Annotated in this window: 70 protein-coding genes, 1 tRNA gene, 26 pseudogenes and 2 riboswitches (1 of these 99 running past the window's edge); of the genes and pseudogenes, 37 read left to right on the top strand and 60 right to left on the bottom strand. The window is 61.6% G+C overall.

Annotated elements, in window-relative coordinates:
- Positions 1-3022: pseudogene (locus BZ163_RS23190) on the top strand (error-prone DNA polymerase) (it extends 77 nt beyond the left edge of the window).
- 128 nt (positions 3023-3150) lie between these two features.
- On the opposite strand, the gene BZ163_RS23185 reads toward BZ163_RS23190, so the two are convergent.
- The 7 genes and pseudogenes from BZ163_RS23185 to BZ163_RS23155 form a co-directional block, all read right to left on the bottom strand.
- Complete coding sequence (locus tag BZ163_RS23185) at positions 3151-3813, bottom strand: flavin reductase family protein (RefSeq protein ID WP_128872745.1); 663 nt, start codon at positions 3811-3813, stop codon at positions 3151-3153.
- Positions 3814-3825: 12 nt separating this feature from the next.
- Positions 3826-5312 (bottom strand): annotated as a pseudogene (locus BZ163_RS23180) (amidohydrolase family protein).
- A pseudogene (locus tag BZ163_RS23175) lies at positions 5309-6503 on the bottom strand (amidohydrolase family protein). Before BZ163_RS23175 ends, BZ163_RS23180 begins: the two co-directional pseudogenes overlap by 4 nt.
- Positions 6504-6763: 260 nt before the next feature.
- Positions 6764-7816 carry an extracellular solute-binding protein gene (locus BZ163_RS23170; RefSeq protein WP_128872744.1) on the bottom strand — a complete coding sequence of 351 codons (1053 nt, stop codon included), beginning with the start codon at positions 7814-7816 and terminating at the stop codon, positions 6764-6766.
- Between the two features lie 17 nt (positions 7817-7833).
- A complete protein-coding gene (locus BZ163_RS23165; protein WP_128872743.1) occupies positions 7834-8622 on the bottom strand; it encodes an ABC transporter permease in 789 nt (262 codons plus the stop codon).
- A complete protein-coding gene (locus tag BZ163_RS23160; protein WP_256579099.1) occupies positions 8619-9482 on the bottom strand; it encodes an ABC transporter permease in 864 nt (287 codons plus the stop codon). The genes BZ163_RS23165 and BZ163_RS23160 overlap by 4 nt, the downstream gene beginning before the upstream one ends.
- Positions 9483-9537: 55 nt before the next feature.
- On the bottom strand, positions 9538-10623 hold the full coding sequence (locus tag BZ163_RS23155; protein ID WP_128872741.1) for an ABC transporter ATP-binding protein: 1086 nt from the start codon (positions 10621-10623) through the stop codon (positions 9538-9540).
- Between the two features lie 141 nt (positions 10624-10764).
- Here BZ163_RS23155 and BZ163_RS23150 point away from each other — a divergent pair, with 141 nt between their 5' ends.
- The 3 genes and pseudogenes from BZ163_RS23150 to BZ163_RS23140 all read left to right on the top strand — a co-directional run bounded on the left by BZ163_RS23150 (position 10765) and on the right by BZ163_RS23140 (position 16727).
- A complete protein-coding gene (locus BZ163_RS23150; RefSeq protein WP_128872740.1) occupies positions 10765-11457 on the top strand; it encodes a GntR family transcriptional regulator in 693 nt (230 codons plus the stop codon).
- Between the two features lie 230 nt (positions 11458-11687).
- Entirely contained in the window at positions 11688-13799 is a 2112-nt protein-coding gene (locus BZ163_RS23145) for a PAS domain-containing sensor histidine kinase (protein WP_128872739.1), read from the top strand.
- Between the two features lie 294 nt (positions 13800-14093).
- A pseudogene (locus BZ163_RS23140) lies at positions 14094-16727 on the top strand (excinuclease ABC subunit A).
- Positions 16728-16911: 184 nt separating this feature from the next.
- Here BZ163_RS23140 and BZ163_RS23135 read toward each other — a convergent pair.
- The 6 genes and pseudogenes from BZ163_RS23135 to BZ163_RS23110 form a co-directional block, all read right to left on the bottom strand.
- A pseudogene (locus BZ163_RS23135) lies at positions 16912-18855 on the bottom strand (response regulator).
- Complete coding sequence (locus BZ163_RS23130) at positions 18845-19720, bottom strand: sensor histidine kinase KdpD (RefSeq protein ID WP_128872737.1); 876 nt, start codon at positions 19718-19720, stop codon at positions 18845-18847. Before BZ163_RS23130 ends, BZ163_RS23135 begins: the two are co-directional and overlap by 11 nt.
- Positions 19713-20730: pseudogene (locus BZ163_RS23125) on the bottom strand (ATP-binding protein). Before BZ163_RS23125 ends, BZ163_RS23130 begins: the two are co-directional and overlap by 8 nt.
- On the bottom strand, positions 20721-21125 hold the full coding sequence (locus BZ163_RS23120; protein WP_128872736.1) for an anti-sigma regulatory factor: 405 nt from the start codon (positions 21123-21125) through the stop codon (positions 20721-20723). The pseudogene BZ163_RS23125 and the gene BZ163_RS23120 overlap by 10 nt, the downstream one beginning before the upstream one ends.
- A pseudogene (locus BZ163_RS23115) lies at positions 21122-21485 on the bottom strand (STAS domain-containing protein). Before BZ163_RS23115 ends, BZ163_RS23120 begins: the two are co-directional and overlap by 4 nt.
- A 4-nt stretch (positions 21486-21489) precedes the next feature.
- Positions 21490-22341 carry an STAS domain-containing protein gene (locus BZ163_RS23110; protein WP_128872735.1) on the bottom strand — a complete coding sequence of 284 codons (852 nt, stop codon included), beginning with the start codon at positions 22339-22341 and terminating at the stop codon, positions 21490-21492.
- A gap of 342 nt (positions 22342-22683) precedes the next feature.
- Here BZ163_RS23110 and BZ163_RS23105 point away from each other — a divergent pair, with 342 nt between their 5' ends.
- Positions 22684-22953: a hypothetical protein gene (locus BZ163_RS23105; protein WP_128872734.1), complete on the top strand. Its 270-nt coding sequence runs from the start codon at positions 22684-22686 to the stop codon at positions 22951-22953.
- Between the two features lie 158 nt (positions 22954-23111).
- Here BZ163_RS23105 and BZ163_RS23100 read toward each other — a convergent pair whose 3' ends face one another.
- On the bottom strand, positions 23112-23633 hold the full coding sequence (locus BZ163_RS23100; RefSeq protein WP_128872733.1) for a DUF4142 domain-containing protein: 522 nt from the start codon (positions 23631-23633) through the stop codon (positions 23112-23114).
- 217 nt (positions 23634-23850) lie between these two features.
- On the opposite strand from BZ163_RS23100, the gene BZ163_RS23095 reads away from it, so the two are divergent.
- Positions 23851-24093: a DUF465 domain-containing protein gene (locus tag BZ163_RS23095; protein ID WP_128872732.1), complete on the top strand. Its 243-nt coding sequence runs from the start codon at positions 23851-23853 to the stop codon at positions 24091-24093.
- A 225-nt stretch (positions 24094-24318) separates the two neighbouring features.
- Here BZ163_RS23095 and BZ163_RS23090 read toward each other — a convergent pair.
- Positions 24319-25357 (bottom strand): annotated as a pseudogene (locus BZ163_RS23090) (SRPBCC family protein).
- On the opposite strand from BZ163_RS23090, the gene BZ163_RS35915 reads away from it, so the two are divergent.
- The gene (locus tag BZ163_RS35915) at positions 25256-25480 is read left to right on the top strand and encodes a hypothetical protein (RefSeq protein ID WP_256579104.1); all 225 of its coding nucleotides are present in this window, start codon (positions 25256-25258) and stop codon (positions 25478-25480) included. The pseudogene BZ163_RS23090 and the gene BZ163_RS35915 overlap by 102 nt on opposite strands.
- A 95-nt stretch (positions 25481-25575) precedes the next feature.
- Here the strand turns inward: BZ163_RS35915 and BZ163_RS23085 are convergent.
- From BZ163_RS23085 to BZ163_RS23070, 4 genes and pseudogenes are all read right to left on the bottom strand, one after another.
- Positions 25576-26440, bottom strand: a pseudogene (locus BZ163_RS23085) (LysR family transcriptional regulator).
- A gap of 134 nt (positions 26441-26574) precedes the next feature.
- Positions 26575-28422: an amidohydrolase gene (locus tag BZ163_RS23080; protein WP_128872750.1), complete on the bottom strand. Its 1848-nt coding sequence runs from the start codon at positions 28420-28422 to the stop codon at positions 26575-26577.
- A 336-nt stretch (positions 28423-28758) separates the two neighbouring features.
- Positions 28759-29073 (bottom strand): SCP2 sterol-binding domain-containing protein, encoded by a 315-nt coding sequence (locus BZ163_RS23075; RefSeq protein ID WP_008154977.1) that lies wholly within the window; start codon positions 29071-29073, stop codon positions 28759-28761.
- A gap of 64 nt (positions 29074-29137) precedes the next feature.
- Positions 29138-29849: pseudogene (locus tag BZ163_RS23070) on the bottom strand (histidine phosphatase family protein).
- A 202-nt stretch (positions 29850-30051) separates the two neighbouring features.
- On the opposite strand from BZ163_RS23070, the gene sohB reads away from it, so the two are divergent.
- The 4 genes from sohB (at position 30052) to BZ163_RS23050 (ending at position 40408) form a co-directional block, all read left to right on the top strand.
- Complete coding sequence (gene sohB / locus BZ163_RS23065) at positions 30052-31077, top strand: protease SohB (RefSeq protein WP_128872731.1); 1026 nt, start codon at positions 30052-30054, stop codon at positions 31075-31077.
- Positions 31078-31315: 238 nt separating this feature from the next.
- On the top strand, positions 31316-36118 hold the full coding sequence (locus BZ163_RS23060) for an NEL-type E3 ubiquitin ligase domain-containing protein (protein WP_128872730.1): 4803 nt from the start codon (positions 31316-31318) through the stop codon (positions 36116-36118).
- Positions 36111-39980 carry a dermonecrotic toxin domain-containing protein gene (locus BZ163_RS23055; RefSeq protein ID WP_128872729.1) on the top strand — a complete coding sequence of 1290 codons (3870 nt, stop codon included), beginning with the start codon at positions 36111-36113 and terminating at the stop codon, positions 39978-39980. Before BZ163_RS23060 ends, BZ163_RS23055 begins: the two co-directional genes overlap by 8 nt.
- Positions 39981-40096: 116 nt before the next feature.
- Positions 40097-40408, top strand: coding sequence for a hypothetical protein (locus BZ163_RS23050; protein WP_228761539.1), 312 nt, complete (start codon positions 40097-40099; stop codon positions 40406-40408).
- Positions 40409-40486: 78 nt separating this feature from the next.
- On the opposite strand, the gene BZ163_RS23045 is transcribed toward BZ163_RS23050, so the two are convergent.
- Both BZ163_RS23045 and BZ163_RS23040 read right to left on the bottom strand, forming a co-directional pair.
- Positions 40487-40981 (bottom strand): DUF934 domain-containing protein, encoded by a 495-nt coding sequence (locus BZ163_RS23045; protein ID WP_128872728.1) that lies wholly within the window; start codon positions 40979-40981, stop codon positions 40487-40489.
- Positions 40965-42623, bottom strand: coding sequence for a nitrite/sulfite reductase (locus BZ163_RS23040; RefSeq protein ID WP_128872727.1), 1659 nt, complete (start codon positions 42621-42623; stop codon positions 40965-40967). The genes BZ163_RS23045 and BZ163_RS23040 overlap by 17 nt, the downstream gene beginning before the upstream one ends.
- 487 nt (positions 42624-43110) lie before the next feature.
- Here BZ163_RS23040 and BZ163_RS23035 point away from each other — a divergent pair, with 487 nt between their 5' ends.
- Positions 43111-44229, top strand: a complete 1119-nt coding sequence (locus BZ163_RS23035; protein WP_128872726.1) for an ABC transporter substrate-binding protein — start codon at positions 43111-43113, stop codon at positions 44227-44229.
- A 22-nt stretch (positions 44230-44251) separates the two neighbouring features.
- On the opposite strand, the gene BZ163_RS23030 is transcribed toward BZ163_RS23035, so the two are convergent.
- The 4 genes from BZ163_RS23030 to metH form a co-directional block, all read right to left on the bottom strand.
- Positions 44252-44473: a DUF2970 domain-containing protein gene (locus BZ163_RS23030; protein ID WP_128872725.1), complete on the bottom strand. Its 222-nt coding sequence runs from the start codon at positions 44471-44473 to the stop codon at positions 44252-44254.
- Positions 44474-44711: 238 nt separating this feature from the next.
- Positions 44712-46070, bottom strand: coding sequence for a vitamin B12 dependent-methionine synthase activation domain-containing protein (locus BZ163_RS35910; RefSeq protein WP_256579103.1), 1359 nt, complete (start codon positions 46068-46070; stop codon positions 44712-44714).
- Positions 45979-46398: a B12-binding domain-containing protein gene (locus BZ163_RS35905; protein WP_256579102.1), complete on the bottom strand. Its 420-nt coding sequence runs from the start codon at positions 46396-46398 to the stop codon at positions 45979-45981. The genes BZ163_RS35910 and BZ163_RS35905 overlap by 92 nt, the downstream gene beginning before the upstream one ends.
- On the bottom strand, positions 46329-48422 hold the full coding sequence (gene metH / locus BZ163_RS35900; RefSeq protein WP_256579096.1) for a methionine synthase: 2094 nt from the start codon (positions 48420-48422) through the stop codon (positions 46329-46331). The genes BZ163_RS35905 and metH overlap by 70 nt, the downstream gene beginning before the upstream one ends.
- Positions 48423-48577: 155 nt before the next feature.
- Here metH and BZ163_RS23020 point away from each other — a divergent pair, with 155 nt between their 5' ends.
- Positions 48578-50872: a fatty acid cis/trans isomerase gene (locus tag BZ163_RS23020; RefSeq protein WP_128872724.1), complete on the top strand. Its 2295-nt coding sequence runs from the start codon at positions 48578-48580 to the stop codon at positions 50870-50872.
- 204 nt (positions 50873-51076) lie between these two features.
- Complete coding sequence (nfuA, locus tag BZ163_RS23015) at positions 51077-51661, top strand: Fe-S biogenesis protein NfuA (RefSeq protein WP_045057579.1); 585 nt, start codon at positions 51077-51079, stop codon at positions 51659-51661.
- Between the two features lie 156 nt (positions 51662-51817).
- Here the strand turns inward: nfuA and cobM are convergent, their stop codons facing one another.
- From cobM to BZ163_RS22995, 4 genes and pseudogenes are all read right to left on the bottom strand, one after another.
- Positions 51818-52564, bottom strand: coding sequence for a precorrin-4 C(11)-methyltransferase (cobM, locus tag BZ163_RS23010; RefSeq protein ID WP_128872723.1), 747 nt, complete (start codon positions 52562-52564; stop codon positions 51818-51820).
- Between the two features lie 82 nt (positions 52565-52646).
- Positions 52647-53060, bottom strand: a complete 414-nt coding sequence (locus BZ163_RS23005) for a cobalamin biosynthesis protein (RefSeq protein ID WP_128872722.1) — start codon at positions 53058-53060, stop codon at positions 52647-52649.
- Positions 53057-53765, bottom strand: a pseudogene (locus BZ163_RS23000) (CbtA family protein). The gene BZ163_RS23005 and the pseudogene BZ163_RS23000 overlap by 4 nt, the downstream one beginning before the upstream one ends.
- Positions 53766-53776: 11 nt before the next feature.
- Positions 53777-53917 (bottom strand): CbtB-domain containing protein, encoded by a 141-nt coding sequence (locus BZ163_RS22995; RefSeq protein ID WP_128872748.1) that lies wholly within the window; start codon positions 53915-53917, stop codon positions 53777-53779.
- 181 nt (positions 53918-54098) lie between these two features.
- Positions 54099-54326, bottom strand: a riboswitch (cobalamin riboswitch).
- Positions 54327-54518: 192 nt separating this feature from the next.
- Positions 54519-54732: riboswitch (cobalamin riboswitch) on the top strand.
- A gap of 99 nt (positions 54733-54831) precedes the next feature.
- Between BZ163_RS22995 and cobW the strand changes: the two genes are divergently transcribed.
- The 4 genes and pseudogenes from cobW (at position 54832) to BZ163_RS34935 (ending at position 61783) form a co-directional block, all read left to right on the top strand.
- Entirely contained in the window at positions 54832-55896 is a 1065-nt protein-coding gene (cobW, locus tag BZ163_RS22990) for a cobalamin biosynthesis protein CobW (RefSeq protein ID WP_128872721.1), read from the top strand.
- 3 nt (positions 55897-55899) lie between these two features.
- Positions 55900-59697: pseudogene (cobN, locus tag BZ163_RS22985) on the top strand (cobaltochelatase subunit CobN).
- An 88-nt stretch (positions 59698-59785) separates the two neighbouring features.
- A pseudogene (locus BZ163_RS35895) lies at positions 59786-60647 on the top strand (ATP-binding protein); the annotation flags it as partial.
- Positions 60648-61618: 971 nt separating this feature from the next.
- Positions 61619-61783: a hypothetical protein gene (locus BZ163_RS34935; protein ID WP_168187396.1), complete on the top strand. Its 165-nt coding sequence runs from the start codon at positions 61619-61621 to the stop codon at positions 61781-61783.
- 4 nt (positions 61784-61787) lie between these two features.
- Here BZ163_RS34935 and BZ163_RS22975 read toward each other — a convergent pair whose 3' ends face one another.
- Positions 61788-63329: an MFS transporter gene (locus BZ163_RS22975; protein WP_128872719.1), complete on the bottom strand. Its 1542-nt coding sequence runs from the start codon at positions 63327-63329 to the stop codon at positions 61788-61790.
- Positions 63330-63494: 165 nt separating this feature from the next.
- On the opposite strand from BZ163_RS22975, the gene BZ163_RS22970 reads away from it, so the two are divergent.
- The 10 genes and pseudogenes from BZ163_RS22970 to BZ163_RS22925 all read left to right on the top strand — a co-directional run bounded on the left by BZ163_RS22970 (position 63495) and on the right by BZ163_RS22925 (position 73232).
- Complete coding sequence (locus BZ163_RS22970) at positions 63495-64361, top strand: LysR family transcriptional regulator (protein WP_128872718.1); 867 nt, start codon at positions 63495-63497, stop codon at positions 64359-64361.
- Positions 64362-64768: 407 nt separating this feature from the next.
- Positions 64769-66327 (top strand): annotated as a pseudogene (locus tag BZ163_RS22965) (transporter associated domain-containing protein).
- A gap of 373 nt (positions 66328-66700) precedes the next feature.
- Positions 66701-67549, top strand: coding sequence for a transporter substrate-binding domain-containing protein (locus tag BZ163_RS22960; protein ID WP_128872717.1), 849 nt, complete (start codon positions 66701-66703; stop codon positions 67547-67549).
- A 51-nt stretch (positions 67550-67600) separates the two neighbouring features.
- Positions 67601-68263 carry an amino acid ABC transporter permease gene (locus BZ163_RS22955; protein WP_128872716.1) on the top strand — a complete coding sequence of 221 codons (663 nt, stop codon included), beginning with the start codon at positions 67601-67603 and terminating at the stop codon, positions 68261-68263.
- A gap of 9 nt (positions 68264-68272) precedes the next feature.
- Positions 68273-68935, top strand: coding sequence for an amino acid ABC transporter permease (locus BZ163_RS22950; RefSeq protein WP_128872715.1), 663 nt, complete (start codon positions 68273-68275; stop codon positions 68933-68935).
- On the top strand, positions 68932-69723 hold the full coding sequence (locus tag BZ163_RS22945) for an amino acid ABC transporter ATP-binding protein (RefSeq protein WP_128872714.1): 792 nt from the start codon (positions 68932-68934) through the stop codon (positions 69721-69723). The genes BZ163_RS22950 and BZ163_RS22945 overlap by 4 nt, the downstream gene beginning before the upstream one ends.
- A gap of 29 nt (positions 69724-69752) precedes the next feature.
- Entirely contained in the window at positions 69753-70142 is a 390-nt protein-coding gene (locus tag BZ163_RS22940) for a RidA family protein (RefSeq protein ID WP_128872713.1), read from the top strand.
- 77 nt (positions 70143-70219) lie between these two features.
- Positions 70220-70985: pseudogene (locus BZ163_RS22935) on the top strand (IclR family transcriptional regulator).
- A 39-nt stretch (positions 70986-71024) separates the two neighbouring features.
- Positions 71025-72241: pseudogene (locus BZ163_RS22930) on the top strand (amino acid deaminase).
- Positions 72242-72300: 59 nt separating this feature from the next.
- Positions 72301-73232, top strand: a pseudogene (locus BZ163_RS22925) (sugar kinase).
- A gap of 129 nt (positions 73233-73361) precedes the next feature.
- Here the strand turns inward: BZ163_RS22925 and BZ163_RS22920 are convergent.
- Positions 73362-73637: a peptidylprolyl isomerase gene (locus BZ163_RS22920; RefSeq protein WP_007898282.1), complete on the bottom strand. Its 276-nt coding sequence runs from the start codon at positions 73635-73637 to the stop codon at positions 73362-73364.
- 92 nt (positions 73638-73729) lie between these two features.
- Positions 73730-76267 (bottom strand): PAS domain-containing protein, encoded by a 2538-nt coding sequence (locus BZ163_RS22915; RefSeq protein ID WP_128872712.1) that lies wholly within the window; start codon positions 76265-76267, stop codon positions 73730-73732.
- A gap of 119 nt (positions 76268-76386) precedes the next feature.
- Between BZ163_RS22915 and BZ163_RS22910 the strand changes: the two genes are divergently transcribed.
- A complete protein-coding gene (locus BZ163_RS22910; protein ID WP_128872711.1) occupies positions 76387-77496 on the top strand; it encodes a PilT/PilU family type 4a pilus ATPase in 1110 nt (369 codons plus the stop codon).
- A 103-nt stretch (positions 77497-77599) separates the two neighbouring features.
- Here the strand turns inward: BZ163_RS22910 and BZ163_RS22905 are convergent, their stop codons facing one another.
- From BZ163_RS22905 to BZ163_RS35885, 12 genes and pseudogenes are all read right to left on the bottom strand, one after another.
- Positions 77600-79555 (bottom strand): acetoacetate--CoA ligase, encoded by a 1956-nt coding sequence (locus BZ163_RS22905; protein WP_128872710.1) that lies wholly within the window; start codon positions 79553-79555, stop codon positions 77600-77602.
- A 124-nt stretch (positions 79556-79679) separates the two neighbouring features.
- Positions 79680-80453 carry a 3-hydroxybutyrate dehydrogenase gene (locus BZ163_RS22900; RefSeq protein WP_128872709.1) on the bottom strand — a complete coding sequence of 258 codons (774 nt, stop codon included), beginning with the start codon at positions 80451-80453 and terminating at the stop codon, positions 79680-79682.
- Between the two features lie 7 nt (positions 80454-80460).
- On the bottom strand, positions 80461-81852 hold the full coding sequence (locus BZ163_RS22895) for a GntP family permease (protein WP_128872708.1): 1392 nt from the start codon (positions 81850-81852) through the stop codon (positions 80461-80463).
- 299 nt (positions 81853-82151) lie between these two features.
- Positions 82152-83567 carry a sigma-54-dependent Fis family transcriptional regulator gene (locus tag BZ163_RS22890; protein WP_128872707.1) on the bottom strand — a complete coding sequence of 472 codons (1416 nt, stop codon included), beginning with the start codon at positions 83565-83567 and terminating at the stop codon, positions 82152-82154.
- Positions 83568-83633: 66 nt separating this feature from the next.
- Positions 83634-85214 (bottom strand): ABC transporter ATP-binding protein, encoded by a 1581-nt coding sequence (locus tag BZ163_RS22885; protein ID WP_128872706.1) that lies wholly within the window; start codon positions 85212-85214, stop codon positions 83634-83636.
- 26 nt (positions 85215-85240) lie between these two features.
- Positions 85241-86264 (bottom strand): annotated as a pseudogene (locus BZ163_RS22880) (ABC transporter permease).
- Entirely contained in the window at positions 86264-87328 is a 1065-nt protein-coding gene (locus BZ163_RS22875) for a microcin C ABC transporter permease YejB (protein WP_128872705.1), read from the bottom strand. Before BZ163_RS22875 ends, BZ163_RS22880 begins: the two are co-directional and overlap by 1 nt.
- Entirely contained in the window at positions 87328-89196 is a 1869-nt protein-coding gene (locus BZ163_RS22870) for an extracellular solute-binding protein (RefSeq protein WP_128872704.1), read from the bottom strand. Before BZ163_RS22870 ends, BZ163_RS22875 begins: the two co-directional genes overlap by 1 nt.
- 134 nt (positions 89197-89330) lie before the next feature.
- A complete protein-coding gene (locus BZ163_RS22865) occupies positions 89331-89612 on the bottom strand; it encodes a peptidylprolyl isomerase (RefSeq protein ID WP_027923796.1) in 282 nt (93 codons plus the stop codon).
- Positions 89613-89716: 104 nt separating this feature from the next.
- Positions 89717-90599, bottom strand: a pseudogene (locus tag BZ163_RS22860) (lipase family alpha/beta hydrolase).
- 213 nt (positions 90600-90812) lie between these two features.
- Positions 90813-91885 (bottom strand): annotated as a pseudogene (locus BZ163_RS22855) (3-deoxy-7-phosphoheptulonate synthase).
- 337 nt (positions 91886-92222) lie between these two features.
- Entirely contained in the window at positions 92223-92351 is a 129-nt protein-coding gene (locus BZ163_RS35885; RefSeq protein WP_256579095.1) for a hypothetical protein, read from the bottom strand.
- 170 nt (positions 92352-92521) lie between these two features.
- Here BZ163_RS35885 and BZ163_RS22850 point away from each other — a divergent pair, with 170 nt between their 5' ends.
- The 5 genes from BZ163_RS22850 (at position 92522) to BZ163_RS22830 (ending at position 96292) form a co-directional block, all read left to right on the top strand.
- Positions 92522-92965, top strand: coding sequence for a GNAT family N-acetyltransferase (locus BZ163_RS22850; RefSeq protein WP_128872703.1), 444 nt, complete (start codon positions 92522-92524; stop codon positions 92963-92965).
- A 127-nt stretch (positions 92966-93092) separates the two neighbouring features.
- Entirely contained in the window at positions 93093-93734 is a 642-nt protein-coding gene (gene uvrY, locus BZ163_RS22845) for a UvrY/SirA/GacA family response regulator transcription factor (RefSeq protein WP_008015884.1), read from the top strand.
- A 2-nt stretch (positions 93735-93736) separates the two neighbouring features.
- Positions 93737-95560 carry an excinuclease ABC subunit UvrC gene (uvrC, locus tag BZ163_RS22840; RefSeq protein ID WP_128872702.1) on the top strand — a complete coding sequence of 608 codons (1824 nt, stop codon included), beginning with the start codon at positions 93737-93739 and terminating at the stop codon, positions 95558-95560.
- A gap of 32 nt (positions 95561-95592) precedes the next feature.
- Positions 95593-96153 carry a CDP-diacylglycerol--glycerol-3-phosphate 3-phosphatidyltransferase gene (pgsA, locus tag BZ163_RS22835; protein ID WP_128872701.1) on the top strand — a complete coding sequence of 187 codons (561 nt, stop codon included), beginning with the start codon at positions 95593-95595 and terminating at the stop codon, positions 96151-96153.
- A 63-nt stretch (positions 96154-96216) separates the two neighbouring features.
- Positions 96217-96292, top strand: a tRNA-Gly gene (locus BZ163_RS22830).
- A gap of 342 nt (positions 96293-96634) precedes the next feature.
- Here BZ163_RS22830 and paaZ read toward each other — a convergent pair.
- The 15 genes and pseudogenes from paaZ to paaF form a co-directional block, all read right to left on the bottom strand.
- Positions 96635-98682 (bottom strand): annotated as a pseudogene (gene paaZ, locus BZ163_RS22825) (phenylacetic acid degradation bifunctional protein PaaZ).
- Positions 98683-98740: 58 nt separating this feature from the next.
- Positions 98741-99994: an OprD family porin gene (locus BZ163_RS22820; RefSeq protein ID WP_128872700.1), complete on the bottom strand. Its 1254-nt coding sequence runs from the start codon at positions 99992-99994 to the stop codon at positions 98741-98743.
- 34 nt (positions 99995-100028) lie between these two features.
- Positions 100029-101674, bottom strand: a pseudogene (locus BZ163_RS22815) (cation acetate symporter).
- Positions 101671-101979, bottom strand: coding sequence for a DUF485 domain-containing protein (locus BZ163_RS22810; protein WP_128872699.1), 309 nt, complete (start codon positions 101977-101979; stop codon positions 101671-101673). The pseudogene BZ163_RS22815 and the gene BZ163_RS22810 overlap by 4 nt, the downstream one beginning before the upstream one ends.
- 54 nt (positions 101980-102033) lie before the next feature.
- On the bottom strand, positions 102034-103110 hold the full coding sequence (gene paaE / locus BZ163_RS22805) for a 1,2-phenylacetyl-CoA epoxidase subunit PaaE (RefSeq protein WP_128872698.1): 1077 nt from the start codon (positions 103108-103110) through the stop codon (positions 102034-102036).
- A 33-nt stretch (positions 103111-103143) separates the two neighbouring features.
- The gene (gene paaD / locus BZ163_RS22800) at positions 103144-103677 is read right to left on the bottom strand and encodes a 1,2-phenylacetyl-CoA epoxidase subunit PaaD (protein WP_128872697.1); all 534 of its coding nucleotides are present in this window, start codon (positions 103675-103677) and stop codon (positions 103144-103146) included.
- Complete coding sequence (gene paaC / locus BZ163_RS22795; RefSeq protein WP_128872696.1) at positions 103664-104425, bottom strand: 1,2-phenylacetyl-CoA epoxidase subunit PaaC; 762 nt, start codon at positions 104423-104425, stop codon at positions 103664-103666. Before paaC ends, paaD begins: the two co-directional genes overlap by 14 nt.
- Positions 104426-104433: 8 nt before the next feature.
- Positions 104434-104715 carry a 1,2-phenylacetyl-CoA epoxidase subunit PaaB gene (paaB, locus tag BZ163_RS22790; RefSeq protein WP_033062041.1) on the bottom strand — a complete coding sequence of 94 codons (282 nt, stop codon included), beginning with the start codon at positions 104713-104715 and terminating at the stop codon, positions 104434-104436.
- A 27-nt stretch (positions 104716-104742) separates the two neighbouring features.
- Positions 104743-105732: a 1,2-phenylacetyl-CoA epoxidase subunit PaaA gene (gene paaA / locus BZ163_RS22785; RefSeq protein ID WP_128872695.1), complete on the bottom strand. Its 990-nt coding sequence runs from the start codon at positions 105730-105732 to the stop codon at positions 104743-104745.
- A 234-nt stretch (positions 105733-105966) separates the two neighbouring features.
- Positions 105967-107292, bottom strand: a complete 1326-nt coding sequence (gene paaK, locus BZ163_RS22780) for a phenylacetate--CoA ligase PaaK (protein ID WP_128872694.1) — start codon at positions 107290-107292, stop codon at positions 105967-105969.
- A 99-nt stretch (positions 107293-107391) separates the two neighbouring features.
- A pseudogene (gene pcaF, locus BZ163_RS22775) lies at positions 107392-108602 on the bottom strand (3-oxoadipyl-CoA thiolase).
- Complete coding sequence (gene paaI / locus BZ163_RS22770; protein WP_128872693.1) at positions 108595-109044, bottom strand: hydroxyphenylacetyl-CoA thioesterase PaaI; 450 nt, start codon at positions 109042-109044, stop codon at positions 108595-108597. Before paaI ends, pcaF begins: the two are co-directional and overlap by 8 nt.
- A pseudogene (gene paaH / locus BZ163_RS22765) lies at positions 109031-110555 on the bottom strand (3-hydroxyacyl-CoA dehydrogenase PaaH). Before paaH ends, paaI begins: the two are co-directional and overlap by 14 nt.
- A 3-nt stretch (positions 110556-110558) precedes the next feature.
- A complete protein-coding gene (gene paaG, locus BZ163_RS22760; protein ID WP_128872747.1) occupies positions 110559-111350 on the bottom strand; it encodes a 2-(1,2-epoxy-1,2-dihydrophenyl)acetyl-CoA isomerase PaaG in 792 nt (263 codons plus the stop codon).
- Positions 111351-111405: 55 nt separating this feature from the next.
- Positions 111406-112178 (bottom strand): annotated as a pseudogene (gene paaF, locus BZ163_RS22755) (2,3-dehydroadipyl-CoA hydratase PaaF).
- Positions 112179-112549: 371 nt separating this feature from the next.
- Between paaF and paaY the strand changes: the two are divergent.
- From paaY to feaR, 3 genes are all read left to right on the top strand, one after another.
- Positions 112550-113137: a phenylacetic acid degradation protein PaaY gene (gene paaY, locus BZ163_RS22750; RefSeq protein WP_128872692.1), complete on the top strand. Its 588-nt coding sequence runs from the start codon at positions 112550-112552 to the stop codon at positions 113135-113137.
- Positions 113138-113280: 143 nt separating this feature from the next.
- A complete protein-coding gene (gene paaX, locus BZ163_RS22745) occupies positions 113281-114204 on the top strand; it encodes a phenylacetic acid degradation operon negative regulatory protein PaaX (protein WP_128872691.1) in 924 nt (307 codons plus the stop codon).
- Between the two features lie 85 nt (positions 114205-114289).
- A complete protein-coding gene (gene feaR / locus BZ163_RS22740) occupies positions 114290-115201 on the top strand; it encodes a transcriptional regulator FeaR (protein WP_128872690.1) in 912 nt (303 codons plus the stop codon).
- A gap of 14 nt (positions 115202-115215) precedes the next feature.
- Here the strand turns inward: feaR and BZ163_RS35880 are convergent.
- A pseudogene (locus BZ163_RS35880) lies at positions 115216-115343 on the bottom strand (IS110 family transposase); the annotation flags it as partial.

The raw sequence follows: 115343 nt of genomic DNA, 5'->3' as shown, positions 1-115343 counted from the left end.
AGCCTCCAGTGCCCTCGAACTCTTTCAACGGGCGAAAAAACAGGGCTATCAAGCCTTGGCGATTACCGATGAATGTACGTTGGCCGGTATCGTTCGCGCCTGGCAAGCGGCCAAATCCGTGGAACTGCCGCTGATCATCGGCAGCGAGATCCGCATCGACCACGGTCCGAAACTGGTGCTGCTGGTGGAAAACCTCGAGGGTTACCAGACCCTGTGCCGACTGATTACCCGGGCCCGACGCCGCACGCAAAAAGGCCAGTATCAGGTGCTGCGCGAAGACTTCAGCGAATCGATGCCGGGACTGTTGGTGTTGTGGGTACCGGACGCGGTCGATGACGTTGAAACCGGTCGCTGGCTGCAGCAGACCTTTGCCGAACGGCTGTGGCTGGCGGTCCAGTTGCATCGCGGCCAGGACGATAGCCGCCGGCTGCACGAGCTGCTGGGGCTGGCAAGGGCGCTGCGCATCCCGGCGGTGGCCAGCGGCGATGTGCACATGCATGCACGCGGGCGGCGCGCCTTGCAGGACACCATGACCGCGATCCGTCATCACCTGCCGGTGGCCGAGGCCGGGTTGCGCCTGCACCCCAATGGCGAGCGCCATCTGCGCAGCCTCGAGGCCTTGGGCGAGCTGTATCCGCAAGCATTGCTCGATGAAACGCTGAACATCGCCCGGCGCTGCACGTTCGACCTCGGCCAGTTGCGTTATCAGTACCCTCGGGAGCTGGTGCCCGAGGGGCACACGGCCACCTCCTGGCTGCGGGTGCTGACCGAGCAGGGCATTGCGTGGCGTTGGCCACAAGGCCCGCAAGCCAAGGTATTGCTGCAGATCGACAAGGAACTGGAGCTGATCGCCGAGCTGGGCTATGAAAGCTATTTCCTCACGGTTCACGACATTGTGCGGTACGCCCGCGAGCAACGGATTCTTTGTCAGGGTCGTGGTTCGGCCGCCAACTCGGCGGTGTGCTTTGCCCTGGGGATCACGGAAATCGATCCGGATCGCACTACGCTGTTGTTCGAGCGCTTTCTCTCCAGGGAACGCAACGAACCGCCGGACATCGACGTCGATTTCGAACACGAGCGGCGTGAAGAAGTCCTGCAGTACGTGTTCCGGCGTTATGGCCGCACCCGCGCGGCGCTGACCGCGGTGGTCAGCACCTATCACTCGGCCGGCGCGGTGACGCGACGTGGCCAAGGCCTTGGGGTTGCCGCCGGACCAGGTCAATGCCCTGGCCGATTGCTGCGGCCACTGGAGCGATGAAACACCCCCCGTGGAGCGCCTGCGCGAAGGCGGTTTCGACCCCGACAGCCCGGTGCTGCGCCGGGTGCTGAGCCTGACCGGGCAGTTGATCGGCTTCCCCCGGCACCTGTCCCAGCACCCCGGCGGCTTCGTGATTTCCGAGCAGCCCCTGGACAGCCTGGTGCCGGTGGAAAACGCCGCCATGGCCGATCGCACCATCATCCAGTGGGACAAGGACGACCTGGACGCGGTCGGGCTGCTCAAGGTCGATATTCTGGCCTTGGGCATGCTCAGCGCGATTCGCCGCTGCTTTGATCTTTTGCGTCGTCACCGCCACCTGGACCTGAGCCTGGCGACGATCCCGGCCGAGGATTCGCCAACCTACGACATGATCGGCCATGCCGACACCGTCGGCGTGTTCCAGATCGAGTCGCGGGCACAGATGTCGATGCTGCCCAGGCTCAAGCCCCGGACCTTCTACGACCTGGTGATCGAGGTCGCGATCGTGCGGCCGGGGCCGATCCAGGGCGGCATGGTTCACCCTTACCTGCGGCGGCGAAACAAGGAAGAGCCCGAGACCTATCCCTCCCCGGAACTGGAGGCCGTGCTCAAACGCACCCTGGGCGTGCCACTGTTCCAGGAACAGGTGATGCAGATCGCCATCGTGGCCGCCGACTACAGCCCCGGCGAAGCCGATCAATTGCGTCGCTCCATGGCTGCCTGGAAACGCCATGGCGGACTGGAGCCGCACAAGGATCGCCTGGCCGCCGGGATGAAGAAAAATGGCTATACGCCCGAGTTCGCCGCGCTGATCTTCGAACAGATCAAAGGCTTTGGCAGCTACGGGTTCCCCGAGTCCCATGCCGCCAGTTTTGCCTTGCTGACCTACGCCAGTTGCTGGTTGAAATGTCACGAGCCGGCGGCCTTCGCCTGTGCGCTGATCAACAGCTGGCCCATGGGTTTCTACAGCCCGGACCAGATTCTGCAGGACGCGCGCCGGCACCACTTGCAGATTCGCCCGGTCGACGTGCGGGCCAGTGACTGGGATTGCAGCCTGGAACCGATCAGCGGCGCGCAGCCGGCGATTCGCATGGGCTTGCGGATGATCAAGGGGTTTCGCGAGGTCGATGCCGGCGGATCGAAGCGGCCCGTGCCAAGGGGGTCTTCATCGACATTGCCGACCTCGGTGCACGGGCGCGACTCGATGCCCGCGCCCAGGAACAACTGGCCGATGCCGGGGCCCTGCGCGGCCTGGCCGGTGACCGGCATCGGGCGCGCTGGGAGGTGGCGGGGGTGCAGAAACAGCTCGGTTTGTTTGCCGGGCTGCCGAGCCAGGAGGAAGACGCGGTGGCATTGCCCAAACCCACCGTGGGCGAGGACCTGCTGGCCGATTACACCAGTGTCGGCACCACCCTCGGGCCACATCCGCTCGCCCTGCTGCGGGATGAATTGAAAGCCCGGCGTTGCCGCAGTTCGAAAGAGCTCATGGCGGTCGAGCACGGCCGCCCGGTCAGCGTCGCCGGGCTGGTGACCGGCCGGCAACGCCCGGGCACCGCCAGTGGCGTGACCTTCGTCACCCTGGAAGACGAGTTCGGCAACGTCAACGTGGTGGTCTGGCGCGACCTGGCCGACCGGCAGCGACAGGTGCTGGTCGGCTCGCAGTTGCTCAAGGTCGACGGGCGTTGGGAAAAAGAGGGCGAGGTGCGCCACCTGATTGCCGGACGCTTGAGTGACCTGAGCCCGTTGCTGGTCGGCATCAGCGTGCGCAGCCGGGATTTCCGCTGATCCCGCACATCCCCCTGTAGGAGCCGGCTTGCCGGCGAATGCGTCAGCACATCCAACAACTCTGTGGCTGACCCGCCGCCTTCGCCAGCAAGCCGGCTCCTACAGATCGGTGGTCCTGATCTCGCGGATTATTTGGCCTCAGGCCAAAACCGCTGCCCACCCCCCGGCGCATCCGTCCACGCTTGCAGCGACCGGGTCGGCAAATCGAAATAATCCCGGGTACGCGCATACCCATGGCCACCCATCCGGCCAATCGCATCGAGCCCCAGTTGATCGATATACAGGGTTTTTGGATCGATCAACTCATCCCGCACATGGGCCATCAGCACTTCACCCAAGATGATCTCCCGCGACTGGCCGATGGACAGCGCCATCATCTGGCGGCATTCCAGCGCCACGGGGGCTTCGCCGATCCTCGGGCATTTGACGGTCGTGCCAGCAATCGCGGTGAGGCCCGCGGCCGTCAGTTCGTCGAAGCCCGGGGCGAAGGGCACGGCGCAGACGTTCATGGCTTCCACCAGGGCATCGCTGACGATGTTCACGGTGAATTCCTGATTGAGCTGGATGTTGCGGGTGGTGTCCTTGGGGCTCTGGTCACCGTAGTTTTCCACGCCCAGTGCGAGGATCGGCGGATCGGCGGAGAGGGCGTTGAAGAAGCTGAACGGCGCAGCGTTGATCCGGCCTTCGCCGTCGATGGTGGTGACCAGGGCAATCGGCCGTGGCACCACGCTGCCGATCAGGATCTTGTATTTATCCCGCGCACTCAATGTGCTGAAGTCGAAGCTTTGCATGGGCAGAAACCTCTAGAGAAGTGGATCGATGGTGCTCAATGGCACCTGTGCGCTGTAGTCGTCGGCGAACGGGATGGCCGGTTGGAACAGGCCTCTCCAGTCGGGTTGGCCAAAAGCCCGGTCACTGTGGCTGCGCATCAGTTTTTCGAATTGGCGTTGCGCCTGGCGTTGCAGGGCGGGGTAGTCGACCCCTTGAACCTGGCCGTCTTGCATGACACAGCGGCCGTCGATGTAGCTGGCGATGCAGTCGTCACCGCGCCGGCCGAGCAGCAGGTTTTTCAACGGATCGAACAGCGGTCCCAGGTGCAGGCCGCGCAGGCTGAACACCGTGATGTCGGCCTTGGCGCCCGGTGCCAGACGCCCGAGATCATCGCGGCCCAAGGCCCTGGCGCCGCCGAGGGTCGCGGCGTTGTACAGGTCCAGCGTGCTGGTCAGCGAGTTGCCGCCCTCCAGCAAGCGAGCGATGTTCAAGCCCTGGCGCATGTTCTCCAGCAAGTCCGCCGGCCAGGTGTCGGTACCCAGCGCGAAGTTGATGCCCTTGGCCCGATAGCGCCCGAAGGAATTCAGCGCCTCGCCATCCCGGGCAAACACCACCGGGCAATGCACCAGGCTGGCGCCGCCGTCCACGATGCGTTGCAGGTCGTCATCGCCGTGGGTGTAGAGGCCGTGGGGCAGCAGGCTGCGCGGGGTCAACAGCTCCAGTTGTTCCAGCCACGCCAGGGGCGAGACGCGCGCAGTTGCTCGACCATCGCCACCTCGCCAAGCCCTTGGCAGCAGTGCAGACGCATCGGCGCATTCAGTTCCCGGCTCAGCGCGGCAGTGCGTTGCAGCAGCGCCGGGGTACAGGTCTGGATGCGATCCGGCAGCAGTGCGCCGCGAATCAGGTCGCCCTGGGCGCCGTCGAAGTCATGGAAAAACCGCGCGGCGGCCGCAAGTCCGGCCATCCCCCGGGCCTCGTCCCAGTGATGCCCGAGACTGGCATCGGCGCGCCAGTAACTCATGCCGCTCATGTAGCAGGGACCGAGGTAAGTGCGCAGCCCCAGCTCACCGGCGATCCCGGCCACCGCGGCAAATTCGTCGTAGGTCTCGGCCCACTCGCGGTAGTACATCGAGGTGATCGGCATGGCCGTGGTGATGCCGTTGCGGATCAGCTGAGTGAAGGCGTAGCGGTATTTGAAAATCTCTTCCTCCGCGGTGTAGCTCTCCCGCGGGCCGGCCGCCAGGTAGTCCTCGGACCACATTCGGCCCATGGCCCGCTCATCGCCGTTGTCGAGTGTCAGCACCGTGGAATCCAGATCCCCGAGCGCATCCAGATCGATGAAGCCCGGCCCGATCAAGGCATTGCCGTAATCGATCCACTGATCCACCGGCCCCGGATAATCGCGCCCGACAAACAGGATGCACGTGCCTTCGAACACCACTTCGCCGTCGCGCCACAGCACATGTCGCTGGCCATCGAAGCCGACGACACAGCTGGATTTCAGGCCGATGCGCTTCACAGACGACTGTCCAGTAAAGACCCGCCGGCGGCGATCAGCCTGCCTGCCCGATACACCTGGCGCACTGGCCGCGAGACCACGGCCTCACCCAGGGTTTGCACCGGCAGCAGCAGGAAGTCCGCCGCGTGGCCGATCTCCAGCCCATAACCTTTACAGCCCAATGCCCGGGCGCCATTGACCGTCGCCGCCTCGAACGCCGCCGCCAGTTCCTCGTCCTTGCTCAAGTCGAAACGAAACGCCAGCAACATCGCCCGTTCCAGCATGTCGCCGTTGCCCATGGGCGACCAGGCGTCACGAATGCCGTCCGAACCCAGGCAAACGTTGACCCCGGCTTCGCGCAGGGCGAGGAACGGTGGCACCGCGCAGTCGGCGGGTGCCGAACTCATCAATGAAATATTCAGTGCCGCCAGACGGTCGGCCACGGGTTTGACCTGACTCCACGGCAACATCCCGAGGCAGTAAGCATGACTGATCATCACCCGACCCTGACGCGCGAAACGCTCGGTGTAGTCGGCGATCAGCGCGATCTGCCACAGGCCCAGTTCACCTTTGTCATGCAGGTGGATGTCGACGCCGCGATCGACTCGCTGGCCAGCTTGAAGACGAAGTCGAGTTGGGCGATCGGGTCGTTGTCGATGCCGCAGGGGTCGAGGCCTCCGACGTTCTCCACGCCCAGGGCCATGGCTTCGCGCATCAGCTCGGCAGTGCCGGGGCGGCTGATCAGGCCGGTTTGCGGGAACACCACCAGTTGCAGGTCGATCAGGTCGCGGTAGGTTTCGCGCAGTTGCTGCATGGCGTCGACATGGCGCAGGCCGAAGTCGGGGTCGATATCGACGTGACAGCGCAGGGTCAGCGACCCGCGGGCGATGCAGTTTTCCAGCAGGGCGCCGGCCCGTCGGGCAATCGGGGCGTCGATTTCCCGCAGTACCCGGCGTCGTTGGCGATGTAGTCCTTGAGGGTCGGGCCGGCGCTGTTGGGGCGCCAGGGCTGGCCCCAGAGGGTTTTATCGAGGTGGACGTGGCTTTCCACCAGGGCCGGGGTGAGGAGGTGGTTCTGGCCGTCGATGTCGGTGGCGGTCAGCGGTGCGCTGGTGGCCGGGCGCCGAGCTTTGAACAGGCCGTTTTCCAGAAGCAGGTCTTCGGCGGGGGCGCCGTAGGGGCGCACATTGCGCAGCCAGCGTGGGTGGGTCATTGCATACCTCGAATTGTGTAGTGTTTGGGCCGGGCCTCTTCGCGAGCAAGCCCGCTCCCACAGGGGGTATGGGTTGAACAGAAAAAATGTGGACAACCCTGTCGACCTGCTCGCGAATTTTGTGTTGTATGGACGGGCCTCTTCGCTGGCAAGCCAGCTCCTACAGGGGGCTCGGTTGGCACACCATTTTTGTTCCAGCACAAAAACCTGTGGGAGCGGGCTTGCCCGCGAAGGCCGCGACTCGGTTTCAAGCCTGGCACTTAACCCTTGAGCTTCGCCCAGATCCGGTCCTGCAACTCCCGCGCCTTGTTGCTGCACTCTTTCTCCGGGCGCAGGCGCGAGGCGAATTCATCCGGCATGTTGATGGCGTCCATCACCCGCCATTTGGCGTCGATCAAGGTGTCGCTCTGGATGCCGTTGGCGTAGGCAATGGCGTTGGACACGGCGGCGGCGTTTTCCGGTTTCATCATCCAGTCGATGAACACCTTCGCGTTGCCCGGGTGCGGCGCGCTTTTCGGTACGGCGAAGTTGTCCTGGAACATCGCCAGGCCTTCACGGGGATACACATACTTGATCGTGCTCTTCTGCAACGTGGCCCGAGCGGTGGAGCCGTTCCAGTTCTGCATCATGATCACTTCACCGGACGCCATGCGGTCGACGGTGTTGTCGGAGCTGTACATCTTCAGGAAGGGTTTCTGTTTTTGCAGCAGTTCCAGGATGCGCTTGGCGTCCTGGGGGTTTTCGCTGCATTCATCGACGTTCAGGTAATGGCTGGCGGCGTTGATCACGCTGCTGGAGGTGTCGAGGGCGGCGAGTTGGCCTTGCAGTTCCTTGCGCGGTTCGAAGAACTCTTTCCACGAGTCGTCCAGCTGGCCACCGGGCACTCGCGCGCTGTCATAGGAAAACCCGGTGGTGCCCCACAGGTACGGCGCCGAGAATTTGCGCCCGGGGTCGAAGCTCGGGTTGCGGAATGCCGGTTTGACGTACTGGAAGTTGGGCAGGCTCGAGGCATCGAATGCCAGCAGCAAGTCCTGCTTGATCAGGGTTTGCATGATCGACTGCGACGGCACGATCACGTCATACGCCGCGCCGCCGGCCTGCAACTTGGCCAGCAGGGTTTCGTTGCTGTCGTAGCCATCCATGGTGACCTTGATGCCGGTTTCCTTTTCGAACTTCGCCAGCAGTTCGACCGGGTAGTAGTCGGTCCAGTTGTAGAAGAACAGTTGCTTGGGCTCGGCGGCCTGTGCGAACACCGTGAAGCAACTCAGGGCAAGACCGGCAACAGCGAAACGCATGCTTTTTGTTTTTTTCATTAGAGAACGCTCCAGGCTCATTGGTGTTTGCCGCGCTGTCCCAGCCAGAAGGCCAGCACCACCAGCACGATGGAAATCAGCAGCATCAGGGTCGAGATCGCGTTGATCTCCGGGGTCACACCGGCCTTGATCGCCGAGAAGATGTACACCGGCAAGGTCGTGGAGCCCGGGCCGGCAACGAAGAAGGTCATGATGAAATCATCGAGACTGACCACGAACGCCAGCACCGAACCCGACAACACCGCCGGCCACAGCAGCGGCAGGGTCACCCGGCGAAACACCTGCCAGGGGTTGGCGTACAGATCGTTCGCCGCCTCCAGCAGGCTCTTGTCCAGGTCGTTGAGCCGCGCGCGAATCGGCAGGTAGGCGAAGGGAATGCAGAAGCCGATGTGCGCGACGATCACTGTCAGCAAGCCCAACTTGATCCCCAGCGCCATGAACAGCAGCAGGGTCGCCACGGCGGTGACGATCTCCGGCAGGATCAGCGGCAGGTTGATCCCGCCCTCGACCATTTTCTGTCCATAGAACGGCCGGTAGGTCGCCAGCGCCGCCAGCAACGCTATGGCCGTGGCGCAGACCGTGGCGATGCTGGCGACGATGATCGAGTTCAGCGCCGCGGTCTGGATCGACGGGTTCGCCAGGATTCGTCCGTACCAGGCGAACGAAAACTCGGTCCACACCGTCGCCGAGCGGTTGGCGTTGAAGCTGTAAGCAATCAACACCAGGATCGGCAAGTACAGATAGGCCAGGATCAGCAGGCTGACTTCCCGGGTCAGGGGCAGTTTTTTCAGGTGCAGGGCGATCATGCGGTGGCTCCCCGGCGAAGTGTTTTGGCGGCGCGGCGGCTATAGAGGGCGTACAGCACCAGCGACAGCAGCAGAATCCCCAGCAGCAGGAACGACAGCGAACTGCCCAGCGGCCAGTTGCGCGCGGTGCCGAACTGCTGCTGGATCAGGTTGCCGATCATCAGGGTCTTGCCACCGCCGAGAATCGCCGGGGTGATGAAGGCGCCAAGACTTGGCACGAACACCAGCAGCGCGCCGGCAATCACCCCAGGCATCGACAGCGGCAGGATGATCCGCTTCAGAGCGTGCCAGCGATTGGCGCCCAGGTCGTAGGCGGCTTCCACCAGGCGCCAGTCGAGTTTTTCCAGGGTCGAGTAGATCGGCAAAATCATGAACGGCAGGAAGCTGTAGACCAGCCCGACGCTGACCGCGAAGTCGTTGTAGAGCAGGGTGATGCCGCCGGCTTGCGGGAACAGCGCGTTGAGGCTCTGGGCGACCCAGCCATGCTCGCGCAGGATGATCAGCCAGGCGTAGTTGCGGATCAGCAGGTTGGTCCAGAACGGAATGGTGATCAGCAACACCATGAGGTTGCGCCGACGCGGGGTCAGGCTCGACATCCACAGCGCCACCGGAAAACCGAACAGGAAACACAACACCGTGGTGCCGCCGGCCTGAAACACCGAGCGCAACAGCGCCTGGGCATACACCCAGTTGAGCTCCAGTTCACCGTCGAACCCTTCCTGGAAAAACAGTTGCACGTAGCTGTGCAATTGCCAGTCGGCCTGCCAGTCGACTCCGCCATAGACGTTGCGCGGCAGCAGGCTGATGTAGCCCATGATGCCGAGCGGAATGGCGATCAGCGCCAGCAAAGTCAGAACCACCGGGCTGAGCAACAGCGCGCGGTTGAGTGCGGGAGAAGTGCTGCTGACGCTCGTCTCAGGCCTCCATCAACAGGCAGGCGTGGGGCGGCAGGTTGACCGCGACGCGATCACCGACCACCCGGCCGCGGTTCAGGCCTTCGTTGTTTTCGCGCAGCATGACCTTGATGTCGTTGTTCAAGCGGCACTGGTACAGGGTGGCGGTGCCGACGTACAGCACCGCCTCGATCACCCCGCGCAGGTGGTGCGGTTGCGCCGGGTCGACCAGTTGCGAACGTTCCGGACGGAACGCCAGTTGCACCCTGGCGCCGTCGAAACCTGGGGCCGGGCAGGGGATTTCCACCGGCATGCCACTGGGCACGAACAGGTTTTCATTGTGCTGGCCGCGCTTGAGATGGCCGGGAAGGAAATTGATGTCGCCGATGAACTGGGCGACGAACTGATGTTGCGGGCGTTCGTAGATGTCGTTGGGGGTGCCGATCTGCAGGATCTTGCCGGCGGACATCACCGCGATGCGATCGGACAGGGTCAGGGCTTCTTCCTGATCGTGGGTGACGAAAATGAAGGTGATCCCGGCTTCCTTCTGCACGCGCTTGAGTTCGACCTGCATTTCCTTGCGCAGCTTGAGGTCGAGGGCCGACAGCGGTTCGTCGAGCAGCAACACCCTGGGTTTTGGCGCCAGGGCCCGGGCCAGCGCCACGCGTTGCTGTTGACCACCGGACAGCTCGGCCGGTTTGCGCCGGGCCAGGTGTTGCATTTGCACCAGGGCCAGCATCTCATCGACGCGTGGTGTTATCTGCTCGCGATCAACACCCTGCATCTCGAGGCCGAAGGCGATATTCTGCGCGACACTCATGTGCGGAAACAGCGCGTAGCTCTGGAACACCGTATTGACCCGACGCTTGAACGGCGGCAGGTCGTTGACCGGTTCGCCGGCGAGGCGGATCTCGCCCTCGCTGACATGCTCGAAGCCGGCGATCGTGCGCAGCAGGGTAGTCTTGCCACAGCCGGAAGGGCCGAGCAGGGTGAAGAACTCGTTGTCGGCGATGTCCACCGACACGTTGTCGAGGGCGGGAGCCAGCCCTGGATCGTCGGAATACCGCTTGGAGACGCTACGCACTTCAATCGCTACTGGATGACCCATAATGGTGCATTCCTCTAATTATTGTATGCAATATCTGGATGCAATCTACAGATAACCGGATTAATCTGCTCATGCAACCCCCTTTTTCAATGGCTGAGCATCGCCAGGGGCCGGTTGTCTAGCGCAAAAGGGAGGGTTCAGATGACCGAAAAGAAACTGGAGACCACAGTCGACCGCGTCTACCAAGGGGTTTACGAGGCGATCAGCAGCCGTTCGTTGCGTCCGGGGATGAAGCTGGGCGAGGCGTCGCTGGCCGAACTTTTCAATGTCAGCCGGACGTCGGTTCGTGCCGCGCTCAAGCAACTGGAGGCCGATGGACTGGTCACCACCGAGCCCAACAAGGGGGCGTCGGTGTCATTGCCCAGTGACGAGGAGATCCGTTCGTTGTTCGAAACCCGGCGCCTGATCGAGATCGGCATCGTCAGCGAACTGTGCCGTCGACGTGACACCGCGGTGACCCGGGACCTGCGCGATCATTTGTTGCTCGAGGACGAAGCGCACCGCAGCGGCGATCATGCGCGGCTGATTCATCTGCTCGGCGAGTTCCACATCAAGCTCGCGCAAAGCCTGAACAACCCGGTGCTGCTGGACTGGTTCCGCAAACTGATTTCCCGTGCCTCGCTCTACGCCGCCGCGCTGGATGACGACAGCCACCAGGCCTGCCGCGATGACGAACACCTGCGCCTGATCGAGTACATCGAGGCCGGCAACCAGAGTGCGGCCATCGAATTGACCTGCCTGCATTTGAACGGCATCGAGAAGGCGATTCTCGACGTCGCCGCCACTTTGAAAACCGGCTACCACCCGCTCAAGCATTTGATCGAGGTCCTGTAGGAGAGAGCTTGCTCGCGATGGGCGCAAGGGCACCGCGTTTTTCCAGGCGGTACTCGTCATCGTTGACGTCCATCGCGAGCGAGCTTGCTCCTACAGGGGGTGAATCAGTGATACATCGATGAACCATGGGCGCCCCAGGCAGGCATTGAATCAGTGATACATCAATGAACCATTGTCGCGGCAAGTGCTCGAAGCAAACAGGTGCCATTCAGGGACAAAAGAGCCAGCCAATGCAGTTTCTAGACGATAGCCACGGATGTGCCGGCTGGAGCGGTGAAATGGCCGGGCGTATTCGTGCGTTCGACTGGAGCCTGACCGAGCTGGGGACGATGGACGCCTGGCCCGCAAGCCTGTGCAGCGCAGTGCAGTTGATGATCGCTTCGCCACTGCCGATGGTGATGCTCTGGGGCCGCGCCGGTTACATGATCTATAACGATGGGTACTCGAAATTCGCCGGTGGTCGCCATCCTTACCTGTTGGGTGCCCCGGTGGAATTGGGCTGGCCGGAAGTGGCCGAGTTCAATCGGCACGTGGTCAACACCTGCCTGGCGGGCGGCACGTTGTCCTATCGCAATAAAGAGCTGGTGCTGCTGCGCGACGGGGTCCCCGAAGACGTCTGGCTGGACCTGTATTACAGCCCTGTGGCCGATGATGACGGCAAACCGGCCGGGGTCATGGCGATGGTGGTCGAGACCACTGATCACGTGATCTCCGAACGTCGCCGCCGCGCCGCCGAAGACGCCTATCGCGCCGACAACGAACGAGTGCGCCTGGCGCTCAATGCCGGTGCCTTGCTCGGCTCGTTCGTCTGGGACATCAAGGGCAATGTGCTGTCCGGCGACGAGCGCTTCGCCCGCACTTTTTCCTACCCGGCCGAGCAAAACCTGGCCGACCTGCCAACGGACATCGCCCAGGCACGGATCCATCCCGATGATCGCAGTTGGATTCAGGAACAAGTCAGTCGATCGGTGGCAACCGGCGACCCCTTCAACGCCGAATACCGGGTCCTGCGCGCCGATGGCAGTTATCTGTGGGTGCAGGCAAGCGGCTGCTGCGAGTTCAACGAGCTGGGCGAACCTTTCCGCTTTCCCGGGGTGTTGATCGACATCCATGAACGCAAGACGGCCGAGGAATCCTTGCTCAGGTTCACCCGCAACCTGGAGCAGCGCGTCGCCGATGAAGTGGAGGCGCGGCTGACGGCCGAAGAGCAATTGCGTCAATCGCAGAAACTCGAAGCCATCGGCGGCCTTACCGGCGGCGTGGCCCATGACTTCAACAACCTGTTGCAGGTGATCGCCGGCAACCTGCATCTGCTGGCGCGGCATGAACCGGACAATGCCAACGTGCAGCGCCGGGTCAGCGCCTCGATTGCCGCGGTCGAGCGCGGCGCCAAGCTGTCCTCGCAATTGTTGGCCTTTGCCCGCCGCCAGCCCTTGTCCCCGGCAGTCTGCGATCCACGACAGATTTTCGACGGCCTGGCTGAGCTGTTGCAGCGGGCCCTGGGGGAAACCATCCAGATCAGTGTGACGGCACCTGAAGATGCCTGGCATCTGCATGTGGATCGCAATCAGCTGGAAAACGCCATCCTCAACCTGGCGATCAATGCCCGTGACGCCATGCAGGGCGAAGGAACCATCGAGCTGAGTGCCGGCAATATCGCGCTCGACGCCCGGTTCTGCGCGGGCAAGGGCATTGTGCCCGGCGATTATGTCTGCGTTGCGGTGGCGGACAGCGGCGTCGGCATGTCACCCGAGGTGCTGGGGCATGCGTTCGAACCGTTTTACACCACCAAGGCCGATGGCCAGGGTACGGGGCTGGGCTTGAGCATGGTGTTCGGGTTCGTCAAGCAAAGCGGCGGGCATATCGACATGTCCAGTGTGCCGGGGCAGGGCACCCGGGTGCAGCTGTATTTCCCCCGTAGCCTGCGGCCGCTGCCCAGTGAATCAGCCTTGCATGATCCCCAACAGCCTGGCGGCAACGAAACCGTATTGGTGGTCGAGGATAACGAGGCGGTGCGCAGCGCGGCGGTCGAGTTGCTGCGCGAAGAAGGCTATCAAGTCCTGACCGCCGGGAACGGCGACACGGCCATGCAGATGTTGCTGGAAGGCGTGCCGGTGGACCTGATTTTCACCGATGTGGTCATGCCCGGACTGATCAAGAGTTCGGACCTGGCCGCCTGGGCCAAGGTGCAGACGCCGCCGGTGCCGATCCTGTTCACCTCCGGCCACACCCGTGACATCATTTCGCGCAATCACCAGCTCAGCCCCGACACGCATCTGCTGAGCAAACCTTATGGCCCCGAAGCGCTCAGCCAAATGGTCCGCGCGGTGCTCAACCGCTGAACACAGAACCCCCGGGTGAACACGTAACTGCTGAACACAAAACCCCCGGATGAACACAAAACGTGACGGCTGAACACAAAATCCCCGGATGAACACAAAACGTGACGGCTGAATACAAAATCCCCGGATGAACACAAAACGTGACGGCTGAATACAAAACCCCTGTAGGAGCTGGCTTGCCAGCGAAGGCGTCCTCACAGTCAATAAAGATGTCGCCTGACACACCGCCTTCGCCAGCAAGCCGGCTCCTACAGGGGAGCCGCGTACATCCATACCATTCCATCGGGGCTACCCATGACTGACAAGCGCACCTCCATCTCCCCTTCCGGCATGGTCAGGGTGCGCGGCGCCCGGGAGCACAACCTCAAGAACGTCGACGTCGATATTCCCCGCGACGCCCTGGTGGTGTTCACCGGGGTCTCCGGTTCGGGCAAGTCCTCGCTGGCGTTCTCGACCCTCTACGCTGAAGCGCAACGCCGCTATTTCGAATCCGTGGCGCCTTATGCGCGGCGCCTGATCGACCAGGTCGGGGTGCCGGATGTCGACTCGATCGACGGCTTGCCACCCGCCGTGGCCTTGCAGCAGCAGCGGGGCACCCCGAGCACGCGGTCGTCGGTGGGCAGCGTGACCACGTTGTCGAGCCTGATCCGCATGCTGTATTCCCGGGCCGGGAGCTATCCGCCGGGACAGCCGATGCTGTACGCCGAAGACTTCTCGCCCAACACGCCACAGGGGGCGTGCGCGCAATGCCATGGTCTGGGCCGGGTGTACGAAGTCACCGAAGCCTTGATGGTCCCGGACCCGAACCTGACCATCCGCCAGCGCGCCGTGGGCTCCTGGCCCATGGCCTGGCAGGGACAGAACCTGCGGGACATCCTGGTGACCCTGGGCTACGACGTCGATAAACCCTGGCGCGAACTGCCGAAAAAACAGCGCGACTGGATTCTGTTCACCGAAGAGACACCGACGGTGCCGGTGTACGCCGGGCTCACGCCGAAAGAAACCAGGGTCGCGCTCAAGCGCAACATGGAACCGAGTTACCAGGGCACCTTCACCGGCGCCCGGCGCTACATCCTGCACACCTTTACCCATTCGCAAAGTGCGCTGATGAAGAAGCGCGTGGCGCAATTCATGCTGGGCAGTCCTTGCCCGGTATGCGACGGCAAACGGCTCAAGCGCGAGGCCTTGTCGGTGACCTTTGCCGGCTACGACATCGGTGAGCTGTCGCAGATGCCGTTGCTGCAAGTGGCCGAAGTGTTGAAGCCGGTGGCGGCGCACAGTTACCTCGAACAGGCCGATGAAGCGGGTGAAGTGTTGACGCATCTGCAGACCCGCGAGGCCCGCGAGCAGGCGAGTGGCCCACGGCGCCAGCGGTCACGCGAACGCGCCGGACGTGCGCCACACGCCCAACCTGTCGGTGGAAAAACGCCTGGCCGCGCAGCGGATCGCCCAGGACTTGCTGGAACGGGTCAGCACCTTGACCGACCTGGGCCTCGGTTACCTGGCCCTGGAACGCAGCACGCCGACCTTGTCCTCCGGCGAGTTGCAGCGCCTGCGCCTGGCGACGCAATTGGGTTCGCAGTTGTTCGGCGTGATCTATGTGCTGGATGAGCCGTCGGCCGGTCTGCACCCGGCGGATGGCGAGGCACTGTTCGAAGCCCTGCAACGGCTCAAAGCCGCTGGCAACTCCTTGTTCGTGGTCGAGCATGACCTGGAAACCATGCGCCGCGCCGACTGGCTGATCGACGTTGGCCCGGAAGCGGGCGAACATGGTGGCCGGATCCTCTACAGCGGACCGCCGCCAGGGTTGGCCGACGTCTCTCACTCCCAGACTCGCGCCTACCTGTTCGCCGAACAGGTCAGCCAGCCCCGGGTCAGTCGCCAGGCGAGCGACTGGCTGCGGCTGGAAGGCATCACCCGCAATAACCTGAATAACCTCGGCGTCGAGTTTCCGCTGGGCTGTTTCACGGCGGTGACCGGTGTGTCGGGTTCAGGCAAATCGAGCTGGTCAGCCAGGTGTTGCTGGAGCTGGTGGGCGCGCATCTCGGGCGCCCGGCCAGTGACAGCGAGGCTGACGCGTTGAGCCTGGAGGACGATGCGCCACAGGTCAGCGGCGGCCAGGTCATCGGTGGCCTGGCGTCGATCAAGCGCCTGGTGCAGGTCGATCAGAAACCCATCGGCCGCACACCCCGCTCGAACCTGGCGACCTACACCGGGCTGTTCGACAACGTGCGCAAGCTCTACGCCGGCACGCCCCAAGCCCGGGCCGCAGGCTATGACGCCGGCCAATTCTCTTTCAATGTCGCCAAGGGACGTTGCGCGACGTGCGAAGGCGAAGGCTTTGTCAGCGTCGAGTTGCTGTTCATGCCCAGCGTCTACGCGCCGTGCCCGACCTGCCACGGTGCGCGCTACAACCCCGAGACCCTGGCGATCCTCTGGCAAGGTTTGAACATCGCCCAGGTGTTGCAGCTGACGGTGGACGAAGCGGTGGAGGTGTTCGCCGGGCAACCGGGGATCCGCCGCTCGCTGGAGGTGCTGCGCGATATCGGCCTGGGCTATCTGCGCCTCGGCCAGCCGGCGACCGAATTGTCCGGTGGCGAAGCCCAGCGGATCAAACTGGCGACCGAACTGCAACGCAACCAGCGGGGGGCGACCTTGTATGTGCTCGATGAGCCGACTACCGGCCTGCATCCACGGGATGTCGATCGCTTGCTCGAACAGTTGAATACGCTGGTGGCGGCGGGGCATACGGTGATCGTCGTCGAACATGAAATGCGCGTGGTGGCGCAGAGCGACTGGGTGATCGATATCGGGCCGGGGGCGGGGGATCAGGGCGGGAAAATCGTGGTGGCGGGGACGCCGCAGAAGGTGGCTAAAAGCAAAAAGAGCAAAACGGCGCCGTTTTTGGCCAGAGTGCTTGGGGTATGAGTTTGTATTGATTGTGCCGACGCCTGTAGGCGCCGGCTTGCTGGCGAAGGCGTCTGCATGGGCGCTGCAAGGTTCGAGGACGCCTTCGCTGGCAAGCCAGCGCCTACAGGGGATCTGTGTGGTACACAAATAATGGGAGCGACTGGTCCATTGTGGGAGCGGGCTTGCTCGCGAAGGCGATCTATCAGGCGCCGTCGAGTGTGCGCCGAACCTTATCCAGCAGCTCATTGATCTGGAACGGCTTGACCAGCATCTCCATGCCATCCCCCAGAAACACCTGGCGGTTGATCGCGGTTTCGGCGTAACCGGTCATGAACAGGATCGGCAACTTTTCCCGCCAGCCCCGCGCCACATCGGCCAGTTCGCGCCCGCTCATGCGCGGCAGGCCGACGTCGGTCAGCAGCAGATCGATGGTCTCGTCGTTCTGCAAGCGCTCCAGAGCGCCCTCGATGTCGCCCACTTGCGTGCAGCGATAACCGGCATCCACCAGCACTTCGGCGACAAACATCCGCACCGACGGCATGTCTTCGACAATCAGCACATGTTCGCCGCAACCCTGTGGATCCACGCTGGAGGGCTGGTTTTCGCTGGCCAGGAGGTCGGCACTGGCGGGCAACATGATGGTGACTTCGGTGCCGCGCCGGGCCACGCTGCGGATGTGCGCATCGCCACCCGATTGCCGGGCGAAACCGTAGATGGTCGATAACCCGAGGCCGGTGCCCTGGCCCAGGGGCTTGGTGGTGAAGAACGGATCGAACACCTTGCCGATCACACTGTGGTCGATACCGGTGCCGTCATCGCGTACCGCCAGGGCCACATACGCGCCATCGGCCAGATTGGGGTCGCCGTGGGAAAAGGCCGCATAGGTGCTGACCCATACATTGCCGCCCTGGGGCAACGCATCGCGGGCGTTGATCACCAGGTTGAGCACGGCGCTTTCGAGCTGGATCGGGTCGACCAGGGCGATCGCCGGTTTAGAGGTCAATTCCAGTTTCAGGGCGATGCGCTCGCCGATGGTGCGCACCAACAGTTCCTCGAGAGAACGCACATGCTCGTTGATGTCCACGGGCCGGGTGTCGAGGGGTTGCTGACGCGCGAAGGCGAGCAGGCGATGAGTCAGGGAGGCGGCGCTCATGGCCGAACTCAAGGCCGCTTCGGCGTAGAACTGAACCTTGTCGGTGCGCGAGGCCGCGATGCGTTTCTGGATCAGCTCCAGGCTGGTGATGATGCCGGTGAGCAGATTGTTGAAGTCATGGGCGATGCCGCCCGTCAGCTTGCCCAGGGCATCCATCTTCTGCACTTGCAGCAACTGGGCTTCGGTGCGTGCGCGTTCGGCGACTTCCTTGGCCAATTGGGTGGTGGCGTCGTCCAGCCGGGCCAGGTGCGAGCGTTCGCGGTGCCGGTGTTCGGTGACATCCTCGACGAACACCAGGCTCAATTCCGGTGTGCGGTAGGGCGAAATCTGCCACTCGGTGTCGCGCACTTCGCCCTGGACCCGCATGGCCAGGGTGCCTTTCCAGCGCTCGCCATAGGCCAGGCGCAGGCGCAGTTCGTCGATGATCGCCTCCTGGTCTTCGGCAAAGCACTCGCGCAGGGCGTCCGGGTTGCGATTGTCCTGGATCATCTGCGCGAAGGCATGGTTGCATTCGTGAATTTTCAGCTCGGCGTCCAGCACGGCGATGGGCGCCGACACGTTGACAAAGATTTCCCGGAACCGCGCCTCGCTGTCACGCAGGGCGTTTTCGGTTTCCCGCACGCGCAGCAGGGTGCGCAGGGTGGCCAGCAACACGTCCGGGTCCACCGGGTGGATCAGGTAGGCATCGGCGCCGGCGTCCAGGCCGGTGATGATGTCCCCGGTCTGGATCGAAGCCGCCGACACGTGAATCACCGGCAGCAGCGCGGTAGCCGGCTCGGCGCGCAGTTTGCGCACGATGTCGAAGCCGCTCATGTCCGGCAGGTTGACGTCGAGGATCAACGCGTCGATGTTGACGCTGTCGATCAGCACCAGGCCTTCGCCGCCGGTGCCGGCTTCCAGCACCTCGTAGCCGTGGCGTTCCAGGCGCCGGCGCAGGGCGTAGCGGGTCGCGACATTTGTCGTCGACGATCAGCAGCGGATGTCACGTTTCATCGGCGGGCTCCATGGCGATGGCCAGCGGGATGATTACGAAAAAGGTCGAACCCTTGCCCGGCGTACTCTGCACCCCGACTTCGCCACCCAGCAACGCTGCGAAGCGTTTGCACAACGACAGTCCGAGCCCGGTTCCGCGAAGGCGTTTCTGCAAGGGGGAGTCCACCTGAGAGAAGTCTTCGAACAATGCGCCATGAAGCGCCGGGGCGATACCTATTCCGGTATCGCTGACGGCAAAGCGCACGCGGTCGCTGCCTTCCAGCCGGGCCGAGACGCGGACTTCGCCGCGAGTGGTGAACTTCAATGAATTGGCAATGAAGTTGCGCAGGATTTGCGCGAGTTTCTTGTCATCGGTATAGAGCCTTGGCAAGCCCACCGGCTCTTCGAAAATCAAGTCCACGGCACTGGCGTCGACAATGGGCCGGAACATGCCGCGCAAGGCGGCGAACAGGTCCAGCATGTCGAACCAGGCCGGGGAAATGGTGATGCGCCCGGCTTCGATCTTGGCCAGGTCCAGCAAGTCGTCGACCATGTCGCTCAGCTCCCGCGCAGCGACGCTGACGAAGGCCACTTGCTTGTGCTGCTCTGGGCTCAGGGGACCGTCGAGTTCATCGCTCAGCAGGCCGGTGATGCTCAGGATCGAGCCCAGTGGCGTGCGGAACTCATGGCTCATGTACGACAGGAATCGGCTTTTGAGGTCCGAGGCCTGGCGCAACTGTTCGGCCTGGGTGTCCAGTTCGGCGTACAACGCCAGCACCCCCTGGTTGGTTTCATCCAGTTCCTCGCGCAAGGCGCTGGCTTCGCCCTGTAATTGCGCGATCAGCGCGGCTTGTTCGTCAACCTGACTCATGGGTGTCTCAGCCATGGGTTGCCTCCAGAGCAATGACCAGTACCGTCACATCGTCCCGTCCACGGCAGAAGTCGCGGTGCAGGATGGCGGCAATCACGGCCGGATGGCGGTGCACCAGGCCGGGGTAATCCTGCAGGTTCCAACGGGACTGCAGGCCGTCGCTGTACAGGATCAATAGCTGACCGTTCACTTGAGCATAGTCAAAGGGTTGGGCCTTTCGATACTGGCCGCCGACGATGCCGGGGTGGGAGGCCAGGCCGCGGGATTTGTCCGGGGCGATCAGGCTGCCACCGATGTTGCCGATACCGACGAATCGCAGGGCATTGCCGGTGCCGTCGAACTGGGCAATGGCCAGGGCTCCGCCACGGGTGCCGATCATGGCATGGTGGATGTTCTTCGAGCAGCAACAGCGGCGACGCGAACGGCGACCGGGCAAAAACCTGCTCGCCGGCGCGGGCAGCGCGTTCGGCTTCTTCACCGTGACCGAGGCCGTCGATCACCAGAGCGCTGATGTGGGAGCCGTCAAACGCCAGGTGCCAGACATCGCCACAGGCGGGGTCGTCGTGCAGCGCATGCTGGCTGATGCCGATTCGTCGGTCCGGCGCCTTGTCACTGCGCGGATACAGCCGCGTCAGCAGCACGGCGCCTCGGGCGTCGGCATAGACATCAAACACCTCGGCCTGGCGCGACACCGCCCCCAGCCCGATGCCCTGGGTACCGCCGGTGGAAAAACCATCGGTCAGGCACGCGTGCACATCGAAGCCCTGGGCGCGGTCGACGGCGAGAATCTCGATCCCGACACCCGAGGCTCGCGGCAGGACCCTCAGGTGCAGTTCGCCACGGGTGGCATGCTTGAGAATGTTGCTGGCAAGCTCGGTGGCCACCAGGGCCACTCGCCCGGCATCGGTAGCGTCGAAACCATGTTTTTCCGCCAGCTGCTGCGCTGTGCGTCGTGCATGACCGATCTGGCTGCTGTCTTCGATCGGCAGCACCTGGGTCATTGACCCGCCCATGTTCACGTCCATCGCGCGATCGTTATGCGAGTGCCTTTGCCGGGCGCGGTTTGCAGGTCGAATTCTTCCACCAGGCGCTTGGCGCCGGTCAGGCCCAGCCCCAGGCCGCTGCCGGAGGTCCAGCCGTCGGTCATCGCCAGCTTGATGTCGGGGATGCCCGGGCCTTCGTCGCGAAAGACCAGGCGCAAGCCGGTGCGTGAATTCTCGTCGAGAATCTGCCAGTCCATGTCACCGCCGCCGCCATAGACCATGGTGTTGCGCGCCAGCTCGCTGACGGCGGTCACCAGCTTGGTCAGGTCGATCAGGCGCATGCCGCATTCCTGGGCGAGCTTGCGCGCCAGTTGCCGGGCCAGCACCACGTCTTGCTCGATGTGAATCGGGTGAGTGCCGCTGCTGCGCACGGTCATTGCTCGCGCACTCGTGCCCGCAGCAGTTTCATCCCGCGCTCGACGTTCAGCGCCGTACTGACGCCGGGCAGGGTCAGGCCAAGCTCGACCAGGGTGATGGCCACCGCCGGCTGCATGCCGACCAGCACGGTCTGGGCGTCCATGATTTTCGACAGCCCGGAGATGGTGCCGATCATTCGGCCGATGAACGAGTCGACCATGTCCAGCGCCGAGATATCGATCAGGCACGCCGCGGGCCGAGGTCCGGCTGATGCGCTCGGACAGGTCGTCCTGGAGGGTCAGGGCCAGTTGGTCATGCATGTCGACCTGGATGGTCACCAGCAGGAAGTCGCCCATTTGCAAGATCGGAATGCGCTCCATCGCCTCAGACCGCCTTGCTGACGGTGATTCCCAGGCGGGTCAGTGCCAGTTTCAGGGCGTCGGCCAGGTTGGCCTTGGTGACCACGCCTTGCAGGTCCAGCCCCAGGTGCACGATGGTCTGGGCGATCTGCGGCCGCACGCCGCTGATGATGCAATCGGCACCCATCAGGCGGATCGCGGTGACGGTCTTGAGCAGGTGCTGGGCCACCAGGGTGTCGACGGTCGGCACGCCGGTGATGTCGATGATGGCGATTTCCGAGCCGGTATCGACGATCCGCTGCAACAGCGATTCCATCACCACCTGGGTCCGTTGTGAGTCGAGGGTGCCGATCATCGGCAGCGCCAGCACGCCATCCCACAGCTTGACCACCGGTGTCGACAATTCCAGCAGCTCTTCCTGCTGGCGCTTGATCACCGCTTCGCGGGACTTCTGGAACGTGCGGATGGTGTGCATGCCCAAGGCGTCGAGCAGTTCGGACACCTCCCAGAGCTGCTCGGCCAGCAGCGCGGGGCTGTCCTGGTAATGATTTTGCAGAAGCGCAAACATCGGGCCCTTGAGGGCGAAGATGAAACTGGCGGTCTGGTGCGAATCCTGGCCGAGCAGGGCCCGGCTATGGGAGAGTTTTTCGAGGAACTGGCGAATATCGTCCCAACCGGAGGACGCGACGTTCTGGTCGTTGCCCCGTTCGAGGCCGGCAATGACCAGGCCCAGGAAGTCAGACGTATCCTGTTTCAGCGCTTGTTCTTTGAGGTTGCGGGTGGCGCCGCTGTTTTCGAGATTTTTCGACCAGTCGCCCAGCAGGTGGGTCCGGTTCGTTTTCATCGCATCGAGTGTGCTGGTTTGCAGTGCCGCCATGGGACTTTGACTCCTTGGAAAGTGTGGCCGATGCTCCAAATATTGATCGGCACAAATCAGTGACATTTGCCGTACATAATAGTTGTTCGTTTCTGACAGGTTTCTTCGATTTTCTGCACCTGGCCGCAGGCGCTGGCTTTGGTACGCGGGTGATCGTGTAGGAGCTGGCCTGCCAGCGAAGGCGGCCTTGAGCCATGCAGCGCCCATGAAGACGCCTTCGCCAGCAAGCCGGCTCCTACACAGGGCGGTGATCCATCCGATGGAACGTTGCTGGCTGGAAAGCCTCGAAATTACAGGGCCGATTGTTCAGGCCGCGCACTGGCAGTGACGAACGAGGTACTTATGAAAGACGAACCGATGACACAGGAGCAGGACCAGACGGGGGCACCGGTCAAACGCAATGATCCGGCAATCGACCCGCAGACGCCGGCCGAACCGGGTGGGCAGCATCAGGGACAAACCGCGAAGCCGGAAAGTGCCGACCAGGCGGTCGACCAGAAGCACCGCCATACCGATAACGACAATGAATTCAGCCCCGGTTTCAAACCGAATCCGGACCGGCCCAAACCCAGCGATGACACCGATGCCGATATTGACACCGACGGCGGTTAGGTTGAAACGAACCCCCAAAAAATGACCCCATCCATGGATGTATGGGGTCCACTGTAGGAGCGAGCTCGCTCGCGATGGTCGTCAACGATAACGCGCACTGTCTGGCTAACCGCGTCGCTGTTGAATCCATCGCGAGCAAGCTCGCTCCTACTGCTGCGTTATTTATTTGGATGAGCCGCCTGCAGTTTTTTCGCCATGTCCAGATGCTTTTCCAGGGCTGGCAGCATTTTTTGCGCAAACGCTTTCAGCTCCATACCGCCTTTGACTTTGTCGTCTGTCACGGTGTTGGCTTCTTTCTTGAATAGCTCGATGGTGTCTTGGTGGGCCTTGACCTGATTGTTGGCATAGGCTGCATCGAAGGATTCATCGCGCATGTCGAGGATTTTTTCCTTGGCCTGTTTCACCAGGGTCGTGCTGTCGGGCACCTCGATGTCATTCGCTTTAGCCAACGCCGCCAGTTCATCGTTCGCCTTGGAATGATCGGTGATCATCATATTGGCGAATTCCTTGATGTCGGCCGATGAGCTTTTCTCCAGGGCCAGCCGGCTGGTTTCGATCTCGGCGATGCCGCCCGCGGCCGCGCTGTCGACGAAGTCATTGGAAGTGGCAGCGCAGGCCATGCCCATGCTGGTGCTCAAGGCAACGGCCAGAGTGAGGTGGCGCAGGGTAAATCCGTCCATTGGTTATTCTCCACACAGGTTTTCATGGGCGATCGATTGATCGTTATGCAGTGGAGGGCGACGGACGGCCAAAGGTTTTATCGCTTTACCGAAAGGACGACGAACGGACACCGCTGGTCTGATAGGCGGTCGACAGAACCCGTCAACCAAGGCCATTCTGATAGTTGGTGAACGCAATCGATCGCGTTTGCCACCGATCAACAAACGGAGGTGTTCCATGCCGGTGACCCATGACCTTTACCAGGACCTGAAACTATCAAAGGAAGAGATCCAGCAAAAACGCACCAAGGATCCGTTACTGGATTCACTGATCAACAAGTATTCGCAGGCGGACGCGGAAGTAGTGAAAGCCGAGACCGCCCAGTCTGACGCTCCCAGCGATGACGCACTGAAGAAACTCAAGGAGAAGCGCGTGCAGGTCAAGAACCAGATCGTTGACCGACTTCAGGCGCCGTCCTGACTCTCCGACCCCGCCACCGACGACCGGTGGCTGAAAAACTGGAACGGTGTTAAATACCGGCACCTCGAATGATCAGAGTCGAATCGACGGCTCATGCGAGGTGCCCCAATGACTGATTCTTCCAGGTGATAAAGCGCCCGTCTGAAACACGCTTTCGCGAGCAGGCTCGCTCCCACATTGATTTGTGGTGTCTGTACAACCAGCCCCCTACTTGCACGGTTGCACTTACGCGGCGACTCTTGTTGAGGCCAGGTGTTGCAGCGCCATGTCCCGCAAGGCCTGCAACGATGCGGCCGACTCACGATCGATGCGTCGCTTGAGCAACAGGCGATTGGCAATGCGCATCCCCAGGCCGCTGAATTGATAGTCCAGGGTGCGCACAAACCGCGTGCCGTCACCCTCGGCCACGCACTCGTACGTCACCACCAGCGACAGACCGTTATCGCCCCGCGCCCAGGCGCTCCAGCGGCGTCCCGGCAAATACTCCTCCACCACCCAGCGCAAATGCCCCTCGCGTCCGCCCGCCCGGATGTCTTCCTCGAACCGCGCCCCGGCATGCAACGGCCCGTCCGGGCCATCGATCTTGAGGGAGGAGGGGTGCCATTGCGGCCAACGGGTCACGGTGCTGGCATAGGCGAGCACGGCAATCGGATTGGCGGCAATGTCGATCTGATGCTGCATGCGGGTCATGGCGATTCTCGTCGAGTGCAGGGGGATCGGTTCCGGTTCCCAATAAAGGGTGCCGAACAGGTAGTCCATCAGGGGGAAAACGATATTGAAATTGCGCTCCTGCATCAGCTCGCGGCGGTGATGCAGTTCATGCAGGCGGCGCATCTGCCGGATCCACGGCAGGCGGGCGAGCGGATTGCCCGGGGGCAGGTGTTCGCAGGCATGGAACACTTCATAGGTCAGGTAACCGAGGACCAGGCAACCAGCGGCCAGCCCGCCGACGTTGGCATCGAGGTGTGAGAGCAGCCACCAGAGGGGCAGGGCGATGACGACCGTGTGCACTACGATCAGCCAGGCCGGAAACAGAACCACTCGCCAGTCGCGGGGGCAGTCGCAGGTCATGTGGCCGGGGGTAAAAAAACTGTGATGGTCGCCGGCATGCCGGGCGTAGAACATCCGCGCGAAGTTTTTTTTTGTGGTGGCCGAGGTGGCGATGTACCCCGTACACGCCAAAACTGAAGAACAACAAGGTCAGCGGCACCGCCAGCCACTGCAGCGGCTGGACCTGATGCACGGAACTCCAGAACCCGGCGATGGCGAATACCCCGAACAGCAGCACAAAGGCGCCATGCAGCCACGGATTATAGAGCGGATGGATCCCGGCGCGATATCGGCTGCGGAATGCTGCGGTGGTTTGCCTCACTGCGATTACCTGTGATTATTGTTATCAATAGCCAGCAGATTAGCCGATCCCGCGGTTTCGGCCGCGCGAACCTTGAGGCCACAAGCGCCATGCTCCGGTACAAGCGAGACTCAGGCCAGCGGGTTCCAGCGTTGCGACCAGTCATCGTCGGACTGGATGACCTCGCGCAATAGATCGAAGGCCCGCTGCAGGGTCGCCGAGTCGCGGTCGCGGGAGTAAACCAGATAGGTCGGATAACTGAATTCCGGGGCTTTCGGCACTTTTTCCAGGACGCCGCTTTCCAGGTAACTCTGGACGACCCGGGTACGGAAGTAGCCGCTGCCGCCGTTTTCCAGGATGTACTGCAAGCCCAGTGGCCCGAGGTTGAAGCTTAAGGCGGCCCGGGCCTTTTCCGGCAGCGCGGCATCGTGCTGGCGACGGAAGTCCGGGCCCCAGTCGATGTACACGTAGGGATCGGGTCTCGCGGCGAGTCGTACCAGGACCAGCTTTTCTTCCAGGACCTGCTCGACTTGCAGGCGCGGCCAATATTCGGGCTGGTACACCAGCGCCGCATCGAGGACCCCCAGTTCCAGTTGGCGCAGCAGGTTCTCACCGTCACGGATTTCCATGCGCAGGGCATGCCCGGGAATCTTCTTGCGCAGTTCCCCGGCCCAGCGCAGCATCAGCGGGTTGCACAGACTGACTTCGCCACCGATGTGCAGCACGTCGTGGTAACCCTCGGGCAATGGCAGGTCCCGGCGTGCGGCTTCCCAGGTTTCGACCAATTGATTGGCATAGACCACAAAGGCCTCGCCGTTCGCAGTCAGGCGAGCGCCGGCGCGGTTGCGCACGAACAGCGTGCTGCCCAGCCTGACGCTCGAGCTTCTGCACGCGCGCGGTGATCGCGGTCTGGGTGACGTGAAGTTTTTCGGCCGCCGCGGCAAGGCTGCCGTGACGGACGATTTCCAGAAAGGTGCGAGCGAGATCGATGTCCATGGGCGGGCCGGTGCGGGAGGTGCGGGCATTGTAAGTGCAAGCGCAGCTCCTGCAAGGCGCAACGATCAACCCGATCCTGTAGGAGCCGGCTTGCTGGCGAATGGCGTCACGCGGTGTGTCAGATTCACCTGCATTCAAAACGCAAAACACGAGCAACCAAACGCCCCCCAGAACCCGGCGAAATCGCTGACCGGTGCCGACGACAAGCGCGCCCGCTCATGGCTGTGCGCATGCACCGCACACGCCCCCACGCAGTGGTGAACCTGCGCCGTCAGCGGCGCCAGCGGTTTCCAGTGGCCGGGCACGTTAACCACCGGAGACCACTCGGGCACCACAGGCACCGGCGGTGGCCCGAGTTTTTCGAACTCGACGCTGCCATAGACAATCTTGCCATCGACAATGGTCAACACCGACTCGATCCACTTCACGGCTTCGTCTTCGATGTGGAAATAATCCGCCGACAGCGCGATCAGGTCTGCCAGTTGCCCGACCTTGATTTGGCCTTTCTTGCCCTGCTCGGATGAAAACCAGGCGCTGCCGTGGGTGAAGAGTTCCAGCGCGGTATCGCGGCTCAAGCCTTGCGGGTAGAGCTCCAGCCCGCCGACGGTGCGGCCGCTGACCAGCCAGTAGAGCGAAGTCCAGGGATTGTAGCTGGACACCCGCGTGGCGTCCGTGCCCGCGCCAACCGGGATCCCTTCGGCGAGCATGCGGGCGATGGGTGGCGTGTGCTCGGCGGCTTGGGCGCCGTAGCGCTCGACGAAGTATTCGCCCTGAAACGCCATGCGATCCTGGATGGCAATCCCGCCACCGAGGGCCTTCACCCGTTCGATATTCTGCGGGGTAATGGTTTCGGCGTGATCGAAAAACCATGGCAGCCCGTCGAACGGGATGTCGCGATCGACCTTCTCGAACACGTCGAGCATGCGGCTGATGGATTCGTTGTAGGTGGCGTGCAGGCGGAACGGCCAGCGCTGTTCCACCAGGTGCCGCACTACCGGTTCCAGTTCCTGCTCCATGGTCTGTGGCAGGTCGGGGCGCGGTTCGAGGAAGTCCTCGAAGTCCGCCGCCGAGAACACCAGCATTTCCCCGGCGCCGTTGTGGCGCAGGAAATCATCGCCCTGGCCGTAGCGGGAAGTGCCGGTCCAGTTCTTGAAGTCGGTCAGCTCTTCCTTGGGTTTCTGGGTGAACAGGTTGTAGGCGATGCGCACCGTGAGCTGCCGGTCTTTGGCCAGTTGCTGGATGACCTGGTAGTCGTCCGGGTAATTCTGATATCCGCCGCCGGCATCGATGGCGCTGGTGACGCCGAGGCGATTGAGCTCGCGCATGAACTGGCGGGTCGAGTTGACCTGGTATTCCAGCGGCAGCTTCGGCCCCTTGGCAAGGGTCGAGTACAGAATCATCGCATTTGGGCGGGCGATCAACAGGCCGGTCGGGTCGCCATTGGCGTCGCGCTGGATTTCACCGCCCGGCGGATTCGGCGTGTCGCGGGTGTAGCCCACCACTTTCAAGGCGGCGCGGTTGAGCAGGGCGCGATCGTAGAGGTGCAGCACGAACACCGGAGTGTCCGGCGCGGCCTTGTTCAGTTCATCGAGGGTTGGCAGACGCTTTTCGGCGAACTGGAACTCGTTCCAGCCACCCACCACGCGCACCCATTGCGGTGTCGGCGTGCGGTCCGCCTGGTCTTTGAGCAGGCGCAACGCATCGACCAGCGACGGCACGCCTTCCCAGCGCAGTTCAAGGTTGTAATTCAAGCCGCCGCGGATCAAGTGCAGGTGCGAGTCGTTGAGGCCGGGAATCACCGTGCGCCCGTGCAGGTCGACGATTTGCGTGCCGGGACCTTGCAGGGCCATGGCCTGGGCATCGCTGCCGACCACCACGAAGCGCCCGTCCTTGATCGCGACGGCGCTGGCCTGGGGCTTCTTGCGGTCAACCGTGTGCAGGCGTCCGTTGTACAGAATGAGGTCGGCCGGGGCATCGGGCATGGTTTTACTCCCTGCTAACAGTGGGCTGATCCAGGCACCGACGGCACCTGCCGAAAGGCCTTGCAGTACACGTCGGCGGTTGAAGCCGTCGTGGTCGTCAGGTGGACTCATGGCAATGCTCCGCGCAAAGGCTCTTGGTGGAAAGCCTCTTCATGAGAAGGCTTTTCATGAAAAAGCGAGGGCCGACAGCCGATGTCTGACGCATACGGCCAGAAGGAATATAGACCGCAAATCCGCAGGTAGCCGTTTTCCAGGGGCGCAAAACGACGAATCCCGCCACGAGGGGCGGGATTCGTTTGCAGCCAGGCGTGCCTCCGAAGGACGGGGGCGACGTGCTTAGGCCGGGAACAGCTCGGACAATTTCATGGCCAGCATCATGTCGCCTTCGGCGCGCAGTTTGCCGCCCATGAAGGCTTGCATGCCGTCGGTTTCGCCGCTGACGATGCCTTCCAGGGTTTCGCCGTCCATCACCAGGGTCACCTGGGCGTCCGGGTTCTCACCTTCTTGCAGCTCGCAGGTGCTGTCCTTGACGATCAGCGAGAAGTTCTTGGTGTCGTCGATGCGGAAACCGAATACCAGGTCCAGACCGGCAGCAGCGGCTGGGTTGAACTTGGCTTTCATTGCTTGTACGGCATCAGCTACGGAGGTCATGGTTCGATCCTTTCTTGGGTAATTAGAGCTGGGTGGTTACAGCCAGGGTCACAATAGTCCGGACTCAGCGAAACGTGATGAGTTCCGGGGCCTTCAACAGTTGCAGGTGCGCCTGACTGTTGAAAGAAGACAGTGCCACCTCACGCCCGCGAAACTTCAGCAGGTTGAGCGAGGTGTTGACGATTTGCCAGTTGAGCTCGAATGCCTGCCTTGCCGGCATTTGCGTAATGAGGTGGAGCAGGGCAGTGATGGTGCCGCCCGAGGTGAACACGGCGATCTTCTGGGTGCTCTCGGCCTGTTCGAGGATGCGCTGCAGACCGGCTTGTACCCGTTCGACAAACCCCAGCCAGCTTTCCAGCCCGGGCGTGTCATAGGTCCCGGCCAGCCAGCGCTCGATGATCAAGGCGAAGATGCGCTGGAACTCGGCGCGGTTTTGCGTGGCATTGCGCAGGATGTCCAGCGCTTCCGGGTTCGTCTTCCAGCATGGCTGGCAGCAGGGCGCGGATCACCGCGTCGGCGTCGAATTCGTTGAAGGCGCAATCGGTCTCTACGATCGGCACCGGCAGGCCCACGGCAGCGAACTGTTCCAGTGCGCTGCTGGCCGTGTGTTGCTGCCGACGCAGGTCGCCCGAGAGGCAGCGATCGAAGTGGATGCCCAACCCGGCCAGGTGTTGGCCGAGGACTTCTGCCTGGCGGATACCGGTCGGCGACAGGACGTCATAGTCGTCTGCACCAAAGGAGGCCTGGCCATGTCGAATCAAATAGATACTGCCCACGTCCGCATCATCCCGGTACGTTGAAGGTCCGGCGAGGTTATGAGGATGGCGGTGAGCTGTCAATGAAAAAACATACGCTTGTTTGAAATGCCCCTGACAGGCCGTTACCGAAGGTTTCACGGCTGGCCGCCGGGCCGGCGCATGGGTATGCTGAGGGTATCGCGCGCGCGTTTATGCAGCGCATCGTATTGAAGGAGTCATTGTGGAGTTTTTTGCCGAGTTCGCCGTTTTCCTGGCTAAAACCGTGACACTGGTGATCGCCATCCTGGTGGTGATGGCCAGTTTTGCGGCATTGCGCAGCAAAGGTCGACGCAAAGCCGCCGGCCAGTTGCAGGTCAGTAAACTCAATGATTTTTACAAAGGGCTGCGCGAGCGCCTGGAGCAAACCTTGCTCGACAAGGACCAGCTCAAGGCCCTGCGCAAGGTCGAAGCCAAATCCGAGAAAAAGCAGAAGAAAAAACCCGAGGTCAACAAGTCTAGGGTGTTCGTGCTCGATTTCGACGGCGACATCAAGGCCTCGGCCACGGAAAGCCTGCGCCATGAAATCACCGCGCTGCTGACCCTGGCCACGCCCAAGGATGAAGTGGTGCTGCGTCTGGAAAGCGGTGGCGGCATGGTCCACAGCTATGGCCTGGCGTCCTCGCAACTGGCGCGCATTCGCGACGCCGGTGTGCCGTTGACCGTGTGCATCGACAAGGTGGCGGCCAGCGGCGGTTACATGATGGCGTGCATCGGCGAGAAGATCATCAGTGCGCCGTTTGCGATCCTCGGCTCGATCGGCGTGGTGGCGCAGCTGCCCAACGTCAACCGCCTGCTGAAAAAGCACGACATCGACTTCGAAGTCCTGACCGCCGGCGAATACAAACGCACCCTGACCGTGTTTGGCGAAAATACCGAGAAGGGCCGGGAGAAGTTTCAGGAGGACCTGGACATCACTCATCAGCTGTTCAAGAACTTTGTCTCGCGCTATCGCCCGCAACTGGACATCGATAAGGTCGCCACCGGTGAAATCTGGCTGGGCGTCGCGGCGATGGACAAGCAACTGGTCGACGAACTGAAGACCAGCGATGAGTACCTCGCCGAGCGGGCGAAGAAATCCGAGCTGTATCACCTGCATTACGCTGAACGTAAAAGCCTGCAGGAGCGCATCGGCATGGCGGCCAGTGGGTCGGTGGACCGGGTCTTGCTGTCCTGGTGGAGCCGGCTGACTCAGCAACGCTTCTGGTAAAAAAACCTCATGAGCGCCTTGTTGCCGGCCTACGGCAACAAAGCGCTTTGCACCCTTGAATCGAATCCAGTGCGGTATATATATACTTTAACGCGTTGGAATGTTGTTTGTTTGGTCTGGTTGTTCATCGGTTATTCAAACTTTTATAAGAAAATGCCCAACGTTAATCTGGTTGTCCAAATCAGATTAAAGGTTGTTCAAGATGAAGGTGGAAACGAATAACACAGCATTGAATAGCATGACGCCAGAACAACAGGGCGCCTTCTTCTCGCTTATTAAACAACAGGCTCCCTCCTGGTTGCTCGAGTCGCCCTCCGATGTTCGCGCCGCCCTGCGCACGAGCCTGCTGGCAAGTTACCGCACCCGACGCGCGGTGGCGGACGCCTTGGGTGAATTGAAAGCCCCTGAACGCTTTTGTGCCCCCCTGTTGGCCAAGGCCATGTCAGCCAAGTTGGGCGAGCCGTTTGATGTGGAAGGCGTGATATTCCAGCATGTACGCTCGACGTCGAGCTTGCTCGGGTTGAGGAAAAAGCTGATCACGCCGATTGACCGTGACCTGTTGATGGCGGCCTGCGAAAATTTCGAATCCAGCGAGACGGCGCCGGGAAATTATGACGACAACTCGTTGCTATATGTTCCCAAGCATATCAATGGTCGGTCCGATAAGATCCTGTCAATCAAACCCGATGAGTTTGCGCAACTGTGTCGAACATTGGACTTGGGTAAGCAATATCAGGCCCATATCAAGACCGTGTTGGGCGCGGTGACGTTGCGCGATAAACATCAAGCTTATGCAAAAGACCGGTTTGAAGTCGACATGCATATTGCGTTCATGAAAAAACATATCAGTGCCGATGTTTATGGCATGCTGAAGCTGGTCAAGGACAGCGCTTCGCCGATCAAGTTGGGTAACAATACGCCAGGCTATCAAGGGTTGGAGATACTGGGTGTAAAACTGCAGGGCGCGATCTTTATTGGCCCCGTCAGTGAGCATGCAGACGATGATTATCGATGCGTGGTTTACCTGCCGGGGGATCCGTTGCACCCTCTGAAGGAATATGCGTCGTTCCAGGACTTTGAGTCGGAGCTGAGTAGACGCCTTAGAAACGCCGATTTTCGCAAGTTCTTCATGCGTTTCATTTTGCTGAGCGACCGGCCGGGTTTCCACAACGCGCTGGATAAGCGGCTGTTATCTGTCTCTACACCACTTCCAAACACCACTGTTATCGTATCAGTCGAAGGATTCGATCTGGAAGATGATGTGTTCCTGACGTTGTTTAACCAGCGCTCGGGCCATGTAATCGCCGATGCGCAATTGCTGGTGGTGCCAACGGATGACGAGGATGAAAAAACCCGTCTGGCCAGGTTGGAGACGTATAAGACCATCGGCGTCAACACGCTGCTGTTCTTCAGCTCCTTCGTGCCGGTGGTGGGTGAAGTCATGTTTGCCGTCGCCGGCTTTCAATTGCTGGCAGAGGTTTATGAAGGCATCGACAGTTGGTCCCGGGGGGAGCAGGAAGAAGCCACCGACTATCTATTCGATGTCATCGAAAACCTGATTCTGATGGCGGCAACGGCTGGCGCCGCGACATTGGTGGGCAAAGGTTACAAGACCGTCAAATCTTCGGATTTTATCAGTCGATTGAGAGCCGTCCCGGTTGGCTCCGGTTCCATCCGCTTATGGAAACCCGATTTAACAGCTTATCGCCAGCAGTCAGCCGTGCCGCGCAGGCTTCCGGCCGATAAGCAAGGGCTTGTAACGTGGCGTGAGCGTCAGTACGTGCGAACAGGGGCGGATACTTATGCCTTGCGGCCCATTGAAGGCACCGACCTGTGGGAAATCGAGCCTGCGCAGGCCTCCGGACGCTATTCACCGGTGCTGGAGACTAACGGCGCAGGGGCGTGGCTGCACGATTCCGAGCTGCCACAGCAATGGAATCTGCTCACCTTGTTTCGACGCCTGGGCTATCGCGAGGAGGACATCCCGGACACCGAGGGATTACAGATCCTTGCCATGAGTGGCCTCGACGAATCGCTGTTGCGCCAGCTGTATCCGGACCGCAGCAAGCCGATGGCGACGCTGGTCGACACCGTGCGACGCTTTCGCGCGGACAAGGCCGTCAACCGTTTCATGGAGCAAATGCGTGTATCGACCTCCGCGCCGCAGGCTGACGCCGACCTGCAGTTGTATTTGCTGACATCCGGGGATAAATGGCCTTCGGAAACCAGGGTGAGCATTACCGATATTACCGGTGGGCAAATCAAGCAATACGGGCTGGCTTCGGCGTCCGGGCAAATCAGGATCTCAGAGGATCTTTTCAACAAAGGGCAGTTTTATCCAGCGTTGCTGAAGGGGCTGGACACGGCGCAGCGTACGGCGCTGATTGGCTCGGCGACTGACGAAACGCTGCAGGCCCGATCGTTGGCCAACGTGATTGCCGAGGAAGCAGAGGGCCAGAGGTTGTCGCTGTTTGAGCGCTTCTATCAGCGCTCCAATGTGATCACCGAGACGAAGGCTGCGCCTGTCCAGGAGCAGTTTGCCGATCTGCCGGCCAGTGTCGCCGACGAGCTGGTACAGAATGCGGACACCACTGAATGGCTGCAGCTCGATGACGCAAAAGTGCCGTTGCGGCTGGCCGAAGAGGCCCGGCGGTATGCGCAGATAGTGCGCCTGAACCGGGCTTATGAAGGGCTGTACCTGGACGCGGCCAGCGGGCTGGACACGGACCGATTGGTGCTCAACACCCTCAAGCATTTGCCGGGCTGGCCAAACGATGTGTTTGTCGAGATCGTGGAACGGGCGGGGCCAGCTGAGGCACGGGCCAGCATTGGCTCGAAAGACGCCGTGCAAAAGCTCGTTATCGAAGCTTACCCTGACCGTTTTGAAGCGTCCGATGCCAGTGGAAAAAGCTTGTTCACGCACCTGAAGCGCACCCGCGCGCATTTTTTTCAAACGCTATGGCAAGGCTTGCCCGTCAATACGCGCAAAGCGCTGGGGGTCGAAGCGCTGGACGCCGGCGTGGAGCTAAGGAAGAAAATCACGACACTGGCATTGCAGCGGCGGGATGCCATCGCCGGGGCCATCGGTATCGAGCCGATACACGCCGGTTACCGCTCGCCGATGGGCCTGGCAGACAGGTTGGTCGCAAAAGCGATTTTATTGGGGCTACCGCCTTCAGGTGAGCGCTCATCGCGTTCGCCGGCACTGCTACAGCGGGCCCAAGAACTCTATCCCACTCACTCGCCAACGCAGATCGAACATTTGCTGACGACATTGGGCACCGACGAAGTGTTGGCCATCCAGGCACTTGAGGCACTGCGCCAGGAACATCAGGCCATTCGCGATGCGCTGGAGCGCTGGGTCAATCGCCAAACCCACTATCAGGAAGGCGACGGGCCGCGACTCAGGGTGCCTCAACACAGCAAGGGGCGAGCCGCTCAGGCGATTTTGCGCGCCTGGCGCAAAGAAGGCAGTTTCATGCTTGGCACTCCGGAAATGCTTTACAAGCTGAGTCTTGATGCGCAGCCACTGGGGGAAATCCCGGTGCTGGTCGGTAACTTCAGCCACATCGGCGCCCTGGAGATGGACAGAGTAGGGGCCAGCGCCGGATTGAATGCATTTCTGCGCAACTTCCCCAACCTGCGCACATTGAGCCTGACCGGCAATGAGCTGAGCCGAATCCCCCAGGCTATCGCGGCCATGCCCAAGCTTGAGCACCTGGACTTGAGCGATAACCGGATTCAACTGACGCCCGAATCGATCCCGTTGCTCAATGGCCTGGAGCAGCTGCAGACCCTCAACTTGAGCTTCAACCCGGCGCTCGGGCAAACCCCGACGGTGACGGCCCTGAAACAATTGCGACACCTTGCATTGCGTGGCTCCGGGATTGTCGATTGGCCGGTCGGGGTCAACGACCTTTCCGCACTGCAGACACTGGACCTGCGCGACAACCGCATCGCACACCTCCCGGACACGGTGTTCAAGGCGCGGCCTTCCTTGAACCTGGGCACAAACGTCGATGGCAACCCATTGTCAACGTCGAGCCTGGCGGCGCTCGCCGCCTATCAACAATCCAACCGCATCAGCCTGGGGGTCCTGGCCGCCGAATACCTTCAAGTTGCGGCCGTGCAACCGGATGTCACCAGACAGGGCTCGATCTGGTTGAGCGGACAGGTCGGTGCTGAATTGGCCCGTAAAGAATCACTTTGGAGCTCATTGTCGTTGAACCCAAGGTCCAGGGATTTTTTCCATTTGCTTGCCCGGCTACACGACACCGCGGATTACAACCTGATGCAAATCGATTTGACTCAGCGGGTATGGGACGTGCTGGAAGCGGCCGGCGAAGATGACGCGTTGCGACGCGCCTTGTTTCAAGCGGCTCGCCTCGGCCGGGTCAGCGCCCAGGACGCTGCGGGGTTGTTCAGCGATATGGTGGTGCGGGTCCTGTGTTATCGAGCAGTGGTGTCGGCTCGCACTGGAAATCGTACCCTGGAGGGGGAGCTGGTGCGTCTGTTGAGAGGCTTGTTTCGACTGCAACAGGTGGAACGGCAGGCCATGATCGAGATCGGTCGTCGCACGCAGTCCGGACCGTTCAGTCGCGCCCAGGCACGGGAACTCGAGCTGATTTACCGCGTGAGGCTGGCGCAGCGCCTGGATCTGCCTGACCAGCCCAGGGAAATGAATTTCGTGCGCAATGTCGACGTATCCCCCGAGGCACTCGAGAGCGCCTATCAAGAGGTCGCCAAAGCCGAAAACTCCGATGCGTTTTTGGCCTCGATCAACGCCCGAAGGTTCTGGTACGAATACCTCCTGCAGACTTATCAGGACGAATTCAACACCATGAGCGAGCGTAGCGCTCGTGCCTTTGCACAACTGGAAGCGCAAGTCGCCTTGCCCCGTGCGACCGCGACCCAGCGCCTGAACGCGATCATCGAAAACTATAAAAACGACGCCGTACAATTTATCGATCGCTTGACCGCTGCAGCCTTGGCGAGACATCCGGGACTGGCGCTGCCTGCCGAGGAGGTTTCTGATGAATAAGCTCCCTCATGATGCACTGGCCGATCCGCCTCCGACACCGAACTGGCAAATGCGCAACGATCTGAAAGGCATCGTGGACATCGCGCTGCCACAAACCCCCGGCCAGTTTGGCGAACACCGGATCAAGCAAAAATGGGGGCAGGACATCGACCCGCAGACCACCCTGCTGGTGACGCTTGAATACGATTACAAGGGCCATCCCGCACAGGCCGGTGTCCACCAGGGTCAAGTTGCAAGTTCCCAGTCTTTACTACAGGCGTTGCTTTTGAACTACCAGACGGTGGGTGACGGGCGATTCGGAGAAACTGCATTTGGTCTCTACACCCCGCCTGACATCGGTCCGGACGTTCGCATCGTGGAGAAAGTCGACGAGTTCGCCGATCAGGGCAGCGGCAACCACCAGACCTATGAAGGCATCTATCGGCAAACCGCTGCGCAAACCTACGGACCGCAAACGCAGCTGGCCCTGAGACCGGCTGACTTCAAGCAGTGGGTCTGGGAACTGGCGTTGCAGGACCTGTACAGCGCATACCTTGATCGGGCGTGGCCTTCGGACGAGGTGCTGCTGGCGCCTGCGCCCTATGCCTTGAGAACCTCGGTCAAGGCGGCTTTTGTCATGAGCGCCTGGCTGCAGCGCCATGAACGACGCTTGACGCAAAAAGGTCTGGAACTGACATTGCAGGCGGCAGGGTTATCGCCTGATCAACCTTGGGAAACATTGACCATCAGCCAGCTGCAGGCACCGACTCCGGTCTCCTCTACGGTCACGGCACGCCGCTTGAAACTCTATCGTTATACCGCCAGCGATATCTGGGTCTTCGATAGCCCGTCCAGCGCCAGGATCATGCTGTACATCCCCGGCAACTCGTCACCGCTGCATGACTTCACCGACGCCGCGCAACTGCGCCAATGGGTGGTGGCGCAGGGGCGCACCGAGGAAACGAAACAGGCACTGGCGGCGCACTTTGCCGATGAGGATCGCATCGACGGTACCTTTCACGCCGGTGTCCTGACGGCGCTGGAGGGTATGGCGATGTATCCCACAGAACACCGGCTGACCAAAGAGGCCGGTTTCTTTAACAATGACGGCTACTGGGATCCTGCCGAGTACATCGGCTTCGATGACGCTGGCGCAGGCACGGACCCGTTTGCGCAGCTGGTGCTGACAATGAAGCAGGCGGCATTGGCCAGCGTCAACACCATTCGTGACGATGCCCAGGTCAATCGCGACAATTTGAGCGCTGTGGTCGAGCCGCTCGTGCAATGGATCAACCGCTTTGGTCCGCTGGCCTTGTTCGTGCCGGGAGGCGAAGGCCTGCTCGCGTTGACGGGACTTATCGATGCCGGTTATGGCCTGGATCAGGCCGTCAACGGAGAAACGGCAAGCCAGCGTTCCGAAGGTGTGACGCGCACAGTGTTTGGCTTGCTCAACGCTCTGCCAATCGCCGGGATCGCGGCCTTGGCCGCGGGCGATGCGGTTGATATAGGAACGCTGGCGAAAACCGATCATCGCGCCGGCAAACCTTCTGTGGCTGCATCTGAACCGCACGCCTCCGTTCAACCGATCCCTGCGGTACCGACCCGCCTGGCACTGCTGCGGGGAGTGGGCCCGTCGGTTGCCACCTTCAGTGATGAAATGCTCGCACAGATCGGCAGGGTCAGCGCGGTTGATGACGACATGCTGCGCCTGATGCAAACCGGACGCCCAACGACGCCGTTGCTGGCCGATACCATCAGCCGCTTCAAGATCGATCGGGATCTTGGCCCGGCCGCAGACCCTGAATTGTTCAACAGCCGGTATGAAGCGCTTCAACAGTCCGCGAATGCGTGGGTCCAGTTGTTTCAACGCGAGTACCCGGGCTTGCCCAGAAGCGCCATCGAACAAATGCTCGACCGCTATGGCGTGGACATCCAGGTGGCGCCCGACACTACCGAGGCCTTGCAAGTGATCAAGCGCCTGGACAGCAAGGCTCGCCAATATCAGCAGCATGTACGGCTCAATCGAGCTTATGAGGGCTTATACCTTCGCTCGATGCGCAATCCGCAGTCAGACACACTGGCCTTGCACTCGCTGAAAAACCTGCCCGGCTGGCCATCAAACTTGCGCATTGATGTGCTCGATCAGTCGGCCGTCGGGCGTGTGCTGGACCGTAGCGGGCCGCTTGGTGCTTCGCACGTCCGGCGCCTGATCAGGAGGGGCGATCACTATCTGCACCAAAATCTGCAAACGGACTTCTACGGCGCAGTCCTCGGGGTGCTATCAGACGATGAGCGTTCAGCGTTGCACCTGGCGTCCCTTGATCCCGCCAGTGAACTGCGGCTGAAAATCGGCGACCGGGCGTTATCACGGTCTGAATTCATGTTTGGATCAGGCAGGATGGACAACGGGTTACCCTTCGAGCATCAGGGTCTAAGGGGCGGCTGGTTTCCGGACCCGCTGCCGGCCGGGGCGTTGCGGCACCAAATGATGAGGTTGCAGGTCAGGGACCTTTACCCGGAATTCTCCGATACCGAGGCCGATGAAATGCTGCAGCGAGCGGGGGCGGGAGCCCAGGCACACCTCGACGGTTTGCAGCAGCAGTTTCAGCAACTGAACACCGATTTGACCGGTTGGATCGATCAGGCAACCGACGACATCGAAGACATGGACTTACCTTTTATCGTCGCCGGTGACATTGAAGCGCAGGGTCTCAATGAGGCGCAGATCGAGGCGCATAACCTGGTATTGCTGCATAACGCGATTCAGGAAGAACGTGCTGTCAGAATCGAATTGGCGGATGAAATGATCGACATCTGGCAAAAACGTGCGCCGCAGGAAGACAGTCATTATTCAGGCAGTTACTTGAACGGATTCACGATGAACATGAATTTTGAGGATTTTCACCGATTACCCGCACTGAATGTTCGTCTAGACGAAGTGACCGGGTTGTCGATGCGCCACTTTCATTTGTTCGAGCGTGAATCCATGAACGATTTTCTCGAATCTTTTCCAAACCTGCGCACCTTGAATCTGGCCGGTACCGACCTTCGTCTTCCCGATATCGATGGGAACCTGGTAAGCGCTCTGCCGCCTCAGATCAGCCGATTGCGTTATCTCACCTGGTTGAATCTGCGCGACACCGAAATGGCATTCACAGGGGTGATGGCCTCGAAACTCAGTGAGCTGACTCAGCTGCAACATCTGGATTTGAGCGATAACCCGCTGGCCGTCCCTCCGTTGGTGGTGGGAATGAACGAGTTGCGCGAGCTCGACCTGAGAAACACCCGGATTACTACATGCCCCATCGGGATCATGGATCAGCCGTACCTGGAGCGGCTGGATTTACGCGAGAACCAGATCACCCGGGTGCCGCCGGCGGTGGTGAGCCAGGCCATCAGTCGTGACCGCGTGCTGCTGCAGGGTAATCCATTGACCGATGAAGACACGCTGTTGCGCCTCGTGGAACATCGCCGCAGCACAGGCATCAACTTGTGGTTGAGTGAGCCTGGCCCTGATTACGGCGAAGTCATCGATTGGTTGCGTGAGAGCACAAATGAGCAACGGCAAGCCAGGCGATTGATCTGGCAGCGGTTGGCAGCCAAACCGCAGGGCCCGCGATTTTTGAGAATCATGGACGGTCTGAGTCTGACGGCGGATTTCCGGGTGGATTATCTGACGCTGCAAGCGCGGGTGTGGCGACTGCTGGGCGAAGCGGATGCTTCAGAGGAATTGTGGGCGCGGCTGGTCCAGGATGTCGAAGTGGCCGAGGTCGATGCCGATAATCCGTTTGCCAGTTTCACGGTACTGGAGGATCGAGCGAGGCTCTACACCGATTGGGTGGCGATGGGGCGACCGTTTCCGATAAACGCGGGTCAACCCTGAAAATTGCCGATGGAACGGGTTGTTCGAATACTTAAATATCCTGTATTACAACGCAGGTTTAATGCTCGAGGATTTTGTTAGAGTTTGACTGACCTACAACGCAGCAAGGAAGTTGCATGATGGAAGAACGCAGGAAGTACAATGGCGATCCTCGGGATTACGCTCGTTTTTTAGAGTTGTTGCCCGAAAAAAGCATGTTTCTTATCGATCAACGATCCAATAAGGATTTGAAGGTCGTTTATCGTGCCAGTAACAATGAAATAGAGTGGGCACTTATTCGGGGTCATCAAGCGAGTCAGTTGAAGCCAGAGTTTAAGGTTTTTATTGAGGGTGACTTTTGGGGGAGTCTGAATGGAAAGTTATTCGATGATATTCCCGCTTTGGCACACGCTCTAAGGAAAAGAGGTTTGACTCAAGTCGAGTTCTGACAATTCTTGTAATCGATACAAAGCTTGCAAATTATAAATAAAGCCTTGACCCCATTTTGGGGTCAAGGCTTTATGTTGTCAGCGGCGACGGAACAGCGGCAGCGGTTCGTCGGTGGCGGCCTGATAGGTCACCGAAAAGTCCTTGAGGCTTTCCAGCGCTTCGTACGGGTCTTTGTCGGCGCGCAATGCAAAGGCATCGAACCCGCAGCGACGCAGGTAGAACAACTGATCGCGCAGCACATCGCCGATCGCCCGCAGTTCGCCCTTGAAACCATAACGGTCACGCAGCAGGCGCGCATTGGAGTAGTTGCGGCCATCGGTGAAGGCCGGGAAGTTCAGGGCGATGACCTGGAACTGATCCACGTCGTCACCGATTTCTTCGGCTTCTTCATCGGCGTCCAGCCACACGCCCAGGCCGCCATCGCGGGCCTTGAGCATACGGCTGTGTTCGCGCCACAGCTGCAGCGGGACGATGTAGTCGTCGCAGTTGCTGATCTCGTCGATGTTGAAGTCCTTGGGCAGCAAGTGCCAGGTTTCGTCGACGACCTCGTTGTTCTTAATTATTCGCTGCATAGACGCGCTCCTTGAAGAGGTCGATGCCAATACGCTGATAGGTGTCGATGAAGCGCTCGTCTTCGGTACGTTGTTCGATGTACACGTCGATCAGCTTCTCGATCACATCAGGCATGACGTCCTGGGCGAAGGACGGGCCGAGGATCTTGCCCAGACTCGCATCGCGGGTGCCGCTGCCGCCCAGGGAAACCTGGTAGAACTCTTCACCTTTCTTGTCCACCCCGAGGATGCCGATGTGGCCGACGTGGTGGTGGCCACAGGCGTTCATGCAGCCGGAGATGTTCAGGTCCAGTTCGCCAATGTCGAACAGATAGTCCAGGTCGTCGAAACGGCGCTGGATCGATTCGGCGATCGGGATCGACTTGGCGTTGGCCAGGGAGCAGAAATCGCCGCCCGGGCAGCAGATGATGTCGGTCAGCAAGCCGATGTTCGGCGTGGCGAAGCCTTGCTCGCGCAGTTCGCCCCACATCTCGAACAACCGGCCCTGTTCCACGTCGGCCAGGATGATGTTCTGCTCGTGGGAGGTGCGCAGCTGACCGTAGCTGTAACGCTCGGCCAGGTCGGCCACGGCGTCGAGCTGTTTGTCGGTGATGTCGCCCGGGGCAACGCCGGTCGGCTTCAGGGACAGGGTCACCGCCACATAGCCCGGCTTCTTGTGGGCCAGGGTATTGCGGGTGCGCCAGCGCGCGAAGCCCGGGTGCTGTTGGTCGAGCTCGGCGAGTTCGGCGGTCTGGTTGTCCAGCGCCTTGTACTCGGGGTCGACGAAGTGTTTGGCGACGCGATGCACTTCGGCCTCGGTCAATGTGGTCTGGCCACCGCGCAGGTGTTCCATTTCCGCGTCGACTTTTTGCGCAAAGACTTCAGGCGTCAAGGCCTTGACCAGAATCTTGATCCGCGCCTTGTACTTGTTGTCACGACGGCCATAGCGGTTGTAGACCCGCAGGATGGCGTCGAGGTAGCTCAACAGGTCCTGCCACGGCAGGAATTCATTGATGAACGCGCCCACCACCGGAGTACGGCCCAGGCCGCCACCGACCAGCACGCGGAAGCCGACTTCGCCAGCGGCATTGCGCACCGCTTCCAGGCCGATGTCATGGACTTCGATGGCGGCACGGTCGGAAGTCGAGCCGTTGATGGCGATCTTGAACTTGCGCGGCAGGTAGGCGAATTCCGGGTGGAACGTCGTCCATTGGCGGACGATCTCGCACCATGGGCGCGGATCGATCAGTTCATCGGCGGCGACACCGGCGAACTGGTCGGTGGTGACATTGCGCAGGCAGTTGCCGCTGGTCTGGATCGCGTGCATCTGCACGGTCGCCAGCTCAGCGAGGATGTCCGGAATGTCTTCCAGCGCCGGCCAGTTGAACTGCACGTTCTGCCGGGTACTGATGTGGGCATAGCCCTTGTCATAGTCGCGGGCAATCTTGGCCATCATTCGCGTCTGGCGCGAAGTCAGCTGGCCGTAAGGCACCGCCACCCGCAACATCGGCGCGAAACGCTGGATATAAAGCCCGTTTTGCAGGCGCAGCGGGCGGAATTCTTCTTCGCTCAGCTCGCCTGCCAGATAGCGTCGGGTCTGATCACGGAACTGCTTGACGCGGTCCTCGATGATCCGCTGATCGTACTCGTCGTATACGTACATATAAGTCCTGTTCTCAGGCTTGGGCCGGTCGGATCCAGTTGCGTTTAGACGCCTGGAAGTCTTCCGATACTGCTCGGCAATTCTGCGCGCACGGCCGCGCACTCCCTACGGAGCCGGGGCAAGATACCAGTTTGCAGTTATGCGTAAAAGTGATGTTTGAGTATATGCAAAGAACCAAAAGGACTAATGAGAATCGTTGTTGCAAAGCCCTTGGTTGTGGTGAGGGCAATCATCGTCTTAACTGTGGTCGAGTCTTTATGCAATCACCGATAAAACCGACAAGAGGCGATGCAATGAGCAACCCTACCAAAGTCACAAAACCCGATAGCACGGTCGATGCCTGGGCGATTCTGTTCCTGATCATCCTGGTCGTGGGCACCGCGGTATTCTGGGTCAGTCATCAGTAAAAACCACGTCCGGGCTCGCTCCGACGGTTGTCGGGCGACAAGGGGGACAAACGCCTTTGTACGGGAGGTCGCTGGCTAAAATGTGCGGCGAATTTTCGAGGCTCGGACGATCAGCGTTGAAGGTGTTCTGTGGCGTATTGCTGGCGCTGGGGATGATCTCGGCCCCTTGTGCCCAGGCGGCGTCGGTGCTGTTCCTGAACCCGGGAACCAGTGGCGAAGCTTTTTGGGTCAGTTACTCGCAGTTCATGCAGGCCGCGGCCAGGGACCTGGCCATGGATTTGCGCATTCAGTACGCCGAGCGGATACCTGGAAACACCCTCAAACAGGCTCGTGAAGCGCTGCAGGGGCCAGACCGGCCGGACTACCTGGTGTTCGTCAACGAGCAGTCCGGCGCCCCCGAAATCCTGCGCCTGGCCCAGGGCAGTGGCGTGAAGCTGTTCATGGTCAATAACGCGCTGACCCCGGACCAGATGAGCCTGCTCGGCTCGCAACCTGAAAAATATCCCGATTGGCTGGGCAGCCTGGTGCCCAACGACGAGGAGGGCGGCTACCTGATGCTCAAGGAGCTGATTCGCCTGCATGGCCCGGTCGCTCCCGGGCAGGTCGTCGAGCTGTTGGCGTTCTCCGGGCTGAAGGTCACGCCGGCGGCGCAGTTGCGTGAGAAAGGCATGATGCGGGCCCTGGCCGAGCACCCTGAAGTGCGACTGCGCCAGTTGGTGTATGGCGGCTGGACCCGGGAGCGCGCCTATGAGGTGGCCGGATTGCTGTTCAAACGCTATCCGCAGGCCTCGCTGGTCTGGACAGCCAATGACGAAATGGCCTTCGGGGCCATGCAAGCCTACGCCGACGCCGGTGGCGAACCTGGAAAAGACGCACTGTTCGGCACCATCAACCATTCGCCCGCGGCCTTGCAAGCGCTGCTGGACGGTCGGCTGAGTGTGCTGCTGGGTGGGCATTTCAGCCTGGGCGGCTGGGCCCTCGTGCAGTTGCATGACTACGATCAGGGTGTGGATTTCGGTCAGTACGGCGGCCGCGACCGGCAGCTTCCGTTGCTGCAACTGATCGATCGGGCACAGGCCATGCGCCTGCTGGCGCTGGGCGTCAGGCAGGATTACGGCGTAGATTTTCACAAGCTCTCGGCCAAGGGGCAACCGGCGTCGTATCGTTACCCGTTCAGCCTGCAGACCCTGCTGCACTGAGTGATTGGCCTGGCGTCAGGCATCAGATCCCGGCCAGATGCAGCACCAGCTTGACGATGCCGAACAGGGTCAGGGCGAACACTGCCGTGAACACAATCCCCAGGATCACGAAATGGCTGGGCTTGCCGTGAGTGAAGTCCCGGGCCCGGTTCTTCCCGCTCTGCACCCCGAACGCCGCGGCCATGACGCTGTGCAGCATCTGCCAGAAGGTGGGCGGTTTGTTGTTGTCGACTGGATTGTCCATAAACCCCTCGTCACTTGTGTGTGAGAGCTAAGCATAGACAATCCCGAAAAATGCATGGGCTCAGGAGTCAGACACCATTGTGTAGGAGCCGGCATGCTGGCGAAGGCGGTGTGTCAGGCGGCATCGTTATCGACTGTGAAGACGCCTTCGCTGGCAAGCCAGCGCTCCTGCAGGGGGTATGTGTACACCGTGCAGGAGCTGCCGCAGGCTCGGGCCGCGTTCGGACGATCTTTTGATCTCAGTTGTCGTAACCCAGGTTCGGCGCCAGCCAGCGCTCGGTCACGCTCAGCTCCTGGCCTTTGCGCGACGTGTAGCTCTGCACCTGGTCCTTGTCGATCTTGCCCACGGCGAAGTACTGCGCCTGCGGGTGCGCGAAGTACCAGCCGCTGACCGCCGCCGCCGGGAACATCGCGTAGTGCTCGGTCAGGAACACCCCGCTGCGGCCCGCCTGCATTTCGCTGGCTTGCGGGTCGAGCAGTGCGAACAAGGTGCCTTTCTCGGTGTGATCCGGGCAGGCCGGGTAACCCGGAGCAGGGCGGATGCCGGTGTATTGCTCCTTGATCAACGCCTCGTTGTCGAGCGTTTCGTCCTTGGCGTAACCCCAGTAATCCTTACGGACCTGCTGGTGCAGCCATTCGGCGCAGGCCTCGGCCAGGCGGTCGGCCAGGGCCTTGACCATGATCGAGTTGTAATCGTCGCCGGCATCCTGGTAGGCCTTGGCCACTTCTTCGGCGCCGATCCCGGCGGTGGTAATGAACCCCCCCACGTAGTCGGTGACTTCGCTGTCCTTCGGGGCCACGAAGTCGGCCAGGGAGAAGTTCGGCTTGCCGTCGGTCTTGATGATCTGCTGGCGCAAGTGATGCAGCTTGGCCAGTGGCTTGCCGTCGTCGCCGTAGAGCTCGATGTCATCGTCGCGCACCTGGTTGGCCGGCCAGAAGCCGAACACCGCACGGGCGCTGATGAGTTTTTCGTCGATCAGCTTGGCGAGCATTTCCTGGGCATCGGCGTAGAGCGAAGTGGCGGCTTCACCGACCACTTCATCGGTGAGGATGCGCGGGAACTTGCCGGCCAGGTCCCAGGAGATGAAGAACGGCGTCCAGTCGATGTATTCGGCCAACACCTTGAGGTCGATGTTGTCCAGCACTTTGGCGCCGGTGAAGGTTGGTTTGACCGGGGTGTAGCTGCTCCAGTCGAACTGCGGCTTCTTGGCGACCGCGGCGGGGTAGCTCAGGCGTTCGGTACGGGCGCTGCGGTTGGCGGTGCGCTCGCGGACTTCGATGTATTCCAGGCGGGTCTTTTCGACGAACGCCGGTTTCAGTTCCTTGGACAGCAACTGGGTCGCCACGCCCACGGCGCGCGAGGCGTCGGTGACGTAGATCACCGCGTCGTTGCTGTACTTCGGTTCGATCTTCACCGCCGTGTGCGCCTTGGAGGTGGTCGCGCCGCCGATCATCAACGGCAGGTGGAAGTCCTGGCGCTGCATCTCGCGGGCCACGTGAACCATTTCATCCAGCGAAGGCGTGATCAGGCCGGACAGGCCGATGATGTCGCACTTCTGCTCCTTGGCCACTTGCAGGATCTTCTCGGCCGGCACCATCACGCCGAGGTACGACGATGTCGTAGCCGTTACAACCCAGCACCACACCGACGATGTTCTTGCCGATGTCGTGCACGTCGCCCTTGACCGTGGCCATCAGGATCTTGCCCTTGGCTTCCGGCTTGTCGCCTTTTTCCAGTTCGATGAACGGAATCAGGTGGGCCACGGCCTGTTTCATGACGCGGGCGGATTTCACCACCTGCGGCAGGAACATCTTACCGGCGCCGAACAGGTCGCCGACGATGTTCATGCCGGACATCAGCGGGCCTTCGATGACTTCGATCGGCCGGGCGAACGACTGGCGCGACTCTTCGGTGTCTTCGACGATATGGGTGGTGATGCCCTTGACCAGTGCGTGCTCCAGGCGCTTGTTGACGTCCCAGTTGCGCCACTCTTCGGTCTCGGCTTCCTTGACGCTGCCGTCGCCCTTGTCTTGTCGGCGATGGCGAGGAGGGCGTCGGTGCCTTCCGGGGTGCGGTTGAGGATCACGTCTTCGACGGCGTCGCGCAGTTCGGCCGGGATCTGGTCGTAGATCTCCAGCTGGCCGGCGTTGACGATACCCATGGTCAGGCCGTTGCGGATCGCATACAGCAGGAACACCGAGTGAATCGCCTCGCGCACCGGGTTGTTGCCGCGGAACGAGAACGACACGTTGGACACGCCGCCCGAGGTCAGGGCATACGGCAGTTCGTCGCGGATGTAGGCGCAGGCGTTGATGAAGTCCACGGCGTAGTTGTTGTGTTCTTCGATGCCGGTGGCCACGGCGAAGATGTTCGGGTCAAAGATAATGTCTTCCGGCGGGAAGCCGACGTCATTGACCAGGATGTCGTAGGAGCGTTTGCAGATTTCTTTCTTGCGCGCTTCGGTGTCGGCCTGGCCGGCTTCGTCGAAGGCCATCACGACCACGGCGGCACCGTAGCGCTTGCACAGTTTGGCGTGCTGAATGAACTGCTCGACGCCTTCCTTCATGCTGATCGAGTTGACGATGCCCTTGCCCTGGATGCATTTCAGGCCGGCTTCGATCACTTCCCACTTGGAGGAGTCGATCATGATCGGTACACGGGAGATGTCCGGCTCGCCGGCAATCAGATTGAGGAAGGTCACCATGGCCTTCTTCGAATCGAGCATGCCTTCGTCCATGTTGATGTCGATCACCTGGGCGCCGGCTTCGACCTGCTGCAGGGCGACTTCCAGGGCTTCGGTGTAGTTGTCGTCACGAATCAGCCGGGCGAACTTGGCGGAACCGGTGATGTTCGTGCGTTCGCCGACGTTGACGAACAGCGAGCTGCGATCGATGGTGAAGGGTTCCAGGCCCGACAGGCGGCAAGCCTTGGGAATCTCCGGGATCGCGCGCGGTGCGTAACCGGCCACGGCCTTGGCGATGGCTTCGATGTGACCCGGGGTGGTGCCGCAGCAGCCGCCAACAATGTTGAGGAAGCCGCTTTGGGCGAATTCTTCGATGACCTTGGCGGTTTCCGATGGCAGTTCGTCGTACTCGCCGAATTCGTTCGGCAGGCCGGCGTTCGGGTGCGCGGAGACGTAGGTGCCGGCCTTGTTCGACAGCTCTTCCAGGTACGGGCGCAATTCGCTGGCACCGAGGGCGCAGTTCAGCCCGACCGAGATCGGCTTGGCGTGGGCCACGGAGTTCCAGAACGCCTCGGTGGTCTGGCCCGACAAGGTGCGGCCCGACGCATCGGTGATGGTGCCGGAAATCATGATCGGCAATTCGACGCCCAGTTCTTCGTAAACCCCTTGCACGGCAAAGATCGCGGCCTTGGCGTTCAGGGTATCGAAGATGGTTTCGATCAGGATCAGGTCGGCGCCGCCTTCGATCAGGCCCTTGGTGGCCTCGGTGTAGTTTTCCACCAGTTCATCGAAGGTCACGTTGCGATAGCCGGGGTTGTTCACGTCCGGCGACAGCGAGCAGGTCCGGCTGGTCGGGCCGAGCACGCCGGCGACGAAGCGCGGCTTGTCCGGCGTTTCCAGGGTCTTGGCGTCCGCCACCTTGCGTGCCAGGCGGGCGCCTTCTACGTTTAACTCGTACGCCAGGTCCTGCATGCCGTAGTCGGCCTGGGACACCTGGGTGGCGTTGAAGGTGTTGGTTTCAAGAATGTCGGCGCCGGCGTCCAGGTAGGCTTTTTCGATCGAGCCGATCACGTCCGGGCGGGTCAGGATCAACAGGTCGTTGTTGCCCTTGACGTCGCTCGGCCAGTCGGCGAAGCGTTTGCCGCGGTAATCCTGCTCCTCGAGCTTGTAGCTCTGGATCATTGTGCCCATACCGCCATCGAGTATCAGGATGCGCTCTTTGAGGGCGTGCTTGAGAGCTTGAAGGCGAACACTGCGATCGGACATTGGGACTACTCGGAAAGACCATGACGAAGGGGCGGGATGATAGCAAACCTGTGCGCTTTTAGAGCATGTTCGGCTTTTGCATGAATATCGCTCATGTTGGCGCGGCTGTCGGACCGGTAGAATCGCGGCGTTTTTTCATGATCGGGACCAGGGACATGTCTTTTCGCGTCATCAGCCTGGTTTTGCTGGGTTTAAGCTGGGGCGCCGTCGCGCAGGAACCGGCGATCTCCGCTGCCATCTCCTACAGCCGCGACATCCAACCGATCTTCACCGAAAAATGCGTGGCCTGCCATGCCTGCTACGACGCTGCCTGTCAGCTCAATCTGGGCAGTGGCGAAGGGGTTGCGCGGGGTGCGACCAAGGTCCCGGTCTACGACGGCGAACGCAGCGGGGCCGCCGCGCCGACCCGGTTGTTTTATGACGCCTTCGGCCGGCGCGCCTGGCAGCAAAAAGACTTTTATTCGGTGCTCGACGCCCAGGGCAGCCAGGCTGGCTTGATGGCGCGGATGCTGGAATTGGGCCATGACACCCCGCTGCAACCCAACGCCAAACTGCCTGAAGACATTGTCCTTGGGACGGATCGGGCAAATCTGTGTGCCATGCCAACGCAATTCGAGGGTTATGCCAGATCCCATCCGAAAGAGGGCATGCCGCTGGCGGTCACGGGCCTGACCGATCAGCAATACCAGACGCTGCAACGCTGGCTGGCCTCCGGTGCGCCAATCGATGAACCGGGGCTGGTCCCGAGCGCGAATGAGGCGTTGCAGGTGGTGCAGTGGGAAAACCTGCTCAATGCCCCGGGCGCCCGGCAAAGCCTGGTGGGGCGCTGGCTGTTCGAACACTGGTTCCTGGCGCATATCTACTTCAAGGATGGCGAGCCGGGGCATTTCTTCCAGTGGGTGCGTTCGCGTACGCCGCCCGGCCAGCCCATCGACCTGATCAATACCCGCCGCCCAAATGACGATCCCGGGATCCAGGTGTATTACCGCCTGTGGCCGGTGCAGGGGGTGATCGTGCAGAAGACCCACATCACCTATCCGCTGAGCGCGGCGAAGATGGCGCGGGTCAAAAGCCTGTTCTATAGCGGCAACTGGCAGGTCAATGCCTTGCCGGGTTATGGGCCGGAGCGCCGGGCCAATCCGTTCAGCACGTTCGAGGCGATCCCGACCCAGGCGCGGTACCAGTTCATGCTGGATAACGCCGAATACTTCGTGCGCACCTTCATTCGCGGCCCGGTCTGCCGCGGTCAGATCGCCACCGATGTGATCCGCGATAACTTCTGGGCATTGTTCCAGGCGCCTGAGCACGATCTCTACATCACTGACCCGAATTACCGGGGCCAGGCCACGCCTTTGCTGGAAATGCCGGGGCAGAACGATGACGTTGGCAGCGTCCTGAGCCTTTGGCACGACTACCGCGACAAGCGCAACGCATACGAGGCGCTGCGCCGGGACAGCTACGCCGATGCGCCGGCACCGAGCTGGTCGACGTTGTGGGCCGGCAACGATAACGCGTTGCTGAGTATTTTCCGGCATTTCGACAGCGCCTCGGTGAACAAGGGCCTGATCGGCGACGTTCCGCAAACGATGTGGTTGTTCGACTACCCGTTGCTCGAGCGCACCTATTATCAACTGGCGGTCAATTTCGATGTGTTCGGCAACGTCTCCCATCAGGCGCAGACACGCCTGTACTTCGACCTGATCCGCAACGGCGCCGAGCAGAACTTCCTGCGCCTGATGCCGGCGGATTCCCGGGAGGATTACCTCGACGACTGGTACCAGAGCGGCGGCAAATTCAAGATGTGGCTGGACTATGAGGCGATCGACGATGACAAGCCGACCGCGCTGAAGCTGGATGAAAAGGACCCCAAACGCGATTTCGCCAAGCAGTTGCTGTCCCGCTATGGTGACCTCGACGCCAAACCCGATCCGATCAATCGCTGCGACGGCGCTTATTGCTCGCGACCCAACATCGATCCGGCGTTGCAGAGCGCCGAGCAGGCCTTGAGTCGCCTGGCCTCCCGCCCGGCGGCCGGTCTCAAGGTCATCGATCTACTACCGGAAGCGACCCTGCTGCGCATCGAGACGCAAAGCGGCAAGCGCGAGGTCTACAGCCTGCTGCGCAATCGTGCGCACAGCAACGTGGCGTTTCTGCTCGGCGAGTCGCTGCGTTACCTGCCGGGGCTGGACACGGTCACGATTTTTCCGGGTGTGCTCAGCAGCTATCCGAACTTCATGTTCAACATCCCCGCCGAGCAAGTGCCGGCGTTCGTCGACGCGATGGAAAACGCCAAGGATGCCAACCGTTTGGAGAAAATCGTCGAACGGTGGGGGATCCGGCGCAGCCATCCGCAATTCTGGTTTTACTTTCACGACCTGAGCCGATACGTCCACGAGACCGATCCGGTAGAAGAGGGCGTGCTGGACATGAACCGCTATGAAAACCTCTGACACCTGCCACACGCACTATGTAGGCGCTGGCTTGCCAGCGAATAGGCCTTCACATCCAACATAAGTGTTGACTGAACTGACGCCTTCGCCAGCAAGCCGGCTCCTACAGGGGGGGATTATCGAAAGATTTCCCGACAAAAATACTAGGACTTTGTCCGGCGCGTTGATTGGCGTAAACTGCGCCCAAGCCTGCGAGGAGTTTCCATGACCGCTATTACCATTACCGACGCCGCCCACGACTATCTGGCCGATCTGCTCTCCAAGCAGAACACGCCGGGTATCGGCATCCGCGTCTTTATCACCCAGCCTGGCACCCAGTACGCCGAAACCTGCATTGCCTACTGCAAGCCGGGCGAAGAAAAACCTGAAGACACGGCGCTGGGGCTGAAAAGCTTTACCGCCTACATCGATTCGTTCAGCGAAGCGTTCCTGGACGACGCGGTAGTCGACTACGCCACCGACCGCATGGGCGGCCAGCTGACCATCAAGGCGCCAAACGCCAAAGTACCGATGGTCAACGCCGACAGCCCGATCAACGAGCGTATCAACTATTACCTGCAGACCGAGATCAATCCGGGGCTCGCGAGCCACGGCGGTCAGGTCAGCCTGATCGATGTGGTCGATGACGGCATCGCCGTGCTCAAGTTCGGCGGCGGCTGCCAGGGCTGCGGCCAGGCGGACGTCACCCTGCGCGAAGGCATCGAGCGCACCTTGCTTGAGCGTGTTCCTGAGTTGAAGGGTGTTCGGGACGTGACCGACCACACGCAGAAAGAAAACGCCTATTACTAAGGTGTTCGCTGCGACATGAAAAACGGCGCCCCGTGAGCGCCGTTTTTTTATGGGTGAAGTTCAATGGCCTCTTCGCTGGCAAGCCAGCTCCTACAGGGGAATGCGTACCTCTGTAGGCGCTGGCTTGTCGGAACGCCGAACCGCAGCGAAGGGGCCCTATGGCCGATACAAATGCGCATGCCCGGCGCGATACAGCGACGACTCACTGAAGTGATCGCTGCCCAACACCCGGCCCACCAGAATCAACGCCGTCCTCCGAAACCCCTTCGCCTCAACCTTCCCGGCAATATCCTCAAGCGTCCCCACCACCCAATCCTGATCCGGCCAGGTCGCCCGGTGAATCACCGCGATCGGACAGTCCGCACCGTAATGCGGCAACAATTCGACCAGGATCTTCTGCAGATGATTGACTCCCAGATGGATCGCCATGGTGGCTCCATGCTGCGCCAGGCTGCCCAACTCTTCGCCGGCCGGCATCGTCGTCTTGTCGGCGTAGCGGGTCAGAATCACGCTCTGTGACACATCCGGCAAGGTCAACTCCGCACCCAGCAGGGCCGCACAGGCCGCTGTCGCGGTCACGCCGGGAATGATTTCAAAGGCAATGTCGAGTTCACGCAGGTAGCGGATCTGTTCGCCAATGGCGCCATACAGGCTCGGATCGCCGGAATGCACCCGCGCCACATCCTGGCCCTTGGCATGGGCGCACTTGAACAGTTCGATGATCTGTTCCAGGTGCAGTTCGGCGCTGTTCACCAGGCGTTCGGCCTGATGACCTTCGAGTACGGCGGCGGGCACCAGGGAGCCGGCATAGATGATCACCGGGCAGCTGCGGATCAGCCGTTGGCCTTTGACGGTGATCAGTTCCGGGTCGCCGGGGCCTGCGCCAATGAAATAGACAGTCATTGTCGGTTCCTGTGAAAAAAGGGCCTGGGCAAGGCTTCAGATGAAGATTGCTCATGATCGAAGGCGGGGATTATCGGGGATTTTAAGCAGCGCCAGCCAGCGCGAGGGTGGCCTGGGCATATTTCTGTCGTGAAATCAGCAGTTTCGCCGGCGCCTGGGCCAGGTGTTCGGCCAGGGCAAGGGCGGCACTTTCCGCGACGCCGTAACAGCCGGTGCGTTCGAACGCGATGTCCGAGCGGTGGCTGAGTTGCGGTTGATAGCCGGCCAATTGTTCGCTGCTGAAATACATCAGCGGCAGCGCGAGCTGTGCGGCCAGTTCGATCAGGCCCGGTTCTTCGCGCTTCAGGTCGATGCTGGCCAGTGCCTTGACCTGGTGTAGCTCGATGCGATGAGCCTGCAGCGCCTGGTCGAGCAATGCCCGCAACGTGCCGACGGGGCAGCCGCGCTGGCAGCCCAGGCCGACCACCAGGGTCGGCAAGGTGCTGTTATCCGTCATGCGTGGTATTGGCCAGCGCTTTTGCGGCGGAACAACCAGGCGCTGATCAGGCCCAGGGCCAGCCAGAACGCGACGTTGGTCAGCTGCGAAGCGATTTTGAACTGCGACTCGAGCGCTTCCGGAGCGAGCATCGAGTGCACTTCCGGTTGTGGCGCGCCTATCACGTGGGGCACGGCGAGGATGGCGACGCCGAGACCTTCATCAGCCAGTGGACGGCTGAACACGATCAGGGCGATGCCGGCTGCGGTGGAGGCGGCAGTGCCGATCCACCAGACCTGCCGCTGCGCCAGATCGGCCGCGGCAGTTCCCGGCAGTTCAGGCGGCAGGCCGAGGGTCGGCGCGAGCACGAAGGTCGCATAGCCGGCCAGGCCCCAGAGCAGGCCTTGAGAGGTGTTGGTCGGGGCGCGCAAGGTGTAGAGGCCGGCGAGCATCAACGCGAAACCGACCGCGACCACCAGGTTGCCACCGGTGGTCGACAGCACGCGCCTGCCAGCCGTCTTCCGGCTCCCAGGCCTCGGCGTCATGGCTGTGAGCGGCGACAGCACCTGCGGCATGCTCATGCACTTCAACAGCCGCCGGCTCGGATTTTTCGTAGGTCTCGGCCTGCAGAATCAGCGGCGACACCCAGAAACTTTGCAGCAGGGTCAGCAACAGGGCGGCCAGCAGCCCGGTGAAACCTGCGGTTTGCGCGATACGCTTGATCATGTTGGCAGGTCTCAATGGCACGGGAAGGCGGCGCTGTGACGGGTATCGTGCGCGGCATTGTGCACCGCTTCGATGTGCGAGAAACCGGCAAAATAGACCAGGCACGCGCCGAGGATCGACGCGCAGGCGGCGGCGGTCAGGCGTTGAGTCAGGGTCGTGGTGCTGCTGGCGGTGCTCTTGTCTGTGTTGCTGCCGTGCTGCTGATGATCGACATGGCGCTTCCCTCTGGTCTGTCAGTGGGTGAATAGAGCGCATGGAAGACCCCTGCGAGTCGCGCACGCAGAGGTTCAAACAGCGCCCGCCCACCGCGGGTTTGTTATTCAGTGAGCATAATGGTCACTTTGTGTTGCGGGCCGGTCTCCGGGCTCACGAGGGGCTTTGGCTTTCGCCGTGACCTGCAAGCATCACCTTCCCATGCCGAACGCTGGCACAGTGGATCTGACGCTTCGCTCGCTTACCGTTGCGGGGGCAGCACCGGACTGACATGGCCTTGAGTAAAGCACATGATTCACCGGTTTCCCGTTTCACCCTGTGAAGGGCACCCGTAACAAGGCGTGTAGGAGAGCATGGGCGGGGGTTGGGCGTCAATTGGCAAGGGTTCTCACTTGATACCGAGGCGCTCCATTCGCGGGCGAGCCTCGCGCCTGCAGGTCGGCGGCGCTCTTGTAGGAGCGAGCGGTGCGGCGATCCGACTTGCCCGCGAAGTCGTCCTGACGGCTGACCACAAGACATTGACCCGCCCCCACACCATGCGTAGCCTTGCGCATTCGAGGTTCTTCGGCATTTGCCGAAGCTAAGAAGGGAACGCGGTCGATGCCGCGGCTGCCCCCGCAACTGTGAACGGTGATGTTCGCTGCCACGCCACTGCAAACCCTGTGCAACGGGTTCGCGGGAAGGCGCAGCAAACGCCAGTCCAACGACTGGCACACCGTCAGCCAGGAGACCTGCCTCGACACAGATTCTCACTACAACCGGGCGGGGTGATCCGGTGGCGAACTCTTCCGCGCGCGCATCCGTCGCAGCGATTGTCGTCCCGTATGCCCGCCACCTTGCCAAAGGGCATCCGATGAAAACACTGGCCAAACTTCCCGTCACCATCGTTACCGGCTTCCTCGGTTCGGGCAAGACCACCTTGCTGCGGCACATGCTCGACAACGCCCAGGGCCGTCGCATCGCGGTGATCGTCAACGAGTTCGGCGAGCTGGGCATCGATGGCGAAATCCTCAAGCAGTGCGCCATCGGCTGCACCGAGGAAGAAGCCAACGGCCGCGTCTACGAGCTGGCCAACGGCTGCCTGTGCTGCACCGTCCAGGAAGAATTCTTCCCGGTGATGCGTGAACTGGTGGCCCGTCGCGGCGACCTCGACCACATCCTCATCGAAACCTCGGGCCTGGCCCTGCCAAAACCCCTGGTGCAAGCCTTCCAGTGGCCGGAAATCCGCAGCGCCTGCACCGTTGACGCGGTGATCACCGTGGTCGACAGCCCGGCCGTCGCCGCCGGCACCTTCGCCGCATTCCCGGACCAGGTCGACGCCCAGCGCAAACTCGACCCGAACCTGGACCACGAATCGCCGCTGCACGAACTGTTCGCCGACCAACTGGCCAGCGCCGACCTGGTGATCCTCAACAAGGCCGACCTGATCAGCCCTGAAGACCTGGCCCGTGTGCGCCTGGAAGTCGCCGAAGAACTGCCGCCCGCGGTGAAAGTCATCGAAGCCAGCAGCGGCCGCCTGCCGCTGGACGTACTGATCGGCCTCGGTGTCGGTTCCGGAAGCGCCACATCGACAGCTCGTCACAGCCATCATGATCATCACCATGAAGGCGAGGACGATCACGACCACGACGCCTTCGATTCGATCTCCATCGAACTGCCGCAAGCCGACGAAAGCCTGCTGCTGGATGCCTTGACCCAACTGGTGGTCCAGCACGGCATCCTGCGAGTCAAAGGGTTCGCCGCGATCCCGGGCAAGCCGATGCGCCTGCTGATCCAGGGCGTGGGCACGCGCTTCGACAAGCATTTCGACCGTCAGTGGGGCGCCGATGAAGTGCGCACCACGCGCCTGGTGTTGATCGGCCAGGAGCTGGACGCGACGCTGCTCGAAGCGCAATTGCGCGCCGCACTCAGCGTTTAAGCCATGCACCTGCTCAGGACCCAGCCCGGCGGTTTCGTGTCGGATGACAATATCGCCGACCTTGGACAGACCCCCGCCGAGCTGGTGATCCTGTGCAGCGGCGACTCCAGCCTGGCGCTGCTCGCCGAAGCGGCGCAGCAGTTGCCGGACGATTACCCGAGCGTGCGCCTGGCCAACCCGATGCAGGTGCAGAATCATGCCTCGGTCGACCTGTATGTCGACCAGGTCCTGCGTCACGCCAAGGTCATTCTGCTGTCCCTGCACGGTGGCATCGCCTATTGGCGTTACGGCGTCGAGCGGCTGGTGGAGTTGTCGGGGCGCGGTGTGCAGCTGATCCTGGTGCCGGGCGATGACCGTCCGGACCCGGAACTCAGCGACCTGAGCACTGTGGTCGCGCAAGACCGCGACCGACTCTGGCATTACCTGCGTCAGGGTGGCATGGCCAATGCCCTCGATCTGTTTCGCTGTCTCGCCACTCGTTGGCTGGATCGCGACTACGCCTGGGCCGAGCCGCAGACCCTTGCGCGCACCGCGATCTACCATCCACGCCAAAGCCCCGCCGCGCTGCAGGATTGGCAAGCCGACTGGCAGGCCGATCAACCGGTAGCGGCCGTGCTGTTTTACCGCTCGCATCTGCAGGCGGCGAACACCGCGTTCATCAATGTGTTCTGCCAGCGCCTGCAGGCGGCGGGGCTTAACCCGTTGCCGATTGCGGTCGCCAGTCTGAAAGAGCCCGGCTGCCTGGCCGTGGTCGAGGACCTGCTGGATGAGGTGGCTGCCGGGGTGATTCTCAACACCACCGGTTTCGCCCAGTCCAGCCCCGAAGCGCCGCAGTTGCGGCCGTTTCGCCGCAACAATTCCAGTGCATTCAGGCCATTTGCGCCCAGGACAACGAACCCGGCTGGCGCGCCAGCGAGCAGGGCCTCGGTCCGCGTGACCTGGCGATGCATATCGCGCTGCCGGAGCTGGATGGACGGATCATCAGCCGGCCGATCAGTTTCAAGGACCTGGCCTGGCGCAGCGAGCGCAGTCAGTCGGACGTGGTGTGTTATCGACCGCAACCGGAACGCATGGATTTCGTCGCCGAACTGGCGCGGCGCTGGATCGATCTGGCACGGGTGCCCAATGGCGAGAAACGCATCGCGCTGATCCTGGCCAACTACCCGACCCGCGACGGTCGCATCGGCAATGGGGTCGGCCTCGACACACCTGCCGCCGCGCTGAACATCCTGCGTGCGCTGCAGAACGAAGGTTACCCGCTACCGGCCGAACTGCCAGACAGCGGCACCGCGTTGATCCAGCAGTTGCTCGGCGGCGTCAGCAACGACCTCGACACCCTCGACCAGCGTCCTTGCCAGCAAAGCCTGGCGTTGGACGACTATCGGCGGATGTTCGACGCGCTCCCCGCTGCCAACCGCCAAGCCGTGCTGGAACGCTGGGGCGGCCCTGAAAGCGATCCGATGTTCCGCGGCGGGCGGATGATGATTGCCGGGTTGCGTTTCGGCCTGACTTTCGTCGGCATTCAACCGGCCCGGGGCTATCAGGTCGATCCGAGCGCGGTCTACCATGACCCGGACCTGGTGCCGCCGCATGGCTATCTCGCGTTCTATTTCTGGCTGCGCAACACCTATGGCGCCCACGGCGTGATACATGTCGGCAAGCACGGCAACCTTGAATGGCTGCCGGGCAAGGGCGTCGGCCTGTCGGAACAGTGCTGGCCGGATGCGCTGCTCGGGCCGCTGCCGAACATCTACCCGTTCATCGTCAACGACCCGGGCGAAGGCGCCCAGGCCAAGCGCCGTACCCAGGCGGTGATCATCGACCACCTGATGCCGCCGCTGACCCGCGCCGAAACCTACGGGCCGCTGCGCAACCTCGAGTTGCTGGCCGACGAATATTACGAAGCGCAATTGCTCGATCCCCGGCGCGCCCGGGAATTGCAGCGGGACATTCTGCAACTGGTGCGCGACAGCCACATCGACCGCGAACTGCAACTGGATGAAAAACTCGACAGCGATGCCGATGCGGCGATCTGGCTGCCGCGTCTGGACACCTACCTGTGCGACTTGAAAGAGTCGCAGATCCGCGATGGCTTGCACATTTTCGGCGAATCGCCGACCGGGCGTTTGCGTATCGATACCTTGCTGGCCCTGCTGCGAATTCCCCGTGGCGACGGGCGAGGGGCGCAATCGAGTGTGTTGCGGGCATTGGCCAAGGCCTTCGAGCTGGGGTTCGATCCGCTGGATTGTGCGCTGGCAGAACCATGGACCGGACCGCGGCCGATTGAACTGCAATCCCTCACCGATGAAGTCTGGCGCACCGCCGGTGACACACGCGAACGCCTGGAATTGTTCGCCGCTCAACTCATCTCGCAGACAGTGAATCCTCCTCAAGCCAACCCAAAACCCTGTGGGAGCGAGCTTCCACAGGGTCCCGGTTGGTCTGAAGTAAGCGCCATCATCGAACAGCTGCGCGAAGTCGTCGCGCCGCGCCTGGATGCCTGCGGCCCGGCGGAAATGCGCGGCCTGCTCGATGCCTTGAGCGGTCGTTTCGTCATGGCCGGCCCCAGCGGTGCACCCAGCCGCGGGCGCCTGGACGTGCTGCCGACCGGGCGCAACTTCTATTCGGTGGACGTGCGCAACCTGCCGACCACCACCGCGTGGCGCATCGGTTTCCAGTCGGCCAACCTGATGCTTGAACGGCACCTGCAAGACCATGGTGATCACTTGCGCCAGCTCGGCCTGTCGGTCTGGGGCACCGCGACCATGCGCACCGGCGGCGACGACATCGCCCAGGCCATGGCGCTGATGGGCGTGCGGCCGGTCTGGGCCACCGGCAGTCAGCGGGTCGACGATTTCGAGATCCTGCCGCTGAGTCTGCTCGACCGTCCGCGGGTGGACGTGACCTTGCGCGTGTCCGGCTTCTTCCGGGATGCCTTTGCCAACCTGATCGCCTGTTCGACGCCGCGTGCAAGCGGTCGCCGCCCTCGACGAGCCGGACGACCTCAACCCGTTGGCGGCCAAGGTCCGCACCGAGCGTGAAACGCTGCTGCAGTCGGGTCTGGATGAAGAGACGGCTCGGCGCCAGGCCGGTTGGCGCATCTTTGGTGCCAAGCCCGGTGCCTACGGCGCGGGCGTGCAAGGCGCGATCGACGGTCGCCTGTGGCAAAGCCGCCAGGACCTGGCCGAGGTTTACCTGAACTGGGGCGGTTACGCCTACGGCGGTTCCGACGAAGGCACCGCCGCCCGTGAACAGTTCGCCCAGCGCTTGAGCCAGGTGCAGGCGGTGCTGCAAAACCAGGACAACCGCGAGCACGACTTGCTCGATTCCAACGACTATTACCAATTCCAGGGCGGTATGCTCGCTGCCGTGGAAAGCCTCAGCGGCGCACCGGCGGCCAGTTACCACGGCGATCACAGCCAGCCGGACCTGCCGAAGATCCGCACCCTGAAGGAAGAGCTGAACCGGGTGATCCGTTCCCGGGCCGCCAACCCGAAGTGGATCGACGGCGTGAAGCGCCATGGCTATAAAGGCGCGTTCGAACTGGCGGCCACGGTCGACAATCTGTTTGCTTTCGACGCGACGACGCAGTTGATTGACGATCACCAGTACGCATTGCTGGCGGACGCTTATCTGCTGGACCCGGCGACCCGGGACTTTGTTCGCGAGCACAATCCCCATGCACTGCGCGACATGACCGAACGCCTGCTGGAAGCGCAGCAGCGGGGCATGTGGCAGGAGCCGGGTGAGTACCGCGAGGCGCTGGAGAATTTGTTGCTTGATATAGAAGAAGACAGCTAATGCGCCGCAAAACCCTGTGGGAGCAAGCTTGCTCCCACAGGGATTAAGGTGCTGCTGATGGATCACCGACCATGACTGAGTATTAAAGATGACCGACACCCCGCATTTCCCCCTCTCCGCCGTGGTCGGCGCCGACGACTTGAAACTCGCCCTCTACCTCACCGCCATCGACCCGAAAATCGGCGGAGTGCTGATCGAAGGCCCGCGCGGCATGGCCAAATCAACCTTGGCCCGAGGCCTGGCGGACCTGCTCGCCAGCGGTCAATTCGTCACCTTGCCCCTGGGGGCTACCGAAGAACGCCTGGTCGGCACCCTCGACCTCGACGCCGCGTTGAGCGAGGGTCGCGCGCAATTCTCCCCTGGCGTGCTGGCCAAGGCGGACGGCGGCGTACTGTACGTCGATGAGGTCAACCTGCTGCCCGATCACCTGGTGGACCTGTTGCTCGACGTGGCCGCCAGCGGAACCAACCTGATCGAACGCGATGGCATTTCCCATCGGCATTCGGCGAAGTTCATGCTGATCGGCACCATGAACCCGGAGGAGGGCGAACTGCGGCCGCAATTGCTCGACCGCTTTGGTTTGAACGTCGCCCTCAGCGGCCACACAGTGCCGGCCGAACGGGGTCAGATCATTCGCCGGCGACTGGATTTCGACAGCGATCCCCAGCGGTTCTGCGGCGAGTGGGAAAGCCGGCAGCAATCACTGCGTGAGCGTTGCCAGACAGCGCGCAGCACACTGGCGAGCATCCCCCTCGACGATCAAGCGCTGGCGCAGATCACCGAGCGCTGTTTTGCCGCGGGTGTCGACGGCCTGCGCGCCGACCTGGTGTGGTTGCGCGCGGCCCGTGCCCACGCTGCCTGGCGCGGTGCGACTGCCATTGCCGAGGAAGATATCGATGCGGTCGCCGAGTTCGCCCTGCGCCATCGTCGTCGCGAACAGGCGCCGCCTGCGCCACAACACCATCAACCGCAGGCAGGCCAACATTCAAATCCTGGGGAAGGCCAGGGCCAATGGGGCGAAATGCCCGCCCAGGCATTGCCGGTCGGTGCCCGCCGTGAAGTGCCGAGCTGGCCAAAAAAAGCCTTAGGCATTCGCCCTCGATCTGACGCGGGGGCGAATGCCAGGCCCCGCGCCGGACGGTTGGACCACGGCAAGCAAGGCAAGCGCCATGCGGCCCGCACCGGCTCGATCAACTGGCCCGGCACCTTGCTGGGTGGCCGCCCGCGCAAGCGCGATGACGTGCTGTTCCACCTGCGTACCCGTTCTCCCCATGAACTGTGGCTGGTGATCGTCGACGCCTCGGCCTCGACCCGTCGCATCAAGGCGTTGAGCGATGCCAAGGGCCTGCTGGCGCAACTGTTCGACGATGCCTACCGCCAGCGCGCGCGCCTGGCCTTGCTGACCGCCAGCGGCCAGGCACCGACATGGCAAGTGCAAGGGTTGAAGGCATCCGCCGGGTTGCGTACCTGGCTGGAGGGCCTCGGCGCGGGTGGCGGCACGCCGTTACTGGCCGCGCTGGGTGAGGCGGGCCGCTGGCTGGCCGCCCGCCGGAAGCGTTTTCCGGCGGAGCGACAGCGACTGTTGCTGGTGACCGATGGCCGATTGAAAGACTTCACGATGTTGCCGACCCTAGATTGTCCGGGGCTGTTGATCGACATTGAGCGAGGGCCGATCCGGCTTGGGCGGGCAAAGGTGTTGGCTGCCGGTTTGCAGGCCGAGTATCGGCATATCGACGAGCTGGTTCCAGGCTGAGTCTTGCGCTGCCTGTACCGGCCTCTTCGCGAGCAAGCTCGCTCCCACAGGGGATTTATGTACGCCGCAGCTCAACTGTGTGCGAGCTTGCTCGCGATGGCATCAACTCGGTGCTGGATAATCACGATCGACCCGCATCGCTGCCCAACAAGCAACCCCATCACAGGAGTGAACCGTGCGCGTACTAGCCGCCAACCCCGTTTTCGCTACTTCGCGAAGAAGCTGGCGCTCAAGCAGGTCCGGCCGTTGGCGGCGGATGACAGCTGGACCGATGACTACTACCTCGCGGGGAATTTGCGCAGGTTGTCGCGGCTGCGCTTTTCCGGACGCTGAATGGTCATGACTCCAGCCCCAGGGAAAAAGCCTTCGGCGCCGGAATCGGATGGCGCATCAGCGTGCCCACCACCAACGCCCCGAGCAAGGCCAGCAAACCCGCGACCCACAGCAACAGGCTGAAACCGCCGACGAACGCCTGGCGGGCCAGGGGTTCTACCAGTGAGCGTGCGGTGTCGGGCAACAGGCTCATCGCGGCGCTCATGTCGCCGGCCACCACCCGCGAGGCGATGCCTTGGGCCTGGTCGACCCATGGCGCATCCTGGGTCGACAGGCTGGTGCGCAGTAACTGCTCGGTATGGCTGGACAGCAATGCGCCGAACACACCGATGGCCAGCACGATCGCGCTGAAACGCATGGTCGTGCTCATGCCCGAAGCCATGCCGGTGCGCGCCCGTGGCACACAGGCCATGATGTTCTTTTGCGTGTCGCCGTTGAGCAGCCCGGCCCCGGCCCCGGTTACGGCAATCGCCAGGGCGAAGGGCAGGTAGCCGCCGCTGCTGACGGCCCAGGCACTGAGCAGATTACCGCTGCCGACCAGGGTCAAACCGGCGGCCATCATGGTCGCAGGCGCAAATCGACTGGCCAGGCGCACGCCGATGCGCGGGCAAATCAGCATGGTCAGGGCGAACGGCAACATCCCCAGGCCCGACGCAATGGCCGAGAAACCCAGGCCGTTTTGCAGGTAGAACGGCAGCAGGGTCATCATCACCTGAGCACAACCGGCGTAGGCAAACATGCCCAGCAGTGCGCCGATAAAGCGCGGGTGCTTGAACAATTGCAGATCGACCATCGGCCGCCGCTGCAGTCGTTCAATCACCACGAACAGCCCCAGCAACAGGGCGCCGCCGAGCAGCCGGGCGTAGGTCAGCGGGTTGCTCCAGCCGATGCGGTTGGCTTCGATCAGGCCCCAGATCAAGCACAGCAAACTTGCGCTGAAGGCCAGGCTGCCCCAAGGGTCCAGACGCGCGGATTGGGTGTCGCGAGATTCCGGCACCGCACGCCAGACCATCGCCATCAGGAACAGGCCGACTGGCAAATTGAGGTAGAAGATCCAGCGCCAGCCGATGTATTCGGTGATCAACCCGCCGACGGTCGGCGCGGCGGTCATCGCCACCCCCATGCAGGCGCCCCAGAACGCCCAGGCCTTGGCCCGTTCCACTTCATCGTGGAAGGTATGGCCGATGGAAGCCAGGGCCGAGGTCAGCAGCAAGGCGGCACCGACGCCCTTGATCGCCCGGGCGATGTCGAGGAACAACGCGCTGGGCGCCGCGCCGCAACCGATGGACGCAAGGATGAAGATGCCCAGGCCCCAGAGCAGGGTTTTCTGCCGGCCGAAGCGGTCGGCGATGCTTCCAGCGGGCAATAGCAGCGCGGCGAAGGCCAGCATGTAGGCGCTGACCACCCATTCGATGTCGGCAAAGTTCGCGCCCAGGTCCCTTGCGATCGTGGGCAGGGTGACGGCGACGATGTTGGTGTCGAGGACAATCAGCGCACAAACGCCGGAGGCCGTCAGCAGCGTCAGGCGAGGGCTGACCCGGCTCATGAGGTGATTGCCTTTTGGGCAAGGTGATTGCATCCGCGCGCGATAAGCAGTTTGACGTACATGGCAAGGGCTCTTTACTGTGATTGCCTGGCGAGCTTATCGCGACCGAATGCAGGCTTCGTTAGCCGGTTGACGGGTTTTCATTACCTTTGAGCTAATACACCGATGGACATACGGCATTTCCGTTATTTCCTGGCCGTTGCCCGGCAAGGCAACTTCACCCGCGCCGCCGAGCAACTGGGTATCGCACCGCCGACCCTGACCCGCCAGATCCAGGACATGGAAAACGAACTCGGCACGCGATTGTTCGTGCGCCAGACCCGTGAAGTCAGCCTGACCGAGGCCGGCGCCGCGCTGTTGATCGAGGCCGAGGCAACGGTGCGCCAATTCGAATACGCACAGTCCAATGCCCAGCGGGCCGGGCGCGGGGATATTGGCCATATCGAACTGGGTTACGTGGCGTCGGCGGTGTATTCGGGCTTGCTGCAGAAACAGGTGCAAGCCTTCAGCCGCGAGTGTCCCGACGTCAGCCTGAACGTAAGGGAAAGTCCCATGGCGTCATTGCCGATGATGGTGGTGGAGGGGCGTTTCGATATCGGCTATGTGCGTTCACCCATGACCTTGCCCGAAGGCCTGGAGGCCATTCGCCTGGACGCGGAAGGCTTTGTGCTGGCGCTGCCGTCCGAGTCCTGGTTATGTCGTTTGCCGGAAATCGCCCCGGAGCATTTGCAAAACGAGACGTTCATCCTGCCGGAGCAAGTCAGCGGCACCTTGCAAGTTGCCGCCGAGGGAGGGTTTGCGCCGAAGCTGGGGGCGCAGCCAGGCGGGCTGGTCGCGGTGATTGCCCTGGTGTCCCTGGGGCAAGGCGTGGCGGTGGTGCCGGAATCGGTGGTCGGGCATGTCGGTTTGCCGGGTGTGCTGTACCGGCCAATCAAGGGGTGTGAGGCGAGTTCGTGGTTGTCGTTGATTCATCGGCGCTTCGAAAAATCGGCGGCAGTGGCGAGGTATATCGAGCAGGTTAAAAACCGCTAAAAGCAAAAGCTTCGCGAGCAAGCCCGCTCCCACATTTGATCCCCATTGTTTGATAGAACGCGGACTAATGTGGGAGCGGCGGTGCGACGATTCGACTTGCTCGCGAAGGCGGCCGTCGGAACAACGAAAGTCCAGAGGTTTACAGATTTTGTAATAATTTTAGACTGTAGGAAAAGTCCCATTCACCTGTACGCTCCAAGGCCTTTTTCCTTTCAGGACTTGCATGAACACCCTCTTGGAGCCTCCCGGTTATCCTTCCTCTTCGCGCTACCTCGCGCTCTTGATGCACGCGAAACACCCGGTCTTTCGACTTCCGAACAGCTTCGACATTGCAGTCCCACGGCCTCTGAGCCGCGCCTTGCCATGCCCGGCATTCTGACAATCACCGAACAGACCGAGACTTATTTATGGAATGGATAGCCGACCCTACCGCCTGGCTGGGCTTGTTGACCCTGATCGTGCTGGAACTGGTGCTGGGCATCGACAACCTGGTGTTTATCGCGATTCTTGCCGACAAACTGCCGCCCGAGCAGCGCGACCGTGCGCGAATCATCGGCCTGTCCCTGGCCCTGTTGATGCGCCTGGGCCTGCTGGCGAGTATTTCCTGGCTGGTCACCCTGACTCAGCCGCTGTTCGAGGTGTTCGACAAGAGCTTCTCCGGCCGCGACCTGATCATGCTGTTCGGTGGCGTGTTCCTGTTGTTCAAGGCCACCATGGAATTGCACGAACGACTCGAAGGCCATGTCGGCGAGCGCTCGTCCAATACGGCTTACGCCATGTTCTGGCCGATCGTCGCGCAGATCGTGGTGCTCGATGCGGTGTTCTCCCTGGACGCGGTGATTACCGCCGTGGGCATGGTCGATGAACTGGCGGTGATGATGATTGCGGTGATCATTTCCATCGGCCTGATGATCGTTGCCAGCAAGCCGTTGACCCGCTTCGTCAATGCGCATCCGACGGTGATCATGCTCTGTCTGGGCTTCCTGATGATGATCGGCTTCGCCCTGACCGCCGAAGGCCTGGGCTTCCATATCCCCAAGGGCTACCTGTACGCAGCCATCGGTTTCTCGATCCTGATCGAGATCTTCAACCAGGTCGCCCGGGCTCGCCGCAAGCGGTCCATGCAGGGCCTGCGGCCAATGCGTGAACGCACGGCCCACGCGGTGATGCGTATGCTGGGTGGTCGCCAACTGGCGGCAGAGGAAGTCGGCGAGGACATCGCGACATGCTGGTCAACGGCGAGGTGCCTGGCGGGGAGCTGTTCGACCGTCGTGAACGAGTGATGATCAGCGGCGTGCTGCAACTGGCCGAGCGACCGATCCGTACCCTGATGACCGTGCGCGCCGACGTCGATCACATCGACCTGGCCGACGATGCCGAGACCATTCGCACGCGACTGATGCATTCGTCCTACTCGCGCCTGCCGCTGATTCGCGACGGTGTGGTGGATGAGCCGTTGGGCTTCGTGCACAAAAAGGAACTGCTCAAGGAATACCTGGCCGGCAACGAACCCGGCCTTGAGGATCTGGCGCGCAAGACCATCAACTTGCTGGACAGTTACTCGATCCTCAATGCCCTGGAGCAGATGCGCAAGGCCTCGACCCACATTGCCTTCGTGGTCAATGAATTCGGCGACTTCGTCGGCGTGCTGACCATGACCGACATTCTCGAATCGATTGCCGGCGAACTGCCCGATGCCAGCGAAATCGAAGGTCCGGATGTGGTGCAAGAGCAGGGCGGGTACGTGGTCAGCGGCGCATTGAACCTGGCGCGGGTGCGCCAGCACACCGGCTTTGCGGCAGAACCGACCGACGACTACCAGACCCTCGCAGGGTTGGTGGTAAGCGTGCTGGACCGCCTGCCGATGATCGGTGACAGCCATGAATGGGAAGGCTGGCGGTTGACGGTGATGGCGGTTGAGGAACGGCGGGTGACGCGGGTGTTGCTGGCTCCTGTCGGCGGGTAACTTAGCGCTGCCTCTGCAGGCCTCTTCGCCGGCAAGCCGGTCTCGCTCCCACATTTTGACCGTCGTGTTGGCTAACGCGATCAAAATGCGGGAGCGAGCCTGCTCGCGATTGCAATCTTTCAAGCGACGCATGTCTCAGGTTCGAGTACCAAATGTGGCCCTGATACCCGCCCTGCGTAGACATCGGTAGCGTTCCCGACCTGTGGGTTTCGTAACATCTTTTTCGCGCTTGAATACATCCTTCTGATTCCCAACGCTTTTCAAACTTCCCAACAGCGCCCGCACAACCTGTGGCACACTTTCTGCTGTCTATTCCGTTGTTACATACCATATTCCGGTATAGCGGAATAAACATCACCCTGGAGTGCTTGCCATGCATCGCCGACCTTCCTTGTTCAAAGCGTGTGTTTTTCTCTTAGCGGCTTCGGCTGCTGCCGTGGGGGTTGCCCAGGCTGCAGACAGCAAGCTCGACAGTGTGCTGGCCCGCGGGAAGTTGATCGTCGGTACGGGCAGTACCAATGCCCCGTGGCACTTCCAGGGGGCGGACGGCAAGCTGCAGGGTTTCGATATCGATATTGCGCGGATGGTCGCCAAGGGCTTGTTCAATGACCCGAGCAAGATCGAGTTCGTGGTGCAGTCGTCCGATGCGCGGATCCCCAACCTGCTGACCGACAAGGTCGACATGAGTTGCCAGTTCATCACCGTGACCGCCAGCCGGGCGCAGCAAGTGGCGTTTACCCTGCCGTACTACCGCGAAGGTGTCGGCCTGCTGTTACCCGCCAACAGCAAGTACAAGGAGATCGAAGACCTCAAGGCCGCCGGCGACGGCGTGACCGTTGCGGTGCTGCAGAACGTGTATGCCGAAGAACTGGTGCACCAGGCGCTGCCCAAGGCCAAGGTCGATCAGTACGACAGCGTGGACCTGATGTATCAGGCGGTGAACTCCGGCCGTGCCGATGCCGCGGCGACCGATCAGTCGTCGGTCAAGTACCTGATGGTGCAGAACCAGGGGCGCTATCGCAGCCCGGCCTACGCCTGGAGCCCGCAAACCTACGCCTGCGCGGTCAAGCGCGGCGATCAGGACTGGCTGAACTTCGTCAACACCGCCCTGCACGAGGCCATGACCGGCGTTGAATTCCCGACCTACGCGGCCTCGTTCAAGCAGTGGTTCGGTGTCGATCTGCCCACTCCGGTCATCGGTTTCCCCGTCGAATTCAAATGATCCCGTGAGAGTGGGGCGCCTTGGCGCGCCCCGCTCAAGGTATTGCTGACCATGAATTATCAGTTGAACTTTGCCGCCGTCTGGCGCGATTTCGACACCTTGCTGGTGGGGCTCGGCCTGGGCCTGCAGCTGGCGCTGGTGTCGATTGCCATCGGCTGCGTGATCGGCCTGCTGATGGCGTTTGCCTTGCTGTCCAGGCATCGCGCGTTGCGGGTGCTGGCGTCGGTGTATGTGACGGTGATCCGCAATACGCCGATCCTGGTGTTGATTCTGTTGATCTACTTCGCCTTGCCGAGCCTGGGCATTCGCCTGGACAAGATCCCGTCGTTCATTATTACCCTTTCGCTGTATGCCGGGGCGTACTTGACCGAAGTGTTCCGCGGCGGGCTGTTGAGCATTCCCAAGGGGCAGCGTGAAGCCGGGTTGGCGATCGGGCTCGGTGAGTGGCAGGTCAAAGCCTATGTCACGGTGCCGGTGATGTTGCGCAATGTGCTGCCGGCACTGTCGAACAACTTCATTTCGCTGTTCAAGGACACCTCGCTGGCGGCGGCGATTGCCGTGCCGGAGCTGACCTATTACGCGCGCAAGATCAATGTCGAGAGCTACCGGGTGATCGAGACCTGGCTGGTGACCACAGCGCTCTATGTGGCGGCCTGTTACCTCATTGCCATGATGCTGCGTTACCTCGAGCAACGTCTGGCGATTCGCCGATAGGAGGCTCCCATGTACGAATCCCCCAGTTGGTTGCATGAGTTGTGGGTGGCGCGGGAAGTGCTGTGGCAGGGCTTTCTGACCAGTGTGCAGGTGTCGGCCCTGGCGATTCTGCTGGGCACGATGGTCGGCATCGTTGCCGGTCTGGTGCTGACCTACGGCAAGTTCTGGATGCGCGCGCCGTTTCGGTTTTACGTCGACGTCATTCGCGGCACGCCGGTGTTTGTGCTGGTGCTGGCCTGCTTCTACATGGCGCCGGCGCTGGGTTGGCAGATCAGTGCATTCCAGGCGGGTGCGTTGGGGCTGACGCTGTTTTGCGGCTCGCACGTGGCCGAGATCGTGCGCGGTGCCTTGCAAGCGCTGCCCGGTGGCCAGATGGAAGCGAGCAAAGCCATCGGCCTGACGTTCTTTCAATCCCTCGGTTATGTGCTGCTGCCGCAGGCACTGCGGCAGATCTTGCCGACCTGGGTCAACTCGTCCACCGAGATCGTCAAGGCTTCGACGCTGTTGTCGGTGATCGGCGTGGCCGAGTTGCTGCTCAGCACACAGCAGATCATTGCCCGGACGTTCATGACCCTGGAGTTTTACCTGTTCGCCGGTTTGCTGTTTTTCGTCATCAACTACGCCATCGAATTACTCGGCCGGCACATTGAAAAGCGGGTGGCCTTGCCATGATACAAGCTCAAGCTTCGACACAGAATCAAGCGCTGCTGGACATCCGCGGCCTGCACAAACAGTACGGCCAACTCGAAGTGCTCAAGGGCGTCGACCTGACGATGCAGCGCGGTAACGTCGTGACGCTGATCGGCTCCAGCGGCTCGGGCAAGACCACGCTGCTGCGCTGCGTGAACATGCTCGAAGAGTTCCAGGGCGGGCAGATCCTGCTCGACGGCGCATCCATCGGTTATGACGAGGTCAACGGCAAGCGCGTGCGCCATCCGGAGAAAGTCATCGCCCGCCATCGGGCCATGACCGGCATGGCGTTCCAGCAGTTCAACCTGTTCCCGCACCTCACGGCGTTGCAGAACGTCACCCTCGGGTTGCTCAAGGTCAAGAAGCTGCACAAGGACGAGGCGGTGGCCCTGGCGGAAAAATGGCTGGAGCGGGTCGGGCTGCTGGACCGCCGTGACCACTACCCCGGTCAGTTGTCCGGCGGCCAGCAACAGCGTGTGGCGATTGCCCGGGCGATTGCGATGAACCCGAGCCTGATGCTGTTCGACGAAGTCACCTCGGCCCTTGACCCGGAACTGGTGGGCGAAGTGCTGAACGTGATCAAGGGCCTGGCCGAAGACGGCATGACCATGTTGCTGGTGACCCATGAAATGCGCTTCGCCTTCGAGGTCTCGGACAAGATCGTGTTCATGAATCAGGGGCGGATCGAAGAGCAGGGGCCGCCCAAGGAACTGTTCGAGCGCCCGCAATCGCCGCGACTGGCGGAATTTCTCAAGAACACGCGGTTTTAAACACTCATTTTCAATCAGGAGAAACACTCATGAGCATTACTCGTTACGGCACCGGTAGCACGGCCGCTGGCGGTCAGCCTCGCCCTTTCGCCCGCGCCGTTGAAGCCGATGGCTGGCTGCACGTTTCCGGGCAGGTGCCTGCGGTGGACGGCGAGGTCATTACTGGCGGCATCGTCGAGCAGACGCACCAGACCATGAAGAACCTGATCGCGATTCTCGAAGAAGCCGGTTATGGCTTGGAAGATGTGGTGCGTGCAGGCGTGTGGCTTGAGGATTCGCGGGATTTCACGAGTTTCAACAAGGTCTTCTCTGAATACTTCAAACCGGAACACGCCCCGGCTCGTGCCTGTGTGCAGGCGAGCATGATGGTGGATTGCAAGGTCGAGATCGACTGCATCGCCTACAAGAAAAAGGCCTGAGATCCGCGAAGACGGCCTCACGGTCGCCGCTGCACTCTGGTTAAACTCCCGGCCACATTGAATGGGAACCTGAAGACATGACCGAAGACACCATCAAGCGCCGGGCGCGCGGTCTGGACCGGGCGTTCGATATCCTCGATTTCCTCAAGGAGATCGGCCAGCCCCTGCGCCCGAATGAAATCGCCAGTGGCATCGGCAGTCCGAAATCCACGGTCTACGAACTGGTCGCATCGCTGCTCGAGCGGCGCATTCTCGAGCCCGTGGGCAAGGACGGGCACGTCTACCTCGGGCGTCAGCTGTACTTCCTCGGGCAGGCGCATTTGCGGCATTTCGACCTGACCCGCGAGGCCGATCACGCCTTGCAGGAGATCGTCAGCCAGACCCGTGAAACCGCGCAGATGTGCCTGCTCAACGGGCGCAAATACACGGTGGCGCTGATGAAGGAGGGCGAGCGGCATTTCCGCATTTCCTCGGACATCGGCGAAAACGCGCCGATCCCCTGGACCGCTTCGGGGCGCCTGCTGCTGGCGCACCTGAGCGATCAGGCCATCGTCGACCTGATCGACCCTGACGACTTCGTCCTGCCCAACGGCGAGCGCTTGCCGCTGGAACAGTTTCTCAAGGAAATCCGCCAGGCCGGCATCGATGGATTCTTCTCCTTCGACAGCGTCGCCGACACCTTTACCCATTGCTTCGCCGCTCCGGTCAAAGACCCCGGCGGCGTGGCCATCGCGACCCTGTGCATCGTCGCCCCCCCGGGCCGATGCCAGGAACAACTACAACGACTATCGCCGGGTGCTGATCGACAGCGCCAACAGCCTGGCCCGTCGCATCAACGAATAACCGTGGCTGCTCGCGGCCGCGAATGTGAGGAGTTCGACCATGTATTCTGCCAAACATACTGCCGCCGTGGAAAAGGGCTTCGCCCACACGGGTGCCAACCTGGTGCGCGACGTCAGCCTGCCGGCGCTGGTGCTGCATCGCGAGGCGCTGGAACACAACATTCGCTGGATGCAGGCATTTGTCAGCAACAGCGGCGCGGAACTGGCGCCCCACGGTAAAACCAGCATGACGCCGGCGCTGTTCCGCCGCCAACTCGACGCCGGTGCCTGGGGCATTACCCTGGCCAGCGCCACCCAGACCCGTGCGGCTTACGCCCATGGGGTGCATCGGGTGTTGATGGCCAACCAGCTGGTCGGCACGCCGAACATGGCGCTGATCGCCGATCTGCTGGCAGACCCGGCGTTCGATTTTTATTGCATGGTCGATCACCCGGACAACGTCGCTGATCTGGGCGCGTATTTCGCCTCCCGCGGCGTGCGCCTGAATGTGATGATCGAGTACGGGGTGGTCGGTGGTCGTTGTGGTTGCCGCAGCGAAGGGGAAGTCCTCGCGCTGGCCACGGCCATTGCCGCGCAGCCGGCCCTGGCGCTGACCGGGATCGAGGGTTACGAAGGGGTGATTCACGGTGATCATGCAGTGACTGGCATCCGCGAGTTCGCCGCCTCTCTGGTACGCCTGGCGGTGCAGCTGCAGGACAGCGGCGCCTTCGCCGTCGCCAAGCCGATCATCACCGCCTCGGGTTCGGCCTGGTACGACTTGATCGCCGAATCCTTCGAAGCCCAGAACGCCGGTGGACGTTTCCTCAGCGTGCTGCGTCCCGGCAGCTATGTGGCTCACGACCACGGCATCTATAAAGAGCTCAGTGCTGCGTACTCGACCGTCGCAGCGACCTGCACGAAGGCCTGCGCCCGGCGCTGGAAGTCTGGGCGCATGTGCAGTCGTTGCCGGAGCCGGGGTTTGCGGTGATCGCCCTGGGCAAGCGCGACGTGGCCTATGACGCCGGCCTGCCGGTGCCGTTGCTGCGCTACAAGGCGGGTGCGGTGCCGGCGACGGGTGAAGATGTCAGCGCCTGCAAGGTGACGGCGGTCATGGACCAACATGCCTTCATGACGGTGGCGCCGGGGGTCGAGTTGCGAGTGGGGGATATCATTTCCTTTGGGACTTCCCATCCGTGCCTGACGTTCGACAAGTGGCGTATCGGGTGCCTGGTGGATGAGCAACTGAATGTCATCGAGACCATGGAAACCTGTTTCTAAGGCTTGAGACCGCGTTGGCGGCCTACCAGACAACATAGAGACACCAGAGACCCCACAACATGAGCACCATCAACACACTCGGCCCCCACACCCCGCGCATCGCCCTGATCGGCGAATGCATGATCGAGTTGCAGCAACGCGCCGATGGCAGCCTGCAGCAGAGCTTCGGCGGCGACACCTTGAACACGGCGGTCTACCTGTCCCGGACCCTGGGCGAGGGCGGCACGGTGGATTACGTCACGGCCCTGGGCGACGACAGCTTCAGCGATGCCATGTGCCAGAGCTGGGCCGCCGAACGCATTGGCCTGGGCATGGTCCAGCGTTTGCCCGGGCGTTTGCCCGGCCTGTATTGCATCCAGACCGATGCTGCCGGCGAGCGCCGATTTCTGTACTGGCGCAATGAGGCGGCCGTGCGCGATTGCTTCACCACTCCGGCCGCCGCGCCGATCCTGGCGGCGCTGCCGGATTACGACGTGCTGTATTTCAGCGGCATCACCTTGGCGGTACTCGGTGCGCTGGGGCGGGAGAAGTTGCGGGAAACCCTGATCGAGGCCCGGCAGCGCGATGCGCGGATCGTGTTCGACAACAACTACCGGCCACGCTTGTGGGTCTCGATCGAGGAGCGCGCGCGGCCTATCGCAGCATGCTGCCATATGTCGACCTGGCGTTGCTCACGGTCGATGATGAGCAGGCGTTGTTTGGTTTTGCCGATTGCGCGGCGGTGTTTGCCGCCTACGCGCAGGTCGGCACGCCGGAAGTGGTGCTCAAGCGCGGTGCCGAGGCGTGTTTGATTCGCTGTGATGGCGAGTCGTTTGAAGTGCCGGCGCAGGTGGTCGAGCGGGTAGTGGATACTACGGCGGCGGGGGATTCATTCAGTGCGGCGTATTTGGCCAGTCGGTTGAAGGGTGGCAGTCCGGTCGAGGCGGCCGAGGCCGGGCATCGGTTGGCGGGTCGGGTGATTCAGGTACCGGGGGCGTTGATTCCAAGATAAGTGGAGGATGGCCGCCTGCTGCGCAGTCGGTTCGCTGGCAAGCCAGCTCCTACAGGGAATGGTGATGTAGCCACACCAAAAACCTTGTGGGAGCGGGCTTGCCCGCGAAGGGGCCCTCAAGCCAACCGCTCAATCCCGATAAAACACCTGCACCAGGTGATAGCCAAACTTGCTCTTGATCGGCCCATGCACCACCCGCAGCGGTTTTTTGAAGATTACCGCGTCGATCACGCCAACCATCTGCCCGGGCCGCACCTCGCCCAGGTCGCCGCCGCGCTTGCCGGACGGGCAGGTGGAGTACTTCTTGGCCAGCACATCGAAGGCTTCACCCTTGGCGATGCGTTGTTTGAGCTGCTCGGCTTCTTCCGAGGTTTTCACCAGAATATGGCGGGCTTGAGCTTTCATTGGGACAGGTACCTTGCAACGGTGGTGGCTGTTGGTGGCTATGTAGGTGGCTATGTTGGTGCCAGCCTGGGGGGGCGCGATTATGCCTCAACTCACTCGGGTTGACCGATCATCGTGCGAATCTTGTTGGCCAGCAGGTCGATGGAAAAGGGCTTGGCCACCATGTCCATGCCTTCTTCGAGGAAACCCTGGCGTTCGGCGGCTTTCTCCGCATAACCGGTCATGAACAGCACTTTGAGGTCGGGCCGGTGCTGACGGGCGATTTCCGCCAGTTGCCGGCCATTCATGCCCGGTAGCCCGACATCGGTCACCAGCAGATCGACCCGCAGGTCGGATTCGAGCAACGGCAGGGCGGCCTTCGCGTCTTCGGCTTCATGGGCGTGATAGCCCAGCTCGTTGAGCAGGTCGAGCACCAGCATGCGTACCGCCGGATCGTCTTCCACCAGCATCACGGTTTCACCGGCAATCGCCGCCGGCGCCTCGCTGGCGATTGGTGATACGGCAGGGTCCGGCACTGCGACGTACAGCCGCGGCAAGTACAGGCGAACACTGGTGCCCTGGCCCGGCAGGCTGAACAGGCTGACGTGGCCGCCCGATTGCTGGGCGAAACCGTAGATCATCGACAATCCGTGACCGGTGCCCTGGCCGATGGGCTTGGTGGTGAAAAACGGATCGAAGGCCTTGGCCAGCACCGACGGCGTCATGCCGGTCCCGTTGTCGCTGACGGCGATCATCAGGTAATCCCCGGCCTTGACCGGCTCCAGGGTGGTGATGTCACTGCCGTCGAGATAGACGTTAGCGGTTTCGATCAGCAATTGACCGCCATCGGGCATCGCGTCCCGGGCGTTGATCACCAGGTTGAGCAGGGCGTTTTCCAATTGACTAACGTCGGTGCTGACCGGCCAGATGTCCTCGGCCAGTTGCAGTTTGAGCTCGATATGGTCGCCTTTGGTGCGGCTGAGCAGGTCTTCCAGGGAATGGATCAGCTCATTGGCGTTGAGCGGTTTGCGATCCAGTGACTGGCGTCGGGAGAACGCCAGCAGCCGATGGGTCAGCGCGGCGGCGCGGTGGGCCGAGGACACCGCTGCCTCGGTGAAACGGCCGATTTCCGCAGTGCGCCCGTCGGCGATGTAACGCTGCATCAGGTCGAGGCTGCCGATGATCCCGGTGAGCATGTTGTTGAAGTCATGGGCGATGCCGCCGGTAAGCTGGCCGACCGCTTCCATCTTCTGCGCATGGCGCAACGCTTCTTCGGCGCGTTCGCGTTCGAACATCTCGTTGAGCAGTTTTTCATTGGCTTCGGCCAGTTGCCGGGTGCGGGCGCTGACGCGTTCTTCGAGGGTTTCGTTGAGATTGCGCAGGGCTTCTTCGGTCTGTTTGCGTTCGGTTTCGTCGATCACGAAGATGTAGAAGCCATTCACCGCGCCATCCGGTCCGTGGCGCGGCAGGTAATTCATCAACGCCTGGCGGGCGCTGCCATCACGGTGCGCGGCGCTGATGCTGAAGCAGCAGGCTTTACCCGACAGGGCTTCGGCGATGTATCCGGCGCGCAGGGTGTAGGCTGCTTCGCCCAGTACCTCGCGAATCGTGCGCCCGTAGAGTTCCTGGGGCGTCAAGCCGTACCAGTCCAGATAAGCGGCGTTGTTCAGGCGAAAACGCTCCTCGCTGTCGACGTAACTGATCAGGATCGGCATGGCGTTGATGATCAGTTGCAACTCGGTCTGGCTCTGGCGCAACGCCTGCTCGGTGAGTTTGCGTTCGGTCAGGTCCAGGGCGGCACCGAGGAAGCGGATGGGCCGGCCGTGGTGGTCCTTGTAGCAACGACCCCGGGCAAACACCCAGCGCAACTGACCGTCGGGCTGCAGCAGGCGATATTCCTCGGCGTATTCGGTGCCGTGGGTAATGGAGTGCTTGATGCCGCGGGTGACCATGGCGCGGTCTTCCGGGTGCACGGCATGCAGGTAGTCACTGATGGGCAACTGGCTGGCGAGCAATGGGTCGACGCCATGCAGCTGGGCAAAATGGGTGTCGGCAATGAAACGGTCTTCGCTGATGTCCCAGTCCCAGGTGCCGACGGCATCGGTGGCGGCCAGGGCCAGTTGCAGGCGTTCCTCGGTTTCATGCTGGGCCTTGAGACTGGCTGCCGAGCGCTGTTCCAGCTCGAGGGCGATGCGGCGGCGCTCGTTGGTTTCGATGGCGGTGACCAGGATCCCGGCAACCTGGGCGCTCTCATCGCGAATGGGGCTGTAGGTCAGGTCCAGCCAGAAATCGGAATCATCGCCATCGCGCTGCAAGGTGAAGCGCTGTTCGCTGTAGGTCCGCACTTGTCCTTGTAGGACGGCTCTGTAAATCGGGTCGGTAAAGTCTTTGAGTTCTGGCCAGATCTGGTGTGTGGGTTGTCCGAAAGCGTGTGGATGCTTGCTGCCGGCCAGCAGGGCGAACCCATCGTTGTAGATCTGCGTGAGTTGCGGCCCCCACAGCAACAGCATGGGCATCGGCGAATGAATCACGATGTCCACGGCGGTGCGCAAGCTCTGCGGCCAGGTGATGGCGGGGCCCAGCGGAGTGCATGTCCAGTCCAGCCTGGCAATCAAGGCCTGGGCATCGCTGCCGGTCGGTGATGCGTTCATCAAATTGTCCTGCACTAAGTCGGTGTGGCGGCGTCTACTATCCTTGCACAGCGGTAGACGCTGGATGTCCCGTTTTGGGTCATTTTTATTCATTGAATGCTTCGCGGGTGCTTTTTGCCATGGAAATCGCTGCATTGTTGAAAGTCCTGGCCAGCCAGGACGGTTCCGATTTATACCTGTCCACGGGCGCGCCACCCAGCGCGCGGTTCGATGGCGTGCTCAAACCCCTGGCCGATCAGCCGTTCAAACCCGGGGAAATCGCCGCTATTGCCGCGTCCATCATGGACGCCGAACAGCGCCTGGAGTTCGATCGGGAACTGGAGATGAACCTGGCAATCTCGTTGGCGGGTGTCGGGCGCTTTCGGGTCAATATTTTCAAGCAACGCAACGATGTGTCGATCGTGGCGCGCAACGTCAAACTCGACATTCCGCGCTTCGAAGACCTCAAGTTGCCCGCCGTGTTGCTCGATGCGGTCATGCTCAAGCAAGGCCTGATGCTCTTCGTCGGTGCCACCGGCTCGGGCAAGTCAACCTCGCTGGCGGCACTGATCGACTACCGCAACCGCCACAGCAGCGGCCATATCATCACCATCGAAGATCCGGTCGAGTACATCCATCGGCACAAGAAGTCGATCATCAACCAGCGCGAGGTCGGCGTCGATACCCGCAGTTTTCATGCCGCGCTGAAAAATACCCTGCGCCAGGCGCCGGACGTGGTGCTGATCGGCGAAATCCGCGACCGCGAAACCATGGAGCATGCGCTGGCGTTTGCCGATACTGGCCATCTGGTGATCTCGACGCTGCATGCGCACAACGCCAATCAGGCACTGGACCGAATCATCAATTTTTTCCCCGAAGAACGCCGCGCGCAACTGCTCAATGACCTGGGGAATAACCTCAAGGCCTTCGTTTCCCAGCGCTTGGTACCTTCGCGCGACGGTCACCGCCGAGCCGCGGTGGAGGTGATGCTGGGCTCGCCGACGATCGGCGATCTGATCCGGCGCAACGAGTTTTCCGAGCTCAAGGGGATCATGGAAAAGTCGCAGGAGGCGGGGATGCAGACGTTCGACGGTGCGCTGTATGCCTTGGTCGTCGAGGGGGCGATCAATGAGGAAGAGGCGCTCAAGCATGCGGATTCGGTGAACAACTTGCGGTTGCGCTTGAAGTTGCATGCTGAAGCGTCACCGGGAACCCATGCCGCACCCGGTGAATGGGGACTCATGGACTGACGCATAACCCGTAGGAGCCGGCTTGCCGGCGAAGGGGGCCTCGAGTCTTGCACCAATCGTGAGGCCGCTTTCGCTGGCAAGCCAGCTCCTACAGGGACGGGTTTCAATCCTTGAGTTCGGGGCGGTTGCGGAACTGTTCGAGCGCCTCGGGATTGGCCAGGGCATCGGTGTTTTTCACCGGTTGCCCATGCACCACATTGCGCACGGCCAGCTCGACCACCTTGCCACTGATCGTGCGGGGAATGTCCGTCACCGCCACGATCTTCGCCGGCACATGCCGTGGCGTGGTGTTGGCGCGGATGACCTGGCGGATCTGCTGTTGCAGGGCATCGTCCAGCTCGAGGTCGTCGCGCAAACGCACAAACAGCACCACCCGCACATCATCCTGCCACTGTTGGCCGATGGCCACGCTGTCGAGCACTTGGGGGACTTTCTCCACCTGACGGTAGATTTCCGCCGTGCCAATGCGCACGCCGCCAGGATTGAGCACCGCGTCCGAGCGCCCGTGGATCAGCATCGCGCCGTGCGCCAGTTGTTCGGCGTAATCGCCCTGGGCCCAGACCCCGGGGAACAGACTGAAGTACGACGCGCGCAGCTTTTCCCCGGTGGGGTCATTCCACAAGCCGATGGGCATTGCCGGGAAGTGTCGGGTACAGACCAGTTCGCCTTTTTCGCCAACGACGGGATTACCGGCATCGTTCCAGACCTCGACGGCCATGCCCAGGCTCTTGCCCTGGATTTCCCCCCGGCGGACCGGCAGCAGCGGATTGCCGTTGACAAAGCACGAGACAATGTCGGTGCCACCGGACATCGACGCCAGGCACAGGTCGCGCTTGACGTCGCGGTAAACATAGTCGTAGCTCTGGGGCGACAGCGCGGAACCGGTGCACAGCAGGGTTTTCAGGCTGCCCAGGTCATGGCTGTGCCGCGGCTTAACGCCGTTGCTTTCCAGGGTGGCCAGGTACTTGGGGCTGGTGCCGAACACGCTGATGCGTTCGTCGTCGATCAGATCGACCAGGCGTTCGGGCCCGGGATGAAAGGGTGAACCGTCATACAGCACCACGGCGCTGTCCACGGCCAGGGCCGAGACCAGCCAGTTCCACATCATCCAGCCGCAGGTGGTGTAGTAGAACAACCGGTCGCCGGGACCCAGGTCGCAATGCAGCCCATGTTCCTTGACGTGTTGCAGCAATACGCCGCCGGTGCTGTGGATGATGCATTTGGGGATGCCAGTGGTGCCGCTGGAATACAGGATGTACAGCGGATGAGCGAAGGGCACGGGCACGAAATCCGGCTCGCCGCCAGGTTCGTAGAAATCATCCCAGAGCGTGACGTTGGCCGGGGTATGGAATGCTTCGATGCGTGCCTGTGGCCGCGCGTAAGGGACGACGACCAGCTGCTGCAGGGAGGGCAGTTGAGCGAGTACTTCGTTGACCTTGGCCGTCTGGTCGATCTCCTTGCCGGCGTAGCGGTAGCCGGCGCAGGTGACCAGCACTTTCGGCTCGATCTGGCCGAAGCGATCCACCACCCCCTGGGTGCCGAAGTCCGGCGACGAACAGGACCAGATTGCCCCGAGGCTGGTGGTGGCGAGCATGGCCACCAGAGTTTGCCAGGTGTTCGGCATGCACGCGGCCACGCGGTCGCCGAGGCCGACCCCGCAGGCGATCAAACCGTTCTGGAAACCGGCCACGTGTTCCGCCAGTTCGGCCCAGGTCAACTGTTCACGCTGACCGTGTTCACCGATGGCGACCACCGCCACGGCATCGTCGCGGCGCCTTAGCAGGTGTTCGGCGAAGTTCAGGGTGGCGCCGGGAAACCACTGGGCGCTGGGCATTTGCGCGCCTTCGACCAGTACGGCGTCGGGTTGCTCGTGAAAGCGGATGTCGAAGAAATCGACGATGGCCTGCCAGAAGTCGACCCGCTGCTCGATGGACCACTGATGCAAGGCGGGGTAGTCGGCGACGTCGAGGTTATGGCGTTGATTGATGAAACGCCGGAAGGCGTCCATGCGGGTCTTGCCGATGCGCTCGGCGCCGGGTTGCCAGAGGATGTCGGACATGGTTTGCCTCTTTTTCTATCTTCAGATCCCCTTCGCCGGCAAGCCACGATCCCACATAAAAATGCGATCCCCCTGTGGGAGCGTGGCTTGCCCGCGAAGAACGATAACGCGGTCTAACGGCTGGTTACTGCGCCAACCACCCACCATCGATATTCCACGCCGCGCCCCTGACCTGGCTACCGGCTTCGCTGCACAGGAACAGCACCAGTTCACCCAGCTGCGGCGGTGTCACGAACTCGCCGGACGGCTGCTTCTCGGCCAGCAAATCATGCTGTGCCTGTTGCGGCTCGATCCCGGTCGCGATGCGGGCGTCGATCTGTTTCTGCACCAGCGGCGTCAACACCCAGCCGGGGCAGATGGCGTTGCACGTCACATTCGTCCGGGCCGTTTCCAGGCCGACCACCTTGGTCAAACCGATCACCCCATGCTTGGCCGCCACATACGCCGCCTTGCCCACCGAGCCGACCTGACCGTGCACCGAGGAGATGTTGATGATCCGCCCCCAGCCCTTGGCGCGCATGCCCGGCAGGCTCAAGCGGGTGCCGTGGAACACCGACGACAGGTTGATCGCAATGATCGAATCCCAGCGCTCCAACGGAAAATCCTCCACCGGCGCCACGTGCTGGATGCCGGCGTTGTTGACCAGAATGTCCACACCGCCGAATTCGCGCTCGGCGTAGGCAATCATCTCGGCAATCTGTGCCGGGTCGCTCACGTCCGCCGGATGATGACCGACCTTGCCTCCGAATTGCGCTACTTCTGCAATGACCTTGGAAGCATCGCCGAAGCCGTTGAGGATCAAATTGGCGCCGGCCTTGGCCAGGCTCAGGGCGATGCCCAGGCCAATGCCGCTGGTGGAACCGGTGACCAGTGCAGTCTTGCCCGAAAGAGTTGTCATGAATACCTCACACAATGCCAGTGGCGTAGAAAGTACCGATCACTACAAAGACCGCCAGGGTCTTGATCAGCGTAATACAGAAAATGTCTTTGTAAGCTTCGCGGTGGGTCAGGCCGGTCACTGCGAGCAAAGTAATCACCGCGCCATTGTGCGGCAAGGTGTCCATGCCGCCGCTGGCCATCGCAGCGACCCGGTGCAGCACTTCCAGGGGAATGTCGGCCGCATGGGCCGCCGCGATGAAGTCATTGGCCATGGCCGCCAGGGCAATGCTCATGCCGCCAGACGCCGAACCGGTGATGCCGGCCAGCAGGGTCACGGTGATCGCTTCATTGACCAGCGGGTTGGGAATGCTCTTGAGCCAGTCGGCGAGTACCAGGAAGCCCGGCAAGGAGGCGATCACCGCACCGAAGCCGTACTCCGACGCGGTGTTCATCGCCGCCAGCAATGAACCGCCGACCGCACTGCGACTGCCTTCGGCCAACTTGCCGCGAATCGCCTGGAAACCGAACACCAACACCATGATGATGCCGACCAGCAAGGCGGCCTGGACCGCCCAGATCGCGGTGAGCTTGGCGATTTCGGTGGTCACCGGCGCCGCCATGCCCGGCAGCGCGAGGCTGTGGGTCTTGCCGTACCACTGCGGAATCCACTGGGTAAACAACAGGTTCATGATACCGACGGCCAGCAGCGGCGACAGGGCGATCCATGGGTTTGGCAGCTTGATGTTGGCAGCGGTTTCCGGCTCGTTGCGCAGTTCGGTGCCATAACCTTCACCAGACAGCTGAGCCTTGTTGCGCTGGCGCTGCAGAAACAGCATGCCGGCGCAGACCACGAAGATCGAGCCGATCAGGCCCAGCCAGGGCGCGGCCCAGGCGGTGGTGTTGAAGAAGGTGCTGGGAATGATGTTCTGGATCTGCGGGGTGCCGGGCAGGGCGTCCATGGTGAACGAGAACGCGCCGAGGGCGATAGTCGCCGGGATCAGGCGCTTGGGGATATTGCTTTGGCGGAACATCTCGGCGGCAAACGGATAGACCGCAAACACCACCACAAACAGCGACACGCCGCCGTAGGTGAGCAACGCGCAGACCAGCACGATCACCAGCATCGCCTGGCGAGTGCCGAGCAGACGAATCGCTGCGGCAACGATGGAGCGCGAGAATCCCGACAGTTCGATCAGCTTGCCGAACACTGCGCCCAGCAGGAATACCGGGAAGTACAGTTTGATGAAGCCGACCATTTTTTCCATGAACACCCCGGTGAAGGCTGGGGCGACGGCGGAAGGGTCGGTGAGCAGGACAGCGCCGAGGGCGGCAATCGGGGCGAAGAGGATAACGCTGTAGCCACGGTAGGCCGCGAGCATCAGCAGCGCGAGGGCTGCCAAGGCAATGATCACACTCATGGTGTGTCTCCTGGATTGTTATTTTTTTTAGGGTGTATCTATGTGGGGGAGGGCTATAGCGAGATTCGTGCCATGAACGCAACATATTGAAATATAAGGATATTTATTTGTTTTGGTGGTGTTGATGAGTTTTTTGTCTCTGTTTTGAGAATTATTTTGAAGTTGAGGGCCTCTTCGCTGGCAAGCCAGCTCCTACACAGGGTGTCTGGTGTGCATGCTATTTTCTGTAGGAGCCGGCTTGCTGGCGAAGAGCGCGCAGCGCTCCCAGATTGTGTCTATAAACAGAGACAAGTGTCTCTTTATGGAGACTCTGCAATCCCCAACGCCACCATCTTCTTGTACAGCGTCGACCGCCCCAACCCCAGCCGAGTCGCCGCTTCAATCACCTTGCCGCCGCATTGCGCCAGGGCCGATTCAATCAACTGCCGGTCAAACCGCGCCCGCGCCTCGCTGAATGTCTCCTGGGCAACCGCCTCGATGTTCGAGGGCGCGACACGCTCCACCGGCATCAGCGTACCGATCGCCGCACGGATATCCATGACATTCAGCATCAGGTCATCACTGAGCAAGGCCGCCCTCTCCAGCACATTGCGCAGTTCGCGAATGTTTCCCGGCCAGGCATGTTGACCCAATAATTCAAGCGCCTCGCGGTTCAGTTCATGCTGACTGCGCAGTTCTTCCAGTATCGCTTCGCTGAGCGCCGGGAGATCGTCAAGGCGATGGCGCAAGGGCGGGACCTGAATCGGCAACACATTGAGACGATAATACAAATCGGCCCGGAACTCGCCGCGCCTGATCGCCGCTTCAAGATCAGTCGACGTGGCGGCAATCACCCGCACATCGCTCTGGATCACTTCGTTGGAGCCCACCGGCTCGAATTCCTTTTCCTGCAGCACCCGCAGCAACTTGCTTTGCAGGGGCAGCGGCATGTCGCCGATTTCATCGAGGAACAGCGTGCCGCCCTGGGCGATCTGCAATTTGCCCGCACGGCCCTTGCGGTCGGCACCGGTAAACGCGCCTGGCGCGGTGCCGAAGAATTCGGCCTCCAGCAGCGACTCTGGAATCGCCGCGCTGTTGATGCTGACGAAGGCTTTGTGCGCGCGGGGCGAAGCACCGTGAATCGCCTGGGCCAGCAATTCCTTGCCGGTGCCGGTTTCACCCAGTAGCAGCACCGGCGAATCGGCGCTGGCACTGCGCCGGGCGCGACGTTTGACTTCCAGGCTGGCGGCGCTGGTGCCGATGAAGTGGGCAAAGTTGTATTTGGTCTGCCGCGCCCGCAGCAGCGAGCGCGTGGAAGCAAGCTCTTCCTGCATGCTCATGTAGCGCTTGAGCATCGGCGACAGGCTGCGCAATTCGTCGAACAGGGCAAAGCCGATGGCGCCGATCACTACGCCCGTATCGTCGTGAATCGGCAGGCGCATCACCACCAGCGGTTCCTTGGGGGTGTCTTGCATGTCGAGCAGAATCGGCCGGCCGCTGCGCACCACCTCACGCAGCAGGCTGCCGGGGATCACGCTTTCGCAGGCTTTGCCGATGGCCACTTGCGCCGACTCCAGGCCAAAGCGCTTGGCGTAGCGCTCGTTCATCCAGACGATATTGGCATCGCGATCGACGATCACCGTGCCTTCACTCGACTGCTCGATGATTTCGAACAATGAACGGATTGCCAACAGGCGGACCTGTTGGTAGTCCTTGAGGCTTTCGGTGGTGTTCATGGGTGCTGATCCTGATAATTTATTGCCCGCGAAGGCCGCGACGCGGTCCAAAGAGCATGCCGCGAATTATGCCCACCCCAACTGCGCCGCCGCCAACAGCTCTTTGGTATAGGGGTGCTGCGGCGAATCGAACACGTCGTGGCTGGCACCGCTTTCCACCACTTTGCCGTCCTTGATCACGATCATGTCGTGGGCCAGGGCGCGCACGACCGCCAGGTCGTGACTGATGAACAGGTACGTCAGCCCGTGCTTTTCCTGAAGCTGACGGAGCAGGGCGACCACTTGTTTTTGCACGGTGCGATCCAGCGCCGAGGTCGGTTCGTCCAGCAGGATCAGCGCCGGTTTCAACACCAGCGCGCGAGCGATGGCGATGCGCTGGCGTTGCCCGCCGGAGAATTCGTGGGGGTAACGATCGCGGCTTTGCGGGTCGAGGCCGACTTCTTCCAGCGCCCGAATCACCTCGGCCTTGCACTCGTCCGCGGTCAATCGACTATGCACTTCAAGACCTTCACTGATGATCTGCGCCACCGACATCCGCGGGCTGAGGCTGCCGAAGGGGTCCTGGAACACCACCTGCATTTTCTTGCGCCACGGCCGCAACTGTTTTTGCGACAAGCCGTCCAGTGCTTCACCCTGGAAGCGAATGCTGCCGTCGGAATCGAGCAGGCGCAGGATCGCCTGGCCCAGGGTCGACTTGCCGGAACCGGATTCACCGACGATGCCCAAAGTCTTGCCGCGCTGGACATTCAGGCTGATGCCGTCCACCGCGTGCAAATACGTCTTGCGTTGGAACAGTCCGCCGCCGAGGGCGAAGCGCACGCACAGGTCGACCACTTCCAGCACGTTCTCGCGCTCGTCCCGGGGCAGGGCTTCCCCTTCCGGTTCGGCGTTGAGCAGCACGCAGCTGTAGGGATGTTTCGGTTCGGTGAACAGCGTCTCGCAGGGCGCTTGCTCGACGATTTCGCCGGACTTCATCACACAGACGCGCTGGGCGATGCTGCGCACCAGGTTGAGGTCGTGACTGATCAACAGCAGCGACATGCCGAGCCGCTTCTGCAGGGATTTGAGCAGCAGCAGGATCTTGCGCTGCACCGTCACGTCCAGCGCGGTGGTGGGTTCGTCGGCGATCAGCAACTCCGGCTCGCAGGCCAGGGCCATGGCAATCATCACCCGTTGGCGCTGGCCGCCGGACAATTGATGGGGATAAGCCTTGAGCCGTTCCTTGGGTTTCTGGATGCCCACCAGTTGCAGCAACTCGAGAATCCGCGCCTGCGCCGCCTTGCCGGTCAGCCCCTTGTGCAACAGCAGGGTTTCACCGATCTGTTTCTCGACGCTGTGCAGCGGGTTGAGGGACGACATCGGTTCCTGGAAGATCATCGCGATCCGGTTGCCGCGCAACTCGCGCAGTACCGTGGAGGAAGCGCCGAGCAGTTCCTTGCCGCGATAGCGGATGCTGCCCGAGGTGTCGGTGCCGGTCTCGGGGAGCAGTTGCAGGATCGAGTGCGCGGTCACCGACTTGCCGCAGCCCGACTCGCCCACCAGGGCCAGGCACTCGCCGGGGCGGATGTCCAGGCACAGGTTGCGCACCACGGTCTGGCCGCTGAAGGCCACGTTGAGGCCACGGATTTCGATCAGGTTATTACTCATGTCAACGCTCGCCTCATGACCGTGGATCAAGACCGTGGATCAAAGGCGTCACGCAACGCCTCGCCGATAAATACCAGTAGCGAAAGAATCAGTGCCAGGGTGAAAAACGCGGTCAGTCCCAGCCACGGCGCTTGCAGGTTCTGCTTGCCCTGACCGATCAACTCGCCCAGGGACGCGCTGCCGGCCGGCATGCCGAAACCGAGGAAATCCAGGGCCGTAAGGGTCGAGATCGCGCCGGTCAGAATGAATGGCAGGTAACTCAGGGTCGCATTCATCGCGTTCGGCAGGATGTGCCGCACGATGACCTTGCGGTCGCTCAGGCCCAGGGCTCGGGCGGCCTTGACGTATTCCAGGTTGCGCCCGCGCAGGAATTCGGCGCGCACCACGTCGACCATGGCCAGCCAGGAAAACAGCGCCATGATCCCCAGCAACCACCAGAAATTCGGCTCGACGAACCCGGAGAGAATGATCAGCAGATACAGCACCGGCAACCCGGACCAGACCTCCAGCAGCCGCTGGCCCAAGAGGTCGACCCAGCCGCCGTAATAGCCTTGCAGTGCACCGGCGGCGATACCGATCAGGGCGCTGACCAACGTCAGCATCAAGGCGAACAGGATCGACACCCGTGCGCCGAAAATCACCCGGGCCAGCACGTCGCGGGCCTGGTCGCGGTGGGCCCAGCCAGTTGACCTTCGACGGCGGGCTCGGTGCCGGTTTGTCCAGGTCATAGTTGGGCGTGTCGTCACTGAACGGGATCGGCGGAAACAGCAGCCAGCCGCCGTCCTTCTTGATCAAGTTCTGCACATAGTCGCTGCGGTAATCCGCCTGGAACGGCAGTTGTCCGCCGAACTCCTGCTCGGTGTGGCGTTTGAAGGCAGGGAAGTACAGCGAACCCTGGTAACCGACCACCAGCGGTCTGTCGTTGGCGATCAGTTCGCCGCCGAGGGTCAGCAGGAACAGGCCGATAAACAGCCACAGCGACCACCAGCCACGCCGGTTCTTCTTGAACCGTTCGAAGCGGCGACGGCCCAGCGGCGAGAGCTTGAACATCAGGCGTTCCTCGCGGCGAAGTCGATACGCGGGTCGACCAGGGTGTAGCACAGGTCGCCGACGATTTTTATCAGCAGGCCGAACAGGGTGAAGATGAACAGCGAGCCGAACACCACCGGGTAGTCCCGCGACACCGCGGCTTCATAACTCATGCGGCCCAGGCCATCGAGGGAGAAGATCACTTCGATCAGCAAGGAGCCGGCGAAAAACACGCTGATAAAGGCCTGGGGTATCCCCGACACCACCAGCAACATGGCGTTGCGAAACACATGGCCGTACAGCACCCGTCGCTCGCTCATGCCCTTGGCGCGGGCGGTGACCACGTATTGGCGGGTGATTTCATTGAGGAAGGAGTTCTTGGTCAGGATGGTCAGGGTGGCGAAGCCGCCGATCACCAGTGACGTGACCGGCAACACCAGGTGCCAGAAGTAGTCGGCGATTTTGCCCACAGTCGACAGCGACTCGAAGTTGTCCGAGACCAGGCCTCGCACCGGAAACCAGTTCAACGAAGTGCCCCCGGCGAACACCACGATCAGGAACATCGCGAACAAGAACGCCGGCATGGCGTAGCCGACGACGATGGCGGTGCTGCTCCAGATATCGAAATGGCTGCCGTGATGCACGGCCTTGCGGATGCCCAGGGGAATCGACACCAGGTAGGTGATCAGCGTGGCCCAGAGCCCGAGGGAAATGGTCACCGGCATTTTTTCCAGGATCAGGTCGGTGACCGTGGCGCCGCGGAAGAAGCTCTTGCCGAAGTCCAGTTGCGCATAGCTCTTGAGCATCAGCCACAGGCGTTCCGGGGCCGGCTTGTCGAAGCCGTACTGTCTTTCGATCTCCTTGATCAGCTGCGGGTCGAGGCCGCGGCTGGCCCGGGAACCGCCATGGCTGATGGCGTCGCTGGAACCACCGCCGACACTGGCGCCGCCGATGCCTTGCAGGTGCGCGATCGCCTGCTCCACCGGGCCGCCCGGCGCCGCCTGGACGATGACGAAGTTGACCAGGAGGATGATCAACAGTGTCGGAATGATCAGCAGCAGGCGTCGCAGGATATAAGCCCACATCAGTGCGGCCCTCCGGGTGCGCCGCGCTTGATGAGCTCGGCCGTCATCTGCTGGTTGGTCAGGGGAGTGGAGCTGACTTCCCACCAGCTCTCGACGGCTTCGTCATTGCTGGCTTGCACGCTGGGAATGCCGAAGCGGTTCCACCACACGGTCGAACTGCCTGGTGGGTAATAGTTGGGAATCCAGTAGTAGTTCCATTGCAGTACCCGGTCCAGCGCATGGGCATGGCGCAACATGTCGGCCTGGGTGTTGGCGCGAACCAGGCCGTTGAGCAGCGTATCGACCGCCGGGTTCTTCAGCACCATGTAGTTGTTGGAGCCCGGATCGTTGGCCGCCACCGAGCCAAAGTAGTTGTACAGCTCATTACCCGGCGAGGTGGTAACCGGGTAGCCGGTCACGATCATGTCGTAGTCCCGGGACATCAGGCGATTGACGTATTGCGACGAGTCGATGCGACGGATGTTCAGGTCGATGCCGATCTGTTTCAGCGTGCGTTTGTACGGCAGGAGCAAGCGGTCCATGCCGTTCTGGCTGACCAGGAAGGTAAAGCTCAGTGGCTTGCCTTCGGCGTTCACCAGTTGATCGCCATCAGGCTTCCAGCCTGCGGCTTCCAGCAGTGCCAGGGCCTGCAACTGTTTGTCGCGAATGACGCCGCTGCCATCGGTTTTCGGTGCCTCGAAGACCTGGGTGAACACCTCATCCGGGATCTGTCCGCGAAGGGGCTCGAGAATCGCCAGCTCGGCGGCATCGGGCAGGTTGCGCGCGGCGAGATCGGTGTTGGAGAAGAAGCTCTGCTGACGGATATACAGGTCGCGCATCATCTGCCGGTTGCTCCACTCGAAATCCCAGAGCATGGCCAGGGCCTGGCGGACGCGACGGTCCTGGAACAGCGGATTTTGCAGATTGAACACGAAGCCTTGCGCCGATTGCGGGGCGCTTTGGGCCAGATGGGCCTTTTGCAGGCGCCCATCGCCCAGCGCCGGGCTGTCGTAGCCGATCGAGTAACCGGTGGCGGAAAATTCACGGTTGTAGTCGTAGGCACCGCCACGCAGCACCTGGCGCGCCACGTCGGTATCGCCAAAATATTCGATGCTGAAATGGTCGAAGTTGTACAAGCCGCGGCTGACCGGCAGGTCCTTGCCCCACCAGTCGGGGTTGCGCTTGAAGGTGATGCTGCGCCCGGAGTCGACCTTGGCGACCTGGTACGGGCCGCTGCCCAGCGGCGGCTCGTATCCGCCGCCACCGGCGAAGTCGCGGGTTTTCCACCAGTGCTCGGGAAACACCGGCAAGGTCGCGATATCCAGGGGCAGGGTGCGGTTTTCGTTGTTCTTGAAGTCGAAACGCACGGTGCGTGGCGACTCCACTTCGACGCCCTTGACGTCGGCGAATTGCGTGCGATAACGCAGGCTGCCCTGGGTCATCAGCAGCTCGAAGGTATAACGCACGTCTTCGGCGGTGATCGGCTGGCCATCGGCAAAACGGGCCTTGGGGTTGAGGTTGAAACGCAGGGACAAGCCGTCATCGGCGCGTTCCATCGTCTGCGCCACCAGGCCGTACACGGTGTAAGGCTCGTCCAGCGAGCGCTGGGCCAGGGGCGAATAGATCAAGCCGTCGATCTGCGTAACGCCGATGCCCTTGTCGATGTACGGCAGGATATGGTCGAAATGGCCGATTTCGATCGCCGAACGACGCAGGGTGCCGCCCTTGGGTGCTTGCAGGTTGGTGTAGGCAAAATGACTGAAGTCGGCGGGATACTTCGCCGGCTCGCCATACACGGTCAGCGCATGTTGCGGTGTTGCATTCACCCCGGCGGCACCCGATAACAGGGCCACGGCAGTGAACAACAAGGTTGGGAAAGCCAGTCGCATTGTCAGCCTTTGAGCCGGGTGGTCGATAACCGCAATTTGTACGCTAGCGGCGCGTCCCTCGCCAGCCGTATCACATGACCGAAACACAACGGCCCACCAAATGGCGGGCCGTTATGCAGGAAACTGCGGATCGATCAGTCCTGACGACTGGTCACTTCCAGCAAGTGGTAACCGAATTGGGTCTTTACCGGGCCTTGCACCACGTTGATCGGTGCGCTGAAGACCACGGTGTCGAATTCCTTGACCATCTGGCCCGGACCGAACGAGCCCAGATCACCGCCTTGACGGCTGGACGGGCAAGTGGAGTTGGCTTTGGCGATTTCGGCAAAATCGGCGCCACCCTCGATTTGGGCCTTGAGTTCGTTGCACTTGGCTTCGCTGGCAACCAGGATGTGGCGGGCAGTGGCTTTAGCCATGGGGAATACTCCTTTCAATGTTCAGTAAAATGGTGAGCCTACCGGATTCAGTTACCTATTTCTTCCCAAAGTTCCCTCCGCGGCTGCCGGCAGTGGGGCATTCGTCACAGTCCGGCCTTTTTCAAGCGTTCGGCATGCTCTACATAAAGCTCGACCGGGTCGATGCCTCTGCGGATCTGACCGGCCATCTGACTGATGCTGTCGAAGTGATCCAGCGCATAGTCGGAGCGGATCACGGTGCCCAGATGAGAACTGTAGCGCCCGACCAGGCCGTCGTTCTGCCTGGCTTCAGTGGTGAAATAACGGGAGAAGGCCCGACAACATCCGTGCAACGGGTCGAATGCATTGCGCCCTTGATCGAGGAGGCGCCCTTGCAGCGTGCCGCTCCAGGAGTAGTAGTGAACACCGTTGACCAGTTCATGGCCGTTGCCACCCCATGTGTGCGGCAGCCCTTGGGGGTATTTTTTATTGAATAGGCCCACGCCCTCGGTGGTCAGCGCACTCAGCGCGGCAATGGCGTTTTTCGGCAGCTGGCGGTTGCCACTGAGTACCGATAGAAAGTCGGCGAACAAGGTGGCAACGGCCTCGGCGACCTGCTCTGACAGGCGTCCGGGTGTCAGGGCCTGGCGCAGGACGTCCGCCAGCTCCGAACCGTGATTCGGCCCGCTGACGGAGGTTACCGATGCGACGGCCCCGGGGGCAATCGCCGCCGCATAACGCGCGGCCAGCGCGCCCTGGCTGTGACCGATGAGGTTGACCTTGTTCGCGCCGGTACCTTCCAGCACCCACTCGATCTGCGCCAGCAGCTGGTCGCCGCGGACTTCGTTGCTATGGCTGGCCGACAGGTGGGGGACAAACACCCGGACGCCGGCGTTCCTGAGGGCTTGCTTGATGTCATGGAACGAGCTCGAACCGGCCGATGCGATCGAAACCGAAGAGCCCATGGACCAGCAGAATCGGGTAGCGAGTCGTTGCATTCCGTTGCATTGTTCATACCTTTTTCATAGGAGGTTATGGGATGCTTGCGCCTCACTCTAAAACACTCCAGCGTGGGTGCGATGTATGAAAAAGCCGCGCTGGCCTGATGAAAGCGGAATGGAAACAGTACGAAATCTCGAAGGGACATGAGGTCTTAGCCGGAAGGTCTGGACAGCCTTTCGCCGGAGGCAGCGCGCCTGCCTCCGGAGGGTCATTGATCTGTCAGTCGAGCTGGGCCCGCAACCGGATCGCCGCCTGGCGCAACACGTCTTCGGTCGCGGTCCAGCCGAGGCAGCCGTCGGTGATCGACACCCCGTACCGCAGCGACGGGCTCAACGCCTGGCAGCCTTCGAACAAATGGCTCTCGAGCATCATCCCGATCAGCGATCGGTCACCTTGCAGGCGTTGCTCAAGTACGTCGTTGAACACCTCTGGCTGCCGCAACGGGTCTTTGCCACTGTTGGCATGGCTGCAGTCGACCATGATCCGCGCCGGAATGTGCAGCCTGGTCAAGTCGCTGTGCACCCGGGCGACGCTCTCGCGGTCGTAGTTCGGTCCGCGATGGCCGCCGCGCAGCACCAGGTGAGTGTCCTGGTTGCCAGGGGTCTGGATGATTGCAGGATGCCCCTGACTGTCGACACCGAAATGACGATGGGGATGGGCGGCCGAGCGCATGGCGTCGCGGCGACGGTCACGCCACCATCGGTGCCGTTCTTGAAACCGACCGGCATGCCCAAGCCGCTGGCCATTTCCCGGTGGATCTGCGATTCGGTGGTGCGGGCGCCGATCGCCACCCAGCTGAGCAGGTCGTCGAAGTACCCGGCGGCCATCGGTTGCAGCAGTTCGGTGGCAATCGGCAAGCCCAGCTGGAGCATGACGCGCATCAACTCGCGAGACAGGGTCAGGCCGCCCGCCATGTCGTCGCTGCCGTCCAGGTGCGGATCGTAGGCCAGGCCTTTCCAGCCGACTGTGGTGCGCGGTTTTTCGACATAGGCGCGCATCACCAGGAGCATCTCATCGCTGACGTCGGTGGCCAGGCGAGCAAGGTGGGTGGCGTATTCGAGCGCTGAGCGGGGATCATGAATCGAGCAAGGGCCGACGATCACCAGCAGGCGGGAGTCTTCGCCATCGAGGATCGCGCGAACCGCCTGGCGGTGGGCAGCGACTTGCCGGGTCAGGGCGTTGCTGAGCGGCAGTTGCTGCTTGAGTTGCAATGAGCTGGGCAGACGCAGGGTCAGCGCTTCATTGGCAGGGTTAAGGGTGGACAGCGGCAGAGCGGAGACGGACGAGTTCATGTTCTGGCTTCCTGGGCAGGTGGCGGGTTCGGTCCCGCGCACTCGGCCCTACTGGGGTGTTCGACAATTGGCCGGATTGGCTGCGAGTGTGTCCTTGCCACCTGTGGGTGACCGATCGGAGGCGGCAGGCTGTCCCGAGCGGAGGCTGCTAAATCGCCAGGCGGTAAAACTGTCGTAACGGTAATAAGTGGCGTAGTTCATGGTTGAAATCCTCGAGTTATCGGTGTGTCGCTAAAAAATGTGCAGGGCTGAAAAAACAAAACCCCCGGTCGGGAAGCCGACCGGGGGTTGAGAATTCTCTGGTGGCGACCCGTTTAAAGTGGGCGCCGTGTGGGTATCAGGCGCGCCAGTGGCTAAACCAATACCCAAAATAAAAGCTGACCGAAGCACAGACGTCATTCACCCGGGCAGCCGCGACCGAGCGCAGGGCGCTGGCGGTCTGAAGCGGTGAGAGGGTGTTGAACATGGTCTGTCTCCGATGAATGCACCGAGCTTACTAGAGGCCGGCAGGCAGATTCAATCAGAAAATGCTATCGATTGCCGATGGCGTTGTCTATCGCTTGAGTGCGTTGAAGGTTGTGACACACTTGAGGCCTGGGGCCAGCGGCAGAACACAGTGGCGGTCGTGGAGGCTTGATGGCATTGGAATTACGCCCGGCGACGCTCCGGGACCTCGACTTCGCTCGAAGGCTGACCTGCGACAATATGCTGCGCTACTACATCCAGCATCATCTGTTGTGGCTGGACGAAGGTTTCGATATCGGCTGGGCCGGGCGCGAGAACTGGTTGATCGTGAAGGGCGAGACCGTGCTCGGTTATGTCAGCCTGAGTCGGGACGCCAGGGACCTGTACATCCGCGAATTGCACATCCTGGAGGCGTTTCGAGGGCAGGGCGCCGGCGCCTGGGTGATCGATCGGGTGATGGCCATGGCGTGCCGGGAGCGACGCCAGGCGTTGCGTCTGACGGTTTTTCAAAACAATCCAGCACGGGCTTTATATGAGAGAAAGGGACTGGCAGTCGTTGGCACGGACGGGTGTTTCCTGAGAATGCAGCGCGAGATCGCTGGGGTGCAGGGCTAAGACACGTATACCGCAAGCCTTTCAAGAACTATTGATACTGTTTATATAGCGCGTGCCGCTAGGTCTGCCAGGCGCTTTTTGCTAAGGTGTCGAGCAACCCAATAAGACCATATCGCGAGGTGTCTGCTTGATTAGGGTGCTAGTAGTCGATGACCATGATCTCGTTCGTACAGGCATTACACGAATGCTGGCTGACATCGATGGCCTGCAAGTGGTCGGCCAGGCTGAATCAGGTGAAGAATCCCTGCTCAAGGCGCGTGAGTTGAAACCCGATGTGGTACTGATGGACGTCAAGATGCCGGGAATCGGCGGTCTTGAAGCCACGCGCAAATTATTGCGCAGTCATCCGGACATCAAGGTCGTCGCGGTCACCGTGTGCGAAGAAGACCCGTTTCCGACCCGGTTGCTGCAGGCCGGTGCCGCGGGTTACCTGACCAAGGGCGCCGGGTTGCCGGAAATGGTCCAGGCGATTCGCCTGGTGTTTGCCGGGCAACGCTACATCAGCCCGCAGATTGCCCAGCAACTGGCGATCAAGTCCTTCCAGCCGACCAACGATTCACCCTTCGATGCACTGTCGGAACGGGAAATCCAGATCGCGCTGATGATTGTCGGCTGTCAGAAAGTGCAGATCATCTCCGACAAGCTGTGCCTGTCGCCAAAAACCGTGAATACCTACCGTTACCGCATATTCGAAAAGCTTTCGATCAGCAGTGATGTCGAGTTGACGCTGTTGGCGGTTCGTCACGGCATGGTCGATGCCAGCCTCTGAACATGACTGAAGCCTTTGATCCAGGCGCCTTTCTGTCGACGGTCAGTGGGCGTCCCGGTGTGTATCGCATGTTCGACAGCGATGCGCGCCTGCTCTACGTCGGCAAGGCCAAGAACCTCAAGAGTCGTCTGTCGAGCTACTTTCGCAAGTCCGGGCTCGCCCCCAAGACCGCGGCCCTGGTGGCACGTATCGCCCAGGTCGAAACGACGATCACGGCCAATGAAACCGAAGCCCTGTTGCTTGAGCAGACGCTGATCAAGGAGTGGCGGCCGCCCTACAACATTCTGCTGCGCGACGACAAATCCTACCCCTACGTCTTTCTCTCGGACGGCGCATTCCCGCGCCTGAGCATCCATCGCGGGGCGAAAAAGGCCAAGGGTAAGTACTTCGGTCCTTATCCCAGCGCCGGGGCGATTCGCGAAAGCCTGAGCCTGCTGCAAAAAACCTTTTTCGTACGCCAGTGCGAAGACAGCTATTACAAGAACCGCACGCGGCCGTGCCTGCAATACCAGATCAAACGCTGCAAGGCACCTTGCGTCGGTCTGGTGGAGCCCGAAGTCTACGCCGAAGACGTACGGCACTCGGTGATGTTCCTCGAGGGGCGCAGCAATGCGTTGACGGACGAATTGTCTGTCGCCATGGAGGAGGCGGCGATCAACCTCGAATTCGAGCGTGCCGCCGAGTTGCGCGACCAGATCTCGTTGCTGCGCCGGGTCCAGGATCAGCAGAGCATGGAAGGCGGTACAGGCGATGTCGACGTGATCGCGGCGTTCGTCAATCCCGGCGGTGCCTGCGTGCACTTGATCAGCGTGCGCGGCGGGCGAGTGCTGGGGAGCAAGAACTTCTTCCCGCAGGTGGGTATTGAAGAAGACGTATCTGAAGTCATGGCGGCGTTTCTCGGTCAATACTACGTCAGCAGTCCCGAGCGCGACTTGCCGAGCGAGCTGATCGTCAATGTGGTTCACGAAGACTTTCCGACCCTGATCGCAGCCATCGACAAGCTGCGCGGTCGCGAACTGACCATCAGTCACAGGGTCCGTGGGACCCGGGCACGCTGGCAGCAACTGGCGGTCACCAATGCCGAGCAGGCCCTGGGCGCACGACTGGCCAACCGGCAACATGTTGCCGCACGTTTCGATGCCTTGGCCGAAGTGCTGAACCTGGACGAGCCACCGCAGCGTCTGGAGTGTTACGACATCAGCCACTCCAGCGGCGAAGCGACGGTGGCCTCCTGCGTGGTGTTCGGCCCGGAAGGCCCGATCAAGTCCGACTACCGACGCTACAACATCGAAGGCGTCACCCCGGGCGATGACTACGCTGCGATGCACCAGGCCCTGACCCGGCGCTTCAGCAAACTGAAGGACGGGGAGGGCAAGCTGCCGGACATTCTGTTGGTGGACGGCGGCAAGGGCCAGCTGTCGATGGCCCGGGACGTGCTCAATGAACTGGCGGTGCCCGACCTGATCCTGCTGGGCGTGGCCAAGGGCGCAACACGCAAGGCCGGCTTCGAAACTTTGTACCTGAATGATGCCGCCCACGAATTCACCTTGCGCGGCGATTCCCCCGCGCTGCATCTGATCCAGCAGATACGCGACGAAGCCCACCGTTTCGCGATTACCGGGCACCGCGCCCGTCGCGGCAAAACCCGCCGTACGTCTACACTTGAGGGCGTCGCGGGCGTCGGCCCGACACGTCGGCGCGATTTGTTGAAACATTTTGGTGGATTGCAGGAGCTGTCTCGTGCCAGCATCGAAGAGATCGCCAAAGCACCCGGGATCAGTAAAAAGCTCGCAGAGTTGATTTATGCAAATCTGCACAGCGAGTAGAATGCCACCTCACCTCGTAGCCAGTTGTGCCGATGAATATCCCTAATCTGATTACCGTTCTACGCGTCCTGCTCATTCCGATCTTTATTTTGCTGTTTTACCTGCCTTACCACTGGAGCTACCTGGCGTCCGCCTCGGTGTTCGCCTTTGCCGCCGCCACAGACTGGCTGGACGGGTACCTGGCCCGCCGTCTGGAGCAAAGCACGCCATTCGGGGCTTTCCTCGATCCGGTGGCCGACAAGCTGATGGTCGCCGTAGCGCTGGTGCTGCTGGTGCAGGAACACGGCAACCTGTGGCTCACGCTGCCGGCCGCCGTGATCATCGGTCGCGAGATCGTGGTCTCGGCGCTGCGCGAGTGGATGGCCGAACTCGGTGCCCGTGCCCACGTCGCAGTATCGAACCTGGGCAAATGGAAAACCGCTGCGCAGATGCTGGCGCTGGTGATCCTGCTGGCCAACCCGTCGGACTTCACGTTCTGGGTCCTGTTCGGTTACGCCTTGCTGCTGGTCTCCGCCGGCCTGACGTTGTGGTCGATGATCCAGTACTTGCGGGCTGCCTGGCCGCATCTGAAGACCGATGCAGAAAAGAAATAAAACTTTTTTGAATCAAAGGCTTGACGGCGCTTCTGAATTCTATAGAATGCGCCACACCAAGACGCGGGAATAGCTCAGTTGGTAGAGCACGACCTTGCCAAGGTCGGGGTCGCGAGTTCGAGTCTCGTTTCCCGCTCCAAATATAGCGCTGCAGAGTTCCACTGAATTCTGTAAGTGATTGAAATCAGGACCTTCGGGTCCTTTTTTCGTTCCGGTGGAAACCTCCAGGCGCGCCGGTCTTTGCCGAACTCTTCAGCAGAGAAGAGCTGGGCAAGAATAATTCCAATTACATCCCTCGCTCTTAACGTTCCATTGTCAGAGTCTGAGATTCCAACGGGCTCCTTGGTGGGCTTGTTCCCAAACCACCTCTATTTTCAAGGTTTGGTATTGGCCCCGGCCTTTTGACACACCCGCTTTGAGACATCCCCTGTGCGGGTCCTCAGAAGCGGGGTTGGCCGTTCAAGGCTTTTGAGTCGGATGACTACTCGCGCTTCACTACCAGGGTCAAAATGTCGTAACTGGCTACCAGTTCTCCCAACTGATTGGTCACTTCCACATCCCAGGCCACCACGCCTTGCGGAATGCCTTGCGGGCTCTTTTTGCCCTGGTCGATTTTGCGTTTGCAGGTCAGGCGCGCCTGGATGGTGTCGCCGATGCCCACCGGGGTGATGAAGCGCAAAGTATCCAGGCCATAGTTGGCCAGGACCGGGCCGCGCCGGGACACGAACAGGCCGGCCGCCGCCGACAGCACGAAGTAACCGTGGGCAATGCGTTTGCCGAATTGCGATTCTTTGGCGGCGATGTCGTCGAAGTGCATGTAGAAGTGATCGCCGGACAGGCAACCGAAGTTCACCAGATCGGCTTCGGTCACGGTGCGACGGTGAGTCAGCAGCGATTCGCCGATCTGCAGGTCCTGGAAGAACCGGCGGAACGGATGCACTTCGGTTTCGATGACCTTGGCGCCACGCACGTATTCGCCGGTGACCGCCGCCAACATAGTCGGCGAGCCTTGCACCGCCGCGCGTTGCAGGTAGTGTTTCACCGCGCGCAGACCACCGAGTTCTTCACCGCCGCCGGCACGACCCGGGCCGCCGTGTTTGAGTTGTGGCAGGGGTGAACCGTGACCGGTGGATTCGGCGGCGGATTCGCGGTCCAGCACCAGCAAACGGCCGTGCCAGGCCGCCGCTACCGGGATTGCCTTGGCGGCGATCTGCGGGTCTTTAGTGATCAAACTCGCCACCAGGCTGCCTTTGCCGCGAGCGGCCAGGGCCAGTGCTTCATCCAGATCGTCGTAGGCCATCAGGGTGCTGACCGGGCCAAACGCTTCGATATCGTGAGCGCCGCCCTCGGCGTGCGGGTCGCGCGACTGCAACAGCGTCGGTGCGAAGAACGCACCCTGACTGACATTTTCACCGCGTGGCTCGAAACCATCACGGGCACCGAACAACATATCGCTGCTCTGCAACAGGCTTTCCAGGCGCTCGGCGACGTCTTTTTGCTGATCGTGAGACGCCAGCGCACCCATGCGCACGCCTTCCACCGACGGGTCGCCGACCACGACTTTCGCCAGTCGATCGCGCAGGCGGTCGCGACCGCATCGATGTGTTTGGCCGGGACAATCGCTCGGCGGATGGCGGTGCATTTCTGCCCGGCCTTGGTGGTCATTTCCCGGGCGACTTCCTTGATGAACAGCTCGAATTCTTCGTCGTCCGGGGTCACGTCCGGGGCGAGGATCGCGCAGTTCAGCGAGTCGGCTTCGGCGTTGAACGGCACCGAGTTGCGGATCAGGTTCGGGTTGACCCGCAGCTTGGCGGCGGTATCGGCGGAACCGGTGAAAGTCACCACGTCCTGGCCTTGCAGACGATCCAGCAAATCACCGGTGCTGCCGATGATCAATTGCAGGCTGCCTGCCGGCAACAAACCGGATTCGTCCATCAGGCGCACCACGGCTTCGGTCAGGTAGCTGGTGGCGCTGGCCGGTTTGACGATGCACGGCATGCCGGCGAGAAAACTCGGGGCGAATTTTTCCAGCATGCCCCAGATCGGGAAGTTGAAGGCGTTGATGTGCACGGCCAGGCCGCCACGAGGCACCAGAATATGCGTGCCGGCGAAGGTGCCGAGTTTGCTCAGCGGCATCGCCGGGCCTTCGTGGACGATGTTGCCCGACGGCAGTTCCCGGGAACCGAGACTGGCGTAGGTGAACAGCGTGCTGTTGCCGCCCTCGATGTCGATCCAGCTGTCGGCGCGGGTGGCGCCGCTGTGGTGCGAGATCGCGTAGAGCTGTTCTTTGCGTTCGCTCAGGTACAAGGCCAGCGCCTTGAGACGCTGGGCCCGTTGCTGGAAGTCCAGCGCCATCAGCCCGCTGACGCCCTGGCGACGACCGTGCTCGATGGCTTCGGCGAAGTCCGGGCGCTCCTCGTGGGTGCGCGCAATTTCATGGCCATCGATGGCGCTGCACAGCACCTGGGCACCGTGTTGGCCGATCCAGCGACCGGCGATGAAACTTTGCAGGGTAGGGGCGTGAGACATCACGATTCCTCCAGGTTATGAAAGGTGTTGGCGCGGCCGTGACCGCGCCATTCAGGGATTACCAAAGTGCCAGGGTGTAACCGACAATCAGCCGGTTCTCGTCGAGGTCGGTGGTCAAGCCATTGCCGGAGCGGAAGGTCACGTTGCGCCAGCGCAGGCTGACGTCCTTGAACACGCCGCTCTGAATGACGTAACTGATGTCGGTGTCGCGCTCGCGCTCACGGCCGTTGTCGACACTGCCGGCCTTGACGTGGCGACCGTCGGTGTAGCGCGTCATGAACGTCAGGCCGGGGATGCCTTGCGCTGCGAAGTCATAGTCGTAACGCAGCTGCCAGGAGTCTTCGTCGGCGCGGGTGTAGGTGTTGTAGGTCACCAGGTTGACCACGTACGGATCGCCACCGTTGAGGAACGGGAAGGCGCTGTCGCCGGACAACTGCTGGTAGGTGGCACTGACCTTATGGGCACCGTGGGACACGGTGAACATGCTGTTGAAATTGCGGTTGTCGATACGCCCGGCGCGCTCGACGCCATCCCCTCGGCTATCGAAATAACGCACGTCGCTGCGCAGGTTGAAACCGTTGCCCAGCGGCTGGGTATGCACCAGCCCGACGAACTGCTGACGATAAATTTGATCAAGCTTGCCGTAGTAATAGCTCAGGTTCAGCTGCGGGCTGAAGGCGTAGCTGCCGCCGGCAAAGTCGAAGTGATCACTGCTGGCGGCGCCGTAACCGATGTCATCGTTGCTGGAAGAGTCCCGCAGGTTGGCCTTGGTCAGGCGCCCGGCATTGACCGTCAGGCCACTGATTTCCTGGCTGGTCAGCAAGCCGCCCTCAAAGGTCGAACCCAGCAGGCGGGTATCGTTGTAGGTCGCCACCGGCAGCAAGGGTTGCAGGGTGCCGAGTTTCAACACGCTCTTGGATACGCGCAGCTTGCCGGTCAGCCCCAGTTGGCTGAACTCGTCAGCCGGCTCATGGCTGTGCTGGCCATAGGGCAGCAGCCCGGTGCCACGGCGATCCTGGCTGGAGTCGAGTTTCAGCCCCAACTCCCCAAGCGCGTCGAGACCGAAGCCGAATGTGCCGTCGGTGAACCCGGACTCGACGCGCGCGGTGAAGCCCTGAGCCCATTCCTCGGCCTTGGATTGCGGCGCGTTGTCCTGACGGAAATCGCGATTGATGTAGTGGTTGCGCATTTCAATACGGGCCTTGCTGTCGTCGATGAAGTCGGCCATGGCGCAGGGTGCAACCATGGGCAGGCTCAATGCGGCGGCTAACGTAAACAGTGATTCGTAAGGTGCGGTACGAGCGGGCTTCATTGTTTTTATTCCCTTGCATCGGATCGGTCGTTGTTTAGTGCTTGCTGGCGCCGGAGGCACCGATGCCGGTCATCGAACGGATGAACTGCGCCAGATAACGGCCACGCTCAAGGGCTGCACGCGGGGACGTGTCGGTGACCGAAAAAAACCAGGCGCTGAAGAACGCCAGGCTCATGGAGAACAACGCCGGGTTGGAGTAGGGGAACAGCGCCTTGTCGTGATGCAGCACGTTGACCCACACCGCCGGGCTCAGCACCAGCAGGACAATCGCTGAGGTCAGCCCTGCCAGACTGCCGGTCACCGCACCGCGAGTGGTCAGGCCTTTCCAGTACATCGAGAGGAACAGCACCGGGAAATTCACCGAGGCGGCGATGGCCAGCACCAGGCCAGAGAGGAAGGCAATGTTCTGCGATTCAAATAACAGGCCGAGGATGATCGCCAGGACACCGATGCACAGCGTGGCGATCCGCGACACACGAATTTCCTGCTGTTCGCTGGCCTGGCCCTTGCGCATCACACAGGCATACAAATCGTGGGACACCGCCGAGGCGCCGGACAACGCCAACCCGGCAACCACCGCGAGAATGGTGGCGAAGGCGACCGCCGAGATGAATCCAAGGAACAGGTTGCCGCCCACGGCCTGGGCCAGGTGCACGGCGATCATGTTGCCGCCGCCGATGATCGCGCCGTTGGCATCGCGGAACGCCGGATCGGTGCCGACCATGACGATTGCGCCGAAGCCGACGATGATCAGCAGCAAGTAGAAGTAGCCGATAAAACCGGTGGCGTAAAACACGCTTTTACGCGCTTCCTTGGCATCGCTGACGGTGAAAAAACGCATCAGGATATGCGGCAGGCCAGCGGTGCCGAACATCATGCCCAGGCCCAGGGAGATTGCATCGATCGGGTTCGACAGCAAACCGCCAGGCGCCATGATCGCGTTGCCTTTGGCGTGCACGGCAGTGGCCCCGGCGAACATTGCTTCGGTGCTGAAACCGAAATGCTTGAGCACCATGAACGCCATGAACGTGGTGCCGAACAGCAGCATCACGGCCTTGATGATCTGCACCCAAGTGGTGGCGAGCATGCCGCCGAAGGTCACGTAGAACACCATCAGCACGCCGACCAGCATGACGGCGTAGAGGTAGTCGATACCGAACAACAACTCGATCAGTTTGCCGGCGCGACCATCTGCGCCACCAGGTACATCAGGGCCACGGTCAAGGTGCCGAAGGCTGAGGTCAGGCGCACCGGGGTTTGTTCCAGGCGATAGGAAACGACGTCGGCAAAGGTGTATTTGCCGAGGTTGCGCAGACGTTCGGCGATCAGGAACAGAATGATCGGCCAGCCCGCCAGTACGCCCAGCGCGTAGAGCAAGCCGTCATAGCCATTGAGGAACATCATCGCCGAGATGCCCAGGAAGGACGCCGCGGAAATCATGTCGCCGGCAATCGCCAGACCGTTCTGGAAACCGGTCATGCCACCGCCAGCGGTGTAGAAATCGCTGGCGGAACGGGTACGCAGCGCGGCCCAGCGCGTCACACCAAGGGTGAACAGCACGAACACCAGGAACATGCCGATCGCGTTCCAGTTCAGCGGGCGGGACGCGCCGTCGGCCGCTGCCGCAAAGTCAGCGACGAAGGCCAGAGGCAGCAGGAATAACCCCAGGAACCGGCTCATCGGGCGCACTCCTGTTTCAGCTTTTCGTTGAGCGGATCGATCACGTTGTTGGCGCGGTAGACGTAGAAGCCGGTCAGTGCGAACGCCAGTACCACGATCACCACACCCACCAACATACCTACAGTGGTCACCCCGCCACTGAGGGATTGGCCGAGGGTGGCGGGGGAGAACGCCACCAGCAAGACAAAGCCGAAATAGATCACCAGCATGATCAGCGACAGCGACCAATACAGGTTCTGTTTGCGGCGTACCAACTGGATGAAGTCAGGGTTCTGGCGGATGAGTTCTACGTCTTTGGGTGACATGGCGCGCTCTCTGTTGTTGTTTTTGTTGTGGGGTGAAGCGGGTGGGGCTGAAAATCAGAGCTGATCGAAATCCAGTACGACCTTGTCGCTGATCGGGAATGCCTGGCACGACAGCACATAGCCGGCAGCCACTTCGTAGTCTTCCAGCGCGTGGTTGCTGTCCATTTCCACTTCGCCTTCGATGACCTTGCATTTGCACGTCGAGCACACACCGGCCTTGCACGAGTAAGGCAGTTCGGCGCCTTGGGCGTTGCCGGCGTCAAGGATGCTTTGGCTATTGCGCGGCAGGTCGAACGCCAACGCGCGGCCGTCGCTGATGACGGTGATCTGGCTAACGGCGGCATCAACCTGCCGAGCCGCCTCGCGGGCCTCGCGTTTCTGCTGGCTGCCGACAGCGGCAAACAGTTCGAAATGGATGCGTTCGTGCGGCATGCCTTTGGCTTTCAGGCTGTCGCGCACGGTTTCGGTCATCTCCTGCGGGCCGCAGATGAACGCGGCATCGAGGGCTTTGACGTCGAGCCAGCGGGAGAACAGTTGCTCGCATTTCTCGGCGTTGATTCGACCGTTGTACAGGTCGACATCCTGCTGTTCGCGACTGAACACGAAGATCAGGTTCAAACGCTGCAGGTAGCGGTTTTTCAGGTCTTCGAGTTGTTCGCGAAACAACGCGCCGGAGCTGGAACGGTTGCCGTACAACAGCGTGACACGGCTGTGCGGCTCGGTTTGCAGGGTGGTCTTGATGATCGACAGGATCGGCGTGATACCGCTGCCCGCCGCGACCGCGAGGTAGTTGCCATGGCGGGTCGGGTCGAGTTCGACATGAAAGTGCCCGGCTGGCGGCATCACCTCCAGGCTGTGCCCGGCCTTCAACTGCTCATTGGCGAACGCCGAGAAACGTCCACCCGCCACGCGCTTGATGGCGACGCGCAGTTCACCGTCGTTGACCCCGGTGCAGATCGAGTAGGACCGGCGCACTTCTTCGCCGTCCATCTGTGTGCGCATCACCAGGTGTTGGCCCTGGGTGAAGTGAAAACTGTCTTGCAGGTGCTGCGGAATCTCGAAGGCGATGGACACCGCGTCACGGGTCTCGGTGCGCACGTCCTTGATGGTCAGGCTGTGAAATTTACTCATTATTGTTCTCCAGCTGGGACGGCCGATCGCCGCTCAGATGCATTTGAAATAGTCGAACGGTTCCCGGCAATCGACGCAGCGGTAGAGCGCCTTGCAGGCGGTTGAGCCGAACTCGCTGAGCACTTCGGTGTGCGCACTGCCGCATTGCGGGCAAACGATTACCGGGCTTTCGCCGAGCAGACTGCGCTTGCTGGTGCTTCCATCGGGCGGCGCAATGCCGTAGGCGCGAAGGCGTTCGCGACCGCTGTCGGTGATCCAGTCAGTGGTCCAGGCCGGGGTCAATTTGCGTTCCAGGTGTGGCGCCTTGAACCCGGCGAGCTCCAGCGCCTCGCGAATATCGCTTTCGATCACTTCGGTGGCGGGGCAACCGGAGTAGGTCGGCGTGACCACTACGTGCAGGTGCCCGGCCTGCCAGTCGAGATCGCGAACGATGCCCAGGTCGACGACGCTGACCACCGGCACTTCCGGGTCCATGACGTGCGCCAACGTCGCCCAGGCAGCGGCCAGGTCGGTTGGCTGAGCCAGCCGTGCGCCCTGGTCGCTGGCGATCAGTTCACCAGGTTGCATCGGGGTACGCTCGTGGCAGTGATTGCATCTCGGCCAGCAGAATGCCCAGGTGTTCGGTGTGCAAACCGCGGCGGGCATTCAGGTAGAAATAGCTCGGTGCGGCTGGCACGGGCAGGGTGGCGCTGGCGAAAATCTCGCTGACCCTGGCTTGCCAGGCCGCGGCGACTTGCGCAGCGTCCGGGGTGACGCCGGCATCGCACAGGCGTTGTTCGCTGTCGTCGGCACTGGTCAGCTCGACCGTGAAACGCCAAACCTCAGGGATGGCCGCGAGCATGCGCCGATGACTTTCCTCGGTGCCGTCACCCAGACGCTCAACCCATTCACCGGAACGGCGCAGGTGATAGGTGACTTCCTTCACGGCTTTGGCGGCAATGCCGGCGATGCGCTCATCGCTGGACTGGCTCAGGCCGCTGAGTACTTGCAGGTGCCAGGCGTCGTAGAGGAATTGCTTGAGGATGGTCACCGCGTAGTCGCCGTTGGGTTGTTCCACCAGCAGCAGGTTGCGATAGGCGCGCTCATCGCGACGGAACGCCAGGTGATCGGCGTCGCGACCGTCGTTGAGCAGTTCGGCGGCGTATTCCAGCCAGTTGCGTGCCTGGCCCACCAGGTCGAGGCCAACGTTCATCAGCGCCAGTTCTTCTTCCAGCGCCGGGGCCTTGCCGCACCATTGGCACAGGCGCTGGCCCTGGATCAGGGCGCTGTCGCCGAGGCGCAGCAGGTATTCGATCAGATCTGTGTTGTTGTTCATGGTCGACCTCACATGTGCCCGACTTCAGGTGGCAACTCGTAGAAGCTGGCGTGGCGATAAACCTTGTCGTCTGCCGGGTCGAACAGCGGGTCTTTTTCATCGGGCGACGACGCGGTGATCAACGCCGAGGGCACCACCCACAGGCTCACGCCTTCGCTGCGGCGGGTGTACAACTCGCGCGCGTTCTCGATGGCCATGGTGGTGTCGGCGGCATGCACGCTGCCGACATGCTTGTGGTTGAGGCCGTGCTTGCTGCGCACGAAGACTTCGAAAAGGGTCCATTCAGACATATCAGTGACTCCACATCAGGTGGCCGATCAGGCGGCGTTCTTGTTTTGTTGTTTGCGAGCGTGAGCGACTGCGGCTTCGCGGACCCAGGCACCGTCTTCAATGGCTTTGCGACGGGTTGCAACGCGTTCCTGGTTGCACGGGCCGTTACCCTTCAGCACTTCGTAGAATTCATTCCACTGGATTTCGCCGAAGTCGTAATGGCCGCGCTCTGCATTCCACTTCAAGTCCGGGTCGGGGCAGGTGCAGCCCAGCAGTTCCAACTGTGGGATGGTCTGGTCGATGAAGCGCTGGCGCAGTTCGTCGTTGCTCTGGCGTTTGATTTTCCAGGCCATGGACTGGGCGCTGTTTGGCGAGTGTTCGTCGCTCGGGCCGAACATCATCAGCGACGGCCACCACAGACGGTTGATCGCGTCCTGGACCATGTCTTTCTGCGCCTGGTTGCCGTGACGCATCATGGTCAGGAGGATTTCGTAGCCCTGGCGCTGGTGAAAGCTCTCTTCCTTGCAGATCCGCACCATGGCCCGGGAGTAGGGGCCATAAGAGGTGCGCTGCAGGACTACCTGATTGACGATCGCAGCGCCGTCCACCAACCAGCCCACGGCGCCCATGTCGGCCCAGTTCAACGTCGGGTAGTTGAAGATGCTCGAATACTTGGCTTTGCCGCTGTGCAGCTTGGCGATTTCTTCATCGCGGTCGGCGCCTAGGGTTTCCATGGCGCTGTAGAGGTACAAGCCGTGGCCGGCTTCGTCCTGAATCTTCGCCATCAGTTGCAGTTTGCGTTTGAGCGATGGCGCGCGGGTGACCCAGTTGCCTTCGGGCAGCATGCCGACGATTTCGGAGTGGGCGTGCTGGGAGATCTGCCGGATGAGGGTTTGGCGATAGGCATCGGGCATCCAGTTTTTGGCTTCGATCTTGATTTCTGAATCGATTTTTTCCTGGAAGGCGCGTTCCTGGTCAGACATCTCCGACAGGTCTTTTATGCGCTTGATGCCGGTTTCTACGAGCTGTGCGTACATGGGGGGCTCCCGCCGTGAATCTTCTTGATGGCATGGAGAACTTTATAAGCGATACATAAATTAATATCAAACACAAAATAACGTGTCGTATGTGTTTTTGTATCGCTTCGGGATGAGTGGTCGCTTTGGGAGAGGTTGTTATGTGTGTATATCCATTTTTTCGGTAACGGATATGTACAAAAAAAAACCCAAAAAAAAACCCCGCAAAAAGCGGGGCCGCAAAGGGTGCAGCAGTCATGCTTTCGGGCGTTTGTCCAACACGTGACAAGCCTTGCCCTCAGACCGCTTGATCGAATGCAGAGGCTGCAAAACGATCCGCGTACTGATCCCGATATACGTCTTGATATGCCGACTCAACTCGGCGGCGACAGCGCTCTGCTGATCTTCTCCCAGATGCTGATGCTCAGCCTTCAGCTCCACATGCACATCCACGCTGTCCAGGTTGCCATTGCGATACAGATGAATCTCATAACACTCCGAAAGCTGTTTGATTTTCAGCACCTGTTCCTCGATCTGCGTCGGAAACACGTTAACCCCGCGAATGATCAGCATGTCATCGCTGCGCCCAGTGATCTTGTCGATACGCCGCATCGGCCGCGCAGTGCCCGGCAACAGACGCGTCAGGTCGCGGGTGCGATATCGGATCATCGGCAACGCTTCTTTACTCAGCGACGTAAACACCAGTTCGCCCATCTGCCCGTCCGGCAGCACGTCACCCGTGACCGGATCAATGATTTCCGGGTAGAAGTGGTCTTCCCAGATCGTCGGCCCGTCCTTGGTTTCCGCGCATTCCATGGCGACGCCTGGCCCCATGATCTCCGAGAGGCCGTAGATGTCCAGGGCGGTAATGCCCAGGCGCGCTTCGATGGCGCTGCGCAGTTCGGCGGTCCAGGGTTCGGCGCCGAAGATGCCCAGGCGCAGGGCCAGTTTGTGCGGGTCGATGCCCTGACGCTCGATTTCATCGGCGATGTTAAGCATGTACGACGGGGTGACCATGATGATGTCTGGTTGGAAATCCTTGATCAGCTGCACCTGTTTCTCGGTCTGCCCGCCGGACATTGGAATCACCGTGCAACCCAGGCGCTCAGCACCGTAGTGGGCGCCGAGTCCGCCGGTGAACAGGCCGTAACCATAGGAAATATGCACTTTGTCGCCACGTCGGCCACCCGCCGCGCGGATCGAGCGGGCGACCACGTTGGCCCAGGTGTCGATGTCGTTCTGGGTGTAGCCGACGACAGTCGGTTTGCCGGTGGTGCCACTGGAAGCATGCAGGCGCACGACGTCATGCATCGGCACGGCGAACATGCCGTAGGGGTAGTTGTCGCGCAGGTCGGATTTGGTGGTGAAAGGAAACTTCGCCAAGTCTTCCAGCGACTTGATGTCATCAGGGTGCACGCCCAGCGCATCGAAGCGTTGACGGTACAGCGGCACGTTCTGGTACGCGTGTTTCAGGCTCCAGCGCAGCCGATCCAGCTGGTGCTGACGCAGTTCGTCGATGCTGGCGGTTTCAATCGGGTCCAGCACTGGATCAAGCACGGCGTTGGCAATTGGCATGTTCATAACTTCACTCGAATTATTTTTGTGTTTCAGCCCTTTCGCACAAGGGCTTAGAGTGCATGCCCCTAGGATACCTCTCGGCTCCTCGGGAATCGCGGTTCTTTAGTCGGACAGGCGCTCAATGATCAGCGCAATGCCTTGGCCAACGCCGATGCACATGGTGCACAAGGCGTAGCGACCCTGGCGCTCTTCCAATTCGTGCAAGGCGGTGGTCACCAGCCGCGCGCCGCTCATGCCCAGCGGATGACCGAGGGCAATCGCGCCGCCGTTCGGGTTTACGCGTGCATCGGTGTCGCTCAGGCCGAGTTCGCGCAGCACCGCCAGACCTTGTGCGGCAAAGGCTTCGTTGAGTTCGATCACGTCATGTCGGCGAGGCTCAGGTTGGCCAGTTCCAGTACCTTGCGCGTTGCCGGCACCGGGCCGATGCCCATGATGCGGGGTTCGACGCCGGCGGTGGCCATGGCGACGACCCGGCCGCGAGCCTTCAGGCCGTGGCGTTTAGCGACTTCCGGGCTGGCCAGCAACAGTGCGCAAGCCCCATCGTTGACCCCGGACGCGTTGCCGGCGGTGATGCTGCCGCCTTCGCGAAACGGCGTGCCAAGCTTCTGTAATTGCTCAAGCGTGGTATCGCCGCGCGGGTGTTCGTCGTGCTCGACTACTTTGGCCGGGCCTTTGCGCTGGGGGATTTCTACCGCGACGATTTCTTTGGCGAAGCGGCCGCTGGCCTGGGCTGCGCGGCGGCGCTGCTGGCTGCCGCAGGGCAAAGGCGTCCTGGTCGGAGCGAGAAATGTTGAACTGCTCGGCGACGTTCTCGGCGGTCTCCGGCATGGAGTCGATGCCATAGGTTTTTTTCATCAGCGGATTGACGAAGCGCCAGCCGATGGTGGTGTCGTAGATCTGAGCGTCGCGGGAAAACGCCTGTTCGGCCTTGGGCATCACCAGCGGTGCACGGGACATCGATTCCACGCCGCCGACCAGCATCAGCCCGGCCTCGCCGCAGCGAATTGCCCGGGCGGCGGTGCCGATGGCATCCAGCCCGGAACCGCACAAACGGTTGAGGGTGGTGCCCGGCACGCTGACCGGCAACCCGGCCAGCAGCGCCGACATGCGCGCGACGTTGCGATTGTCTTCGCCGGCCTGGTTGGCACAGCCGTAGATCACATCGTCACGGCATTCCAGTCGACCTGCGGGTGACGGCGCAGCAGTTCGCGCAGCGGCACCGCGCCGAGGTCGTCGGCGCGCACGCTGCTCAAGGCTCCGGCGTAGCGGCCGATCGGGGTCCGCACCGCATCGATGATCAAGGCGTCATTCATTCGGGTTCTCCTGCGTCAGCACAGTGCCGCGCACTTTGTAGGATTTGCCATGGAACAGGGCGATCAGTTGGCCCTGTTGGTTTTCAATGCGTACGTCGTAGTTACCGGTGCGACCGGAACGGCTTTGCTCGGTGCAATCGGCCGTCAAGGTGTCGCCCAGGCGTGCCGGGGCGATGTAGTCGATGCTGCAACCGATGGCTACCGTGGCCTCGTTGTAGCTGTTGCAGGCAAAGGCAAACGCCGAGTCGGCCAGTGCAAACAGGTAGCCGCCATGGCAGGTGCCGTGGCCCTGAATCATCTCGGCGCGCACGTTCATCCCAACGCGAGCACAACCGGGCGCTGCTGAGAGCAGGCGCATGCCCATGGCCTGGCTGGCGGCGTCGCGCTTGAACATCGCTTGCGCGCAGTTGCTGGCCAGATTCATTGCTTCATGGTTTGTCATGGAATGTCCTTCCTTCAGCGACCCGACGGCGCAACAGCAGCGACGGCCGATAACGTTCTTCGCCGTAACTGGCTTGCAGGTGTTCCAGCACGGTGAGGATCTGCGAAAGCCCGATGGCATCGGCCCAGGCCAGCGGGCCTTGGGGGTAATTGACCCCGGCGCGCATCGCCAGATCGATGTCGATGGCCGAGGCAACGCCTTGCAGCAGGGCATCGGCGGCTTCGTTGGCGAGCATGGCGACGGTGCGCAACACGGCGAGGGCCGGGCTGTCGCTGAGCAGGCTGATTTTGAGGCCGGCCCGTTGCAGCAACGCGACACCTTGTTCGAGAGCGGATGGATCGATGCCTGCCGAACAGCTGATAGCGATTCGGGTGGCTTTGCCGTAGTCGAACGCCAGATCCAGCAGGATCAGATTGCGCAGGCCGTCATCATTGGCCCGTTGACTGGCCATGCGCCCGTCGCTCAACGCCAGCAACGCGTCGCCGACCCGCAGCAAACCTCGGCCGTCGCGCGCAATGACCTCGACGCCGTGTTCGCGCAAGCGTGGGATAAGCCCCTGAGCAATACCAAGATCGCCTTCCACGACGCAGGTTTCAACGGTTCGTTCGCTGCTGATCGAGGCGGGCTGCGCACGCTCGATCCCGTCAGCATAGCGATAGAAGCCCTGACCGCTTTTGCGCCCCAGCCGCCCGGCGTCGACCAGTTCTTTCTGGATCAACGACGGCAGGAATCGCGTGTCGCCGTAATAGGCGTCGAATACCGAGCAGGTCACGGCATAGTTGACGTCATGGCCGATCAGATCTGTCAGCTCGAAAGCGCCCATGGCAAAACCACCGGCATCGCGCATCAGCGCATCGAGGGTCGGGCAATCGGCGGCGCCTTCCTGGAGCAAACGCAAGCTCTCGGCATAGAACGGCCGGGCCACGCGGTTGACGATGAAACCCGGCGTGGAGCGGGTGTGCACCGGTTTTTTGCCCCAGGCTTTGGCGGTGTCATACAGGCACTCGGCCAGCGCTGGATCGCTGGCCAGGCCTGAGACGATTTCCACCAGCGCCATGACCGGCGCCGGGTTGAAGAAGTGCAGGCCAAGCAGACGTTGCGGGTGATGCAATTGCGCAGCGATGCCTGGTGATCGACAGCGACGAGGTATTGCTGGCGAGAATGCAGTGCTCGCCGCAGATGCTTTCCAACTGGCGGAACAGGGCGCGTTTGACCTCAAGGTTTTCGACGATCGCTTCGATGATCAGCTCGCAATCGGCCAGCGCTTCGATGGCTTCCACAGCCTGAAGACGGGCGATGGTTGCAGTGCGTGCTTCGGCCGAGAGCTTGCCGTTTTCGACGCGTTTGCCCAGTTGTCGGTCAATGCCATCGATCGCCTGCTCAGCAGCGCCGGGACGATTGTCGTGCAGCAGCACGGGATGGCCGGCTTGTGCGGCGACCTGCGCAATGCCGGCGCCCATGGCACCGGCGCCAATCACCGCGATGCGCGCGTTAGTGTTCAGTGCAGTCATGACTCAGCGCCCCTTGAAGCTTGGGCTGCGTTTTTCCATGAAGGCGCTGACGCCTTCACGGTAATCCTCGCTGCGCCCGGCCAGACGCTGCAGGTCTTTTTCCAGCTCCAGCTGTTCGTCAAATGTATTACTCAGGCTGGCGTTCAGGCTGCGCTTGATCAGTGCCAGTCCGTGAGTCGGTTGCGTGGCCAAATGACGAGCCAGCGTCAGGGCTTCATTGCGCAATTCCGCGTCATCCACGCAGCGGTAGATCAGTCCCCATTGCTCGGCCTGCTCGGCACTCAAGCGATTACCCAGCAAGGCCAGGGCCTTGGCGCGGGCCATGCCGACCAGGCGCGGCAAGGTCCAGGTGCCACCGGAATCAGGGATCAGGCCGATCTTGCAGAAGGCTTGAATAAAACTCGCCGAGCGCGCCGCCAGCACCAGGTCGCAGGCCAGCGGAATGTTGGCCCCGGCCCCGGCTGCCACGCCATTGACCGCGCAGATCACCGGCATCGGCAGGTCGCGTAATTGGCGGATCAGCGGGTTGTAGAACTTCTCGATGAAGTCGCCCAGATCCGGCACGGCACTGCCCGGCGCGACATTGCGGTCGCTGAGGTCTTGCCCGGCGCAGAAACCGCGACCTTCACCGGTCAGCAGCAAGACGCGCACGTCGGGATTCTGGCGGACCTGTTTCAGCGCTTCCTTCACTTCGCCATGCATCTGCGGGTTGAAGCTGTTGAGTTGGTCCGGGCGATTGAGGCTGAGCAGGGCGACGCCGGCCTCGATGGAAAACAGGATGTGTTCGAAGTTCATGGTCATGGCGCTCTCTGAGAGGTCGTTCGCTTCTTTTTTATTGGGGTTGACCGGGTTATTGCCCGGTGAAAGCCGGCGTGCGCTTTTCCTGAAAGGCCTGGATGCCTTCATCACGATCGCGGGTGCCGGCCAGCACGGTAAAGGCATGGCGTTCGAAGCGCAGGCCGCTGGCCAGGTCGGTGTCCATCGCCTTGAGCAGCGCTTCTTGGCCAGACGCACGGCCAGCGGTGCTTTGCCGGCAATGCTGCGGGCGATTTGCAGGGCGCGTTCGACGGTGAATTCCGGTTGAGTCACTTCACTGACCAGGCCGGCACGTTGGGCCTGGCGGGCGTCGATCGCCTCGCCGGTCAGGACCATCTGCATGGCCATGGATTTACCGACGGCGCGCAGCAGGCGTTGGGTGCCACCGGCGCCGGGCATGATCCCGAGATTGATTTCCGGCTGACCGAAGCGCGCATCTTCACCAGCAATGATGATGTCGGCGTGCATCGCCAGTTCGCAGCCACCGCCCAAGGCGAAGCCATTGACGGCGGCGATCAGCGGTTTGTTGAAACGGGTGATGGTCTGCCACGACGCCTGGCGTGGGTCGTCGAGGATGCCGACCAGATCGCGTTCGGCCATTTCCTTGATGTCGGCGCCGGCCGCGAAGGCTTTTCGGCTGCCGGTCAGGACTACGGCGCGGGTGTCGGGATCGGCCTGCGCAGCGTTGAGTTCGTCCGCCAGTTCACCGAGCAATTCGGTGGTCAGGGCGTTCAGCGCTTGTGGGCGCTGCAGGGTAATCAGGCGGACGCCGGGCTCGATGAACTCGACAGCAAGGGTTAGAGGCATGGCGGATGCCCTCACGGTGCGCGCTCGGCTGTAATGCCGGCTCATTATTGGATCGGCTCGGTAGGCCGGTTTTGCCTGAGTATACCTACAACGTGATACGCAAATACAACTATAAAAAGGAAATAATGTGTCTTATTGATGAGTGGGTGGTGTTTGGATGATGGCTTTTTGAGGAGGCTTTACAGCGAGTTATTGCTGGTTTTATTAGCTCAGATGGCTGCGCTAGACGCATTGCCTGGCCTTTATCAAAGGCCGTGATTAAGTGATACGGATTTTTGTCTTTGTGCTGGTAAAATCGATGTGATACAAAATGACCCCATATCGGCATCGCTTTGCAAATACACCCGGCATTGCACTTAAAGGAACGTCCCATGACTTGCTACAGCCTCGATGGCTTGACCCCGGTGGTTGACCCCACTGCTTACGTTCATCCGTCGGCCGTCCTGATCGGTGACGTGATTGTCGGCCCCCATTGCTATGTCGGGCCGCTGGCCAGTCTGCGCGGGGACTTTGGCCGGATCGTGCTGGAGGAGGGCGCCAATCTGCAGGACACCTGCGTGATGCACGGCTTTCCGGACAGCGACACGGTGGTGGAGCGCAACGGCCATATTGGTCACGGCGCGGTGTTGCACGGCTGCCGGATCGGTGCCGATGCACTGGTGGGCATGAATGCGGTGGTGATGGACAACGCGCGGATTGGCCCTCGCTCATTCGTCTCGGCGGCAGCCTTCGTCAAAGCCGGATTCGCATGCCCGGAGCAGTCACTGGTGATGGGCGCACCGGCCAGCGTCAAGCGCAGCCTCAGCGATGAGGAAGTGTCATGGAAGCAGGCGGGTACTCGCGAATATCAGCAACTCGCCAAGCGTTGCCTTGAGCAGATGCAGGTCTGCGAGCCGCTGACCGAACCGGAACCCGATCGCCCACGCATCAGCGACAGCGGTTTGCGGCCCAAGGGTTGAACAGTTTTCCTGTGGGAGCGGCTTGCCCGCGATAGCGTCCTGTCAGTCGATATAAGCGATATTTGACACACCGCAATCGCGGGCAAGCCCGCTCCCACAGGGATTTAGGTATATTCCTTCCTTTTTTCCAGCTCGGTACGCCCATGTCGTCCCTGACACCGTTGAACCATCTGATTACCCGCTTCCAGGAGCAGACGCCGATTCGCGCCAGCTCCTTGATCATCACGTTGTACGGCGATGCCATCGAACCCCACGGCGGAACGGTCTGGCTAGGCAGCCTGATTCAATTGCTCGAGCCCATCGGCATCAACGAGCGGCTGATTCGCACCTCGATCTTCCGTCTGACCAAGGAAGGCTGGCTGACTGCCGAGAAAGTCGGGCGCCGCAGTTACTACAGCCTGACCGGCACCGGTCGCCGGCGTTTCGACAAGGCTTTCAAGCGGGTCTACAGCTCCACAGTGCCGGCGTGGGATGGCTCCTGGTGCCTGGTGATGCTGACGCAACTGACTCAGGACAAGCGCAAACAAGTGCGAGAAGAACTCGAGTGGCAAGGTTTTGGTGCGATCTCACCGGCCGTGCTGGCCTGTCCGCGCAGCGACCGTGCCGACCTCAACGCCACCTTGCTCGACCTCGGCGCCCAGGAAGAGACCATCGTCTTCGAAACCACCGCGCAGGACGTGCTGGCCTCCAAGGCCCTGCGTTTGCAGGTGCGCGAGAGCTGGAACATCGAAGAGCTGGCGACCCATTACAGCGAGTTCATCCAGCTGTTCCGACCGCTCTGGCAAGCGCTTCGCGAGCAAGAGAACCTCGAACCCTCCGACTGCTTCCTGGCACGGGTTCTGCTTATTCACGAGTACCGCAAATTGCTGTTGCGCGACCCGCAATTGCCGGATGAGTTGTTGCCCGGTGATTGGGAAGGTCGGGCCGCCCGCCAGTTGTGCCGCAACATTTACCGGTTGATCTACGCCAAAGCCGAAGAATGGTTGAACAGTGCGCTGGAAACCGCCGATGGCCCGTTGCCGGACGTGGGTGAAAGTTTCTATCGGCGGTTTGGCGGGCTCAAGTAGCCCGTTAACGTTCAGGGAGAATGACTGTTCAGGAGAACCTGTGGATTGGCGTAGACAATAAAAATAAGCCTGCGTGAGGCCCGACATGATTTCTTCAATTGCACAGCGCCGTGATGGCTTTGATCAGTGGATTCATCAGATCAACCAGATCTGTGGCGCCTTTAATGCGCAACCGCTTGGCGCTGAGTTTGCCGGCGATATCCGGGAACACCAGGACGGCGCGCTGAAACTCAGTTTTGTTGATGCCTGTCAGGCTCGACTGTTCCGCACGCCACTGGAAGTCGCTGCCGGCGAGGGCGGGAAATACTTTGCGGTGTTCCAGCTCGACGGTACGGCCGGCATGGCCCAGGGTGACAACAAGGTTTTACTCTCGGCCGGTGACATCACGCTGATCGACGCTTCGCGCCCCAGCGACTTCACCTACAGTGAAAACTCCCGGCAATTGTCGCTGATTCTGCCGTCGCAACTGGTCGAGCAAACCCTGCGCTTCAATCAGGTCAAGTGCGGTCACCGGATTGTCGGGACGTCCCCGATTGCGATGCTGTCTCACCGCTTGATCCTGGATGCCACGTCCCAGACAAACCTCAGCCGGCAAGAAAGCGAAGCGACCCTGGAGGCCATTGTCAGCCTGCTGCGCCCGGCGATCAGTCATATCGAAGACGGTGATGTGCGAGAACGTATCTTCCGCAAGACCTTGGGCTTTATTGATGCGCATATCCGCTCGGAAGACCTCTGCCCGGAATGGCTGGCACGGGAAGTCGGCATGTCGACTCGTGGGTTGTATCGGATGTTCGCCAAGAAGGGATTGGTGGTCGCGCGCTACATCAAGAATCGCCGACTGGATTTGTGCGCTGAATCCCTGCGCCAGTCGGGCATGGAGCAGAAGCTGTCGGTGCTGGGTTACTCGTGGGGCTTTTCCGATTCGAGCTACTTCTCCACGGCATTCAAATCCCGCTTCGGTATTTCACCAGGTGAGTACCGCAAGCAACACGCTTAACCTTGTGGGAGATTCTATGTTGCAGGGGAACCCTGCAACCTTAAATTCGGCTGGTATTCGCTTTGGTTTTTCATGAGTGCGAATGCCACCCGGCACAGCTTGCGGGCGAGGATGACCAGGGCTTGGGTTTTTGCCAAGCCTC

The sequence above is a fragment of the Pseudomonas sp. VI4.1 genome (assembly GCF_002029345.1).
GTDB lineage: Bacteria > Pseudomonadota > Gammaproteobacteria > Pseudomonadales > Pseudomonadaceae > Aquipseudomonas.
Note: the sequence above shows the minus strand (reverse complement) of the source record. Positions and strands in the feature narration are given on the sequence as shown.

Coding starts and splice junctions, on each gene's coding strand:
- BZ163_RS23185 (WP_128872745.1), bottom strand. CDS start 3,813: ATGCAAAGCTTCGACTTCAGCACATTGAGTGCGCGGGATAAATACAAG.
- BZ163_RS23170 (WP_128872744.1), bottom strand. CDS start 7,816: ATGAAAAAAACAAAAAGCATGCGTTTCGCTGTTGCCGGTCTTGCCCTG.
- BZ163_RS23165 (WP_128872743.1), bottom strand. CDS start 8,622: ATGATCGCCCTGCACCTGAAAAAACTGCCCCTGACCCGGGAAGTCAGC.
- BZ163_RS23155 (WP_128872741.1), bottom strand. CDS start 10,623: ATGGGTCATCCAGTAGCGATTGAAGTGCGTAGCGTCTCCAAGCGGTAT.
- BZ163_RS23150 (WP_128872740.1), top strand. CDS start 10,765: ATGACCGAAAAGAAACTGGAGACCACAGTCGACCGCGTCTACCAAGGG.
- BZ163_RS23145 (WP_128872739.1), top strand. CDS start 11,688: ATGCAGTTTCTAGACGATAGCCACGGATGTGCCGGCTGGAGCGGTGAA.
- BZ163_RS23130 (WP_128872737.1), bottom strand. CDS start 19,720: ATGGCTGAGACACCCATGAGTCAGGTTGACGAACAAGCCGCGCTGATC.
- BZ163_RS23120 (WP_128872736.1), bottom strand. CDS start 21,125: ATGACCGTGCGCAGCAGCGGCACTCACCCGATTCACATCGAGCAAGAC.
- BZ163_RS23110 (WP_128872735.1), bottom strand. CDS start 22,341: ATGGCGGCACTGCAAACCAGCACACTCGATGCGATGAAAACGAACCGG.
- BZ163_RS23105 (WP_128872734.1), top strand. CDS start 22,684: ATGAAAGACGAACCGATGACACAGGAGCAGGACCAGACGGGGGCACCG.
- BZ163_RS23100 (WP_128872733.1), bottom strand. CDS start 23,633: ATGGACGGATTTACCCTGCGCCACCTCACTCTGGCCGTTGCCTTGAGC.
- BZ163_RS23095 (WP_128872732.1), top strand. CDS start 23,851: ATGCCGGTGACCCATGACCTTTACCAGGACCTGAAACTATCAAAGGAA.
- BZ163_RS35915 (WP_256579104.1), top strand. CDS start 25,256: ATGTACCCCGTACACGCCAAAACTGAAGAACAACAAGGTCAGCGGCAC.
- BZ163_RS23080 (WP_128872750.1), bottom strand. CDS start 28,422: ATGCCCGATGCCCCGGCCGACCTCATTCTGTACAACGGACGCCTGCAC.
- BZ163_RS23075 (WP_008154977.1), bottom strand. CDS start 29,073: ATGACCTCCGTAGCTGATGCCGTACAAGCAATGAAAGCCAAGTTCAAC.
- BZ163_RS23060 (WP_128872730.1), top strand. CDS start 31,316: ATGACGCCAGAACAACAGGGCGCCTTCTTCTCGCTTATTAAACAACAG.
- BZ163_RS23055 (WP_128872729.1), top strand. CDS start 36,111: ATGAATAAGCTCCCTCATGATGCACTGGCCGATCCGCCTCCGACACCG.
- BZ163_RS23050 (WP_228761539.1), top strand. CDS start 40,097: ATGATGGAAGAACGCAGGAAGTACAATGGCGATCCTCGGGATTACGCT.
- BZ163_RS23045 (WP_128872728.1), bottom strand. CDS start 40,981: ATGCAGCGAATAATTAAGAACAACGAGGTCGTCGACGAAACCTGGCAC.
- BZ163_RS23040 (WP_128872727.1), bottom strand. CDS start 42,623: ATGTACGTATACGACGAGTACGATCAGCGGATCATCGAGGACCGCGTC.
- BZ163_RS23035 (WP_128872726.1), top strand. CDS start 43,111: ATGTGCGGCGAATTTTCGAGGCTCGGACGATCAGCGTTGAAGGTGTTC.
- BZ163_RS23030 (WP_128872725.1), bottom strand. CDS start 44,473: ATGGACAATCCAGTCGACAACAACAAACCGCCCACCTTCTGGCAGATG.
- BZ163_RS35910 (WP_256579103.1), bottom strand. CDS start 46,070: ATGGTGCCGGCCGAGAAGATCCTGCAAGTGGCCAAGGAGCAGAAGTGC.
- metH (WP_256579096.1), bottom strand. CDS start 48,422: ATGTCCGATCGCAGTGTTCGCCTTCAAGCTCTCAAGCACGCCCTCAAA.
- BZ163_RS23020 (WP_128872724.1), top strand. CDS start 48,578: ATGTCTTTTCGCGTCATCAGCCTGGTTTTGCTGGGTTTAAGCTGGGGC.
- nfuA (WP_045057579.1), top strand. CDS start 51,077: ATGACCGCTATTACCATTACCGACGCCGCCCACGACTATCTGGCCGAT.
- cobM (WP_128872723.1), bottom strand. CDS start 52,564: ATGACTGTCTATTTCATTGGCGCAGGCCCCGGCGACCCGGAACTGATC.
- BZ163_RS23005 (WP_128872722.1), bottom strand. CDS start 53,060: ATGACGGATAACAGCACCTTGCCGACCCTGGTGGTCGGCCTGGGCTGC.
- cobW (WP_128872721.1), top strand. CDS start 54,832: ATGAAAACACTGGCCAAACTTCCCGTCACCATCGTTACCGGCTTCCTC.
- BZ163_RS22975 (WP_128872719.1), bottom strand. CDS start 63,329: ATGAGCCGGGTCAGCCCTCGCCTGACGCTGCTGACGGCCTCCGGCGTT.
- BZ163_RS22970 (WP_128872718.1), top strand. CDS start 63,495: ATGGACATACGGCATTTCCGTTATTTCCTGGCCGTTGCCCGGCAAGGC.
- BZ163_RS22960 (WP_128872717.1), top strand. CDS start 66,701: ATGCATCGCCGACCTTCCTTGTTCAAAGCGTGTGTTTTTCTCTTAGCG.
- BZ163_RS22955 (WP_128872716.1), top strand. CDS start 67,601: ATGAATTATCAGTTGAACTTTGCCGCCGTCTGGCGCGATTTCGACACC.
- BZ163_RS22950 (WP_128872715.1), top strand. CDS start 68,273: ATGTACGAATCCCCCAGTTGGTTGCATGAGTTGTGGGTGGCGCGGGAA.
- BZ163_RS22945 (WP_128872714.1), top strand. CDS start 68,932: ATGATACAAGCTCAAGCTTCGACACAGAATCAAGCGCTGCTGGACATC.
- BZ163_RS22940 (WP_128872713.1), top strand. CDS start 69,753: ATGAGCATTACTCGTTACGGCACCGGTAGCACGGCCGCTGGCGGTCAG.
- BZ163_RS22920 (WP_007898282.1), bottom strand. CDS start 73,637: ATGAAAGCTCAAGCCCGCCATATTCTGGTGAAAACCTCGGAAGAAGCC.
- BZ163_RS22915 (WP_128872712.1), bottom strand. CDS start 76,267: ATGAACGCATCACCGACCGGCAGCGATGCCCAGGCCTTGATTGCCAGG.
- BZ163_RS22910 (WP_128872711.1), top strand. CDS start 76,387: ATGGAAATCGCTGCATTGTTGAAAGTCCTGGCCAGCCAGGACGGTTCC.
- BZ163_RS22905 (WP_128872710.1), bottom strand. CDS start 79,555: ATGTCCGACATCCTCTGGCAACCCGGCGCCGAGCGCATCGGCAAGACC.
- BZ163_RS22900 (WP_128872709.1), bottom strand. CDS start 80,453: ATGACAACTCTTTCGGGCAAGACTGCACTGGTCACCGGTTCCACCAGC.
- BZ163_RS22895 (WP_128872708.1), bottom strand. CDS start 81,852: ATGAGTGTGATCATTGCCTTGGCAGCCCTCGCGCTGCTGATGCTCGCG.
- BZ163_RS22890 (WP_128872707.1), bottom strand. CDS start 83,567: ATGAACACCACCGAAAGCCTCAAGGACTACCAACAGGTCCGCCTGTTG.
- BZ163_RS22885 (WP_128872706.1), bottom strand. CDS start 85,214: ATGAGTAATAACCTGATCGAAATCCGTGGCCTCAACGTGGCCTTCAGC.
- BZ163_RS22875 (WP_128872705.1), bottom strand. CDS start 87,328: ATGTGGGCTTATATCCTGCGACGCCTGCTGCTGATCATTCCGACACTG.
- BZ163_RS22870 (WP_128872704.1), bottom strand. CDS start 89,196: ATGCGACTGGCTTTCCCAACCTTGTTGTTCACTGCCGTGGCCCTGTTA.
- BZ163_RS22865 (WP_027923796.1), bottom strand. CDS start 89,612: ATGGCTAAAGCCACTGCCCGCCACATCCTGGTTGCCAGCGAAGCCAAG.
- BZ163_RS35885 (WP_256579095.1), bottom strand. CDS start 92,351: ATGTTCAACACCCTCTCACCGCTTCAGACCGCCAGCGCCCTGCGCTCG.
- BZ163_RS22850 (WP_128872703.1), top strand. CDS start 92,522: ATGGCATTGGAATTACGCCCGGCGACGCTCCGGGACCTCGACTTCGCT.
- uvrC (WP_128872702.1), top strand. CDS start 93,737: ATGACTGAAGCCTTTGATCCAGGCGCCTTTCTGTCGACGGTCAGTGGG.
- pgsA (WP_128872701.1), top strand. CDS start 95,593: ATGAATATCCCTAATCTGATTACCGTTCTACGCGTCCTGCTCATTCCG.
- BZ163_RS22820 (WP_128872700.1), bottom strand. CDS start 99,994: ATGAAGCCCGCTCGTACCGCACCTTACGAATCACTGTTTACGTTAGCC.
- BZ163_RS22810 (WP_128872699.1), bottom strand. CDS start 101,979: ATGTCACCCAAAGACGTAGAACTCATCCGCCAGAACCCTGACTTCATC.
- paaE (WP_128872698.1), bottom strand. CDS start 103,110: ATGAGTAAATTTCACAGCCTGACCATCAAGGACGTGCGCACCGAGACC.
- paaD (WP_128872697.1), bottom strand. CDS start 103,677: ATGCAACCTGGTGAACTGATCGCCAGCGACCAGGGCGCACGGCTGGCT.
- paaC (WP_128872696.1), bottom strand. CDS start 104,425: ATGAACAACAACACAGATCTGATCGAATACCTGCTGCGCCTCGGCGAC.
- paaB (WP_033062041.1), bottom strand. CDS start 104,715: ATGTCTGAATGGACCCTTTTCGAAGTCTTCGTGCGCAGCAAGCACGGC.
- paaA (WP_128872695.1), bottom strand. CDS start 105,732: ATGTACGCACAGCTCGTAGAAACCGGCATCAAGCGCATAAAAGACCTG.
- paaK (WP_128872694.1), bottom strand. CDS start 107,292: ATGAACATGCCAATTGCCAACGCCGTGCTTGATCCAGTGCTGGACCCG.
- paaI (WP_128872693.1), bottom strand. CDS start 109,044: ATGACAAACCATGAAGCAATGAATCTGGCCAGCAACTGCGCGCAAGCG.
- paaG (WP_128872747.1), bottom strand. CDS start 111,350: ATGAACTTCGAACACATCCTGTTTTCCATCGAGGCCGGCGTCGCCCTG.
- paaY (WP_128872692.1), top strand. CDS start 112,550: ATGACTTGCTACAGCCTCGATGGCTTGACCCCGGTGGTTGACCCCACT.
- paaX (WP_128872691.1), top strand. CDS start 113,281: ATGTCGTCCCTGACACCGTTGAACCATCTGATTACCCGCTTCCAGGAG.
- feaR (WP_128872690.1), top strand. CDS start 114,290: ATGATTTCTTCAATTGCACAGCGCCGTGATGGCTTTGATCAGTGGATT.